108 protein-coding genes, 1 tRNA gene and 1 riboswitch (2 of these 110 cut by a window edge) are annotated in these 111,243 nt (G+C 72.4%); of the genes, 60 read left to right on the forward strand and 49 right to left on the reverse strand.

The features are described from left to right. Window positions 1-1,690, forward strand: partial view of a HelD family protein gene (locus ACFP1Z_RS20375; protein WP_390318057.1) — the 3' portion only. Its footprint begins 455 nt before the window's first position; 1,690 of the gene's 2,145 nt are visible here — the last part of the coding sequence; the start codon falls outside the window, past its left edge; it ends in the stop codon at window positions 1,688-1,690. A 24-nt stretch (window positions 1,691-1,714) separates the two neighbouring features. On the opposite strand, the gene ACFP1Z_RS20380 is transcribed toward ACFP1Z_RS20375, so the two are convergent. Continuing rightward, window positions 1,715-2,416 carry a copper homeostasis protein CutC gene (locus ACFP1Z_RS20380; protein WP_390318059.1) on the reverse strand — a complete coding sequence of 234 codons (702 nt, stop codon included), beginning with the start codon at window positions 2,414-2,416 and terminating at the stop codon, window positions 1,715-1,717. Window positions 2,417-2,635: 219 nt separating this feature from the next. Here ACFP1Z_RS20380 and ACFP1Z_RS20385 point away from each other — a divergent pair, with 219 nt between their 5' ends. Continuing rightward, window positions 2,636-2,830, forward strand: coding sequence for a DUF1918 domain-containing protein (locus tag ACFP1Z_RS20385; RefSeq protein ID WP_390318061.1), 195 nt, complete (start codon window positions 2,636-2,638; stop codon window positions 2,828-2,830). A gap of 81 nt (window positions 2,831-2,911) precedes the next feature. Then, a complete protein-coding gene (locus tag ACFP1Z_RS20390) occupies window positions 2,912-3,589 on the forward strand; it encodes an HD domain-containing protein (protein ID WP_390318062.1) in 678 nt (225 codons plus the stop codon). A 139-nt stretch (window positions 3,590-3,728) separates the two neighbouring features. Here ACFP1Z_RS20390 and ACFP1Z_RS20395 read toward each other — a convergent pair whose 3' ends face one another. Next, window positions 3,729-4,022 (reverse strand): DUF4031 domain-containing protein, encoded by a 294-nt coding sequence (locus tag ACFP1Z_RS20395; protein WP_390318063.1) that lies wholly within the window; start codon window positions 4,020-4,022, stop codon window positions 3,729-3,731. A gap of 10 nt (window positions 4,023-4,032) precedes the next feature. Further along, a complete protein-coding gene (locus ACFP1Z_RS20400; protein ID WP_390318065.1) occupies window positions 4,033-4,401 on the reverse strand; it encodes a hypothetical protein in 369 nt (122 codons plus the stop codon). A 63-nt stretch (window positions 4,402-4,464) separates the two neighbouring features. Between ACFP1Z_RS20400 and ACFP1Z_RS20405 the strand changes: the two genes are divergently transcribed. The 3 genes from ACFP1Z_RS20405 (at window position 4,465) to ACFP1Z_RS20415 (ending at window position 8,098) form a co-directional block, all read left to right on the forward strand. Next, complete coding sequence (locus ACFP1Z_RS20405) at window positions 4,465-5,406, forward strand: MurR/RpiR family transcriptional regulator (RefSeq protein ID WP_390318066.1); 942 nt, start codon at window positions 4,465-4,467, stop codon at window positions 5,404-5,406. A 71-nt stretch (window positions 5,407-5,477) separates the two neighbouring features. Continuing rightward, complete coding sequence (gene murQ / locus ACFP1Z_RS20410; RefSeq protein WP_390318068.1) at window positions 5,478-6,434, forward strand: N-acetylmuramic acid 6-phosphate etherase; 957 nt, start codon at window positions 5,478-5,480, stop codon at window positions 6,432-6,434. Window positions 6,435-6,670: 236 nt separating this feature from the next. Then, the gene (locus ACFP1Z_RS20415; RefSeq protein ID WP_390318069.1) at window positions 6,671-8,098 is read left to right on the forward strand and encodes a PTS transporter subunit EIIC; all 1,428 of its coding nucleotides are present in this window, start codon (window positions 6,671-6,673) and stop codon (window positions 8,096-8,098) included. 64 nt (window positions 8,099-8,162) lie between these two features. Here ACFP1Z_RS20415 and groL read toward each other — a convergent pair whose 3' ends face one another. The 4 genes from groL to thrC all read right to left on the reverse strand — a co-directional run bounded on the left by groL (window position 8,163) and on the right by thrC (window position 12,899). Continuing rightward, window positions 8,163-9,785: a chaperonin GroEL gene (gene groL / locus ACFP1Z_RS20420; protein ID WP_390318071.1), complete on the reverse strand. Its 1,623-nt coding sequence runs from the start codon at window positions 9,783-9,785 to the stop codon at window positions 8,163-8,165. Between the two features lie 782 nt (window positions 9,786-10,567). Next, complete coding sequence (locus ACFP1Z_RS20425) at window positions 10,568-10,774, reverse strand: cold-shock protein (RefSeq protein WP_390318073.1); 207 nt, start codon at window positions 10,772-10,774, stop codon at window positions 10,568-10,570. Between the two features lie 484 nt (window positions 10,775-11,258). After that, complete coding sequence (locus ACFP1Z_RS20430) at window positions 11,259-11,534, reverse strand: MoaD/ThiS family protein (RefSeq protein WP_390318075.1); 276 nt, start codon at window positions 11,532-11,534, stop codon at window positions 11,259-11,261. A 66-nt stretch (window positions 11,535-11,600) separates the two neighbouring features. Continuing rightward, window positions 11,601-12,899: a threonine synthase gene (gene thrC / locus ACFP1Z_RS20435; RefSeq protein ID WP_390318077.1), complete on the reverse strand. Its 1,299-nt coding sequence runs from the start codon at window positions 12,897-12,899 to the stop codon at window positions 11,601-11,603. Between the two features lie 17 nt (window positions 12,900-12,916). Further along, window positions 12,917-13,062: riboswitch (SAM riboswitch) on the reverse strand. Between the two features lie 172 nt (window positions 13,063-13,234). On the opposite strand from thrC, the gene ACFP1Z_RS20440 reads away from it, so the two are divergent. The 3 genes from ACFP1Z_RS20440 to ACFP1Z_RS20450 all read left to right on the forward strand — a co-directional run bounded on the left by ACFP1Z_RS20440 (window position 13,235) and on the right by ACFP1Z_RS20450 (window position 16,612). Beyond that, complete coding sequence (locus ACFP1Z_RS20440) at window positions 13,235-14,209, forward strand: glucosyl-3-phosphoglycerate synthase (protein ID WP_390318079.1); 975 nt, start codon at window positions 13,235-13,237, stop codon at window positions 14,207-14,209. Window positions 14,210-14,250: 41 nt separating this feature from the next. Continuing rightward, the gene (locus ACFP1Z_RS20445) at window positions 14,251-15,717 is read left to right on the forward strand and encodes an alpha,alpha-trehalose-phosphate synthase (UDP-forming) (RefSeq protein WP_390318081.1); all 1,467 of its coding nucleotides are present in this window, start codon (window positions 14,251-14,253) and stop codon (window positions 15,715-15,717) included. Window positions 15,718-15,865: 148 nt separating this feature from the next. Beyond that, window positions 15,866-16,612 (forward strand): hypothetical protein, encoded by a 747-nt coding sequence (locus tag ACFP1Z_RS20450; RefSeq protein ID WP_390318083.1) that lies wholly within the window; start codon window positions 15,866-15,868, stop codon window positions 16,610-16,612. 144 nt (window positions 16,613-16,756) lie between these two features. On the opposite strand, the gene otsB is transcribed toward ACFP1Z_RS20450, so the two are convergent. The 3 genes from otsB to ACFP1Z_RS20465 all read right to left on the reverse strand — a co-directional run bounded on the left by otsB (window position 16,757) and on the right by ACFP1Z_RS20465 (window position 19,245). Continuing rightward, window positions 16,757-17,611: a trehalose-phosphatase gene (otsB, locus tag ACFP1Z_RS20455; RefSeq protein ID WP_390318084.1), complete on the reverse strand. Its 855-nt coding sequence runs from the start codon at window positions 17,609-17,611 to the stop codon at window positions 16,757-16,759. An 88-nt stretch (window positions 17,612-17,699) separates the two neighbouring features. Further along, window positions 17,700-17,963 (reverse strand): DUF3263 domain-containing protein, encoded by a 264-nt coding sequence (locus ACFP1Z_RS20460; protein ID WP_390318086.1) that lies wholly within the window; start codon window positions 17,961-17,963, stop codon window positions 17,700-17,702. Window positions 17,964-17,973: 10 nt separating this feature from the next. Then, window positions 17,974-19,245, reverse strand: coding sequence for an extracellular solute-binding protein (locus ACFP1Z_RS20465; protein WP_390318088.1), 1,272 nt, complete (start codon window positions 19,243-19,245; stop codon window positions 17,974-17,976). 254 nt (window positions 19,246-19,499) lie between these two features. Here ACFP1Z_RS20465 and ACFP1Z_RS20470 point away from each other — a divergent pair, with 254 nt between their 5' ends. The 6 genes from ACFP1Z_RS20470 (at window position 19,500) to ACFP1Z_RS20495 (ending at window position 25,492) form a co-directional block, all read left to right on the forward strand. Continuing rightward, window positions 19,500-20,435, forward strand: coding sequence for an SIS domain-containing protein (locus ACFP1Z_RS20470; protein ID WP_390318090.1), 936 nt, complete (start codon window positions 19,500-19,502; stop codon window positions 20,433-20,435). Window positions 20,436-20,688: 253 nt separating this feature from the next. After that, window positions 20,689-21,630, forward strand: a complete 942-nt coding sequence (locus ACFP1Z_RS20475) for an ROK family protein (protein ID WP_390318092.1) — start codon at window positions 20,689-20,691, stop codon at window positions 21,628-21,630. Next, complete coding sequence (gene nagA, locus ACFP1Z_RS20480) at window positions 21,627-22,781, forward strand: N-acetylglucosamine-6-phosphate deacetylase (protein WP_390318094.1); 1,155 nt, start codon at window positions 21,627-21,629, stop codon at window positions 22,779-22,781. Before ACFP1Z_RS20475 ends, nagA begins: the two co-directional genes overlap by 4 nt. 158 nt (window positions 22,782-22,939) lie before the next feature. Beyond that, the gene (locus ACFP1Z_RS20485) at window positions 22,940-23,866 is read left to right on the forward strand and encodes a 1-phosphofructokinase family hexose kinase (RefSeq protein WP_390318096.1); all 927 of its coding nucleotides are present in this window, start codon (window positions 22,940-22,942) and stop codon (window positions 23,864-23,866) included. 130 nt (window positions 23,867-23,996) lie between these two features. Beyond that, window positions 23,997-24,836 carry a class II fructose-bisphosphate aldolase gene (locus ACFP1Z_RS20490; RefSeq protein WP_390318097.1) on the forward strand — a complete coding sequence of 280 codons (840 nt, stop codon included), beginning with the start codon at window positions 23,997-23,999 and terminating at the stop codon, window positions 24,834-24,836. 146 nt (window positions 24,837-24,982) lie between these two features. Then, window positions 24,983-25,492, forward strand: a complete 510-nt coding sequence (locus ACFP1Z_RS20495; RefSeq protein WP_390318099.1) for an RICIN domain-containing protein — start codon at window positions 24,983-24,985, stop codon at window positions 25,490-25,492. A 212-nt stretch (window positions 25,493-25,704) separates the two neighbouring features. Here the strand turns inward: ACFP1Z_RS20495 and ACFP1Z_RS20500 are convergent, their stop codons facing one another. Further along, window positions 25,705-26,280 carry a TerD family protein gene (locus tag ACFP1Z_RS20500; RefSeq protein ID WP_390318101.1) on the reverse strand — a complete coding sequence of 192 codons (576 nt, stop codon included), beginning with the start codon at window positions 26,278-26,280 and terminating at the stop codon, window positions 25,705-25,707. 175 nt (window positions 26,281-26,455) lie between these two features. On the opposite strand from ACFP1Z_RS20500, the gene arfB reads away from it, so the two are divergent. Further along, window positions 26,456-26,881, forward strand: a complete 426-nt coding sequence (gene arfB, locus ACFP1Z_RS20505; RefSeq protein WP_390318102.1) for an alternative ribosome rescue aminoacyl-tRNA hydrolase ArfB — start codon at window positions 26,456-26,458, stop codon at window positions 26,879-26,881. A 248-nt stretch (window positions 26,882-27,129) separates the two neighbouring features. On the opposite strand, the gene ACFP1Z_RS20510 is transcribed toward arfB, so the two are convergent. Further along, window positions 27,130-27,681, reverse strand: a complete 552-nt coding sequence (locus tag ACFP1Z_RS20510) for a flavin reductase family protein (RefSeq protein ID WP_390318103.1) — start codon at window positions 27,679-27,681, stop codon at window positions 27,130-27,132. Window positions 27,682-28,053: 372 nt separating this feature from the next. On the opposite strand from ACFP1Z_RS20510, the gene cdgB reads away from it, so the two are divergent. From cdgB to ACFP1Z_RS20545, 7 genes are all read left to right on the forward strand, one after another. After that, a complete protein-coding gene (gene cdgB, locus ACFP1Z_RS20515) occupies window positions 28,054-29,826 on the forward strand; it encodes a diguanylate cyclase CdgB (RefSeq protein WP_390318105.1) in 1,773 nt (590 codons plus the stop codon). 218 nt (window positions 29,827-30,044) lie between these two features. Continuing rightward, the gene (locus ACFP1Z_RS20520) at window positions 30,045-31,007 is read left to right on the forward strand and encodes a CBM35 domain-containing protein (RefSeq protein WP_390318106.1); all 963 of its coding nucleotides are present in this window, start codon (window positions 30,045-30,047) and stop codon (window positions 31,005-31,007) included. A 372-nt stretch (window positions 31,008-31,379) separates the two neighbouring features. Next, window positions 31,380-31,586: a hypothetical protein gene (locus ACFP1Z_RS20525; protein WP_390318107.1), complete on the forward strand. Its 207-nt coding sequence runs from the start codon at window positions 31,380-31,382 to the stop codon at window positions 31,584-31,586. Beyond that, the gene (locus ACFP1Z_RS20530) at window positions 31,570-32,091 is read left to right on the forward strand and encodes a DUF6879 family protein (RefSeq protein WP_390318108.1); all 522 of its coding nucleotides are present in this window, start codon (window positions 31,570-31,572) and stop codon (window positions 32,089-32,091) included. Before ACFP1Z_RS20525 ends, ACFP1Z_RS20530 begins: the two co-directional genes overlap by 17 nt. Further along, window positions 32,088-32,918 carry a helix-turn-helix domain-containing protein gene (locus ACFP1Z_RS20535; RefSeq protein WP_390318110.1) on the forward strand — a complete coding sequence of 277 codons (831 nt, stop codon included), beginning with the start codon at window positions 32,088-32,090 and terminating at the stop codon, window positions 32,916-32,918. The genes ACFP1Z_RS20530 and ACFP1Z_RS20535 overlap by 4 nt, the downstream gene beginning before the upstream one ends. Window positions 32,919-32,985: 67 nt before the next feature. Continuing rightward, window positions 32,986-33,210, forward strand: a complete 225-nt coding sequence (locus tag ACFP1Z_RS20540) for a DUF397 domain-containing protein (protein WP_390318111.1) — start codon at window positions 32,986-32,988, stop codon at window positions 33,208-33,210. Window positions 33,211-33,856: 646 nt separating this feature from the next. After that, window positions 33,857-34,387: a hypothetical protein gene (locus ACFP1Z_RS20545; protein ID WP_390318113.1), complete on the forward strand. Its 531-nt coding sequence runs from the start codon at window positions 33,857-33,859 to the stop codon at window positions 34,385-34,387. A gap of 57 nt (window positions 34,388-34,444) precedes the next feature. Here ACFP1Z_RS20545 and ACFP1Z_RS20550 read toward each other — a convergent pair whose 3' ends face one another. Together ACFP1Z_RS20550 and ACFP1Z_RS20555 are read right to left on the reverse strand one after the other, a co-directional pair. Then, entirely contained in the window at window positions 34,445-35,323 is an 879-nt protein-coding gene (locus tag ACFP1Z_RS20550; protein WP_390318114.1) for an LLM class F420-dependent oxidoreductase, read from the reverse strand. A 64-nt stretch (window positions 35,324-35,387) separates the two neighbouring features. Beyond that, the gene (locus ACFP1Z_RS20555) at window positions 35,388-35,564 is read right to left on the reverse strand and encodes a hypothetical protein (RefSeq protein ID WP_390318115.1); all 177 of its coding nucleotides are present in this window, start codon (window positions 35,562-35,564) and stop codon (window positions 35,388-35,390) included. Between the two features lie 118 nt (window positions 35,565-35,682). On the opposite strand from ACFP1Z_RS20555, the gene ACFP1Z_RS20560 reads away from it, so the two are divergent. Next, the gene (locus tag ACFP1Z_RS20560; protein ID WP_390318116.1) at window positions 35,683-35,964 is read left to right on the forward strand and encodes a hypothetical protein; all 282 of its coding nucleotides are present in this window, start codon (window positions 35,683-35,685) and stop codon (window positions 35,962-35,964) included. Between the two features lie 17 nt (window positions 35,965-35,981). On the opposite strand, the gene ACFP1Z_RS20565 is transcribed toward ACFP1Z_RS20560, so the two are convergent. Together ACFP1Z_RS20565 and ACFP1Z_RS20570 are read right to left on the reverse strand one after the other, a co-directional pair. Further along, window positions 35,982-36,215, reverse strand: coding sequence for a DUF397 domain-containing protein (locus ACFP1Z_RS20565; RefSeq protein ID WP_390318118.1), 234 nt, complete (start codon window positions 36,213-36,215; stop codon window positions 35,982-35,984). Further along, window positions 36,202-37,047, reverse strand: coding sequence for a helix-turn-helix domain-containing protein (locus ACFP1Z_RS20570; protein ID WP_390318120.1), 846 nt, complete (start codon window positions 37,045-37,047; stop codon window positions 36,202-36,204). Before ACFP1Z_RS20570 ends, ACFP1Z_RS20565 begins: the two co-directional genes overlap by 14 nt. A 122-nt stretch (window positions 37,048-37,169) precedes the next feature. On the opposite strand from ACFP1Z_RS20570, the gene ACFP1Z_RS20575 reads away from it, so the two are divergent. The 6 genes from ACFP1Z_RS20575 (at window position 37,170) to ACFP1Z_RS20600 (ending at window position 45,900) form a co-directional block, all read left to right on the forward strand. After that, window positions 37,170-37,475: a hypothetical protein gene (locus ACFP1Z_RS20575; RefSeq protein ID WP_390318122.1), complete on the forward strand. Its 306-nt coding sequence runs from the start codon at window positions 37,170-37,172 to the stop codon at window positions 37,473-37,475. 785 nt (window positions 37,476-38,260) lie between these two features. After that, window positions 38,261-38,455, forward strand: a complete 195-nt coding sequence (locus ACFP1Z_RS20580) for an antitoxin (RefSeq protein ID WP_390318123.1) — start codon at window positions 38,261-38,263, stop codon at window positions 38,453-38,455. Between the two features lie 934 nt (window positions 38,456-39,389). After that, a complete protein-coding gene (locus ACFP1Z_RS20585) occupies window positions 39,390-40,940 on the forward strand; it encodes a M4 family metallopeptidase (RefSeq protein WP_390318293.1) in 1,551 nt (516 codons plus the stop codon). Window positions 40,941-41,153: 213 nt separating this feature from the next. Next, window positions 41,154-41,651, forward strand: a complete 498-nt coding sequence (locus ACFP1Z_RS20590; protein WP_390318125.1) for a hypothetical protein — start codon at window positions 41,154-41,156, stop codon at window positions 41,649-41,651. A 187-nt stretch (window positions 41,652-41,838) separates the two neighbouring features. Continuing rightward, the gene (locus tag ACFP1Z_RS20595) at window positions 41,839-43,488 is read left to right on the forward strand and encodes an MFS transporter (RefSeq protein WP_390318295.1); all 1,650 of its coding nucleotides are present in this window, start codon (window positions 41,839-41,841) and stop codon (window positions 43,486-43,488) included. A 258-nt stretch (window positions 43,489-43,746) separates the two neighbouring features. Further along, window positions 43,747-45,900 (forward strand): MMPL family transporter, encoded by a 2,154-nt coding sequence (locus ACFP1Z_RS20600; protein WP_390318127.1) that lies wholly within the window; start codon window positions 43,747-43,749, stop codon window positions 45,898-45,900. Between the two features lie 61 nt (window positions 45,901-45,961). Here ACFP1Z_RS20600 and ACFP1Z_RS20605 read toward each other — a convergent pair. Next, a tRNA-Thr gene (locus ACFP1Z_RS20605) sits at window positions 45,962-46,034 on the reverse strand. 194 nt (window positions 46,035-46,228) lie between these two features. On the opposite strand from ACFP1Z_RS20605, the gene ACFP1Z_RS20610 reads away from it, so the two are divergent. From ACFP1Z_RS20610 to ACFP1Z_RS20620, 3 genes are all read left to right on the forward strand, one after another. Continuing rightward, window positions 46,229-47,365: an ABC transporter ATP-binding protein gene (locus ACFP1Z_RS20610; RefSeq protein WP_390318129.1), complete on the forward strand. Its 1,137-nt coding sequence runs from the start codon at window positions 46,229-46,231 to the stop codon at window positions 47,363-47,365. Window positions 47,366-47,664: 299 nt separating this feature from the next. Beyond that, the gene (locus tag ACFP1Z_RS20615; RefSeq protein WP_390318131.1) at window positions 47,665-48,084 is read left to right on the forward strand and encodes a hypothetical protein; all 420 of its coding nucleotides are present in this window, start codon (window positions 47,665-47,667) and stop codon (window positions 48,082-48,084) included. A 100-nt stretch (window positions 48,085-48,184) separates the two neighbouring features. Further along, complete coding sequence (locus ACFP1Z_RS20620; protein ID WP_390318132.1) at window positions 48,185-48,910, forward strand: nucleotidyltransferase family protein; 726 nt, start codon at window positions 48,185-48,187, stop codon at window positions 48,908-48,910. A 96-nt stretch (window positions 48,911-49,006) separates the two neighbouring features. Here the strand turns inward: ACFP1Z_RS20620 and ACFP1Z_RS20625 are convergent, their stop codons facing one another. The 3 genes from ACFP1Z_RS20625 to cysS all read right to left on the reverse strand — a co-directional run bounded on the left by ACFP1Z_RS20625 (window position 49,007) and on the right by cysS (window position 53,361). Further along, window positions 49,007-50,680 carry a DoxX family membrane protein gene (locus ACFP1Z_RS20625; RefSeq protein WP_390318134.1) on the reverse strand — a complete coding sequence of 558 codons (1,674 nt, stop codon included), beginning with the start codon at window positions 50,678-50,680 and terminating at the stop codon, window positions 49,007-49,009. A 261-nt stretch (window positions 50,681-50,941) separates the two neighbouring features. Next, entirely contained in the window at window positions 50,942-51,892 is a 951-nt protein-coding gene (gene rlmB / locus ACFP1Z_RS20630; protein ID WP_390318136.1) for a 23S rRNA (guanosine(2251)-2'-O)-methyltransferase RlmB, read from the reverse strand. 74 nt (window positions 51,893-51,966) lie between these two features. Further along, window positions 51,967-53,361, reverse strand: coding sequence for a cysteine--tRNA ligase (gene cysS / locus ACFP1Z_RS20635; RefSeq protein WP_390318137.1), 1,395 nt, complete (start codon window positions 53,359-53,361; stop codon window positions 51,967-51,969). 160 nt (window positions 53,362-53,521) lie between these two features. On the opposite strand from cysS, the gene ACFP1Z_RS20640 reads away from it, so the two are divergent. Then, entirely contained in the window at window positions 53,522-54,640 is a 1,119-nt protein-coding gene (locus ACFP1Z_RS20640; RefSeq protein WP_390318139.1) for an acyltransferase family protein, read from the forward strand. Between the two features lie 195 nt (window positions 54,641-54,835). Beyond that, window positions 54,836-56,068 (forward strand): acyltransferase family protein, encoded by a 1,233-nt coding sequence (locus ACFP1Z_RS20645; RefSeq protein WP_390318141.1) that lies wholly within the window; start codon window positions 54,836-54,838, stop codon window positions 56,066-56,068. A gap of 91 nt (window positions 56,069-56,159) precedes the next feature. Here ACFP1Z_RS20645 and ACFP1Z_RS20650 read toward each other — a convergent pair whose 3' ends face one another. The 4 genes from ACFP1Z_RS20650 to ACFP1Z_RS20665 all read right to left on the reverse strand — a co-directional run bounded on the left by ACFP1Z_RS20650 (window position 56,160) and on the right by ACFP1Z_RS20665 (window position 58,770). Beyond that, entirely contained in the window at window positions 56,160-56,567 is a 408-nt protein-coding gene (locus tag ACFP1Z_RS20650; protein ID WP_390318143.1) for a PPOX class F420-dependent oxidoreductase, read from the reverse strand. Window positions 56,568-56,693: 126 nt separating this feature from the next. Beyond that, on the reverse strand, window positions 56,694-57,188 hold the full coding sequence (gene ispF / locus ACFP1Z_RS20655) for a 2-C-methyl-D-erythritol 2,4-cyclodiphosphate synthase (RefSeq protein ID WP_390318145.1): 495 nt from the start codon (window positions 57,186-57,188) through the stop codon (window positions 56,694-56,696). Beyond that, on the reverse strand, window positions 57,175-57,951 hold the full coding sequence (gene ispD, locus ACFP1Z_RS20660; protein WP_390318147.1) for a 2-C-methyl-D-erythritol 4-phosphate cytidylyltransferase: 777 nt from the start codon (window positions 57,949-57,951) through the stop codon (window positions 57,175-57,177). Before ispD ends, ispF begins: the two co-directional genes overlap by 14 nt. 336 nt (window positions 57,952-58,287) lie before the next feature. After that, on the reverse strand, window positions 58,288-58,770 hold the full coding sequence (locus ACFP1Z_RS20665; RefSeq protein ID WP_009716930.1) for a CarD family transcriptional regulator: 483 nt from the start codon (window positions 58,768-58,770) through the stop codon (window positions 58,288-58,290). Window positions 58,771-59,367: 597 nt separating this feature from the next. On the opposite strand from ACFP1Z_RS20665, the gene ACFP1Z_RS20670 reads away from it, so the two are divergent. After that, complete coding sequence (locus ACFP1Z_RS20670; protein WP_390318149.1) at window positions 59,368-60,045, forward strand: copper chaperone PCu(A)C domain-containing protein; 678 nt, start codon at window positions 59,368-59,370, stop codon at window positions 60,043-60,045. 82 nt (window positions 60,046-60,127) lie between these two features. Here ACFP1Z_RS20670 and phoP read toward each other — a convergent pair whose 3' ends face one another. Both phoP and phoR read right to left on the reverse strand, forming a co-directional pair. Beyond that, a complete protein-coding gene (gene phoP / locus ACFP1Z_RS20675; protein ID WP_465269279.1) occupies window positions 60,128-60,799 on the reverse strand; it encodes a two-component system response regulator PhoP in 672 nt (223 codons plus the stop codon). 100 nt (window positions 60,800-60,899) lie between these two features. Then, entirely contained in the window at window positions 60,900-62,153 is a 1,254-nt protein-coding gene (phoR, locus tag ACFP1Z_RS20680; RefSeq protein WP_390318151.1) for a two-component system sensor histidine kinase PhoR, read from the reverse strand. A 191-nt stretch (window positions 62,154-62,344) separates the two neighbouring features. Here phoR and phoU point away from each other — a divergent pair, with 191 nt between their 5' ends. After that, on the forward strand, window positions 62,345-63,037 hold the full coding sequence (gene phoU / locus ACFP1Z_RS20685; protein ID WP_390318152.1) for a phosphate signaling complex protein PhoU: 693 nt from the start codon (window positions 62,345-62,347) through the stop codon (window positions 63,035-63,037). A 356-nt stretch (window positions 63,038-63,393) separates the two neighbouring features. Here phoU and ACFP1Z_RS20690 read toward each other — a convergent pair whose 3' ends face one another. Together ACFP1Z_RS20690 and ACFP1Z_RS20695 are read right to left on the reverse strand one after the other, a co-directional pair. Continuing rightward, the gene (locus ACFP1Z_RS20690) at window positions 63,394-63,819 is read right to left on the reverse strand and encodes a type II toxin-antitoxin system VapC family toxin (protein WP_390318153.1); all 426 of its coding nucleotides are present in this window, start codon (window positions 63,817-63,819) and stop codon (window positions 63,394-63,396) included. After that, window positions 63,816-64,019, reverse strand: a complete 204-nt coding sequence (locus tag ACFP1Z_RS20695) for a hypothetical protein (protein WP_390318154.1) — start codon at window positions 64,017-64,019, stop codon at window positions 63,816-63,818. The genes ACFP1Z_RS20690 and ACFP1Z_RS20695 overlap by 4 nt, the downstream gene beginning before the upstream one ends. Window positions 64,020-64,762: 743 nt before the next feature. Between ACFP1Z_RS20695 and ACFP1Z_RS20700 the strand changes: the two genes are divergently transcribed. Next, window positions 64,763-66,001, forward strand: coding sequence for a tyrosine-type recombinase/integrase (locus tag ACFP1Z_RS20700; RefSeq protein ID WP_390318297.1), 1,239 nt, complete (start codon window positions 64,763-64,765; stop codon window positions 65,999-66,001). 80 nt (window positions 66,002-66,081) lie between these two features. Here ACFP1Z_RS20700 and ACFP1Z_RS20705 read toward each other — a convergent pair whose 3' ends face one another. The 3 genes from ACFP1Z_RS20705 to mshA all read right to left on the reverse strand — a co-directional run bounded on the left by ACFP1Z_RS20705 (window position 66,082) and on the right by mshA (window position 68,786). Continuing rightward, a complete protein-coding gene (locus tag ACFP1Z_RS20705) occupies window positions 66,082-66,843 on the reverse strand; it encodes a phosphoglyceromutase (protein ID WP_390318155.1) in 762 nt (253 codons plus the stop codon). Between the two features lie 73 nt (window positions 66,844-66,916). Further along, entirely contained in the window at window positions 66,917-67,423 is a 507-nt protein-coding gene (locus tag ACFP1Z_RS20710) for a type III secretion system chaperone family protein (RefSeq protein ID WP_390318157.1), read from the reverse strand. Continuing rightward, window positions 67,416-68,786 (reverse strand): D-inositol-3-phosphate glycosyltransferase, encoded by a 1,371-nt coding sequence (gene mshA / locus ACFP1Z_RS20715; RefSeq protein WP_390318158.1) that lies wholly within the window; start codon window positions 68,784-68,786, stop codon window positions 67,416-67,418. Before mshA ends, ACFP1Z_RS20710 begins: the two co-directional genes overlap by 8 nt. A 504-nt stretch (window positions 68,787-69,290) precedes the next feature. On the opposite strand from mshA, the gene ACFP1Z_RS20720 reads away from it, so the two are divergent. Next, the gene (locus ACFP1Z_RS20720) at window positions 69,291-70,100 is read left to right on the forward strand and encodes a class I SAM-dependent methyltransferase (RefSeq protein ID WP_390318160.1); all 810 of its coding nucleotides are present in this window, start codon (window positions 69,291-69,293) and stop codon (window positions 70,098-70,100) included. 272 nt (window positions 70,101-70,372) lie between these two features. On the opposite strand, the gene ACFP1Z_RS20725 is transcribed toward ACFP1Z_RS20720, so the two are convergent. The 7 genes from ACFP1Z_RS20725 to mshD form a co-directional block, all read right to left on the reverse strand. Further along, window positions 70,373-70,822, reverse strand: coding sequence for an NUDIX hydrolase (locus tag ACFP1Z_RS20725; protein ID WP_390318299.1), 450 nt, complete (start codon window positions 70,820-70,822; stop codon window positions 70,373-70,375). A gap of 5 nt (window positions 70,823-70,827) precedes the next feature. Further along, entirely contained in the window at window positions 70,828-71,943 is a 1,116-nt protein-coding gene (locus ACFP1Z_RS20730; protein WP_390318162.1) for a CHAD domain-containing protein, read from the reverse strand. Window positions 71,944-71,983: 40 nt separating this feature from the next. Continuing rightward, entirely contained in the window at window positions 71,984-74,314 is a 2,331-nt protein-coding gene (locus ACFP1Z_RS20735; protein WP_390318164.1) for an RNA degradosome polyphosphate kinase, read from the reverse strand. A 221-nt stretch (window positions 74,315-74,535) separates the two neighbouring features. After that, window positions 74,536-74,895, reverse strand: a complete 360-nt coding sequence (locus ACFP1Z_RS20740; protein ID WP_390318165.1) for a hypothetical protein — start codon at window positions 74,893-74,895, stop codon at window positions 74,536-74,538. Between the two features lie 548 nt (window positions 74,896-75,443). Further along, the gene (locus ACFP1Z_RS20745; protein WP_390318166.1) at window positions 75,444-76,379 is read right to left on the reverse strand and encodes an ABC transporter ATP-binding protein; all 936 of its coding nucleotides are present in this window, start codon (window positions 76,377-76,379) and stop codon (window positions 75,444-75,446) included. Further along, window positions 76,376-76,819, reverse strand: a complete 444-nt coding sequence (locus tag ACFP1Z_RS20750) for a GntR family transcriptional regulator (protein ID WP_390318168.1) — start codon at window positions 76,817-76,819, stop codon at window positions 76,376-76,378. The genes ACFP1Z_RS20745 and ACFP1Z_RS20750 overlap by 4 nt, the downstream gene beginning before the upstream one ends. Window positions 76,820-76,916: 97 nt before the next feature. Next, window positions 76,917-77,840, reverse strand: coding sequence for a mycothiol synthase (mshD, locus tag ACFP1Z_RS20755; protein ID WP_390318169.1), 924 nt, complete (start codon window positions 77,838-77,840; stop codon window positions 76,917-76,919). Window positions 77,841-78,008: 168 nt separating this feature from the next. Between mshD and ACFP1Z_RS20760 the strand changes: the two genes are divergently transcribed. Continuing rightward, complete coding sequence (locus ACFP1Z_RS20760; protein ID WP_390318170.1) at window positions 78,009-79,838, forward strand: bifunctional metallophosphatase/5'-nucleotidase; 1,830 nt, start codon at window positions 78,009-78,011, stop codon at window positions 79,836-79,838. Between the two features lie 72 nt (window positions 79,839-79,910). Here the strand turns inward: ACFP1Z_RS20760 and ACFP1Z_RS20765 are convergent, their stop codons facing one another. Further along, a complete protein-coding gene (locus ACFP1Z_RS20765) occupies window positions 79,911-80,315 on the reverse strand; it encodes a YidB family protein (RefSeq protein ID WP_390318172.1) in 405 nt (134 codons plus the stop codon). A 247-nt stretch (window positions 80,316-80,562) separates the two neighbouring features. On the opposite strand from ACFP1Z_RS20765, the gene ACFP1Z_RS20770 reads away from it, so the two are divergent. Next, on the forward strand, window positions 80,563-82,131 hold the full coding sequence (locus ACFP1Z_RS20770) for a Na+/H+ antiporter (protein ID WP_390318173.1): 1,569 nt from the start codon (window positions 80,563-80,565) through the stop codon (window positions 82,129-82,131). Window positions 82,132-82,612: 481 nt separating this feature from the next. Here ACFP1Z_RS20770 and ACFP1Z_RS20775 read toward each other — a convergent pair whose 3' ends face one another. Further along, window positions 82,613-83,464 carry a helix-turn-helix domain-containing protein gene (locus tag ACFP1Z_RS20775; RefSeq protein ID WP_390318175.1) on the reverse strand — a complete coding sequence of 284 codons (852 nt, stop codon included), beginning with the start codon at window positions 83,462-83,464 and terminating at the stop codon, window positions 82,613-82,615. A gap of 168 nt (window positions 83,465-83,632) precedes the next feature. Here ACFP1Z_RS20775 and ACFP1Z_RS20780 point away from each other — a divergent pair, with 168 nt between their 5' ends. Then, window positions 83,633-84,133, forward strand: a complete 501-nt coding sequence (locus ACFP1Z_RS20780; protein WP_390318176.1) for an ATP-binding protein — start codon at window positions 83,633-83,635, stop codon at window positions 84,131-84,133. A 241-nt stretch (window positions 84,134-84,374) separates the two neighbouring features. On the opposite strand, the gene ACFP1Z_RS20785 is transcribed toward ACFP1Z_RS20780, so the two are convergent. From ACFP1Z_RS20785 to ACFP1Z_RS20800, 4 genes are all read right to left on the reverse strand, one after another. After that, window positions 84,375-85,766: a sensor histidine kinase gene (locus ACFP1Z_RS20785; protein ID WP_390318178.1), complete on the reverse strand. Its 1,392-nt coding sequence runs from the start codon at window positions 85,764-85,766 to the stop codon at window positions 84,375-84,377. Continuing rightward, a complete protein-coding gene (locus ACFP1Z_RS20790; protein ID WP_390318180.1) occupies window positions 85,763-86,497 on the reverse strand; it encodes a response regulator transcription factor in 735 nt (244 codons plus the stop codon). The genes ACFP1Z_RS20785 and ACFP1Z_RS20790 overlap by 4 nt, the downstream gene beginning before the upstream one ends. Window positions 86,498-86,637: 140 nt before the next feature. Next, window positions 86,638-87,774, reverse strand: coding sequence for a S1C family serine protease (locus ACFP1Z_RS20795; protein WP_390318182.1), 1,137 nt, complete (start codon window positions 87,772-87,774; stop codon window positions 86,638-86,640). Window positions 87,775-88,345: 571 nt separating this feature from the next. Further along, window positions 88,346-89,302 (reverse strand): alpha/beta hydrolase family protein, encoded by a 957-nt coding sequence (locus ACFP1Z_RS20800; RefSeq protein WP_390318183.1) that lies wholly within the window; start codon window positions 89,300-89,302, stop codon window positions 88,346-88,348. Between the two features lie 318 nt (window positions 89,303-89,620). Here ACFP1Z_RS20800 and ACFP1Z_RS20805 point away from each other — a divergent pair, with 318 nt between their 5' ends. Next, complete coding sequence (locus ACFP1Z_RS20805) at window positions 89,621-90,460, forward strand: winged helix-turn-helix domain-containing protein (RefSeq protein ID WP_390318185.1); 840 nt, start codon at window positions 89,621-89,623, stop codon at window positions 90,458-90,460. Window positions 90,461-90,483: 23 nt separating this feature from the next. Continuing rightward, window positions 90,484-91,509 (forward strand): LacI family DNA-binding transcriptional regulator, encoded by a 1,026-nt coding sequence (locus ACFP1Z_RS20810; protein WP_390318187.1) that lies wholly within the window; start codon window positions 90,484-90,486, stop codon window positions 91,507-91,509. Window positions 91,510-91,526: 17 nt separating this feature from the next. On the opposite strand, the gene ACFP1Z_RS20815 is transcribed toward ACFP1Z_RS20810, so the two are convergent. Both ACFP1Z_RS20815 and ACFP1Z_RS20820 read right to left on the reverse strand, forming a co-directional pair. Next, on the reverse strand, window positions 91,527-93,473 hold the full coding sequence (locus tag ACFP1Z_RS20815; protein WP_390318301.1) for an ABC transporter ATP-binding protein: 1,947 nt from the start codon (window positions 93,471-93,473) through the stop codon (window positions 91,527-91,529). Window positions 93,474-93,547: 74 nt separating this feature from the next. Then, window positions 93,548-95,281 carry an ABC transporter ATP-binding protein gene (locus ACFP1Z_RS20820; protein ID WP_390318188.1) on the reverse strand — a complete coding sequence of 578 codons (1,734 nt, stop codon included), beginning with the start codon at window positions 95,279-95,281 and terminating at the stop codon, window positions 93,548-93,550. A 163-nt stretch (window positions 95,282-95,444) separates the two neighbouring features. On the opposite strand from ACFP1Z_RS20820, the gene ACFP1Z_RS20825 reads away from it, so the two are divergent. From ACFP1Z_RS20825 to ACFP1Z_RS20850, 6 genes are all read left to right on the forward strand, one after another. Then, window positions 95,445-95,720 (forward strand): MoaD/ThiS family protein, encoded by a 276-nt coding sequence (locus ACFP1Z_RS20825; RefSeq protein WP_390318302.1) that lies wholly within the window; start codon window positions 95,445-95,447, stop codon window positions 95,718-95,720. A gap of 11 nt (window positions 95,721-95,731) precedes the next feature. After that, complete coding sequence (locus ACFP1Z_RS20830) at window positions 95,732-97,117, forward strand: hypothetical protein (protein WP_390318190.1); 1,386 nt, start codon at window positions 95,732-95,734, stop codon at window positions 97,115-97,117. Between the two features lie 145 nt (window positions 97,118-97,262). After that, entirely contained in the window at window positions 97,263-98,006 is a 744-nt protein-coding gene (locus tag ACFP1Z_RS20835; RefSeq protein ID WP_390318192.1) for an LmeA family phospholipid-binding protein, read from the forward strand. Between the two features lie 647 nt (window positions 98,007-98,653). Beyond that, on the forward strand, window positions 98,654-99,490 hold the full coding sequence (locus tag ACFP1Z_RS20840; protein WP_390318194.1) for a sulfurtransferase: 837 nt from the start codon (window positions 98,654-98,656) through the stop codon (window positions 99,488-99,490). 44 nt (window positions 99,491-99,534) lie between these two features. Beyond that, window positions 99,535-99,822 carry a DUF1416 domain-containing protein gene (locus ACFP1Z_RS20845; RefSeq protein ID WP_390318196.1) on the forward strand — a complete coding sequence of 96 codons (288 nt, stop codon included), beginning with the start codon at window positions 99,535-99,537 and terminating at the stop codon, window positions 99,820-99,822. 104 nt (window positions 99,823-99,926) lie between these two features. Then, a complete protein-coding gene (locus ACFP1Z_RS20850; RefSeq protein ID WP_390318198.1) occupies window positions 99,927-100,217 on the forward strand; it encodes a DUF3099 domain-containing protein in 291 nt (96 codons plus the stop codon). Between the two features lie 16 nt (window positions 100,218-100,233). Here the strand turns inward: ACFP1Z_RS20850 and ACFP1Z_RS20855 are convergent, their stop codons facing one another. Then, entirely contained in the window at window positions 100,234-100,599 is a 366-nt protein-coding gene (locus ACFP1Z_RS20855) for a DsrE family protein (RefSeq protein WP_390318200.1), read from the reverse strand. Between the two features lie 302 nt (window positions 100,600-100,901). Here ACFP1Z_RS20855 and ACFP1Z_RS20860 point away from each other — a divergent pair, with 302 nt between their 5' ends. The 6 genes from ACFP1Z_RS20860 (at window position 100,902) to ygfZ (ending at window position 106,525) form a co-directional block, all read left to right on the forward strand. Then, window positions 100,902-101,498: a heme-binding beta-barrel domain-containing protein gene (locus ACFP1Z_RS20860; protein WP_390318201.1), complete on the forward strand. Its 597-nt coding sequence runs from the start codon at window positions 100,902-100,904 to the stop codon at window positions 101,496-101,498. 229 nt (window positions 101,499-101,727) lie between these two features. Further along, window positions 101,728-102,825 (forward strand): FecCD family ABC transporter permease, encoded by a 1,098-nt coding sequence (locus tag ACFP1Z_RS20865; protein WP_390318203.1) that lies wholly within the window; start codon window positions 101,728-101,730, stop codon window positions 102,823-102,825. Beyond that, on the forward strand, window positions 102,825-103,598 hold the full coding sequence (locus ACFP1Z_RS20870; RefSeq protein ID WP_390318205.1) for an ABC transporter ATP-binding protein: 774 nt from the start codon (window positions 102,825-102,827) through the stop codon (window positions 103,596-103,598). Before ACFP1Z_RS20865 ends, ACFP1Z_RS20870 begins: the two co-directional genes overlap by 1 nt. Before the next feature lie 20 nt (window positions 103,599-103,618). After that, a complete protein-coding gene (locus ACFP1Z_RS20875) occupies window positions 103,619-104,692 on the forward strand; it encodes an ABC transporter substrate-binding protein (protein WP_390318207.1) in 1,074 nt (357 codons plus the stop codon). A 61-nt stretch (window positions 104,693-104,753) separates the two neighbouring features. Further along, a complete protein-coding gene (locus ACFP1Z_RS20880; RefSeq protein ID WP_390318208.1) occupies window positions 104,754-105,257 on the forward strand; it encodes a Fur family transcriptional regulator in 504 nt (167 codons plus the stop codon). A gap of 284 nt (window positions 105,258-105,541) precedes the next feature. Continuing rightward, window positions 105,542-106,525: a CAF17-like 4Fe-4S cluster assembly/insertion protein YgfZ gene (gene ygfZ / locus ACFP1Z_RS20885; protein WP_390318210.1), complete on the forward strand. Its 984-nt coding sequence runs from the start codon at window positions 105,542-105,544 to the stop codon at window positions 106,523-106,525. 21 nt (window positions 106,526-106,546) lie between these two features. On the opposite strand, the gene dtd is transcribed toward ygfZ, so the two are convergent. Beyond that, window positions 106,547-106,972 carry a D-aminoacyl-tRNA deacylase gene (gene dtd / locus ACFP1Z_RS20890; protein ID WP_390318212.1) on the reverse strand — a complete coding sequence of 142 codons (426 nt, stop codon included), beginning with the start codon at window positions 106,970-106,972 and terminating at the stop codon, window positions 106,547-106,549. Window positions 106,973-107,124: 152 nt separating this feature from the next. On the opposite strand from dtd, the gene ACFP1Z_RS20895 reads away from it, so the two are divergent. From ACFP1Z_RS20895 to ACFP1Z_RS20910, 4 genes are all read left to right on the forward strand, one after another. After that, entirely contained in the window at window positions 107,125-107,724 is a 600-nt protein-coding gene (locus ACFP1Z_RS20895) for an RsiG family protein (protein WP_390318214.1), read from the forward strand. 63 nt (window positions 107,725-107,787) lie between these two features. Further along, entirely contained in the window at window positions 107,788-108,762 is a 975-nt protein-coding gene (locus ACFP1Z_RS20900) for an asparaginase (RefSeq protein WP_390318216.1), read from the forward strand. Between the two features lie 130 nt (window positions 108,763-108,892). Continuing rightward, on the forward strand, window positions 108,893-110,131 hold the full coding sequence (locus ACFP1Z_RS20905; RefSeq protein ID WP_390318218.1) for a GNAT family N-acetyltransferase: 1,239 nt from the start codon (window positions 108,893-108,895) through the stop codon (window positions 110,129-110,131). 130 nt (window positions 110,132-110,261) lie between these two features. After that, complete coding sequence (locus tag ACFP1Z_RS20910) at window positions 110,262-110,855, forward strand: NADPH-dependent FMN reductase (RefSeq protein ID WP_390318220.1); 594 nt, start codon at window positions 110,262-110,264, stop codon at window positions 110,853-110,855. Window positions 110,856-110,873: 18 nt separating this feature from the next. On the opposite strand, the gene ACFP1Z_RS20915 is transcribed toward ACFP1Z_RS20910, so the two are convergent. After that, window positions 110,874-111,243 carry the 3' end of a YdcF family protein gene (locus ACFP1Z_RS20915; RefSeq protein WP_390318221.1) on the reverse strand. Its footprint extends 641 nt past the window's final position, so only the last 370 of its 1,011 coding nucleotides appear in the window; the start codon falls outside the window, past its right edge; its stop codon occupies window positions 110,874-110,876.

Raw genomic sequence — 111,243 nt, forward strand, 5'->3', positions numbered from 1 at the left:
CGCGTCGAAGAAGGACCCGCAGGGCGTGACGGTGCGCCGCCGTTTCGGCTATACGGGCGGCGAGTTGACGGCGTACGAGGACGAGGACCTCACGGACGCCGGGGGCGAGGAGCGGGCCGGCGCGCTGCTGCAACGGGAGATCGAGCGGCCGCGCGTCGGCCCGATGCGGGACATCGTGGCCACGATCCAGCCGGAGCAGGACGAGATCGTGCGCTCAGGCATCGGCGGCACGGTGTGCGTGCAGGGGGCGCCGGGCACGGGGAAGACGGCGGTGGGACTGCACCGGGTCGCGTATCTGCTGTACGCGCACCGGGAGCGGCTGGCCCGCACCGGCACCCTGGTCGTCGGCCCGAACCGCTCGTTCCTGCGCTACATCGAGCAAGTGCTGCCCGCCCTGGGCGAGTTGAACGTGGCCCAGGCGACCGTCGACGACCTGGTCGCGCACGTCGAGGTGCGGGCCGTGGACTCGCCGCGCGCGGCCTGCGTCAAGGGGGACGCGCGCATGGCCGAGGTGCTGCGGCGGGCGGTGCGCTCGGGGGTGACGATGCCGGTGGAGCCGGTCGTCGTGGTGCGCGGCTCGCGGCGCTGGCGGGTGCCCGCGTACGAGCTGGAGGAGATCGTGCGCGAACTGCTGGACCGCGACATCCGTTACGGGGCCGCCCGTGACGCCCTGCCGCAGCGCATCGCGCACGCCGTGCTGGTACGCATGGAGCAGGCCGGCGAGGCGCCCGACGACCGCGTGCAGGACGCTGTCGCGCGCAACCCGGCCGTGAAGGCGGCGGTCAAGGCCCTGTGGCCGCAGGTCGATCCGGTGAAGCTGGTGCTGCGGCTGCTGTCCGACGGGGAGTTCCTCGCGGAGCACGCGCGCGGGGTGCTCGACGAGGAGGAGCAGGCGGCGGTCCTGTGGGAGAAGCCCGCCCGCGGCGTGAAGAGCGCCAAGTGGTCGGCGGCGGACGCGGTGCTGATCGACGAGGCCGCCGACCTGATCGCGCGCACCCCGTCGCTGGGCCACGTCGTCCTGGACGAGGCCCAGGACCTGTCCCCCATGCAGTACCGGGCGGTGGGCCGCCGCTGCTCCACCGGTTCGGCGACGGTCCTCGGCGACATCGCGCAGGGCACCACGCCCTGGGCGACCCCCACCTGGCGGGAGGCGCTGGCGCACCTGGGCAAGCCGGACGCGGCCGTCGAGGAGCTGACGCAGGGCTTCCGTGTGCCCCGCGAGGTGATCGCGTACGCGTCCCGGCTGCTGCCCGCGATCGCGCCCGGCCTGGCCGAGGCCACGTCGGTGCGTGAGGCGGCGGGCGACTTCCGGGTGCGGGCCGTGGCGGAGGGGGAACTGGACGCCGCCGTCGTCGCGGCGTGCCACGAGGCGTTGCGCAAGGAGGGCTCGATCGGCCTGATCGCCGCCGACCCGCGCATACCGGCCCTGGGCGCGGCCCTCGCGGACGCGGGCCTGGACTGTGTGGCCCCCGGCGAGGAGACCTCCGGGGCCGCCCGTCTCACTCTGGTCCCGGCGACGCTGGCCAAGGGCCTGGAGTACGACCATGTGGTCCTGGACGACCCGGCGTCCGTCGTCGGGGCCGAGCCCGACGAACGCACGGGCCTGCGCCGGCTGTATGTGGCGCTGACCCGTGCGGTCTCGGGCCTGACGGTCGTCCACGCGCGGCCGCTGCCACGGCAGTTGGACTGAGCCGCCCTCGGCCCCCGCAGTCCCTCAGCCCCCCAGCGCCTCGCGCCACACGCGCACCGCCGCCGCGTCCACCGGGCTGTCCCAGCCCGCGGGCCGCGCCGCGCCCCCGATGTGGAAGCCCGTGATCCCGGCCCCCAGAAGCACCGGCACATGCTTGAGCTGGAGCCCGCCCCCGACCAGGATGCGCGCCTCGTAGCCGGGCTCGTCGGCACGCGCCGCCTCGGCCAGCAGCGTGGCCAGCCCGTCGTCGACGCCGGAGGCGGAGCCTGCGGTCAGGAAGGTGTCCAGGCCCGGCAGGCCGGCGAGTTGCTTGCGCAGCGCGTCGCGGTCGGCGGCGCGGTCGATCGCGCGGTGGAAGGTCCAGCGGGCGCCCGGTCCGAGCGCCCCGGCGAGGGCGGTGACGGCGGCCAGGTCGGCGCTGCCGTCGTCGGTGAGGAAGCCGAGGACGAACTCCTCGGCGCCCTCGGCCCGCAGCTTCTGCGCGGTCGCGCACAGCGCGTCCAGTTCGGCGGCGGTGCCGGCCGAGAAGCCGTCGGCGGCGCGCAGCATGACGCGCACGGGGATGTCGACGGCGGCCCGCACGGCGGCGAAGGTCTCCCGGCTCGGCGTGAGCCCGTCGGCGGCCATGTCGGCCACCAGCTCCAGCCGGTCGGCGCCGCCGTCGCGGGCGGCCACCGCGTCCTCGGCGCCGAGGGCGATCACCTCCAGGATCGCACCGTTGCTCACGACACCCACCCTTCCTCCAACAGGTCTAGTCCAATGCACAGGGTAGGGCCTGAGCGCCCCGCCCGGCACCACCGCACGCCGGCCCACCCGTACGGGGGCCTTGCGGAGCCGGGGCGGATGGCCCAGGCTCGGTGGTCGAATGTGACGGCGGAGTTGCCGTGCGTGTCCGCCGTGTGCCTGATGACCGTTGCAGGGCGAATCGTTGCCGGAGGTATGGGGATGCACGCGACTGTCGGTGACCAGATCAGGATCAAGCCCCGCGTCGTGGGGATGAGTGAGCAGGTCGGCGAGATCACCGAGGTGCGCGGGGCGCAGGGCGAGCCGCCGTACCGGGTGCGCTTCGCCGACGGCCACGAGACGCTCATCTTCCCCGGCCCGGACTGCCTCATCGAACCCCGCAAGCCTCAGGGCTGACCCAGAGGCGGCCCCGGAGCCGACCCGGGAGGATCCCCGAACGGCCGTCCCGGGCCGGGGCCGGTGCACCACAATGGGCGCATGAGCGCCACGGCACCCCCGACCGAGCACCCCGCCGCGCCCGCCCTGCGGGCCCGCTGGCGGGAGACCGTCGAGCGGGCCCGCTCCGGCTCGCCGGGTACGGCCCCGGACCCCGGGCCGTTCGCGGACGAGCTGCTGCGCCGCTGGTCCGAGCCGCAGCGCCGCTATCACACGGTGGACCATCTGGCGGCGGTCCTCGCCCGCGTCGACGAGCTGGCGGGCCACGCGCGCGATGCCGACACCGTGCGGTTCGCCGCCTGGTTCCACGACGCCGTCTACCGCCCGGACCGCTCGGAGAACGAGGAGCGCAGCGCGCATCTCGCCGAGCGCGCCCTGCCCGAGCTGGGCCTGGGCGCGGACCGCGCGGCCGAGGTCGCCCGGCTGGTCCGGCTCACCGTCGGCCACGACCCGGCGCCGGGCGACCACGACGGCGAGGTGCTGTGCGACGCGGACCTCGCGGTCCTGGCCGGCACCCCGCAGGAGTACGCGGCGTACGCGGCGGCGGTCCGCGAGGAGTACGCCTTCGTCCCGGACGAGGCGTTCCGCGCGGGCCGCGCGGAGGTCCTGCGCCATCTCCTGGGCCTGCCCCGGCTGTTCCGCACCCCGCTGGGCCAGGAGCGCTGGGAGCCCGTGGCCCGCCGCAATGTCGCCACGGAGCTGGAGCTGCTGGAGCCCTGAGCCCTCCCGGGCGGGAGACCGGGGATCCGGGCGGGACTGCCGACAGCCTGCGCCGACTGCCGGCGCCCGCGCCACCCGGTGGCCCGGCCCCGCGTCACCCAGCGGTCCGCCCCCGTCGCGCCGCCCCGGCCCCGGACGCCTACAGACCCCCCTGCCCGTTGCCCGGCCCCCCGCGCCCGTGCTTCGGCCGCCGCAGGCCCGCCGCCGACAGCAGCCGCACCAGCTCCTTGCTGCCGACCTCCCGCGCGCCGAGGCGCACGGCCTGCCCGTAGGACGTCGACGGCACGTCGTAGTGATCGCCGTCGAAGGCGCGGCGCGGGGCCCCCAGGCGCTCGGCGAAGGCGTGCAGCTCCTCGTAGGAGACATCGCTGATCAGGTGCGACCACATACGGCCGTGCCCGGGCCAGGTCGGCGGGTCGATGTACAGGGTCATCGGCGGTGCCTCACCGCAGCGCTTTCCCCAGCGAGCCCACGGGCGCCACCAGCACCGCCTGCTTCGTGCACGCCCAGTGCGGGTCGGGGCCCAGCTCCGGCTCGACCTCCAGGGCGTGCGGGTCGCCGCCCTCCGTGCACACCGGGCACAGCGGCCAGCGCCCGTACCGCTCCAGCAGCGCGTCCTGCACGTCCTGCGCGACGAGCCCGGCCAGGAAGCCGGCGCCCTCGGGCCACTGCTCGACCCACCACCGCCGGTGCGCGACCGCGTCCTCGACGAGCGAGACGACATCGGCCTCCACTGCGCTGTCGTCGTCTCCTGCCATCAGATCGGCGAGAACGAGGGCGCGGGCCGTGTGCAGTGCCTGTTCGAGCTCCATACGGACCATTGTGGTCGAGCAGGACGGTTGACGGCTCACCCTCCCGAAAATACCTTTCGCATGGTGAGCGGCAAACTGAAGGAAACTTTCAGCACGGCCGGGCACACCCCCGGCCCGCGCGGCGCGCCCGTGCCCCCGCCGCCGGCGGCCCTCGCCGCCAAGGTGCGCACGCTCGCGCCCTCCATGACACGTTCGATGCAGCGCGTCGCCGAGACCGTCGCGGGCGACCCGGCCGGCTCGGCCGCGCTCACGGTCACCGGGCTCGCGGAGCGTACGGGCACGAGCGAGGCCACCGTCGTGCGCACCGCCCGCGTCCTGGGCTACCCCGGCTACCGCGATCTGCGGCTCGCCCTCGCCGCGCTCGCCGCAGACCAGGCCGCGGGGCGCGCGCCCGCCGTCACGGCCGACATCAGCGTGGACGACCCACTGCCGGACGTCGTCGCCAAGCTCGCCCGGGCCGAGACCGACTGCCTCGCCGACACCGCGGCCGCGTTGGACACCGCCCAGCTGGAGGCGGCGGTGGGCGCCCTCGCGGCCGCCCGGCGCGTGGACGTCTACGGGGTGGGCGCCTCCGGGCTCGTCGCCCAGGACCTCGTGCAGAAGCTGCTGCGGATCGGGCTGCTCGCGCACGCGCACGCCGACCCGCACCTGGCCGTCACCACGGCCGTGCAGCTGCGGCCCGGCGACGTGGCCGTCGCGATCACCCATTCCGGGCGGACCACCGACGTCATCGAACCACTGCGGGCCGCCTTCGAGCACGGGGCGACGACGGTGGCGGTCACCGGCCGCCCGGAGGGCGGGATCGCCCAGTACGCGGACCACGTCCTGACCACGTCGAGCGCCCGCGAGAGCGAGCTGCGCCCGGCGGCGATGTCGAGCCGCACGGGACAACTCCTGGTGGTGGACTGCCTGTTCATCGGCGTCGCACAGCGCACGTACGACCGGGCGGCACCGGCGCTGTCGGCGTCGTACGAGGCGCTGGCCCACCGTCACGACGCGCGCTGAGCACGGATCGCGGGCGAACGGCCGCGGGACATCCGCCCCGGCACCGGAAGCCCCCAGGAAGGAGCCGTCCCATGTCCCCCGGAACCAGCGCCTCCCCCGGCGGCGACGCCGCCCTGCGGGCCCGGCTCGCCGCGCTCGCCACGGAGGCGTTCCGGCCCGAGTTCGCGGAGATCGACCGGTTGCCGACCGTCGAGCTCGCGCGGCTGATGAACGCGGAGGACGCCGGCGTGCCCGCCGCCGTCGCGGCCCGGCTGCCGCGGATCGCCGCCGCGATCGACGCGGCCGCCGAGCGGATGGCACGCGGCGGACGGCTGGTGTACGCGGGGGCGGGCACGGCCGGGCGGCTGGGGGTGCTGGACGCCAGCGAGTGCCCCCCGACCTTCAACACCGCGCCCGGCCAGGTCGTCGGCCTCGTCGCGGGCGGGCCGCAGGCGCTCGTGACGGCCGTCGAGAACGCGGAGGACAGCAAGGAACTCGCCGCCGCCGACCTGGCCGCGCTAGGGATCGGCCCGGCGGACACGGTCGTCGGGATCTCGGCCTCCGGCCGCACCCCGTACGCGATCGGCGCCGTCGAACAGGCCCGCGCCGCCGGGGCCCTCACCATCGGCCTGGCCTGCAACGCGGGTTCGGCCCTGGGCGCCGCCGCCGAGCACGCGATCGAGATCGAGACCGGCCCCGAACTCCTCACCGGCAGCACCAGGTTGAAGGCCGGCACCGCGCAGAAGCTCGTCCTGAACATGCTCTCGACGATCACGATGATCCGGCTCGGCAAGACCTACGGGAACCTGATGGTCGACGTCCGCGCCTCCAACGACAAGCTGCGCGCCCGCTCCTCGCGCATCGTCGCCCAGGCGACGGGGGTCACCGAGACCGAGGCGGAAGCGGCGCTCGCGCGCACCGACGGCGAGGTGAAGAACGCGATCCTCGTCGTCCTGGCGGGCGTCGACGGCCCGACGGCGGCCCGCCTCCTCACCGAGGCGGACGGCCACCTGCGGATCGCCCTGCGGGCCGCGACCGGGAAGGACTGAACGGTGCGGGCGCGGGCTGCGGGACGGGGGGCGTACGGGCGGTACGAGCGGTACGAGCGGTACTGGCCGTGCGGACTGTGCGGGCGGTGCGGACGGTACGAGCGGTACGAGCCGTGCGGGCGGTACGAGCGGTACGGCCCGTACGCCCCGCACCCCGCGACCGGCCCCGGGCACATACGCGGCACGTACCCCCGCCGCACCCCCACCACCCCCGCACAGCAAGGCACTTCACGCTCATGCCCGCACCGCGAGAAGACACCCCCGCACAGACCGCAGCCGCTCTCCTCCCCCTCCTCGGCGGCCCCGCGAACCTCCTGTCCGTCACCCATTGCCTGACCCGGCTGCGCCTGGAGGTCCGCGACCGCCGCCTGGTCGACGGCGCCGCGCTGCGGGCGCTGCCCGCCGTGCTGGGCGTGGTCGAGGACGGCACGGCCTGCCAGGTGGTCCTCGGTCCGGGCGACGTCGCCCGCGTGGCGCCCGAGTTGGAACTCCTGGCGGCGGACGGGCACGGCGCCGGTACCGCCGAGGACCTCGCCGCGCGCGGCGCCACCCTCAAGGAGGCGCGACAGGCCCGCAACGCTACCCCGTTCAAGCGGTTCCTGCGCCGCGTCGCCCAGGTCTTCGTCCCCCTCATTCCCGCCCTGATCGGCTGCGGACTCGTCGCGGGCCTGGCGGGGCTGCTGGCGAACCTGCGCTGGCTGCCGGGGCTCGCGCCCGCGCTGGCGGCGGTCTCCTCGGGGTTCATGGCCCTGCTGGCCGTCTTCGTCGGGATCAACACGGCCAAAGTGTTCGGCGGGACACCGGTGCTGGGCGGCGCGGTCGCCGCGATCACCGTGTTCCCGGGGGTCACGCGCGTGAGCGCGTTCGGGGAGCATCTGGCGCCGGGCCGGGGCGGGGTGCTGGGGGCGCTCGCGGCGGCGTGGTGCGCGACGTACGTGGAGAGGTGGTGCCGCGGACGCGTGCCGCGCTCGCTGGACGCCCTGCTCACGCCCGCGCTGACGGTCCTGCTGCCGGGCCTGCTGACGCTGTACGGGCTGATGTACGCGGCCGGTGAAGTCTCCGCCGCCGTCGGCCACTTCACCGACTGGCTGCTGGCGCGCGGCGGCGCGGCGGCGGGCTTCGTCCTGGGCGGCCTGTTCCTGCCGCTGGTGACGCTGGGCCTGCACCAGGCGCTGATCCCCGTGCACACGACGCTGATCCAGCAGGAGGGTTCCACGGTGCTGCTGCCCATCCTGTCGATGGCGGGCGCGGGCCAGGTGGGGGCGGCGCTCGCGGTCCTGGTGCGGCTGCGCGGCGACGGGTCGATGCGCAGGACGATCCGTTCGGCGCTGCCGGCGGGACTGCTGGGCATCGGGGAACCGCTGGTGTACGGGGTGTCGCTGCCGCTGGGGCGACCGTTCGTGACGGCGTGCGTGGGCGGGGCGTTCGGCGGCGGACTCATGGGCCTGCTGGGCCAGTTCGGCGACCGGGTGGGGGCGAGCGCGATCGGCCCGTCGGGCTGGGCGCTGTTCCCGCTGCTGACCGGCGCCCACGGGCTGCCGCACGCGGCGGCGGTGTACGGGGCGGGACTGCTGACCGGCTACGCGGCCGGCTTCGCGGCGACGTACGCCTTCGGCCTGCCCGGCCGGGGCCACGCGAACACGCCCGAGGGCGGCACCCCTTGAAAGGGGTGCCGCCCTCGGTCCGTACTTCCGTACGGGCTGGAACAGCCGATCCTCGAAGCGAGGATCAGAAGTCCATGTCACCGCCGGGCATGCCGCCCGGAGCGGCCGGGGCGGCCTTCTCCGGCTTGTCGGCGATGACGGCCTCGGTGGTCAGGAACAGCGCCGCGATGGAGGCGGCGTTCTGCAGCGCGGAGCGCGTGACCTTGGCCGGGTCGATGATGCCCTCGGCGATCATGTCGACGTAGTCGCCGGTCGCGGCGTTGAGGCCGTGGCCCGGGGTCAGGCCGCGGACCTTCTCCACGATGACGCCGCCCTCAAGGCCGGCGTTGACGGAGATCTGCTTCAGCGGGGCCTCAAGGGCCAGCTTGACGGCGGCGGCACCGGTGGCCTCGTCGCCCTCCAGCTCCAGCTTCTCGAAGACCTGGGAGGCCTGCAGCAGGGCCACGCCACCACCGGCGACGATGCCCTCCTCGACGGCGGCCTTCGCGTTGCGGACGGCGTCCTCGATGCGGTGCTTGCGCTCCTTGAGCTCGACCTCGGTGGCGGCACCGGCCTTGATGACGGCCACGCCGCCGGCCAGCTTGGCCAGGCGCTCCTGCAGCTTCTCGCGGTCGTAGTCGGAGTCGCTGTTCTCGATCTCGGCGCGGATCTGGTTGACGCGGCCCTGGACCTGGTCGCTGTCACCGGCACCGTCGACGATGGTGGTCTCGTCCTTGGTGATGACGACCTTGCGGGCGCGGCCGAGCAGGTCGAGACCGGCGTTCTCCAGCTTGAGGCCGACCTCCTCGGAGATGACCGTGCCACCGGTGAGGATGGCGATGTCACCGAGCATGGCCTTGCGGCGGTCGCCGAAGCCCGGGGCCTTGACGGCGACGGACTTGAAGGTGCCGCGGATCTTGTTGACGACCAGGGTCGACAGGGCCTCGCCCTCGACGTCCTCGGCGATGATCAGCAGCGGCTTGCCCGACTGCATGACCTTCTCCAGCAGCGGGAGCAGGTCCTTGACCGAGGAGACCTTCGAGTTGACGATCAGGATGTAGGGGTCCTCAAGGACCGCCTCCATGCGCTCCATGTCGGTCGCGAAGTACGCCGAGATGTAGCCCTTGTCGAAGCGCATACCCTCGGTGAGCTCCAGCTCCAGACCGAAGGTCTGGGACTCCTCGACGGTGATGACGCCTTCCTTGCCGACCTTGTCCATGGCCTCGGCGATGAGCTCGCCGATCTGGGTGTCGGCGGCCGAGATGGAGGCGGTGGAAGCGATCTGCTCCTTGGTCTCGACCTCCTTGGCCTGCTCCAGCAGCGCACCGGAGACGGCCTCGACGGCCTTCTCGATACCGCGCTTCAGGGCCATCGGGTTGGCACCGGCGGCCACGTTGCGCAGACCCTCACGGACCAGCGCCTGGGCGAGAACGGTCGCGGTCGTCGTGCCGTCACCGGCGACGTCGTCCGTCTTCTTCGCGACCTCCTTGACCAGCTCGGCGCCGATCTTCTCGTACGGGTCCTCCAGCTCGATCTCCTTGGCGATGGACACACCATCGTTGGTGATCGTGGGGGCGCCCCACTTCTTCTCAAGGACGACGTTGCGGCCCTTGGGGCCGAGGGTGACCTTGACGGCGTCGGCGAGCTGGTTCATACCGCGCTCCAGGCCGCGCCGCGCCTCCTCGTCGAACGCGATGATCTTGGCCATGTGAAGTGGTCCTCCCAGGACTGGGGTGAGATTGCCCGGACCGCGCTGGCGCCCGCGACGGATGGCCTGCGGGAAGCGTGCGGTTCCTTGCCCCGCCCGTCCCACGGACCTCACCGACGGTCCCAATCTGTCACTCTCACGCGGAGAGTGCTAACGCCAATGATTAGCACTCGGCACCGGAGAGTGCAAGACCGCGGGGGCGGAGGCGTCGGGCCCCGGACCCCGGAGGGCGGGGCCGCCCGCGCCGAAGGCGCACCTCGCCCGCCAGGGGCACCCCGCACCGGGGCGAACCCCGCCTCTGCCGGAGGCGCATCGCGCCGGGGGGCGAACCGGGACCCTGCCGGAGGCAGACAGCCGAAGAACGCCCGGCGCCCCACACCGGAAGCGCGCCCCCCGAAGGCGAACCGCGCCGGAGGCGCACCACACCCGCACCGGAGGCGAACCGCGCCGGAGGCCCACCGCGCCGGAGCAGGCAACCGAACGAAGCCCGGCACCCCCACCGGAGGTGAACCCGCACCCCGCGCCGGAGGCGCACCACCCCCGCCGGAGGTGAACCACGCCGGAGGCGGACCGCACCGCAGGACGGGGGGCAACCGCAAGAAGCCGGCCCGCGCCGAAGGCGCACCGCACCCCCACCGGAGGGGACCCCGTGCCCCCGCCGAAGGCGAACCGCACCCCGCGCCGGAGGCGCCCCAGCCCCCCGCCGGAGGCGCACTGCGCGAGGGGCCCGCACCGGCACGGTGCGGGCCCCTCGCGGGCCGGTGGTGGTCGATGCGCCGAGATCAGGAGGCGGTGACCTTGACCATGTCCGCCTGCGGCCCCTTCTGGCCCTGCGAGATCTCGAACTCGACTCGCTGACCCTCTTCGAGGGTGCGGTAACCGTCCATCTGGATCGCGCTGTAGTGGACGAATACATCCGCACCACCGTCGACCGCGATGAAGCCGTACCCCTTCTCCGCGTTGAACCACTTGACGGTGCCGTGAGCCATGCCTAACTCCCCTATTACTGGCCCTTGCTCAGGACCGCACTTCGCGGACCCGGGTCAGACCTCACCCCCTGACACTCCCCAGCTCTCGGCATGGGGAATCCACCAGGCAGTGTGCGCCGGAACGCGTCGACCGCGGCTGAATGTATCTGCACGGATGCCGTCTGCAACAGGTCACTCGGACGAGAATTCCTGGCGCGGCCGATTGCCGAAAACCACCGAACTCCGGGGAATACCGGGCAAGTCGGGCCCGGCAGAACGCAACCAACCCGACAATTCGTGCACACACTTCGCGCACAACTTGACGGGTTCTCATATGCGTTCGGCACTGACACCGACGGGGGAACGCCTCAACTGTATCGCGCTCACCACGCCGGAATCATCCCTTCCGCTTTGTGGACGGCGCGATTCCGCGGGAGCCGGGCGACTTTGTGCAAGGGGGCTGCGAAAAGGCCGCTCCAAGCGCGTACTTGAAGCGGCCCCAAGCTCAGCCTCCGGCCACCGCCGGAATGATGGAGATGCCCGAGCCGTCCGGCGTGGCCGCGGCGAGTCCGCCCTCGAAACGTACGTCGTCGTCGTTGACGTACACATTGACGAAGCGGCGCAGCCGGCCCTGCTCGTCGAGGACGCGGGCGGCGATACCGGGGTGGTTCGTCTCCAGGGAGGCGAGGACCTCGCCCAGGGTCTCGCCCTCGGCGGGCACCTCGGCCCGGCCGCCGGTGTAGGTGCGCAGGATGGTGGGGATGCGGACGTTGACGCTCATGGGTTCACCTCGCGGAAGCGGAAGGAAGCGGAAGCGGGAGGACGGGAGAAGGAAGAAAAGAGAGGCTCAGCCGGCCAGGCCCGCCGCGCGGAACGCGTCCAGGGACGGCCGGATCGTGGCCCTGGGCCCGGCGGCGACGGCGTCGAGGGTCTTCAGTCCGTCGCCCGTGTTGAGGACGACGGTGGTCAGGGACGGGTCCAGCACCCCGGCGTCGAGGAGCTTCTTCGTGACGCCGACGGTCACTCCGCCCGCCGTCTCCGCGAAGACGCCCTCCGTCCGCGCGAGCAACTCGATGGCGGCGACGACCTGTTCGTCGGTGACGTCCTCGACGGCGCCGCCGGTGCGGCGGGCGATGTCGAGCACGTACGGGCCGTCGGCGGGGTTGCCGATGGCGAGGGACTTGGCGATGGTGTCCGGCCTGACCGGCCGCACCACGTCGTGGCCGTCCTTGAACGCGCGGGCCACCGGCGAGCAGCCCGTCGCCTGCGCGCCGAAGATCCGGTACGGGCGGTCCTCGACCAGGCCGAGCGCGATCAGCTCCCGCAGCCCCTTGTCGATCTTCGTGAGCTGGGAGCCGGAGGCGACGGGCACGACGATCTGGTCGGGCAGCCGCCAGCCGAGCTGTTCGCAGATCTCGTACGCGAGCGTCTTGGAGCCCTCGCCGTAGTACGGGCGCAGGTTGACGTTGACGAAGCCCCAGCCCTCGCCGAGGGGATCGCCGATCAGCTCGGAGCAGAAGCGGTTGACATCGTCGTAGGTGCCCTCGATGGCGACGAGGTCCCCGCCGTAGACGGCGGCCATGACGACCTTGCCGGCCTCCAGGTCGTGCGGGATGAACACGCACGAGCGCAGGCCCGCGCGGGCGGCCGCCGCGCCGACGGCGCCCGCGAGGTTGCCGGTGGAGGAGCAGGAGAGGGTGGTGAAGCCGAAGGCGCGGGCGGCCTCGACGGCGATGGCGACGACGCGGTCCTTGAAGGAGTGCGTGGGGTTGCCGGAGTCGTCCTTGACGTACAGGCCGCCGGTGACGCCCAGTTCGCGGGCGAGGTTGTCGGCCTTGACGAGCTTGGTGAAGCCGGGCGCGAGGTTCGGGCGGCCGGCGACGTCGGCGGGCACGGGGAGGAGGGGGGCGTAGCGCCAGATGCTGTTCGGCCCGGACTCGATGCGCCGGCGCAGTTCCCCGGGGTCTGCGGCGGGCAGCTCGTAGGCCACTTCGAGCGGCCCGAAGCACAGCGCGCACGCGAAGGCGGGACCCAGCGGGGTGCGCTCGCCGCACTCGCGGCAGGACAGCGCGACGGCCGGTCCGAAGGCGGCACCGGGGGCGGCGGGGGGTACGGGGGTAGCACTGACACCGGCTTGCACAGCCATGATGGCGAGGCCCTTTCTCCTCATCTTCCTCGCGGCGAACCTCGCCACGAGACGGAATTGGCACCTTCCCCGCCGGGAGCCTCGCCGCGAGAACGCGCGAGAACCGGCTGGAGGGTTGCCGGGGCTTCAACGGGCCGTGTCCCTCTGCCCCTCTGGATGAGCTGCGATGTGGCACCGGGCCTTGCGGGCCCGGGCGTTTGTGGGCGCGGCCGACCCCGACATACGACGGGGCTCCGCGTTGTTCAAGACTGTATCCGACAGGGTGCGGCGCCGGGACAGGCGTCCGCACCGCGAGATGAGTCACATACGCACCGCACGCGCAAGGAGTCGTCACCGTGCTGGAAGAGGTGGAGCGCTGGCTGGCCCGGCGGTCCTGGACCGCCGCCGACCGTCCGCTCGACCGGCTGCTCGCCGCCAAACGCGACTCCGGCACCACGGTCAGCGTGGTGCTGCCGGCGCTGAACGAGGAGGCGACGGTCGGCACGATCGCCGCGACGATCCGCCGTGAGCTGATGAGCGAGGCGATACCCCTGGTCGACGAGCTGGTGGTGCTGGACTCCGGCTCCACCGACCGTACGGCCGAGGTCGCGGCGGCGGCCGGGGCGCGCGTCGTGCACCGCGACGAGGTGCTGCCGAGGCTGCCCGCGCTGCCCGGCAAGGGCGAGGTGCTGTGGCGTTCGCTGCTGGTGACCAGTGGCGACGTCGTGTGCTTCGTGGACGCGGACCTCAGGGACTTCTCGGCGGACTTCGTCTCGGGCATCGTGGGCCCGCTGCTGACCGAGCCGGACGTGGCGTTCGTCAAGGCGATGTACGACCGGCCGCTGGGGGACGAGTCCGTCGGGCCCGCCGCGGGGGCAGGCGCGGGGCAGGGCGGCCGGGTCACCGAGCTGGTGGCGCGCCCGCTGCTGAATCTGCACTGGCCGCGGCTGGCCGGTTTCGTGCAGCCGCTGGGCGGCGAGTACGCGGCCCGCCGCTCGCTGCTGGAGCGGCTGCCGTTCCCCGTGGGCTACGGGGTGGAGCTGGGGCTGCTCGTCGACGCCCTGCACACCGTGGGCCTGGACGCGCTGGCGCAGGTGGACGTGGGCGTGCGCCGGCACCGCCACCAGGACGGGCAGGCCCTCGGCCGGATGGCGGCCGCGATCTACCGCACCGCTCAGCTGCGGCTGGCCCGGGGCCCTCTGGTGCGGCCGGTGCTCACGCAGTTCGAGCGCGGTGCGGAGGGCTTCGTCCCGCGTACGTACGCGGTGGACACCGAGGAGCGGCCGCCGATGCGGGAGATCCCCGAGTACGCGCGCCGCCGCGCGGCCTAAGCGCACGTTTGAGCGGTTCCCTGTCCGGCAAGGCTCGCGGCATGGTCGATGGGCAACTGCACAGTGCACGGATCGTTGTCGCCTCCAACCGCGGGCCCGTCTCGTACCGGCTGGGCGAGGACGGCTCGCTCACGGCGGGGCGGGGCGGCGGCGGGCTGGTCTCCGGGCTGAGCGCCGTCGGGCACGCGGAGGCGGCGGTGTGGGTGTGCGCGGCGCTCGGCGACGGCGACCGCGCGGCGGCCCGGGCCGCGGGCCGAAGACTCGACGCGGCGGACACCGGCGGGCACCAGGTGCGGATGCTGGACATTGCGCCGGAGGTGTTCTCCGCCGCGTACAACGGCGTCGCCAACTCGGTGCTGTGGTTCGTCCATCACCTGCTGTACCAGACGCCGCTGGAGCCGGTCTTCGACGCGGAGTTCGCCGAGCGGTGGGCGGCGTACGAGGCGTACAACACGGCCTTCGCGGAGGCGATCGCGCAGGAAGCGGCGACCGGGGCGCGGGTGCTGGTGCAGGACTACCATCTCGCGCTCGTCCCCGGACTGCTCCGCGAGCGCCGCCCCGATCTGCGCATCGGCCACTTCTCGCACACCCCGTGGGCGCCGCCGGACTACTTCCGGCTGCTGCCGGACGACGTGGCCGAGCAGCTGCTGCGCGGCATCCTCGGCGGCGACCGCGCCGCCTTCCTCACCCGGCGCTGGGCGGACGCGTTCGCGGCGTGCTGCGAGGGCCTGCCGGGCGCGCAGGTCGTACGCGACGCGGCGGGCGCGGCCGTGGAGGTACGGCTCGACGGGCGCACCACGCGGCTGGGGGTGCACGGGCTCGGCGCCGACGCCGACTTCCTGCGCGAGCGGGCGCACCGGCCGGACGTGGAGGAGCGGATGGCGGCCCTGCGCGAGCGGATCGGGCCCGGCCGCAGGACGGTGGTGCGGGTCGACCGCACCGAGCTGTCGAAGAACATCGTGCGGGGCCTGCTCGCCTTCCGCCGTCTCCTCCAGGACCGGCCGGAGTGGCGCGGCCGCGTCGTGCACGTCGCGTTCGCCTACCCCTCGCGGCAGGACCTGAAGGTCTACCGCGACTACACGGCGGAGGTGGCCCGCGTCGCCGGGGAGATCAACTCCACGTTCGGCACGGCCGGCTGGACGCCGGTCGATCTGCACGTGAAGGACGACTTCGCGCGCTCGCTGGCCGCCTACCGGCTCGCGGACGTGGCCCTGGTCAATCCGATCCGTGACGGCATGAACCTCGTCGCCAAGGAGATCCCCGTGGTCTCCGACCACGGCTGCGCGCTCGTGCTCTCCCGCGAGGCGGGCGCGGCGGCGGAACTGGGCGAGGACGCGCTCGTCGTCAACCCCTACGACGTGCGGGCCACGGCCCTCGCCCTGCACGAGGCCCTGTCGATGGACCCGGGCGAGCGCGCGGAGCGCACCAAGCGGCTGGCGTCGGCGGCGACGGCACTGCCGCCGGCGCGCTGGTTCCTGGACCAACTGGAGGCGCTGGGCGGGGAGTAGAGGGGTACGGGCGGGGAGCGGGCCCGACGGACGTACGGGCGCGACCGGGGTGCGTGCGCGCCTATCACCCCAAGCACGCCCCCTTTCTCCACAAACACTCCCCCAGCCCGCTGCCGCGACCCCGCGCCCCCGGGGTATCCATGGCGATATGTCAATCGCCCCACGCTGGGCCGTGCTTGCGGCAGCCTGTGCCGCCGTCATGGCCGTGACGGCCGGATGCTCCTCGGACTCCGGCGGCAAGACCGAATCCAAGGGCTCCTCCGATCCCTCGACCGCTCCCTCCGCCCCGTCGCCCGGCGGCTCCGCCCCGGGCGGCGCGTCGGACCCGCCGGCGGGCGCCGCCATACCGGCCGGTGCCGGCCCGCAGTCCTCGTACACGGTGCAGAAGCAGCCCGAGCCGGGCAGCTGCCACTACCGCTGGACCGCGGACAAGCAGCCGCTGCCGGACCCCAAGTGCACGCCGGGCGCGACCAATCCGAAGGTGACGCAGGCGACGCTGAAGACCACGATCTGCAGCAGCGGCTACACCAAGGGCATCCGTCCGCCGGTGAGCGTCACCGGCAGGGAGAAGACCGCGAACGCGGCCTCGTACGGCTACAAGGGCCCTGAACGGGACGCCGAGTACGACCACTTGATCAGCCTGCAACTGGGCGGGGACCCCAACGACCCGCGCAACCTGTGGGTCGAGCCGCCGTCTCCCGGCCACAAGGAGGGCGCGGGGCCGAACAATCCGAAGGACGTGGTCGAGACCAAGCTGAAGAACGCGATCTGCTCGGGCAAGACGGACCTGGTAAAGGCACAGCAGGCCATCGCGCACGACTGGACGACCGCGCTGTCCTCCCTAGGCATCAAGGACGACGGCAAGGGCGTACGGGAGGGCACGGACGGCGACTAAAAACAAGCCCGTCCGGCGTTTGAGGACCGGGGTCTGGGGCGGAGCCCCAGTTTTCGGGAAGGGGCGGGTAGGGGAAAAAGCCGCCGCAGGCGCCCACCCACCCGCACCCGGCAACGCACCGCCGCCCCTACCGCCCCGCATCCGCTACGCGGGTACAGGCCCGCCCAGGCGGTCCGCGAGCGCGCCGAGCAGCGTGACGACTCCCTCAGGCCCGTCGACCACAAGATCGGCGCGCGCGGCAAGCTCCGCCACCTCCGTGCTGCCGCTGCACACCAGCAGCCCCGGCAGCCCTTCGCGGCGCAGTTCCTCCACCGCCGCGAAGGCCGCGAGGTCGCCGAGGTCGTCGCCCGCGTACAGCACGCTGCCGGCTCCCGATTCCCGGAGGTACTCGCTGAGGGCGGCGCCCTTGTCGACGCCGGGCGGGCGCAACTCCAGTACGAGGCGGCCCGGTTCGACGATCAGGCCGTGCCGGTGTGCCAGCTCCTCCAGGGGTGCGCGCAGGGCGTCGAAGGCGCCCTGCGGGTCGGCGGCGCGCCGGGTGTGCACGGCGATCGCGCGCCCCTTGTCCTCGACCCAGGTGCCCTGCCAGGCCCCCGACGCGTCGAGCACGCCCGGGAGTTCGGCCTCGACGGCCGCGACGCCCGGGTGGGGGGCGGGGGCGCGCACGGTCCCGGTCACGGCGTCCCAGCGTTCGGCGCCGTAGTGGCCGAGGACGACGAGGTGCTCCAGTCCGGCGCGGCCGGCGAAGCCGCCGTAGCGGACGGCGACGCCCGCGGGCCGGCCGGTGACCACGGCCACCGAGGCCACGTGGGGCGCGAGCCGGGCGAGGGCGGGCACGGCGCCGGGGTGGGCGCGGGCCCGGTCGGGGTCCGGGACGATCTCGGCGAGGGTGCCGTCGAAGTCGAGCGCGACGACGGCGCGTTCGGGCCGCTCCAGCAGCGCGGCGAGCCCGGCGCGCCCGGCGGGGGTCACGGGTTCGGGAAGAGGGTGGCTGCCCATGGGCCCGACCCTACCGGGCCCTCTCTCACCGGGGTGGGGTGAACGGCGGAGATCACACAGCACGCCCGCCGCGAGCACCGCGCCCGGTTCAGCGCCGCTCGCGCCGGGCGTCGCGCACGCGCCGCAGCCGGCCGACGGTCAGCGGGTCGTGCTCCAGGGCCCGCGGGTCGTCCAGGAGCGCGTTGAGCACCTGGTAGTAGCGGGTCGGGGTGAGGCCGAGCCGTTCCCGTATGGCCCGCTCCTTGGCGCCGGGGCCGGGCCAGGCGCGCCGTTCCAGGGCGAGCACCGCGCGGTCCTGCTCGCTGAGCGTGCCGGGGCCGCCGGGGCCCGTCCCCCGTTCGTCGGGGCTCACGTCTTCCACGCTAGCGGCTCGCGCCTTCGGTGGACTCGGCCTCGCGCTGGATCTCGCCGAGCACTCCCGCGGGGTCGCCGCCGCTCCTGACGACGGTGCCGATGCGCTCCTTGACGGTGGCGCTGACCTTGGCCCAGGAGGTCTTGTCGGCGGGGTAGAAGTCGGCGTCCTGGAGCTGTTCCAGGAAGGGCCACAGCTTCTTGCGGTCGGAGTCCTGCTGCATCTTGTTGGACGCGGTGGTGGTCACGGGCAGCAGGTCGTACTGGCCGGTGAAGGCGAGGACGTTCTTGGTGCTGTAGACGAAGTCGAGGAAGAGGCCGACCTGTTCGCGGTGGCCCTGCTTGAAGGCCATCATCCAGTCGGCGACGCCCATCGTGGACTTGGAGACGCCCTTGACGCCCGGCAGCGGTGCCGTCTGGTAGTTGACGCTCTTGGACTCGGCCTGCTGCATCAGGGTGGGGTGGCCGTTGAGCATGCCGACGTCGCCGCGGACGAACGCGTCGAAGACGTCCTGCCGGTTGGTGCGGCCGGGGTCGCCGGGCCCGGTGAGGCCCTTGCCGACGAGCTGGTCGCGCAGCCACTCGAAGGTCTTGACGTTCTCGTCGGAGGCGATGGTGTAGGCGCCGTCCTTGTCGGTGTAGCCACCGCCGCCGCCGAGCATCCACAGCAGGGTCTCGGCGGGTGCCTCCTCGGGGCCGAGGGGGAGGCCGAAGGGTATCTTCACGCCGGCCGTCTTCAGCTTCGCGGCGGCGGCCTGGACGTCGCTCCAGCTCTCGGGGGCCTTGGTGATGCCGGCCTTGGTGAACAGGTCCTTGTTGTAGAACAGTCGCCGCGTGGAGGAGACGAAGGGCAGCCCGTACTGCACGCGCTGCACCTCGCCCGCCCTGGCGATCGAGGCGATGAAGTCGGCCTGGGTGGGGATGGAGAGCATCTGGTCGGCGCGGTAGAGCTTGCCGGCGGCCGCGTAGTCGGCGTAGGCGCCGATCTGCGCGAGGTCCGGGGCCTTTCCGGCGGCGACCATGTCGGCGACCTTCTTGTCGACCTCGGTCCAGCTGTAGACGTGGACCTCGACCTTGATGTCGCCGTGCTTCTCCTCGAAGGCGCGGGCCAGGGAGTCCCAGTACTTCTTGGAGGTGTTGGTGGCGTTGTCGCCGTAGTCGGCGGCGACCAGCCTGATGGTCCCGCCGCCGGATCCCTCGCTGCCGCACGCCGTCAGCGCCGGCGCCAACGCCGCCGTGGCGGCACCCGCCGCCGTCAGACCCAAGAACCGCCGCCGCTGCACTGCTGCTGCCCACCCTCGTGGTTGGTGTCGTCCGCTACGTCCTTTACGTCCGCCTTCGCGCGCTACGGGCGCGGTACGGACCCGGGAGACCGTGAGTCTCCCTCGCGCGCAACCTTACGGTCCAGCCGGTTCCGGTTGCGCTTCGGTATCGCCCTTCCCCTCTTCCCCGGACGGCCCGGGGGCTGCTATTCACGGTCGGACGCGTACCGCGACACCCGGCCATCCCGCGACACCACGGCAAGGAGCACCGACGCATGTCCTCCACCGCGCCCTCCCGTCCTTCGCGCACCGCCACCGAGATCACCACCCAGCCCGCGTGCTGGCGCCGCGCCGCCGGAGCGGTGGCCTCCGCCGCCGGACTGCCCGCGCCCGGGGAGCGGGTGGCGGTGACCGGCTGCGGCACGTCCTGGTTCATGGCCCAGGCGTACGCGGCGCTGCGCGAGGCGGCCGGGCAGGGCGAGACGGACGCGTTCGCGTCCTCGGAGTTCCCGCGCTCGCGCCCGTACGACCGCGTGGTGGCCATCACCCGCTCGGGCACGACGACGGAAGTCCTCGGCCTGCTCGCGGAGTTGCGCGGCCGTGTGCCCGTACTGGCGCTGACCGCCGACCCGGCGACGCCGGTGCGGCGGGCGGCGGAGGCGACGGCCGTCCTGGACTGGGCGGACGAGGAGTCGGTGGTCCAGACCCGCTTCGCGACGACGGCGCTGGCGTTCCTGCGGGCGGGCCTGGAGCGCGGCGGCCCGCTCCCGCAGGACGTGAAGTCCGTCGCGGCGGCGGCGAAGGACGCGGAGGCGGCCCTGGCCGAGCCACTGCCGGAGGAGGTGCCGGGCGCCGGGCAGTGGACGTTCCTGGGCCGGGGCTGGGCGTACGGCTTGGCCCAGGAGGCGGCGCTGAAGATGCGCGAGGCGGCGGGCGCGTGGACGGAGGCGTACCCGGCGATGGAGTACCGCCACGGCCCGATCGCGATCACGGCCCCGGGCCGGGTGGCCTGGGTCCTGGGCGAACTGCCGCCCGGCCTCGCGGCCGACGTGGCCGCGACGGGCGGCACCCTGGTCGCGGACGGCTCCCGGCTGGACCCCCTGGCGGACCTGGTACGGGTCCAGCGGCTGGCGGTCACGGTGGCACAGTCCCGGGGCCAGGACCCGGACCGCCCACGCCACCTGACGCGGAGCGTGATCCTGGAGGGGTAGCGGGCAGGGCGTTCACAGCCCCGGAGACACACCGCCGCCGACTGCCGCACGGCAACGGCCAACACCCTCCGGACACAGCGGCACGACCCACCCCGCCCGGCGTCGGCAGCCCCCGGAGGCACACCAGGCACCAGCGGCCGCGCGGCGGCGGCCGGCGTACCCCGCCGGACCGCCCGCCGCGCGCCGACGCACCCGCCCCCGCCACCCCCAGTGGACTAGACCTTTCCCTCCCCCACGCGCCAGACTGTCCCCCGTGAATCACGTCATCGCGCTCGATGTAGGCGGAACCGGCATCAAGGCCGCCCTGGTCGGACCCGGCCACGAGCTCCTGTACGAGGCCCGCCGGCCCACCGGCCGCGAGCGCGGCCCGCAGGCGGTCGTCACCGGAATCCTCGACTTCGCGGCGGAGCTGAAGGCACTCGGCCAGGAGCGGTTCGGCCGCCCGGCGTCGGCGGTCGGCGCGGCCGTCCCCGGCATCGTGGACACCGGGCGCGGCACCGCCGTCTACGCGGCGAACCTCGGCTGGCGCGAGGTCCCCCTGCGCGACCTGCTCACCGAGCGCCTGGGCATACCCGCCGCCCTCGGCCACGACGTGCGCACGGGCGGCCTCGCGGAGGGCCGTATCGGCGCGGGCCAAGGCACGGACCGCTTCCTGTTCGTCCCCCTGGGCACCGGCATCGCGGGCGCGATCGGCATCGACGGCCGCGTCGAGGCGGGCGCGCACGGCTACGCGGGCGAGATCGGCCACGTCGTGGTCCGCCCCGGCGGACCCGAGTGCGGCTGCGGCGGCCGCGGCTGCCTGGAGACCCTGGCCTCGGCGGCCGCGGTGGGCCGCGCCTGGGCCCGGGCGAGCGGCGTCCCGGACGCGGACGCGGCCGACTGCGCGCGCGCCGTGGCCGACGGCGACGAACGCGCCCGCGCCGTGTGGCAGCACGCCGTCGACGCCCTCGCGGACGGCCTGGTCATCGGCCTCACCCTGCTGGACCCCCGGATCCTGATCATCGGTGGCGGGCTCGCCGAGGCCGGGGAAGTCTTGTTCACACCGCTGCGCACGGCCGTCGCGGAACGCCTCACGTTCCAGCGGCCGCCCCGCATCGTCCCGGCGGCCCTCGGGGACACCGCCGGCTGCCTGGGCGCGGGGCTGCTCGCCTGGGACCTGCTCACCACGGAATCCATGGAGGTAACCGCCCGATGACGCACACAACGGTTCTCGCGGGCGCCCGCGTCGCCCTGCCGTCCGGCGTGGTCGACAGCGGGCGGCTGACGGTGGAGGACGGCCGGATCGTCGCCGACCGTCCGCAGGCGGCACCCGCCCTGGACCTGACCGGGCACCTGATCGTCCCCGGGTTCGTCGACATCCACGTGCACGGCGGCGGCGGGGCCTCGTTCTCGGCGGGCAGCGCCGAGGAGGCCATGACGGCCATCCGCACGCACCGCGCGCACGGCACCACGACGATGGTGGCCTCCACGGTCACCGGCGACCTGGACGACCTGGCCCGCCAGGCGCACGTCCTGGCCGGACTCACCGAGCAGGGCGAGCTCGCGGGCATCCACTTCGAGGGCCCGTTCATCTCCCCGCACCGCTGCGGCGCCCACCAGCCGGAGCTGCTGCGCGACCCCGACCCGGCCGACGTGCGCAAGCTGGTCGACGCCGCGCGCGGCACGGCCCGCATGATGACGCTGGCACCCGAACTGCCGGGCGGCCTGGAGTCGGTACGGCTGCTCGTCGACGCGGGCGTGATCGCGGCGGTCGGCCACACCGACTCCACGTACGAGGCGGCGCTGGAGGCCATCGACGCGGGCGCGACCGTCGCCACGCACCTGTACAACGCGATGCCCGCGCTGCTGCACCGCGCGCCCGGCCCGATCGCGGCCCTCCTGGAGGACGAGCGGGTCACCGTCGAGCTGATCAACGACGGTACGCATCTGCACCCGGCCGTCCTGGAGCTGGCGTTCGGCAGCGCGGGCGCGGACCGGGTCGCGTTCATCACGGACGCGATGGGCGCGGCCGGCATGAACGACGGCATGTACCCGCTCGGCCCGATGCGGGTCGAGGTCAAGGACGGGGTCGCACGGATCGCCGACGGCCCGACCGCCGGTTCCATCGCGGGCTCGACGCTGACCCTGGACACCGCGTTCAAGCGCGCGGTGACCATCGACAAGCTGCCCGTCGAGGACGTCGTCAAGGCCATCTCCACCAACCCGGCGCGCCTGCTCGGCGTCGCGGACCGGGTCGGCTCCCTGGAGCCCGGCAAGGACGCGGACCTCGTCGTCCTGAACGACGCCTACGACGTGGTCGGCGTGATGCGACGCGGCGAATGGGTACTTAGGCCTGAAGTGGGCTGATTTTCGGCACAGTTCAATCGCCACCGGAACAGCGGCGGCGGGTCCCGAGGTCTGGGCCTGCCGCCGCTGTTTTGGCATGATCGCCCCCAACTCGTGTGCCGCTGCCGCGCCACCGCGACGGCACACCACCAGGGACCCGGTCACGAAGAGAGGCGCCGATGATCCTCACGGTCACGCTCAACGCCGCGCTCGATCTGACCTACCGCGTACCGCGCCTGCGCCCGCACGCCACGCACCGCGTCACACACGTCGCCGAACGCCCCGGCGGCAAGGGCCTGAACGTGGCCCGGGTACTCGCCGCGCTCGGCCACGACACGGTGGTCACGGGCTTCGCGGGCGGCCCCACGGGCACGACCCTGCGCCGCCTCCTGGCCGACGGCAGCCGGCCCGGCACCCTCACCGACGAACTCGTCACGATCACCGGCCCCACCCGCCGCACGATCGGCGTCGTCGACGAGTCCACCGGCGAATCCACCCAGCTCAACGAGCCGGGCCCGGAAGTCACTTCGGAGCAGTGGACATCCTTCTGCGAACGCTACGCGCGCCTGCTGCGCGGCGCGCGGGCGGTGGCGCTGTGCGGCAGCCTGCCGCCGGGCGTACCGGTGGGCGCGTACGCGCAACTGGTCCGCGAGGCGCACGCCGCCCGCGTCCCGGTCCTGCTCGACACGAGCGGCGAACCCCTGCGCCGCGGCCTCGCCGCCCGCCCCGACCTCGTCAAGCCCAACACCACCGAACTCGCCGCCCTCACCGGCTCCACGGACCCCCTGCGCGCCGCCTCCGACACCCGCCGCCGCGGCGCCCGCGCGGTCGCCGCGACCCTGGGCCCCGACGGCATCCTGGCCCTCACCCCCGACGGCACCTGGCGTGCCGCTCCCCCACGCCGCATACCCGGCAACCCGACGGGCGCGGGCGACTCGGCGACAGCCGCACTCCTGTCCGGCTGGCTGGAGGGCCTGCCCTGGCCGGACCGGCTGGCCCGGGCGGTGGCCCTGTCGGCGGCGACGGTACGGGCGCCTGTCGCGGGCGAATTCGACCGCGAGGCGTACGAGGAACTGCTGCCGCAGGTGAAGGTGACGGAAGCATGAAAGCGCTGCCGCAGCCGCCAATGGCGACACGCCCCCACGAGAAGGTTCAGCAACACGGCTGGGCGCAACGGGCGGTTGCGGGAGGGTATACCGACGCGCCGAAGGCGCGTGCCCACCCACGGAGGCCCGCATGCCCCTGACGCGCACCCACATCCTCATGGCCGAGGCGAAAGCCACCGGCGCAGCCGTACTGGCCTTCAACGTCATCACGCTGGAACACGCCGAGGCGATCGCCGCGGGCGCGGAGGCGGCAGGAGTCCCCGCCATTCTCCAAATCTCGGAGAACGCGGTGAAGTTCCACGGAGGAAAGCTGGCTCCTCTCGCCGCCGCGACCGCGGCCGTGGCCCGCACGTCGTCAGCTCCCCTGGCCCTCCACCTCGACCACGTCGAATCGGAAAGCCTCCTGCACGAGGCAGCGGCCCACGACTTCGGTTCCGTCATGTTCGACGCCTCGAAACGCGACTACGCCGACAACGTCAAAGCGACGGCCGCAGCCGCCCGTTGGGCACATGAACACGACCTGTGGCTGGAAGCGGAACTGGGCGCCGTGGGCGGAAAAGCGGGCGATGCCCACACTCCGGGGGTCCGTACCGACCCTTCGGAGGCAGCGGCCTTCGTGGCGGAAACAGGCGTGGACGCCCTGGCGGTGGCAGTGGGCAGCACCCATGCGATGACGGAACGCACAGCGACCCTCGACCACGCCCTGATCACCCGCCTCCACGAGACCGTCCCGGTCCCGCTGGTCCTGCACGGTTCGTCAGGCGTCCCGGACGAGGAGCTCTGCCGCGCGGTGGCGGCGGGCATGACGAAAATCAATGTGGGGACGGCGCTCAATACGGCTTACACGGGGGCGGTGAGGGCTTTTCTGGAGGCGCATCCGTCGGCGGTGGATCCGCGGAAGTACCTGGTCCCCGCGAAGGGAGCAATGATGGGGACAGTTACGGACTATCTACGCAAAACGATGGCCTGAATCGAGCCACAAGGCAGCAACCCTCCACCCTTGGAGCAAAATAAACCGGAACCCACTATTCCTGTTGCCCTCCCACCGCATCGGCCTGTATAAATTCACACCAAGCGCCACCCATTGCACTTGCTTTACTTTATTGGAGACATTAAATGAAGACCAGCCTCAAGCTTTCCCTTATATCGGCATCCACTGCCGCCGTCATTATGATGACGCCAAACATCAGCTACGCCATCGACACAGGAATATTTAACAGCGGCAGCGATAAGTGCCTGGAAATCGACGGCTCCAGCAACAGCAACGGAGCCCGCGCCCAGCAGTGGGACTGCCGCGGGCAGTCGGGGGCCATTTGGCATCTATACCGTGCGGAGGACGGAAGCCACCAGATTGTAAACAACAGCGGCAAGTGCCTGGAAGTCGCCGACTCCCGAGTCGACAACGGCGCCCCTGTTCAGCAGTGGACGTGCACCGGCGCCAGGACCCAGAGTTGGTACATCGAGCAGTCTCAGGATTTCCGCCACTCGGTACTCATCTTCAACGCAAACAGCGGCAAGGTCCTTGAGGTCGAAAATTCGAGCTCAAGGAATGGGGCGCGGGTACAGCAATGGGACTACTCCTATGGGGCGCGAGGCCAGCTGTGGTCGTACGGGCTGCCCAGGTAGCCAGCCTGTTCCAGGACTGAAAGCGGGTAAGTCGCCAGCACCGCAGAGGTGATGCCTTCGGAGAGGCTGGCCCGCTTGCGCAATTCTTTGAGCGTCGCGATCAGTTCCCACTCGGAAGGGCACGACGGCCCTCGCAGCAATGAGGAGAGGGCCGTCCACACCGGACGGCCCTCGAACTTATACGCCTGCCCCTCGGACAGGCACCCCGAACCTCAGACGTTCACCCCGAAGTCCCGCGCGATCCCCGCCAGCCCCGACGCGTATCCCTGCCCGATCGCCCGGAACTTCCACTCCGCGCCGTTGCGGTAGAGCTCGCCGAAGACCATGGCGGTCTCCGTGGCGGCGTCCTCGCTCAGGTCGTAGCGGGCGATCTCGGCGCCGCCGGTCTGGTTGACGACGCGGATGTACGCGTTGCGGACCTGGCCGAAGTTCTGGCTGCGGGACTCGGCGTCGTAGATGGAGACGGGGAAGACGATGCGGGTGACGTCGGCGGGCAGGCCGGCCAGGTTGACCTTGATCTGCTCGTCGTCGCCGTCGCCCTCGCCGGTGGTGTTGTCACCGGTGTGCACGATCGTCTGGTCCGGCGTGGCCGTGTTGTTGAAGAAGACGAAGTGGCCGGCGGAGTAGACCTTGCCGCTCTCGTTGAGGGCTATGGCGCTCGCGTCGAGGTCGAAGTCCGTGCCCGTGGTGGTGCGGACGTCCCAGCCGAGACCGACCGTGATGGCCGTCAGGCCGGGGGCCTCCTTGGTGAGGGAGACGTTGCCGCCCTTGGACAGGCTTACAGCCATGGGATGGTCCCTTTCTGGTTGAACGGTGTCACTGGGGATAACGCCGGTGCGGGAGTGCAGGGTTCCAGCTTTCTTTACTTTCTTTACTTGATCCTGACGGGCGGTCGGGGCGCGGTGGCTGTAGCCGGCGTCAAATCGAGATGACGGGCCCCGCTTCGCGCGGGATCATGGGGACATGTCCGGCCCTCATGTCATCCGCGGTTCCGTCGCCCTCCCCGAGGCGGAGCTGCAGTGGCGCTTCTCGCGTTCCTCCGGCCCCGGCGGCCAGCACGTCAACACCAGCGACAGCCAGGTGGAGCTGCGCTTCGACCTCGCGCGCACCGAGGCGCTCCCGCCCGTGTGGAAGGAGCGCGCCCTGGCGCGGCTGGAGGGGCGGCTGGTCGACGGCGTGCTGACGGTACGGGCCTCGGAGCACCGTTCGCAGTGGCGCAACCGCGAGGCGGCGGCCGTACGGATGGCGGCGCTGCTGGCGGAGGCGAGCGCGCCCCCGCCCAAGCCGCGCCGCCCGACGCGGATCCCGCGCGGGATCAACGAGCGGCGGCTGCGGGAGAAGAAGCAGCGGAGCGAGACCAAGAAGGGGCGTTCCGGCCGGGATTGGTGAACGGCGGGCACTTCGGCCCGTACGGAGGAGCGCGCCCCGGAGGCGGGGTTACGGGGGATGTGCCCCGCCCCCAGGACGCGGTACCAGGTACGGCCCGAGGTGGGCCGTTCGTGCGCGCCCCGGGGAGGGTCGACGGGGGATTCTGGCCTGCCCCGGGGCGCGGGTCCTATGGGTTTCTGCTGTGCTGCGTGCTCGTCCGTAAGCATTCGTACGCGCCTGTACACGTCCGTACGAGCCCGGCAACCGCCTTACGACAGCTGCCGGTAGCGGCCCCTGAAGTACGTCAGCGGCCCGGCGTCCGTACTCGGCGCGGCCGCTGTCAGGACCCGGCCGATCACCAGCGTGTGGTCCCCGGCCAGGACGCGCTGTTCCGTACGGCACTCCAGCTGCGCGAGCGCGCCGCGCACGAGCGGGGTGTCGGTGGCCGGTCCGCGCTCGTAGGGGATGTCCTCGAACAGCAGCCGGTCGCTGATGCGGCCCTTCATCGCGAAGCGGCCGGCGATGTGCCGCTGGCTCTCGGACAGCACGGACACCGCCCACAGCGGCTGGCGCTCCAGGAGATCGTCCATGCGGGAGTCGTTGCGAACGCTCACCATCACGAGTGGCGGTTCGAGGGAGACGGACAGGAAGGCCGTCGCCGTCATCCCGACGTCCTCGCCGTGCGGACCGTGCTCGGGGTCGTGCGCGGTCACGAGCACCACGCCGGCCGCGAGGCGGGCGAGGGCGGCACGGAAGTCGTCTGCGCTCACCCCTTCAGCATGGGCTATGGCGGTCTCGCGAGGGAAAGTCGTCTGCAACACGCCATGCACGCTAGCCGCCGGATCGCCTCCAGTGCATCGGACCACAGGACCAGGACGGTCCTAGGTCGAATGGGTGCCGAATACGTACAGAAACCGACCGAGCCGGTGGCGCGGAGGTTCCGCAACGGGTACGGATCCCTTCCGTTTGGCGCCCGGTCGAGGGCGGAACGTGTTCCGGATTTGCGTTCACGAAGCATACGGACGCGTTAAAAGGCCAGTAGCACGACACCATCCCGACCTGTGACATGTGTCACAGGGGCCTCTAATTGTTGACCCTGTGTACCGGGTGGTCAGCTCGCTGTGATTCAGTGGCCGGGTAAATGAACGACAAGAAGCCTGGAGTTGCTGTCGAAGTCTCGGGGGAGAGCGAAGATGGAGACCGAGTCGGGGCCATATGTCCGCCTGACCACCTTGAAGGGCCTGCACCAGGTCATCGCCGATCTCAACACGGCCAGGAGCCTGGCGGACACCTTGCAGACCGTCGCGGACGGCATCGTCGCTGGGCTCGGATATGAGCTCTCGGCCGTCAATCTGGTACGCCCGGACGGCGATCTCGTCGTCGCCGCCGTCGCGGGCAGCGCGGGGGCCGAAGCCCTCATGGCGGGCCGGGTGGGCTCGCGGGTGTCCTGGGAGCGCCGGCTGGCGATGGCGGAGCAGTGGGGGACGCTGCGCTTCATCCCTTACACCGAAGGGTGGGTGCTCGACAACGACGACGTACCGCAGTGGAGTTCCGGCGGGGCCGCGCCCGTGGGCGAGGACGAGTGGCATCCCATGGACCGTCTCTTCGCCCCGATGTACACCGCGAGCGGCGATCTGCTCGGCGTGATCTCCGTCGACAAACCGCGCAACGGCCGCCGTCCCGGGGCCTGGGGCCGGGAGGCCCTGCAGATGTACGCCTTTCAGGCGTCCATTGCGATCAGTAACGCTCGTCTACGCGCAAATATGCAGCGTGCCCTCGTCCGTTTGGAGCGTGAACAGCAGGCGTTGCGGGCGAGCGAGGAGAGCTTCCGGCAGGCATTCGAGTACGCGCCCAGCGGCATGGCCATCGCGGAAATGGGCGGCGACCAGCACGGGCGGCTGCACCGCACCAACGACGCCCTGTGCCGGCTGCTGGGCCGGACGGCCTCGCAGATGCGCCGCTATTCCTTCTGCGACCTCGTGCACCCGGAGGACATAGGCACCCTGCTGCGCACCTCCGCCGAGGGCGGCCGGGCCGAACTGCGCCTCGTGCGCCGCGACGGCAGCTACGTGTGGGTCTCGCTGCGCAACTCCGTCGTCGCCGACGCCGCCGACGGCCCCCGCTTCCTCCTCACGCACGTCGAGGACATCGAGGAACGCAAGCGGCACGAGCTCCAGCTCGCCCACCGCGCCAGCCACGACGCCCTGACCGGACTGCCCAACAGCGCCGAACTGCGCGCCCGCCTCACCAGCCGGCTGTGCGCGCAGGCGCCGGACAGCGAGCAGCCGTCGGCCGATGCCGCCGGCGCGTACGACTCCTTCGACTACGGGTGCCTCCAGGGGTTCGAGGAGGTCGAGAGCGTGGCCGCCGTCGCGGAGGGGGTCGCGCTGGGCGTCTACGGGGCAAGCGGGGCCGGTGCGGACGGAGTTGGGGACGGGGGCGGTGCGGTCAGTGCGATGGGTGAGGGGCCCGGGCCGTACGCGATCACCGGTGGGTTCATGCCCGGGCCCGCCGTCCACCCCGGCCATGTGCACACCGTCGCGCCCGACGAGGAGAGCGACGACGGCGCCAAGGGGCTCGCCGTCCTCTTCTGCGACCTCGACGGCTTCAAGGCCATCAACGACCGCTTCGGGCACCACACCGGTGACGCCGTCCTCATCGAGGTCGCGCGCCGGCTCAGCGCCGCCGTCCGCGACGGGGACACCGTCGCCCGGCTCGGCGGCGACGAGTTCGTCGTCCTCGCCGACGGCCTCGGCCAGGCCGACGCCGAGGATCTCGCCGCCCGTCTGCGGGGGGCCATCCTCCCGCCGATCCGCGTCGACGGGCGGGCCGTACGGGTCGGCGCCAGCTTCGGCATCGGCTGGGCCGGCTGCGGTATGTCCGCCGATGAGGTGCTGCGCTCGGCGGACCAACGCATGTACGTCGAAAAGCGGTCACGGGCCAGGGCCGGACGGCGCGCCGGGTAGCCCCCGGGGCTGCGGTCCGTACCAAGGCGTGACCTCGCCGCGTCAAGGTAGGCTGCGCGGTGCGGCCTCGCGCTGCGCAGCATGAATCGATCGTGAGATTCTGGCCATTCGGACCGTGTGCTCCGGGCCGCCCCGGCCCGGCAGCGGCGGTCCGCGACGCGTACGGATGAGGGCTGTGGGCGTCGACGACGGGCGCGCCAGGTTGGGAGTGACAGGGGATGACCGCCGGGAACAACGGTGCAGCGGGTACGTCGGGCACGCCGGAGAAGGACGACCCGTTCGCGTACCTGTACCGCTCGGAGGGCGGCGAGGAGGATTCCGCCTCTTCGGCCTCTTCCGCCGATCCTCAGCCCGGGGTGCCCCGCATCTCGTACAACCAGGTCCGGCCCGTCGGTTCGCGCCAGTACCCCTCCGCCGCGCAGCGGCAGCCCGCGCCGCACTACGCGGCCCCCGAGACGTTGCCGGGGGGCGCGCAGGGCGGGGGCGCGCCTGGTGCGCCGGTGCCGCCGCAGCAGCACGCTCAGCACGGCGGCCGGGGGTCCGGTTCCGGGTCCAACCGGCGGGGGCTGCTGATCGCGGCAATAGCCGTGGTCGTGGTGGTCGCGGGCGGTATCGGTGTCGCGATGCTCAACAACAGCGGGGACGACAAGCGGCAGTCGCAGAACACGGCGAACGGCAGTGACAAGCCGTCCTCGGAGCCGAGCAAGAAGCCCGACCCCGGCAAGTCGGACCAGCCGAGCAATCCTTCGGCCGCCGGGCTCCAGCAGCGGGACGCAGCGACCCTGAAGCTCAGCGGCGGTGCAGTCACGTCGAAGGACGTCAAGGGCGCCAAGGCCGACGGTGGCATCTACATAACGGGGATGAACAACCCCGGGTCCGCAGTGGACTGGAACGTCGAGGTCCCCGAGGCCGGGAAGTACACGCTGTACGTGAACTACGGGGTGCCGGGAACGGACGCGAGCTCCACGGTCACAGTCAACGGTCAGGACAACGAGAAGTCGCTGAACATGAAGAACTTCTCTCAGGCCAAGAATGGCGACTGGGAGAGGGGTTGGACGCACACCTATGCGTACGTCACCCTCAACAAGGGCATGAACGACATCAAGATCTCGTGCGGATCGGGCAACCAGTGCAACTTCATTCTGGACCAGGTGTCGCTGAAGCCCGGATGGAACGGCTGACATCGGCTTGCGCCACCGCGACCAGTGCGCGGGAACGCTGATCTACGAGGGTCGTCTCGTCCGAGGCGGCCCTCATCCGTCCGCTGGCCGAGCCTGACGTTACGCACAGTTCAGCTCCTGCGCCCCTGCTCATCGGCAGCACTCAGCAGCACCGCTGCGCCCTCGTCGGCGACACCTTCACGGAGCGGACCGCCCCCGCCCACGCAGGGCTCCTTCATCCCCGGCCGACCATTTTCAGCCGAACTGGCCCGGTCGAGTCAACGTAGACCCCCGAACGGTTTCCCGTTCCCTCAACTTCCCCTGCTTGACGGCCTGATCACGGGGCCGGGAACATCGGCCCGGACACCACTGACCTCAGGCAGGGGGCTCGGTATGGCACTGACACGACTGGTCGGAGAGTGTGAGAAAGGTGCGTGCCCACAGGTCTTCGCCGTCGACGACACTGACGACGCGATAGTCCAGGGCCGCAAGGTGGACGACCCGGAAGCACTCGCGGCCATGCGGCTCCCGGAGAACGAGACGGCCGTGCGGATCCCCATGTCGCTGCTTCGGAGGCTGGCCCGTGAACATCTCGCCTGACGAGTTCGAGAAGCTGTTCGCCGACTTCCGGCGGGAAGCGTTCAGGCTGGAGACACTGGACGACTACACGGGTTCGTCCGACCCGGAGAACCTGCGGGCTTTCCTCTCCGGCGAAGCACAGCCCGAGGACTACAACCAGGAATGGGCGGACGAAGTACGCGCGAATGTCGAAGCTGGCAAGCGCATGTACCGCGTACACATCCTGTCCCGACCGCTCACGGACTATCTCAGGTTCGAACTGGGCTGGGGATACCGCAAAAACGCCGGATCGGGCGAGGAGTTCTTCATTCTCGACACCACGGACCAGCCCAACCCCCTGGAGGGCGTGCCCGACTTCTGGATGTTCGACGAGACGACGACGGTCACCATGAACTACGGAGCGGGTGGAAAGTTCCTCGGCGCCGAGTCCCAGCCTGATGTGGCCGCGTGGACAGCCCACCGTGACACCGCTCTCGCTCACGCCGTGCCGTTCCGGGAATGGTGGGAGCGGTACGGCACAGGGTGAACCCCACGGAGCTCGGTAAAGCGCTGCGGGAACTGCGCGAGGCCGGCGGCAAGCAGGCCAAGGTGGTTGCCCGCGGCGCACTCATGTCTCCGAGCAAGCTCAGCAAGATCGAGAACGGGGTGCTGCCTCCCAGCGTCATCGATGTCGAACGGATCCTCACGGCCCTGGAGGTCTCCGACGAGGTCAAGGACCAACTGGCCGAGGTCGCCCGCCGGGTGGCCACCGAGGTCACGGCCTGGCGGATCCACCAACGCTCCGGGCTGCACAAACACCAGGCAGCCATCGGGGCCGTCGAAGCCCGGACCAAACTGCTGCGGCTCTTCCAGCCGTCGTGCGTTCCCGGCCTGCTGCAGACACCGGAGTACGTGCGCGGCATCCTCGGGAACCGCGACCTGACGGACGACGCCCTGGAGAAGATGATCGGGGCACGGCTGCGCCGCCAGGAAATTCTCTACGACCGGGAACGGACCTTTCGCTTTCTCCTTACCGAGTCCGTTCTGAGGTGGCAGCTCATCCCGCCGCCGATGATGGCGGCACAGTTGGACAAGCTCGTCACCATGTCGCGCATGCCTAATATCGCCGTCGGCGTCATCCCCCTGTCGGCGCCCATGCCCGGCGTACCCACGTCTTCTTTCGTGCTCTTCGACGCCCGCCTCGTCGTGGTCGAGATTCCACACGCCGAGGTCACCACCAGCGAGCGGCGGGACATCGAACTGTACGCCGACAAGTTCGAGAACTTCGAGCAAGTGGCGCTTTACGGCGAGAGGATGCAGGCTCTCGCAGAGAGCATCCGGAACGACTTCTTGAGGGAACAGGAAACGCGGTAGATCCGCCTGCACCGTGCCGCCACAATGTCCGGGCAGAAACGAACTCCGTCTCTCAGGAAGGTTTTCCATGACTGACCTGTACGGGCTCGACATCCACGACGCCCAGTTCGTCAGGGCGTGCGGCGGCAACACGCACCCCGACGGCGAAGCCTGCGTGACCCTCGCCCGCATCGGCGAGGACGCCTGGGCCATGGGCGACAGCAAGCGCCCCCAGGCCGAACCGCTGCGGTTCACCACCGCCGAACTCCACGCGGCCGGCATCGACCCCAGCCGCTTCGGCCTCTCCGCCTGACCTCCCCTACCGCGGCTCCCGCCCTCCCGGTCCATGAGGGCGGGAGCCGCTCCCCATCGGCACACGCACAGAAGCGGAACACCCGTGCACTTCCACGGCTATCAATGGGTGGGCGAGAAGCCCGACTTCGACAAGGAATGGATCCGACGCCCGCCCGGCCCGGCGCCCTCCGCCTCCAGCCCGGCCGACGTCCTCGACCGTCATCGGCAGGCCGTCGCCGAGTTTCCCACTACGGGTGTTCCTCCGGTCCAGACCGCGCACTGGCTACTGAAACCGGCCGCGCTGGTCCAAGGAACCTGGGACGCCCCGGAGGAGGCAGCGGACTGGACAGGACTCCAACTGTCCTCAGTATCCGCCCGGTTCGCATCCGACCGCGACCGGGACCCGGCCCTGCGGGCTTCCCGGACACGATCCGCTGCGGAGCGACTGGCTCACGGCGACGATGTGTCCCTCGGGCACTACTTGAAAGGCACACTCTTCCACTCCATTGCCGTGGTGGCGTGCTCCCCCAACCGCTGCCTGTCCGACCTCTCCTGTCCACTCCGTTGACGAAGCGGCTGTTTCGCCCGTCGATCACTTCAGGTACTTTCCCCACGGGGAAGGCACTTCGCATGCAGGGGGGACCTTGAGAACATCTCTTGGACCGTTGGAGCGTACCGGCTCCCAGTGGGTCATCGGCGACCCCGAACGGCACTGCGGGGCACACCTGAAGCTGACGCCCGAAGGCATACGCCCGCATGCGAAGGGTGCGCAGCAAGAGCTGATCCCCTGGTCCAGGTTCATGGAACTCTCGCTCTTTGTGACAGCCCGGCGCTGGTCGAGCTCCCGCACCGTCGGCGCTCTCAACGACTTCCTCGGATCGGAATCCGGAGAAGACGGCATCGACAGCCACGGCTCCTGTCTCAGGGGTATGCTGCGCCACCCGTACGAGCACTGGACCGGCCGATTCAGCCACCACGAACGCCGCTACCGCACAAGCGAGATCCTGCTGGTTGACGAACTCGTCAGACAACTGACGAAAGCGCAGGCCACCGAGCAGCTGGGCAATGCCGACTGGCTGGATCAAGCCGTCACACGGCTCGCGCCCGAGCGGCCCGGGACACCCAGCGGCGCACGGCGGTTGGTGTCCCGGCTGTTGGAGGCCGACTTCAAGACCGCCGGTGTCCCGTCCGCCTGACCACAGGGTTCACAGCAACACGCCGACCAGCGCGCACGGGTGGGCGGTCGCGTCTTCTCAGCGGTCCGACACCAACGCCTCCGCCAGCTCCCGCCACTTCGGCCGCACCGCGTCCAGGTTCCGACCACCCGGCACCACGACCTGCACGGCGACGTGATCCGCCCCGGCCGCCACGTGCTCCCGCACCCGCTCGCGTACGCGCTCCGCGTCGCCGAGGGCGAAGAGGGCGTCCAGGAGGCGGTCGCTGCCGCCGCTCTTGAAGTCGTCCTCCGTGAAGCCCAGGCGCACGAAGTTGTTGGTGTAGTTGGGCAACGCCAGGTAGAAATCGATGTGTTCGCGGGCGGCCTCCCGCGCGCGGGACAGGTCCGTGTCGAGGACCACGGGCAGCTCAGGAGCGAGGAACGCCTCGCCGCCCAGCGTCTCCCTCGCCTGCGCGGTGTGTTCCGTCGCCACGAGGTACGGGATCGCGCCGGCCGCGCGGTCGGCGGCGAGCCCGAGCATCTTCGGCCCCAGCGCCGCCAGGACACGCCGCTCGGCCGGTACGGGCACCGGTGCGCCGTCCAGCGCGGCCAGGTACTCCTTCATCGCCGGGTACGGACGCGCGTACTGCGCCGCCAACTTGGCGTGGCTGACCCCGAGTCCGAGTACGAAGCGCTCCCGGACGCCCGGCGGAAGCGCCCCGTACTGCGCGGCGACGTCCGCCGCCTCGTGCTGCCAGATACTGAGGATGCTCGTGCCCACGGTGAGGTTCCGCGTCGCCTCCAGCACGTGCGCGGCCTGCGCGACGCTGGGGCTGCCGCCGATCCACACGGACCCGAAGCCCAGCTCGTCCAGCTCCGCCGCGGCTTCCTGGACCGCCCCGAGCTGTTCGGGTCCGTCCGCGCGCAGTTCCATGGTCCAGATTCCGATGGTGCCGAGGCCCTGGATGGGTGCCATGGGTTCCGCCTGCCTTCTGCTGTCGACGTGCCGGACTCCCCCGACAACCGGAGGTTGGCTCCTCCTATTCCCGTCCGGGGACGGCCAGGCCAGCCTCGGACGCACGGCAAGCACGCGCCACGGCGAGAAGCCGTTCCTTGCCCGCCTGGATCTCCGCCTCTTCCTCAGCACTGAAGGCGAACTCAGCACGCAGCTCACTCCAGTCGGTCGCGCCACTGCCAGGAAGGCGTTCACCAGTCATAGCGTCTCCTCACTCAGGTATGCCGTGTCCGTTTGGGACGAGCCCGCTCCTGGCGCGACGGTACCGGTCGTACGTCGGGCATGCGGGATGAGGCGATGGCTGCTGAGACAATGCCGCAATGGAATCAAGACTCCCTGCCGGATGGACGATCGAACATGTTCGTGCTCTCTCCGGCGACCGAGGCGCCGTCTTGCTTCCCCTCGACCGGTTCGTCGTCGCCGAAGACTCCGGCCACCGCGATTACACGCCGCTCCAGCCCGAAACGATCCTGGGGTTCCATGACCTGTGCCTCGTGCTGCACGACGGCGAGTGGTTCATGGGGCAGATCGACGACGACGGGTCAGTGATCTGCTGGGCCTCCTACGGTGCCGACCTCGGCCAGGCCATCCGCTGTCTCTGAAGCGACGCCCAGCGGCGTCAGTCGCTGTTACGGCGGGTCCCAGTGGCGGGCCTGAGCGAAGCGGTGAACTCCGCCCAGGCGTGGGCGGGGACGACGAGGGCCGGGCCGTACGGCCGTTTGGAGTCCCGTACCGGTACAACACCCGGTATGTTGTCGGCGACTTCGACGCAGTCGTCGCTCCCGGTCCCGGCACCGCCTCCGCTGTAGTTGCTCTTGCGCCACGCCGCGACATTCAGGTCAAGGTCTCTCATGCGCGTACCTCTCTGCTACTGATCGGATCAGGTCCAGCGACGCCTCTTGGGGCAAGGCAGCAGCCTGGAGAAGACCGTAGATCAGCTCGAACCTGTGCACCTCGGCCGGGTCGTCCACCAGGCCGCCGGTCCGGGCTCCCTCGCAATAGACCACTGGTGGGGCGTCCGCGAAGGTCATGAGCTTGGTCAGGCCGCCCAGCGGAGGGAGGCTCCCGTCCAACGGCAGCACCTGCACGCGGATGCGCCGCCTTTCCGTCAGCGCCACGATGTGCGTGAGCTGACGGTGCATCACTGACGGATTGCCCGCTGTGCGCTGGATGACACTCTGATCGAGAACCGTCCAGAACAGGGGCTCTGTTGGGTGATCGAGGATGGGCTGTCGGTCCAGCCGTTGGGAGATCCGGGCCTCGATCTCCGCATCGGTCAGATACGGGACGCTGGCCAAGTAGACCGCGCGAGCGTAGTCGGCCGTCTGCAACAGGCCCGGAATGTACAGCGGCGCGTATTGGCGGATGGTGAGCGCCCTGCTCTCCAGATACGGCCCGTCCGCGAAGTAGCGCTCGTACGGGGAGTTATTGACCAGCTCCTCGCACATCCGGTCGAAGGATCCGTCCGTCTCCAACGCCTCATCGAGGAGTTGCGCGAGCTCCGGCTGCGGTTTGCGGATCCCGTTCTCGATCTGGCCGATGTACGAACCCGAGCAGAACACCTTCGCGCCCAGCTGCTGCTGCGTGAGACCGACCCTCTCCCTGCGCCGCTTCAGCTCCGACCCGAAGAAATCCCAGCCGACCTTGGGCCGCCCCATCCCGTGCACCCTCTCAGCCTTGGCCATGCATTGACTCCCTCAACTCCCTTGCACAACACGTTGTTTGCAGCGCGCTCCCTCTTCCGAGCCTATGCCGGGCCCCGCCAGCCTGATGGCACTCCGACCGAGATCACCCGAGAGGGAAAACCGTGACACCCGGAAAGCCCACCTCACCCGGCTCCGCCTTCACTTACCGCGTAGGCGCCTTCGTCATCGACAAGCGCGACGGCACCATGTGCCAAGTCATGGGCCACGTAGGCCCGCACGTGCAGGTGCGCCTGCCCGGTGGCGGGCTCGAATGGGACGTGCCCGCGAGCGCGCTGCGGCTGGCGACGAAGGAGGAGCGCCGCGCGGGCTGGCTCCGTGAGGACGGTGGGAGGGAGCCGGAGCACGTGCCGACCCGGGCCTGCCGGTACTTCGCCTGTGCCGCCTGTGCCGCACGCGGCTGGCAGTGACCCAAGGGGCCACTGCGAACCGCTAATCCGCCCGCGCGGGGCGGGCAAACGCGTATGGCGAACGCCGTATCGGGGCATCCTCAAAGCGGTGGAATTCGTCCGGAGCAAGCCCGTCCGCCCGGCCCGGCGGCGTACGGCCGCCATCGCGTAACCGGCGGGCGGCGGCGGAGTTGGGCAGCACCGGGGCGGGTACCGGACACCGGAGGAGGGGGACCCGTGGAGACAGGATTCACGCACCATGGACGACGGCGACTCGCTCGAACGCATTCTTGCCGCTGCGCTGAGGGACCGGGGTCGCGAGTACGAGCGCTGCCCGGGGTGCCGGCGGCTGCTGCGGGTGGTCGTGGTGGCGGAGCGGCCGGGCGATGCGAACTCGCCGGTGGTCGTGCGCGGCATGTGCCCGACGTGCCCTGTGGGGCCCGTACCCCGGCCCCGCTGAGGCCGCTGGGGCTGGCCTGCCCGAACTGCCAGAACATGATGCAGGGGATGGGTAACGGCGTGTACAAGTGCTGGAACTGCGGATACACGAGCACGGGCTGAGACACCGCACCACAGCCACCCTTACCGAGCGCACCCGGAACGGTACGTACCGCGTACGTACCGTTCCGGGTGCGCACCTGTGCGTACGGCCCGGCCGCCCGGCACCGGCCCGTACGTACGCGCCCCCGGGCGCCCCGGCCCCGTACGCGCCCCGTACACGCGGCACCGCACCCCCACCCTCGCGGATGCGTTTCGCGCGGAATGCGGCGATCCTGGAGGTGTCACGTTCCGCAAGGAGGGCAGCCATGTCCGTACTCGACAAGCTCAAGCAAATGCTCAAGGGCCACGAGGACCAGGCCGGCAAGGGCATCGACAAGGCCGGAGACATGTTCGACGAGAAGACCGGCGGCAAGTACAGCGGGCAGGTCGACGCCGCCCAGGAGAAGCTCAAGGAGCAGCTCGGCGCCCAGGAGAAGCCGGAGGACAACCCGCCCGCCTGAGCGCTCCGCCGGACGTCCGGCACCCCTCTCTGGGGGACTGTCGCGCCCACGCGGCGGAGCCGCACATCGAAAACGGCCCCCCGCTCCATCGAGAACGCGTGCCGCCCGCCGACGAGGACGGCGCCCTCCCGTACTGCCCGCTGCGGCGCTCCCGCTAGGAGCGCCGCAGCGGGCAGTCGTAGCTGAACAGCCCCACCGCCCCGGGCGGCGGCCACGAGCCGCCGCCCGTACGCGTGCCCACGGTATGCCGCGTTCGTGACGACCGCGCTCAGCCCAGCGGCCCGGCGGGCCGGTAGCGCGGCAGCCCGCCCGGCCCGGCGCGACGAGCAGCATGCGGACAGGCAGCACGCGTACGGGCCGCAGCCCGACCCCGGGAACCTTTCCGCCCTTTGCTCGTTCTGCTAGCGCAAGGCACGCGCACCCTCACCGCGCAAGGCAATTCCACCAGTTGGACAGCAGCCTCACGCGCCCTTGCCCGAAACGCCTGCAATCGCGCATAGTTGAACACCTCTGCGTCCACGGAACACACACAGTGTCACCCCGGAACGCACACCTCCGCGCACACTCGCACGGATCCGCACGCGATCGCATGCAATCGCGGCAGTCGAACGCCACTTCGTGAGACAGCAAGTCCATACCTGTGGCGGGCAGTTCACCGCATAGCGGATGCAATCCACCGCGTTCCGGAGAACGCCAGATCAAATCCTTGTTGCGCCCCTGTCAATGTCGGGCAATCCGTGGCACCGTCTCCCTCACTTCACTCCAGCACCACATGTGCAGTCGGGCGGGTCGTCCCCGATCCCCCCGAACCCCCCATTCAGGGCCGTGAGTTCGCGGTCCCGCACGAGGAGAGACAGTGAGCCTGACCAACTCCACTTCTTCCGCAGCCCGCAAGAACACCCTGCGCGCCGCCGCGCTCGTGGCCTCCGCGGCCATGGTCGTGGTCGGTGTGCAGTCCGCCACGGCGACCGCCTCCCCGGAGCGCGCGGGCGGCGGGCAGGCGCTCGCGCTCTCGGCCGGGCAGAAGGTTTCCGCGATTCAGAGCGCACAGGGCGAGGCGCCCGCCGCCGCGGCGAAGCTCGGCCTCGGCAGCAAGGAGAAGCTGGTCGTCAAGGACGTCGTCAAGGACGCCGACGGCACGGTGCACACGCGTTACGAGCGCACCTACGACGGCCTTCCGGTGCTCGGCGGCGATCTCGTCGTGCACCAGAAGAAGAGCGGTGCCCGCGAGGTCACCAAGGCGACCGAGGCCGAGATATCCGTGCCCACGACGACCCCGTCGGTCGCGCCGCAGACCGCGAAGAAGGCGGCGCTGGGGGTGGCGGCCGACCAGAAGACCGCGAAGACCGACGCCGGCCAGGAGCCGCGCAAGATCATCTGGGCGGCGGAGGGCAAGCCGGTCCTCGCGTACGAGACCGTCGTGACCGGTGTGCAGAAGGACGGCACCCCGAGCAAGCTGCACGTCGTCACGGACGCGACGACCGGCAAGAAGCTCTTCGAGCGCGAGGCGATCGAGACCGGCTCGGGCACCAGCACCTACAGCGGCAAGGTGGACCTGACCACCACCAAGAACGGCTCCGGCTACGAGCTGACCGACGGCTCGCGCGGCGGCCACAAGACCTACGACCTCGACCAGGGCTCCAACGGCACGGGCGCCCTGTTCACCAACTCCTCCGACGTCTGGGGCGGCGGCCGGCAGACCGCCGGTGTCGACGCCCACTACGGCGCCGCCGTCACCTGGGACTTCTACAAGAACGTCCTGGGCCGCAACGGCATCCGCGGCGACGGCAAGGCCGCCTACTCGCGCGTCCACTACGGCGACAACTACGTCAACGCCTTCTGGGACGACGAGTGCTTCTGCATGACCTACGGCGACGGCGAGGGCAACAAGCACCCGCTGACCGCGCTGGACGTGGCCGCCCACGAGATGAGCCACGGCGTCACCGCCGCGACCGCCAACCTCGTCTACAGCGGCGAGTCCGGCGGCCTGAACGAGGCGACCAGCGACATCTTCGGCACCGCCGTCGAGTTCTACGCCAACAACCCGGCCGACCCCGGGGACTACCTGATCGGCGAGAAGATCGACATCAACGGCGACGGCAGCCCGCTGCGATACATGGACAAGCCGAGCAAGGACGGCAAGTCCAAGGACTACTGGTCCTCGGGCCTGGGCAAGACCGATGTCCACTACTCCTCCGGCCCGGCGAACCACTTCTTCTACCTGCTGTCCGAGGGCAGCGGCAGCAAGAAGGTGGGCGACGTCAGCTACGACAGCCCGACCTACGACAAGTCCAAGCTCTCCGGCATCGGCCGGGACAAGGCCATCAAGATCTGGTACAAGGCGCTGACCACGTACTTCACGTCCACGACCGACTACAAGGCCGCCCGCGTCGGCACGCTGAAGGCCGCCGCGGACCTCTACGGCGCCGACAGCGCCGAGTACAAGGCCGTCGCGGCCACCTGGACCGCGATCAACGTCAAGTGACCGCGGACGCCGTGACCATCGACGCTGTGATCACGGACGCCGTGACCGGTCGCTGACCCGAGCCGCTCCGCTCACCGACTGGGCCCGCGCCCTCGCCACCCCCCACCCCGGGCGAGGGCGCGGGCCCGCGTCCGTACGCGAACGCGAACGCCAACGCCAACGCGATCACGAACGCGTTTACGCGTACGGACCCCGCCGTGACACCATCGAGGCGTGATCGACCTCGGCTACTCGCTCTCGCGCCGCTTCCCCGACCCGCCGCAGACGGACTACCGCACCGCCGACGTGCGGACGCTGCGGCACGATCTGTTCTGCGGTGACGTCTACGTCGCGGACGTCAAGGCCGACCGGGAGATTTCCACAGCCTGGGGATGGGTTCCCGTGCTGGACTTCGCGTGGGCGCTGTGCGACATCGTCGAGCGGCTCGACCGCGACCCGCGCGGCAGCCGGGCCGCGACCACGCAGTTCGCGGAGCTGGACTTCACCGAGTCCACGGACTGCGTGACCTTCGAGCGGCGCTTCGGCTGGGTCGAGATCGCCGCCGACTGGATGGCGGCCGACGAACCGCCGCTCACCTTCAACCACGCCGAACTGCGGCGCGAGGCACGGGACTTCCTGCACGACCTGGTCGCCGACCTGACCGACATGCACGAAGGGCTGGGCGACAACCCGGCGATCTGGGACCTGCTGGCACGCTTCCCGCGGGTGTGACACCGGGGGCGCACGTACGCACCGGGGCCCCGGAACACGCTCCCCCAGCACCGCGACAGCACCCCTCCACGCCGCCCCAGGACCGACGGTTTCACGCCATCTCGACAAGCGGATGCCGGGGACCGGGCCTACCCTGGAGGGCGCCTCTGCACGGTGTCGGCTGCGAGAGCAGGTGCCCATGAGCCCGATGAATCCGGCGAACTCCGCGCATACCGATCCCGAATCCTGCATACCCGGTGACGGTCCGGCCGACGGGCCGACCGGCGGACCGGCCAACGGACCGACCGACGGCCCGTCCGACGCAGAAACGGACATACCCGACCCCCGCCGGTGGTGGGCCCTGGTCACCATCGCGATCGCACAGCTCATGGTCGTGCTCGACGCGACCATCGTGAACATCGCCCTCCCCTCCGCCCAGCGCTCCCTCGGCATCTCCGACGGCAACCGGCAGTGGGTCATCACCGCCTACACCCTCGCCTTCGGCGGACTGCTCCTGCTGGGCGGCAGAATCGCCGATCTCGTGGGCCGCAAGCGGACGTTCATGACCGGACTGGCCGGATTCGCGGCGGCCTCCGCGCTCGGCGGCGCCGCGCAGGAACCCTGGATGCTCTTCGCCGCGCGCGCCCTGCAGGGCTGTTTCGGGGCCCTCCTCGCACCGTCCGCGCTGTCCCTGCTCTCGATCACCTTCACGGACGTGAAGGAGCGCAGCAAAGCCTTCGGGATCTACGGCGCGATCGCGGGCGGCGGCGCGGCGATCGGGCTCGTCTGCGGCGGCCTGCTGACCGAATTCCTCACCTGGCGCTGGTGCCTGTACGTGAACGTCCCGATCGCGCTGATCGCGCTGACCGGGGCCACGTGGCTGCTGCGCGACGACCGCCGGCGCGTCCGCGACGGCGCCCGCCTGGACGTCCCCGGTGCCGCCCTCGGCTGCGGCGGGCTCGTCGCGATCGTCTACGGGTGCGGCGCGGCCGAACCGCGCGGCTGGGGCGATCCGCTCGTGCTCGGGCTGCTGGGCGGCGGGCTGTTGCTGCTGGCCGTGTTCGGCTGGTGGCAGACGCGCGCGCCCAACCCGCTGCTGCCCCTGCACATCGTCCGCGACCGCACGCGGGCCGGCTGCTTCCTGACGATGAGCCTGGCCGTGATCGCCATGTTCGGGATGTTCCTGTTCATGACCTACTACCTCCAGGTCGTCCTCGGCTACTCGCCGCTGCGGACCGGGCTCGCGTTCCTGCCGATGACGGCCGGCATCGTCCTGGGCGCGACGCAGATCTCCGCGCGGCTGCTGCCGCGCGTCCCGCCGCGCACGCTCATGGCGCCAGGGGCCTTCCTCGGGGCGACGGGCCTGTTCCTGCTGACGTTCCTGCCGACGGGGCCCGCGTACGTCTCGCACGTCCTGCCCGCCGAACTCCTCCTCGGGCTGGGCATGGGCCTGATCATGATGCCGGTCATGGCCACCGCGACCGCCGGGGTCGCCCCCTCCGACTCGGGTGTCACTTCCGCCACCCTCAACACCTCGCAGCAGGTGGGCGGTTCGATCGGCACGGCTCTGCTCAACACGATCGCCACGTCCAGCAGCACCGCCTACATCACCACCCACCTCAAGTCCCCCGCCGGCGGCCGTCTCACCCCGGGTCTGCGCGCCCTGGTCGTGCGCGCCGGCACCGTCCACGGCTTCACCGTCGCGATCGCCTGGGGCGCGGGCATCATGCTCCTCGCCGCGCTCGTCAGCGGCTACCTGGTCACGGCGGGCATCACCACGCGGCCGGCGGTCGCCGCGGACGCGTCCGGGCACCCGGATCCGTACCCCGGTAATTCTCCGGACGCGCCGGCCCCCTAATCCGTACGAAGGCGGTCCTCAGGGGCGGTTCTCTACCCTGCGGTGGAGAGAGGGGAATTCGCCTCCTCCGCCGGGATGAGGGCTGCCCCGCCCCAGGGTCGATTTCTCCCCGGATACCCCCGGATTCCATTGAGTCCATGAAACCGGCGCCCCTAGCGTGGATCCGCCCGATGCGAACTCGCTTCCGAACCGGACCCGTTCGTCGCTGTTCTTCCCCGGGCTGCTCAACCACCTGTTGAACACGCTAAAAGGAGCACCATGTTCCGACGAGTCGGGCGGTTCGCCGTCCACCGTCCTTGGCTGACCATCGCGGCCTGGATCATCGCCGCGGTGGCTCTCGTCATGCTCGCACCGGGGCTGAAGTCCACCACCGACGAAACGGAATTCCTGCCTTCGCATTACGAGTCGGTACAGGCCGGAAAGGTGCAGGAAGCCGCCTTCCCGAAGACCGAAACGCCTTCCGCCATAGGCGTCTTCCAGCGCACCGACGGCGGAAAGCTCACCGAGACCGACCGGAGCGAGGTCGCGCGGATCACCAAGGCCCTCGACGACCAGCACCGCAAGGGCGTCGCCAAGGTGGTCACCGGCCCGCAGGCCGTCTCCCCCAACGGCGAGATCGCCCTGGCCAATGTCGTCGCCGCCGACCGCAAGTCCTACGACAGCGCGGTGCCCGACGCGATCAAGGGCTACCGGGAGGGCGCCAAGTCCCTGCTGTCCGGCACCCAGTTGAAGGTCGGCTTCACCGGGCAGGCCGCGACGCAGCTCGACTCCCGGGAGTCCTCCGGCAACACCGACGCGATGATCATGAGCGCGACGCTGCTGCTCATCATCGTGCTGCTGCTGGTGATCTTCCGCAGCCCGCTCATCGCCCTGCTGCCGGTCCTGATCATCTTCCTGGTGTTCATGGTGGCGCTCGGCCTCATCGGCACCGTCAGCCACCTCGGCGGCCTGAAGGCCGACAGCTCGATCTCCCCGATCCTGATCGTTGTCCTCTTCGGCGTCGGCACCGACTACATCCTCTTCCTCCTCTTCCGCTACCGCGAGGAGCTGCGCGCGGGCCGGCCGCCCAAGGAGGCCCTGGCCGACGCCGTCTCCCGGGTCGGCGAGACGATCGCCTCCGCCGCGGGCGCCGTCATCGTCGCCTTCCTGGCGCTGCTGCTGTCGACCATGGGCCAGATGCGGGCGATGGGCCCGGCGCTCGCGATCTCCGTCGCCGTCACCCTGGTCGCCGCGCTCACGCTCGTACCGGCCGTCTTCTCCCTGCTCGGCACCAAGGCGTTCTGGCCGTCGAAGGCGTGGAAGAAGAAGCCGCGCAACCGCCTCGCGGGCGGGGTGGGTTCGGCCGTCGCCCGGCGCCCCGGCCTGATCGCCGCCGTCTCCACGGTCGTCCTCGCCGCGCTCGCCGTCGGCACGTTCAGCTTCAAGCCGGAGTTCGACACCAACAGCCAGCTGCCGCAGAAGCTGGAGTCCGTCCAGGCCATGAAGGACCTCCAACGCGGCTTCTCCGCGGGCCAGTCCGACCCGGCCATGGTCTACGTCAAGTCCGAGGACGGCAGCCGGCTCGACGCGGGCGCGCTGCGCGCGTACCAGGCGAAGCTCAAGGACGTCGACGGCGTCGGCACCGTCTCCCCGCCCGTCGTCAGCCCCGACGGCAGCGTCGCCCAGTACGCCGTCGCCCTCTCCTACGGCCCCACCGAGGACAAGGCCATCGAGCTCGCCGGCGGCCCCCTGCGCGACGCGGCCCACTCGGCCGCGCCCGCCGGCAGCAAGGCCCTCGTCGGCGGCACCTCCGCCGTCCTGTCCGACATCGAGAAGGCCGTCAGCCACGACTACAAGCTCGTCTTCCCCGTCGCCGGCCTCGCCATCATGCTCATCCTGGGCCTGCTGCTGCGCAGTCTCGTCGCCCCGCTCTATCTGATGGCCGCCGTCGCCCTCGGCTTCGGCGCGACCCTCGGCGCGACCGTCTGGCTCTTCCAGGAAGCGCAGCACAAGAACGGCCTGCTGTTCATGCTGCCGGTCATCGTCTATCTCTTCGTCGTCGCCATCGGCACCGACTACAACATCCTCATGGTCGCCCGCCTGCGCGAAGAGGTCCGCCGGGGCGTCCCCCCGCGCGAGGCGATACGCACCGCCGTCGCCCGCTCGGCCCCGACGGTCGCCTCCGCCGCGATCATCCTCGCGGGCACCTTCGGCGTGCTGATGCTGGCCGACAACTCCATGCTCCAGCAGATGGGTTTCGCGGTCGCCTTCGGCATCCTGCTCACCGCCTTCGTCATGGCGATGCTGCTCGTGCCCACGGTGACCTCCCTCCTGGGCCACCGCGCCTGGTGGCCGGGCCACCAGGACGCCCCCCGCCCGGCCCCCGTACCGGCCCCGGCCCACGACGAGCCCCTGGAGGAGGCCCGCCGCTGACCCCTTGAACGCGAAAGAACCGCAGGCCCCATGGAAGGGGCCTGCGGTTCCTCGCAACCGGAGCCGACTGTCGGGCTCGAACCGACGACCTTCGCTTTACAAGAGCGGTGCTCTACCAGCTGAGCTAAGTCGGCGCGCACGTCGCGTGCCTGTGCAGTCTAACCGGACTCGGCCGCGGCACCAGCCGTGATTTTCGTGACCCGGATCCTGCTGACAACTGCCGTACGCGCCGGTACCGTCACCCGCAGCCCCGTCCAATTGGACTGGACCACTCCCTCTACTCGGATCGTCCGGCACGTTCCTGCCGGTGAAGGGACCGTGAAACACCATGGCTACGGTCACGTACGACAAGGCCACCCGGATCTACCCGGGCACCGACAAGCCCGCCGTCGACCAGCTCGACATCGCCATCGAGGACGGCGAGTTCCTCGTCCTGGTCGGGCCCTCGGGCTGCGGCAAGTCCACCTCGCTGCGGATGCTCGCGGGGCTGGAGGACGTCGACGCGGGCGCGATCCGCATCGGGGACCGCGAGGTGACGCATCTGCCGCCCAAGGACCGGGACATCGCGATGGTGTTCCAGAACTACGCGCTCTACCCGCACATGACCGTCGCGCAGAACATGGGCTTCGCGCTGAAGATCGCCGGTGTGAACAAGACGGAGATCCGGCAGAAGGTCGAGGACGCGGCCCGCATCCTGGACCTCACCGAGTATCTGGACCGCAAGCCCAAGGCGCTCTCGGGCGGTCAGCGGCAGCGCGTGGCGATGGGGCGGGCGATCGTGCGCGAGCCGCAGGTGTTCCTCATGGACGAGCCGCTGTCCAACCTGGACGCCAAGCTGCGCGTACAGACGCGTACGCAGATCGCCGGGCTGCAGCGGCGGCTGGGCATCACGACGGTGTACGTCACGCACGACCAGGTCGAGGCGATGACGATGGGCGACCGGGTCGCCGTGCTGAAGGACGGGATCCTCCAGCAGGTGGACTCGCCCCGGAACATGTACGACCGCCCGGCCAATCTCTTCGTCGCGGGCTTCATCGGCTCGCCCGCCATGAACCTGGTCGAGGTGCCGATCACCGACGGCGGCGTGACGTTCGGCAACAGCGTGGTGCCGGTCTCCCGCGAGGCGCTCACGGCGGCGGCCGAGCGCGGCGACCGTACGGTCACGGTGGGTGTCCGCCCGGAGCACTTCGACGTGGTCGAGCAGAACGGCGAGGCGGCGGCGGCCCTGGGCAAGCAGACGCAGGACGCGCCGGCCGGGCTCGCGGTCACCGTCAACGTCGTCGAGGAGCTGGGAGCCGACGGATATGTGTACGGCACCGCCGAGGTCGGTGGTGAGCCGAAGGATCTCGTGGTGCGGGTGGGCGGCCGCCGGGTGCCGGAGAAGGGGGCGACCGTGCATGTCGTCCCGCGCCCCGGTGAGCTGCACGTCTTCTCGACGTCCTCGGGTGCGCGACTGAGCGACTGAGCTGCGGCGGCGCGCCGGGCAGGTTTCACCGGGGCCCGCGCGGGTCACCGGGCCACGGGTCCGGGACCGGCGCGGGCCCCGGCCGCCGCGCCGCCCCCCCGGCGCCGGCGGAAAAGCCGAGGTCGACCACCGAAACGGGGGCGTTCCGCCGCAGACCGCCGCGGCTCGCCCGCTTCCCGGCACGGCCTGCGCTTTCGACCCTCGTGCGTCAACATCACGCTTCCCAGCGGCCGCAGTTATATCCCCCGGCCGAGTGACTTGATGTCGCCGCTTCATTACCCCTCGCTACCATCTGCGGCATGAACCAGGCCGCCCGCCGCATCGGCAGAACCCTCGCCCTCGTCCTTCCCGTCGTCCTCGTTCTGTCGGGGACCCTCGCCGTCACCCGCGTCCCGTGGGCGGCGCCGAGCGCCGACCCGCAGATGCTCACCGCCTCCTCCGGCAACGCCTCGACCCAGGCCCGGGCCCTCGCCCCGCACGAGGTGCTGCGCGACCGGCTGCTGACCGAGCTGCAGGGCAAGAACCCGGGCGTCGTCCTCACGCACCTGCAGGAGGCGACGAACGGGCGTCCCTCGCTGGCCAAGCACTGCGCGGACCTGGCCCGGGCCATCGGCCGCGCCGCCGTCGCCCGCTACGGCGCGAAGCAGGCGCAGAACTACTCCCGTCCCGTCTGCGACACCTCCTACGCCTCGGGCGTGGTGCAGGGCCAGGGTCACTGACCCGCCTGCGGCAGGCCGCGAGGCCCCGAGGGGGGCCGCCGGTGCCGTGGGGACGCGCGGCCGTTGTCCGTGTCCCCACGGCACCGCATATCGTGCGGGCATGACCGGCACGTACCCATACCCGACCCAAGCCGTGATCCTGGCCGGAGGCCAGGGGTCACGGCTGCGCCCGTACACCGACGACCGCCCCAAGCCGATGGTCGAGATCCCGGGCACCGGGACCCCGATCATCGGCCATCAGCTGGCCTGGCTCGCCGCCGAGGGGGTCACGGACGCCGTGGTCTCCTGCGGCCATCTGGCCGAGGTGCTGCGGGAGTGGCTCGTGTCGGCGCGACTGCCGCTGCGGGTGACGACGGTGGTCGAGCCGGAGCCGCTGGGCCGGGGCGGCGGCCTGAGGTTCGCGGCGGCCTCGCTGCCGCACCCCGACCGGCCCTGGTACGCGGCCAACGGCGATATCTGGACCCGGTTCTCGCTGCGGGAGATGGCCGCCTTCCACGACGAGCGGGGCGCGACGGCGACCCTCGCGCTGGCCCGCCCGCGCATCCCCTGGGGCGCTGTCGAGACCGACGAGTTCGGGCATGTGCTGGACTTCGTCGAGGCCCCGCCGTCCCCGTATCTGATCAACGCGGGCGTGTACGTGTTCTCCCCGGAGTTCGCGGAGCTGCTGCCCGAGCGCGGTGACCACGAACGCACGACCTTCCCGAGGCTGGCGCGCGAGCGGCGGCTCGCGGGCTTCCCGCTGCCGCAGGGCGCGTACTGGCGGGCGATCGACACCGCGAAGGACCTGACGGAGGCGGCGAAGGAGCTCAAGGGGCTTTCCGGGTAAGGGGATTGCCGCAAGGGCGCGGGGCGGCCCCGCGGCCGTACGCGCCGATGCCCCGCACCCGGGGAGAGAACCGGGTGCGGGGCATCGCTGTTGCTCTCAGCCGAGGAGGCCGCCCAGGGCGCCGCCTCCGCCACCGCTCGTACCGCCACCGCTGCCGGTGGACGCGCCGCCGGACGTACCGCCCGTACTGCCGCCGCCGGACGAGCCCGTGCTGGAGGACGAGCCGGAGGGGCTGTGCGGCGGGACCGCCGGGGCCGCCGGGTGGTGCGGCGGGCGCGCGGTGTGGACGCCCTGGCTGGCGCCCGGCCGCTCGGCGCTGCCGGTGGAGCCGGCCGGGGCGTGCGCGGCGTCCGGCACGGTCGGCGTGGCCGTCGGGGCGGCCGTGTGCCGGCTGGTCGCGGTGGGCCTCGGGGTGCCCGGCACGACCGAGTTGCCCTGGGTGCCGCGCGGGGTGGGGCTGCCGGGCCGCTGCGGCAGCGGGGAGCCGGGCTGGTTGTTCAGCGGCGGGTCGGACGGGCCGGGGACGCGCACCGTCGAGGACGAGCGGACCGCCCCGCCCAGCGTGGCCCCGGCGATCAGCGTGAGGCCGATCAGGACGGTCGCCATGGCGGCGCCCCGGCGCAGCACGCGGCGGCGCAGCTCCCACAGCTCGGCGCGCGGGCCCAGCCTGCGCCAGGCCTCGCCCGCCAGCCGCCCGTCGACCGAGTAGAACGGCGCGCCCGCGATGATCAGCGGGCTCCAGGCGGCGAGGTAGATGATGTCGGGCGCGTTGTAGACGGGCGCGGCGCGCCAGCTGACGGTGACGAGCAGGACGACGGACAGCAGGACACCGATGGCCGCCGCGAGGCGCTGCCAGAGGCCCACGAGGGTCAGGACGCCGACGACGACCTGGAGGAAGGCGACGGTCAGCCCGGAGCCGACGGGGTGGCCGAGGGCGAAGTCGCGCAGCGGGGAGGCCAGGCCCCAGGGGTGCAGGGAGGTCAGCCAGGCCACCATCGAGCCGCGTTTGCCGCCGTCGAAGTAGACGGGGTCGCACAGCTTGCCCATGCCGGCGTAGATGGAGGCGAAGCCGAGGAAGATCCGCAGCGGCAGCAGGACGACGCCGAGGTTCATCCGCCGCCCGGGGTAGTAGGCGTGGCGGACGGACTCGCCGCCCTGCCGCTCACGGCGGGCGCCGTCCTCGTCGAACTCCTCGAACTCGCCGCCGTCCTCGGGGCCTTCGGGGCCCTCGAAGCCGTCGTGGTAGCGGTCCTCGTCGTAGGCGCTCTGCGCGGTGCTCACGCCGTGCAGCAGCTGCGTCCCGGGGGCCTTGGGGCCGACGGGGTCGACGAGCTCCCCCGCTCCGGGGGGGCGCGGGCCGATGACGCCGGCGGGCGGGTCGTCGACGCGGACGCGGGGCAGCACCTGGGTGGAGCCCACGTCGCCGTGCGGGCCGTCCGCGCCGGGCGGGCGGCCGGGCGCCGAGTCCCGTACGGCGCGCAGGAGTTCGGTGGGCGCCGAGTCACCGGGCCCGGTGCGCCCGCTCCACACGACAGGGGGACGGCGTTTGGCCGCTCCCTTGACGGCGGGCAGCTGTGCCGTGTCGGCGATGCCGGCGAACCGGCGGGCTGCGCGCGGGGGCCGGGCGAGCTGCACGCGGAAACTCACGTGGTTGACGACGATCTGCGCCGGGTCGGACGGCACCTTCACCGTACTCAGCGCGGGCTGGTCGTCGTACCCGGAAGAGCTTCCCCCCGTGGGTGTGCGGGGTGTTCTGGTGTCCACACTCATCTAACCGAGTGACTTCTGATTTGGACACTGCCTTGACCGGCTGGACCTGTCCGAGACCCGTCAAGATCACCAAGATCGACCGGAGTTGCGGGGGTTCCCGGGCTTCAGGACAGCCCCCGCACCGGCAGGACAGACACCCACTTGTCACCCATGCGTCACATCTGCCGCACAGGGCGCGAAAATTACCCGACTACCGGCACAACCGTCCGTATCCGCACGCCACTTGGGGCGGGCGTACGGACGGTCGCGCGCGGCACCGCTTCACGCGCGGCGGCGGGCCGCCTCGTAGAGCACGACACCGGCGGCGACACCGGCGTTCAGCGACTCGGCGCCACCGGGCATCGGGATGCGCACCCGGTAGTCGCAGGTCTCGCCGACGAGCCGGGAGAGCCCCTTGCCCTCGCTGCCCACGACGATGACGACCGGGCCCTCCAGCGCGTCCAGCTCGTGCAGCTCGACGTCGCCGTCGGCGGCCAGACCGACGACCATCAGCCCGGCCTTCTGGTACGCCTCCAGCGTCCGCGTCAGGTTCGTCGCCCGCGCCACCGGCGTGCGCGCGGCCGTACCGGCGGAGGTCTTCCACGCGGCCGCGGTCATCCCGGCCGCGCGGCGCTCGGGGACGACCACGCCGTGCCCGCCGAAGGCGGAGACGGAACGGACGATCGCACCGAGGTTGCGCGGGTCGGTGATCCCGTCGAGGGCGACGATCAGCGGGTCCTCACCGTCGTCGAAGGCGAGGGCGGTGAGGTCCTCGGGGTGCGCGTAGTCGTACGGCGGGACCGACAGGACCAGGCCCTGGTGGTGCAGGCCGTTGGTCATCCGGTCCAGCTCCGGCCGCGGGGCCTCCATGAGGTTCAGGCCCTTGTCGGTGGCCAGCTGCAGGGCCTCGCGCACGCGCTCGTCGCTGTCGACGAACTGCTGCACGTACAGCGTGTTCGCGGGCACGCCCTCGCGCAGCGCCTCGACGACCGCGTTACGGCCGACGACGAGCTCGTTGACGCCCTTCGCGCCGCCCCGGCGCGGGGCGGGCCGCCGGGCGGCCTGCTTGGCCTTGGCGTTGGCCACGCGGTTCTTCACATGTCCTTTGCGCATGGACGCGGGCGGGGTCGGACCCTTGCCCTCCAGGGCCCGGCGCCGCTTGCCGCCACTGCCGACCGTCGCGCCCTTCTTGTTGGACGTGCGGCGGTTCCTGCGCTGGCTGTTGCCGGCCATGGGTCACCTGTTTCTTCACTGCCGAAAGCCGCCGGGGGGTGCGGCTCGGAAAACGTACGTACGAAAAGTGTCGCTCAGGACAGCGACCAGCGCGGCCCGGACGGGGTGTCCTCGATCGCGAGCCCGGACTGCTGCAGCTGATCGCGGATCGCGTCGGCCGTCGCGTAGTCCTTGCGGGCACGGGCGGCCTGGCGCTGGTCGAGCACGAGGCGCACCAGGGAGTCGACGACGCCGTGCAGATCGTCACCGCGGTCGCTGCCGGAGGCGGCCCACTGCTCGTCCAGCGGGTCCAGGCCCAGCACGCCGAGCATCGCGCGCACCTCGGCGAGGCGGGCGACGGCCGACTCCTTGTCGTCGGCGGTCAGCGCGGAATTGCCCTGGCGGACCGTGGTGTGCACGACGGCCAGCGCCTGCGGCACCCCGAGGTCGTCGTCCATCGCCTCGGCGAAGGCCGGCGGCACCTCGGCGGCGGGCTCGACGACGCCCGCCTTCTCCACGACGCGCTGGATGAAGCCCTCGATCCGCCCGAACGCGGCCTCGGCCTCGCGCAGCGCGGCCGCGCTGTACTCGATCATCGAGCGGTAGTGCGGGGTGCCCAGGTAGTAGCGCAGCACGATCGGCCGCCACTGCTTGACCATCTCGGAGACCAGCACCGAGTTGCCGAGCGACTTCGACATCTTCTCGCCGCTCATGGTGACCCACGCGTTGTGCACCCAGTACGCGGCGAAGTCGTCGCCGAAGGCCTTGGCCTGGGCGATCTCGTTCTCGTGGTGCGGGAAGATCAGGTCGAGGCCGCCGCCGTGGATGTCGAAGGCCCGGCCCAGGTACTTGTGGGCCATGGCCGAGCACTCCAGGTGCCAGCCCGGCCGGCCCCGGCCCCACGGCGTCTCCCAGGACGGCTCGCCGGGCTTGGCGGCCTTCCACATCGCGAAGTCGCGCGGATCCCGCTTGCCGGTCTCGCCCTCGGCGGAGGGCTGGAGCAGATTCTCCAGGTCCTGGTTGGACAGCTGCAGATAGCCGTCGAAGGAGCGCACGTCGAAGTAGACGTTGCCGTCGGCCTCGTAGGCGTGCCCGCGCTCGATGAGGCCGCGCATCATCTCCACCATCTCGGTCACATGACCGGTGGCGCGCGGCTCGACGGTGGGGGGCAGGCAGCCGAGCACGTCGTAGCCGCTGTTGAACGCGCGCTCGTTCTCGTAGCCGATGGACCACCACGGGCGGCCCTGCTCGGCGGCCTTCTTGATGATCTTGTCGTCGATGTCGGTGACGTTGCGGACGAGCGTCACGTCGTAGCCGCGGTAGGTGAACCAGCGGCGCAGGATGTCGAAGTTGAGGCCGGAGCGGATGTGCCCGATGTGCGGTGCGGCCTGCACGGTGGCGCCACACAGGTAGATCGAGACACAGCCCGGCGTGAGCGGGACGAAGTCACGGATCTGCCGGGCGCTGGTGTCGTACAGGCGAATGGTCACGCAACCAGGGTAGTGGGCCCGCGGCAGTGCCCCGGGCAGCCGGAGGTTACGCCACGCTTCACACCCTATTTCCTTTTTGCACCAAAAACACAATTCGCCGTGATAGCTTCCCCGGCACGCCTCCCGCTCCGGAGAGGCGCCGCGGATCCCTGGAGGGACGGTGCACTCCACTCTGCCCGCACAGCAGGAGCGCCCGGTACGGACGTGCCCGCCCGAGGGCGCGCGGCGGCCGGGCAGGCTCGCGGCGCTGGACGGGCTGCGGCTGCTGGCGGCGCTGATGGTGGTGGCGTACCACTACCTGGCCTTCGACTCCGGCGCCTGGCCGCGGCCGCCGCGGGAGGCCTTCCCCCACGCCCACCTGCCGGCCGCCTACGGCTGGCTCGGCGTCCAGCTGTTCTTCCTGATCAGCGGGTTCGTCATCTGCATGACCTGCTGGGACCGGAGCCCGGGGCAGTTCGCGCTCTCGCGCGTGCGGCGGCTCTTTCCCCTGTACTGGTTCGCGGTCCCGGCCGTCGCGCTCGTCGCCACCCTGTGGCCGTCCGTCGGCGGCGTCCCCCGTCCGAGGGATGTCGCCGTCAATTTGACGATGCTCCAGGCCCCCCTCGGAGTGGAAGCCGTCGACGGCGTCTACTGGACGCTCTGGGTCGAGCTGCGCTTCTACCTGCTGATCGCGCTGCTCGCCCGCAAGGGACTCACCCACGGCCGGGCCGTGGGCTTCTGCGTGCTGTGGGCTCTTGGGGCCGCCCTCGCCACGGCGACGGACGACGCCCTGCTGCGCGAGCTCCTGCTGCCGCGGCACTGCTGGTACTTCATCGCCGGGACGGCCTTCTACCTCATGCACCGGTTCGGGCCGAACCTGGTGTTGTGGATTGTCACCGGCGGCTGCTTCCTCGTCGCCCAGCACCAACTGCCGACCCTGCAGAGCCACGCCGAGGGCCACCTGGGCCACCGGGTCCCCCACTGGCCGGCGGCCCTGCTGGTCACCCTGTTCTTCCTCGCCCTCGCGGCGGTCGCCCTGGGCTGGACACGCACCGTGCGGTGGCGGTGGCTGACGGTCGCGGGCGCGCTGACCTACCCGCTGTACCTGCTCCACGAGCGCATCGGCTGGACGGTCATCAAGCACGCCGACGGCCTGCTCCCCCGCTCCGCGCTGGTGGCCGCGCTCGTCGCCGGGATGCTGTCGGCCTCGTGGCTGGCCCACCGCTTCGTCGAGCGCCCGCTGGCGGCCGCGCTCGGGCGCGGACTGCGGCAGGCGGGAGCGGCCGTCCGGACGGGATGACAAGGGGACACCCGTACGCGCGCAGACCGGCGGCTACCGCACGGACCGTACGACGAAAGGCTTGGAACAAGCTATGAGTCAGGAGATAACTGTCAAGGAAGACAAGCGAGTTCCCCTGTTCCTGGTGTTTCCTGTGTCAGCATGCGGGCCGACGGGCCGCACCGAGTGAGCCGACGATCCATGGGAGAGGACGACATGCAATTCGCCAGGCGAGGTCGACTCGACGGCGGCCGGGCGGCAGTCCCACGGTCCGCACCGAGGCTCTACGTACTGGACGGACTCAGACTCGTCGCGGCCCTGTTGGTGGTGTTCTTCCACTACGTCGCACTGAAGGGCGGCTGGGGACGGGACCCCAGAAGCATCTTCCCCACCCTGCAGCCCATCGCCCAGTACGGCTGGGTGGGCGTCGAAGTCTTCTTCCTCATCAGCGGATTCGTGATCTGCATGAGCACGTGGGGGCGGTCGCTGGGCGACTTCGTGGTCTCCCGGGCCTCGCGGATCTACCCCGCCTACTGGGTGGCGGTCCTGGTGACCGCGGGCGTGGTCGCGCTGTGGCCGCAGGTACGCAGCGTGCACGGCTGGGACACCGTCCTGACCAACCTGACCATGCTGCAGCAGGGGCTGGGCGTGTGGGACGTGGACGGCGTCTACTGGACGCTGTTCATCGAGTTGAAGTTCTACGTACTGTTCGCGATCGTGGTGGCCACGGGCGTCACCTACCGCAAGTGCCTTGTGTTCTGCGCCGTTTGGACCGTGGTGGCGATCAGCGCGCCGTCCGTGGACAACAAGCTGCTCGACATGTGGGCCATGCCGCTGTACGCGCCGTACTTCATCTCCGGTATCGCCTTCTACCTGATGTACCGCTTCAAGCCGACCGCCCTGCTGTGGGGCATCGTCGTGCTGTCGCTGCTGCTGGCCCAGCACGGCATCCCGCGCCGGGTCGCGGACAACGCCTCGAAGTCGACGCCGACCTGGCCCGCCGGGCTCCTGGTCGTCCTGGCCTTCGTGGTGATGGCGCTGATCGCGCTCGGCTTCTTCGACCGGATCCAGTGGCGCTGGCTGGCGACGGCGGGCGCGCTGACGTACCCGCTCTACCTGATCCACCAGTACATCGGCATGACGGCCGTCCACTGGCTGCGCGAGCTCGTCCCGCCGCACCTGCTCGTCCCCGGGCTGGCCGCGGTGATGCTGGGCGCGGCCTGGCTGATGCACCGGTACGTGGAGCGGCCCCTGGGCTCACGGATGCGCAGAAGCCTGCGCAAGGGCATCGACGAGGTACGGCGCCACTCGGCGCCGGCCGGGCCCCTCGCGGCGGAGCGGGTCCGCGAGGACGGCGCGCAGCCGGCGCCCGTCCCGCTGCGCCAGCCCGGCGTGTACGAGCAGAGCGAGCGCGACCGGGTGGGAGCGGGCAAGGCGGAGGGCTCCTAGCCGGGCCGCCGCCCCGGCGTCAGCACGGCGGTGCCGCCCGCCCGGGATCCGGGGCGGGCGGCACCGCCGTGACCGTGCTCCCCGGGCCCGCTCAGAGCGACCCGACGACCTTGCGCGGCGCGATCCGCACCACGACCCGCTGCGCGTCCTCCTTCGCCGCCGGATTGAAGTCGGCGTAGTCCTTGCCGGTGTACTTGCGGGCGAGCTCGTCGATGAGCTGCGGGCCGCCGTCGGTGGTGACCGTGGCGGTGCCGCGCACCTCGGCGTAGGTGTACGGGGCGTTGGGCGGGTTGATCATGACGGTCACGCGCGGGTCGCGGCGCAGGTTCTGCTCCTTGCGGCGGCCGACGGTGGTGGAGAACAGCAGGTCGTCGCCGTCCCGTTTGATCCAGGTGACGGACAGCTGCGGGCTGCCGTCGGGCTGGACGGTGGCGACGGTGGCGAAGACGGGGGTGTCGTCGAGGAGCTTCTTCAGGTCGTCGGAGAGAGTGGCAGGCACGTGGGGGTCCTTCCGTGAGTCCCTCGGGTGACGGGCGCTGACGCGCGGTCAGGCCGCCCGGTCCACCGTATCCGGCGCCGCCGCCGATCGAGGGGCACGCAAGGACCTGGGCGGGCCGCCGCGCCGTCAGCGGCGCGGGACGACCAGGGCCGTGGCGATGGCGGCGAGACCCTCGGCGCGGCCGGTCAGGCCGAGCCCGTCGGTCGTGGTGCCCGAGAGGTGCACGGGGGCGCCGACGGCGGCGGAGAGGACCTTCTGGGCCTCCGCGCGCCGCTTGCCCACCTTGGGGCGGACGCCGATGACCTGGATCGCGACATTGCCGATCTCGAAGCCCTCGGCGCGCACGATGCGGGCGGCCTCGGTGAGCAGGGTGACCCCGGAGGCCCCGGCCCACTCGGGCCGGCCGGTGCCGAAGTGCGCGCCGAGGTCGCCGACACCCGCGGCGGAGAACAGCGCGTCGCAGGCGGCGTGCGCGGCGACATCGCCGTCGGAGTGCCCGGCGAGCCCGTACGCCTCGTCCTCCCACAGCAGGCCCGCGCACCACAGCTCGCGGCCCTCCTCGAAGGCGTGCACGTCGGTGCCGATGCCCACCAGGGGCAGGGGCGCGTCAAAAACCGTCATTGGCCCTCCTGCGGGCGAGTACGGCCTCGGCCAGGACCAGGTCCAGCGGCCGGGTCACCTTGAACGCCTCCTCGTGGCCGGGCACGAGGACGACCGGGGTGCCGAGCCGCTCGACGAGGCCGGCGTCGTCGGTGGCGCCCTCCTCGCCGTGCTGCCCGGCGAACTGCTCGTGCGCGGCGTCCAGGGTGCCCCGGTCGAAGCCCTGCGGGGTCTGCACGGCCCGCAGCAGCGCCCGCTCCGGCGTGCCGACGACGGGCTCGGGCGTACCGGGCGCGGCGTCGGGGCGGGGCGCGATCTGCTTGACGGTGTCGGCGAGCGGCAGCGCCGGGACGACGGCGGGCGCGCCCCCGCGCACGGCGGCGACGACGGCGTCCACGACGTCGACGGGCACCAGGGGCCGCGCGGCGTCGTGCACCAGGACGGTGCCGACGTCCTCGGGCAGCGCCTTCAGACCCAGGCGCACGGACTCCTGGCGGCTCGCGCCGCCGGGGACGACCAGCAGCTCGGCCCGGTCGGGGCCGGTGAGCGGATACGCGTCGAGCAGGGTGCGCACCTCGGCGGCGCCGTCCGGCGGGGCCACGACGACGACGAGCGTGACGGCCCGGGAAGCGGCCATCGCCCGCACGGCGTGCACCAGCATCGGGGTGCCGTTCAGGGCGCGCAGGGCCTTGGGGGTGCCCGGGCCCAGCCGGGTGCCCCGGCCGGCGGCGGGAATGACGGCGGCCGTGCGCGCCGACGCGCCGGCAAAGGCTCGATCAGACATGGCGTTCGCGTTCAGGTTTGCTTCCTCGACCGAATTGGGTATGGCCTGGGGGAACCCCCTGCTCGCAGGGCGGGGGGAGTGCCGGGCAGACCGCCTCGACCAGCCCCTTCCGTGACACCTGGTCGAGCCCGCTGTCCGAGCCCGGCGTACCGGGTGCGGCGTGGCCCGGCGCCCTGGGCGCCACCGGACCGAAGATGCCGCAGCGCCCGGCGCGAGAGTCGTTACGTCATCGCGCGGGCACTGCGGCACTTCTTTACGTCCAGCACCTGTGACATCGAGCCGTCGCCGCGTCGCCAGGCGTGCTCACCCCGGGGCGGGGCGGGCGGTGGTGCTTTTTCAGGAAGCGAGGACCTCGTCGAGCAGGGCCTCGGCCTTGTCCTCGTTGGTGCTCTCCGCGAGGGCGAGCTCGCTGACCAGGATCTGCCGCGCCTTGGCCAGCATGCGCTTCTCACCCGCGGACAGACCGCGCTCGCGCTCCCGGCGCCACAGGTCGCGCACGACCTCGGCGACCTTGATCACGTCGCCGGACGCGAGCTTTTCGAGGTTTGCCTTGTAGCGACGGGACCAGTTGGTCGGCTCTTCCGCGTACGGCGCGCGCAGCACCTCGAAGACCCGGTCCAGCCCGTCCTGGCCGACCACATCGCGTACGCCGACGAACTCCGCATTGTCCGCCGGCACCCGAACCGTCAGGTCACCCTGGGCGACCTTCAGCACCAAGTAGGTCTTGTCCACGCCTTTGATCTGGCGAGTTTCGATGGCCTCGATCAGCGCGGCCCCGTGATGGGGATAGACCACGGTGTCGCCAACCTTGAACGTCATGTGACAGGTACCCCTTCCGTGGCTATCCAGTCTAACACGGGAACTGCGCGTTCTGAATGGCGTTTTCGCAGGTCAGGGCATATCTCGGGGCTTGACAACAGCAACCGGGACGTGCTGCGGCAGGGTTCCGGAAGCAGGTATTCGCAGGTCGGAGCCGTTGTTCGGGTGAGGTGAAACGGGCACGTTACACGTGCCGCGGGACCTCACGGAGCGGCCGAACGTCCCGTTTTGCCGGAGTCCGGTCGGCGGACTTCCGCTACTCCGTTCGGGGAGCCCGAACGTCCGCTGTCCGGATTCTGGAATTGATCACCCCACACTTGATCAATTCCGAACACCTTCCCGGACGGCCCCGCATTCCTTGCCGATAATGCCCCGCCGCGCGCCGTACGCGTTCCGGCGCCGCCCGATGGTCGATATTCGGCCGCGCCCGGCCCGGGCGGCCCTGCCGGCGGCCGTAGCGGAGCGCCCGGAGCGGCCCCGGCGGGCTTGTCGACCATGGGGGGCGGGTCGGGTGCGGCCGCCCGTGGACGGCTCGGTAACCTAAGCGCGCTGACACACCCTTTACTTCGTCCAATCGTCCAAGGAGATGCCGCCGCCGTGAGCAGCAGCCTTCGACGCGGCGCGCTCGCCGCTACCGCCCTCGTGCTCTCGATCGCCCCGCTCTCCGCCTGCGCCGCCGGCAACAGCGCGCAGACGCTGGAGGTCAAGCCGGACAACGCGGAGACCTCCGTCGGGGACATCAAGCTCCAGAACCTCAACGTGATCACCCAGCCCGAGCAGTCCGCCACGGGCCCCGCCGTGATCACCGGCCAGATCTTCAACGGCGGCCGCAAGGACCAGACGCTGCGCGCCATCACCCTGCCCGGCAAGAACGTCACCGTGAAGCTGAGCCCGGCCAAGGGCTCGGGCCCGGTGGTCGTGCCGGCCCACGGCTCGGTCCAGCTCGGCGGCCAGGGCAACGCCTCGGCGGTGCTGCCGGGCGGCCGCGAGGCACTGAAGGACGGCGAGCAGCAGCGCCTCGCCTTCGACTTCAGCGACACCGGTGAGGTGCGCATCGGGGCCTTCGTGGTCCCGGCCAAGAGCTACTTCAAGGAGTGGGGCCCGAGCGAGGGCGCCCCCGCGTCCTCGCCCTCGGGCTCGGCGAAGCCGGGCGGCAAGGCGTCCGGCGCGCCCGGCGCCCAGGGCGCCGAGGACGGCTCGGGCGCCTCCGGCTCCGCGAGCGCGTCCGCGTCCACGGGCACCGGGGCGCAGAACGGGCAGCACGCCGGGCACTGAGCCGCGCCACGGCGGACGGATCGGTGAGGGCCCGGGCCTGCGGTCGAGCAGGCCCGGGCCCTCACCCGTGGTGGTACCGGCTCTACGGCTCGAACTTGTAGCCCAGGCCGCGCACCGTCACCAGGTAGCGGGGCGTCCCCGGGTCGGGCTCGATCTTGGCGCGCAGGCGCTTGACGTGGACGTCGAGCGTCTTGGTGTCGCCGACGTAGTCCGCGCCCCAGACGCGGTCGATGAGCTGCATCCGGGTCAGCACCCGGCCGGCGTTGCGCAGCAGCATCTCCAGCAGGTCGAACTCCTTCAGCGGCAAGTCGACCTTGCCGCCGGCGACGGTGACGACGTGCCGGTCGACGTCCATGCGCACCGGTCCGGCCTCCAGGGCGGCGGGCGCGACCTCCTCCGGCTCCCCGCGGCGGCGCAGCACCGCCCGGATGCGGGCCACGAGCTCGCGCGAGGAGAAGGGCTTGGTCACGTAGTCGTCGGCTCCTATCTCCAGGCCGACGACCTTGTCGATCTCGCTGTCCTTGGCGGTCACCATGATGACCGGCACGTTGGAGCGGCCGCGCAGCTGCCGGCAGACCTCGGTGCCGGGCAGTCCGGGCAGCATCAGGTCGAGCAGGACCAGGTCGGCGCCGTTGCGCTCGAACTCGTCCAGGCCCTCGGGGCCGGTGGCCGCGACGGCGACCTCGAAGCCTTCCTTGCGCAGCATGTAGGACAGCGCGTCGCTGAACGACTCCTCGTCCTCTACGACGAGCACACGGGTCACGGGGCGACCTCCGGTCGGGGCGGGGCGGGACGTTGGGGGGTCCGTACGGGACGGCCGGGGGTGAGGTCCGTACGGGACGTCCGGGCGCGGGTCACGGGGTGACCTCCCGGACGGGGACCGGGACGGGATCCGTCCGGCCGCCGGGGGCCGGTCCGCGGTCGCGGACCGCCGCGGCCTCCGGCAGGCGCAGGGTGAAGGTGGAGCCCTGGCCCTCGGCGCTCCAGACGGTGACCTCGCCGCCGTGCGAGGCGGCGACGTGCTTGACGATGGCCAGGCCGAGGCCCGTGCCGCCGGTGGCGCGGGAGCGGGCCGGGTCGACGCGGTAGAAGCGCTCGAAGATCCGCTCGCGGTCCTTCTCGGAGATGCCGATGCCCTGGTCGGTGACCGCGATCTCGATCAGTCCCCCAGAGCTGGACGCCTGGGAGGTACCCCCAGCGCCCGGGGCGCCGACGTGCCGGGCGGCGATGCCCACGCGGGTGCGGGCCGGGCTGTAGTTGACGGCGTTCTCCACGAGGTTGCCCAGGGCGGCGGCGAGCTGTCCCCGGTTGCCCCACACGTGCAGGCCGGGGGCGCCGCCCGCGGCCATGGTGATCTGCTTGGTGCCGGCGGCGTGCCGGCAGCGGTCGATGGCCTCGGCGACCAGTTCGTCGACCGGGACGGGCTCGGCGTCCTCCAGCGGGTCGTCGTTCTGCACCCGGGACAGGTCGATGAGCTCCTGGACGAGGTTGGTCAGCCGGGTGGCCTCGATCTGCATCCGGCCGGCGAAGCGGTGCACGGCCTCGGGGTCCTCGGCGGCGTCCATGACCGCCTCGGAGAGCAGGGACAGCGCGCCGACGGGGGTCTTGAGCTCGTGGCTGACGTTGGCGACGAAGTCGCGGCGCACGGCCTCGATACGGCGGGCCTCGGTGAGGTCCTCGACGAGCAGCAGCACGAGCCGGGAGCCGAGCGGCGCGACCCGGGCGGAGACGGCCAGGGCGTCCCCGCGGCCGGTGCCGCGCCGGGGCAGGTCGAGCTCGACCTGGCGTATCTCGCCGTCGCGGCGGGTGTCGCGGGCCATCCGCAGCATGGGCTCGACGGAGAGCTTGCCGCCGCGCACCAGCCCGAGCGCGTACGCGGCGGAGCTGGCCTTGACCACGTTGTCGGCCTCGTCGAGGACGACGGCGGAGGAGCGCAGCACCGACAGCACGGTGTCGACGCCGGGCGGCAGCACCGCCTCGGTGTGCAGGGAGCTGCGGGTGGGGCGGGCCTGGTCGCGTTCGCTCCAGCGGAACGCCAGCATGGCGATCACGCCGGTGCACACCCCGGCGATCGCTGCCGCTGCGGCGACGGCCGCGTCCACGTTCATGACTCAAGGTTATGCGGGTGCCGGGACCCGTCCACAGCCGAATGGGGGCCGTCTCGAACATACGTTGCCGAGAGTTCACCTTCAGGTCGGCACCGGTTCACCCCGGGGGCCGCCCGCCGTCGCGTTCCGGCCGGACCGTGGAGGCACAACCGCCGTCGGCGGCAAGCGCAGAAGCGGAGAAAGGGCCGGGCATGCGGGACGCGTACCACGAGGAGCTGCATTCGATCGGCGAGGGGCTGGTCGAGATGGCCCGGCTGGTGGGCTCCGCGATCGGGCGGGCCACCACGGCGATCCTCGACGCGGACCTCAAGCTCGCCGAGTCCGTCATCGCGGCGGACACCAAGGTCGACGACCTGCAGCGGGACCTGGAGGCCCGGGCGATCGCGCTGCTCGCCCGGCAGCAGCCGGTGGCCACGGACCTGCGGATCGTGGTGACCTCGCTGCGGATGAGCGCGGACCTGGAGCGCTCCGGCGACCTGGCCCAGCACGTGGCCAAGCTGGCCCGGCTGCGCTTCCCCGCCTCGGCGGTGCCGCGCGACCTCCAGGCGACCGTGCTGGAGATGGGGCAGCTCGCGCAGCGGCTGATGGCCAAGGCGGGCGAGGTCATCATCACCAAGGACGTCGATCTCGCGCTGCAGCTGGAACGCGACGACGACGCGATGGACCTGCTGCACCGCACGCTCTTCCAGCACCTGATGGACGACCGCTGGCAGCACGGCATCGAGACGGCCGTGGACGTGACGCTGCTCGGCCGCTACTACGAGCGCTTCGCCGACCACGCGGTCTCGGTCGCCAAGCGCGTGGTGTACCTGGTCACCGGCGAGCACGCGGACGAGCTCAGCCACCAGGCCCCGGCGGAGCCGGGCGCGACCGAGAGCGCGTGACGACAGCGAGTGCTCCCACGCGCCCTCCGTGCGCCCGCACAAACGTCCACCGGAGCATTGACGGTCATGACGGGCGGTCCTTGACTGGGTGAGGCAGACCACCTTCGAGGAGGTACCGCATGGTCCACGCTCCGTCCGCCACTGTGTCCCCGCCACAGCCCGCGATGGCCGGCTGTACGTGCGGTCCGGGTTGCTCGTGCGGCTGCCAGTCCGGCGGCCCGTGCCAGTGCGGCGGCTGACGACCGCACTCCGGCACCCGCGCTCACGCATGTCACTCACACACGGGAGGGCCCCCGGCCGGTGCACCGGCCGGGGGCCCTTTGCTTCGACGGCCCACAGACGGCCCCGAGGCAGCCCTAGAGATCGTGCGGCAGCAGCTCGAAAGCGGGCGCGTGGCGCGGGCGGACGACGGTGAAGTGCCGACGGTCGACCGTGCACACCTGCTGGGCCTGCCAGCGTTCAGCGGTGGCCACGACGCACGCGTCCGTGCCGCCGAGCGGCAGGCTGGCGTACTGGCGCACCAGGTGAGCCATGCGCTCGATGTCCTCGGGCATGACACCGGTGACCGTGCCCAGCTGTTCGGCCGCCAGCGCATCGAGGAACGCCGCTTCGACCTGGGCGCCGCACCGCGTCCCGATCAGGTGGCAGGCTTCCGCGATGACCGGTGCAGGGATCAGCAGGTTGCGCGGGTTGACGCCCTCGTACCAGCGCACGCACGCCGCATGGTGGCGGTCGTCACCGTCCGCCAGGGCCACGAGCGGGCCCGTGTCCACGACAATCACTCGCCGAAACCCGTCTCCCGCAGGATCTCGTCCGCCCGCTCCGAGGTGTCGGAGTGCCCGGAGCGGCCCATGCCGATGAACGCGGGACGCGCCGGCCGCGCGGTGTGCTCGACCAGCGGCCGCAGGCTCTGCGCCGCCGCGTCGATGTCCTCGTCCGACAGACGGTCGATGAGGGCGTGGAGCTCTTCCCGTGTCGCCATGGTCCCTAGGGTGCCACGGGGAGCTGCGGCGGGGTTCTTGGCCGTCCACATGGCCGCCGCCGATAGCGGCATGCCCCGCTATCGATAGCAGCTCCGATAGCGACCCGAACGGCCGTTGATCAGCGTGTTAGCCGATAGCGGCCGCAGCTGCCAGCTGCGCTGAGACGGCCGCAGGACGGGCCACGCAGGGGGGAGTGGTCGCTATCACTGGGCGAGGCACCACCGTCAGTGCCTCACCCAGATGGGCAGGCGAGATGGTTGGCTTCGCCTACCAGCCTGCGCTACGACCCCGCCGACGTCCACCGCTACGTTGCCCAGCAGAGGCGCGCCGACGCCGAGACCGCTGCCTGAACCGTTGCTAGGTCTAGCAACCGCCGCTGCTAGACCTAGCAACCCCGCTAGCACCCAAAACCCGCCCTGACCACAGCTCTAGCACCTAGCACCCCGATCCCGCACACCCGCGAAACCAGCCCCAACAGGACCCCACTGCACCCCTCCCCGGGCCGCTAGAGCCACCCCGGAGCACCCTCCGGCAGCCCAGCGTCCGGGTCGCTACCGGTAGCGGCCGCCCCTGCTACCGGTAGCACCCCCACTAGCGACCCGAACCCCCTCCGATCAGGCCGGTAGCAAGTAGCAACCCCTCCCCCGGCAGCAGCCGGGACGTGACGACACCCCGTCGGCACACGCCCCGGTCGCTGCTACCAACCAGCAGCGAACTCCTCCCGGAAAGCGAGCAGTTCGCCATGGCCGGCCACATCCAAGACCGCTGGTACAAGACCGAACCCGACCCCGACGGCCACCCCCGCAGAGTCAAGACCGACCGCCACGGCACCGGCAAGCGCTACCGCGCCCGCTACGTAGGCCCCGACGGCACCGAGAAGTCCAAGTCCTACCCCGACGGACAGAAGCGACTCGCGGAGACGTGGCTCACGCGCATCGAGGCCGACATGGCGCGCGGCCAGTACGTCGACCCGCGCGCAGCCCGGACGACGTTCCGGCAGTACGCCGAGAAGTGGCTGAAGACCCAGGGAGCCGACCCGAACACTCAGGCGTCCATGGAGTCGCAGCTGCGGCTGCACGCCTTCCCGTACATCGGGTCACGGCCGCTGGGGTCGTTCCAGCCGGAGCACGTCCGGGAGTGGGTTGCCCTGCTGGCGGAGAACGGCGTGGTGGGCCCGTACGCCCGTACCATCTACTCCAACGTGCGCTCCGTGCTGAGCGCCGCCGTGGACGACGGGCATCTGAGCCGCAACCCGTGCTCGGCCCGCTCGGTCAAGGCGCCGGCCGTCGACCCGAAGCGCGTCACGCCGTGGTCGGCCGAGCGGGTGTTCGCGGTGCGGGAAGCCCTGCCGAAGCGCTACCGGGCGATGGTGGACTTCGGTGCTGGGTGCGGGTTACGGCAGGGGGAGATCCTGGGCGTGGCCGTCGATGCCGTCGACTTCGCGGCGGGCACGCTGCATGTGGTGCAGCAGCTCAAGCTCAGCCGCAGCAAGCCCGTGTTCGCCCCGCCCAAGGGCGGCAAGCTGCGCGACGTGCCCTTGCCCGAGCCTGTGGTCTCCTCCCTGCGTAGCCATATGGAGCGGTTCCCGCCGGTGGAGATCACCCTGCCGTGGAAGACCGCCACTGGTGCCAAGGTCACCAAGCGGCTGATCTTCACCGGCCCACAGGGCAACCACGTGTGGCGGACATCTCTCAACAAGGAGTGCTGGAAGCCCGCTCTGGCCGCTGCTGGCGTCATCCCGGCACCTGAGCCCGGGGACAGCCACGCGGCGGCCAGAGAGCACGGCATGCACGCTCTGAGGCACTTCTACGCGTCCGTGCTCTTGGACGCGGGAGAGAGCATCAAGGCACTCGCGGAGTACCTGGGGCACTCCGACCCGGGGCTGACCCTGCGCGTGTACGCGCACCTCATGCCGACGAGCCAGGAGCGCACCTGCAAGGCCATCGCGGCAGCCTTCGACCGGGGCCAGCCGGAGCTCTGACGGCCCACAGACGGCCCACGGGTACGGATCAAGCCCGCCACCGACGGGAAAACGCAGGTGACGGGCTTGATCGCGGGGGCTTACTTCTTCTTGCCCTGGTTCTTCACGGCCTCGATGGCGGCCTTGGCGGCCTCCGGGTCGAGGTAGGTGCCGCCCTTGGTGACGGGGCGGAAGTCGGCGTCGAGCTCGTAGGCGAGCGGGATGCCGGTGGGGATGTTCAGGCCGGCGATGTCGGCGTCGGAGATGCCGTCCAGGTGCTTGACCAGGGCGCGCAGCGAGTTGCCGTGGGCGGCCACCAGGACGGTGCGGCCGGCGGCCAGGTCCGGGACGATGCCGTCGTACCAGTACGGCAGCATGCGGGTGACGACGTCCTTGAGGCACTCGGTGCGCGGGCGCAGCTCGCTGGGGATCTGGGCGTAGCGCGGGTCGTCGCTCTGGGAGAACTCGCTGCCGTCCTCAAGGGCCGGCGGCGGGGTGTCGTAGGAGCGGCGCCAGAGCATGAACTGCTCCTCGCCGAACTCGGCGAGGGTCTGGGCCTTGTCCTTGCCCTGCAGGGCGCCGTAGTGGCGCTCGTTCAGCCGCCAGGTGCGGTGGACCGGGATCCAGTGGCGGTCGGCCGCCTCCAGCGCGAGCTGCGCGGTGCGGATCGCGCGCTTCTGCAGGGAGGTGTGGACGACGTCCGGGAGCAGCCCGGCTTCCTTGAGCAGCTCGCCGCCCCGGACCGCCTCCTTCTCGCCCTTCTCGTTGAGGTTGACGTCCACCCAGCCGGTGAACAGGTTCTTCGCGTTCCACTCGCTCTCGCCGTGGCGGAGGAGGATCAGCTTGTACGGTGCGTCGGCCATGCCTTTGAGCCTAAACGACGCGACGGGTTCCGCTGCCCGCGCGTCCGTGATAAGGGAACCCCGGTTGGGGCGATCAGTCGGCCTGCTCCCCGGTTCCCTCCCCGGTGAGGTGCGTGAAGGCCGCCAGGTTGCGGGTGGACTCCCCGCGCGAGGTGCGCCACGCGTACTCCTTGCGGATCGCGCTCGCGAAGCCCATCTCCAGCAGGGTGTTGAAGCTGCCGTCGGCGTTCTCCAGGACGGTGCCCAGAAGGCGGTCGATCTCCTCGGGAGTGACGGCCGCGAGCGGCAGCCGGCCGACGAGGTAGATGTCGCCGAGCCGGTCGATCGCGTAACCCAGGCCGTACATACGGGTGTTGCGCTCCAGCAGCCACCGGTGCACGCCCTCGTGGTTCTCGTCGGGACGCCGGATGACGAAGGCGTTGACCGACAGCGAGTGCCTGCCGACGATCAGCGAGACGGTCGTCGAGAGCTTGCGCGTACCGGGGAGGGTGACCACATAGGTGCCGTCCGCCGGGCTCTCCCATGCGAGCCCGGCCTCCTGGAAGGTCCGTTCGAGGACGGACTTGGCGTCGTCAGACATGCGACGAGCGTAGGCGACGGCGGCGTTCGGTGATCGCCGCGGTGTACACCTCGGCGGTGGCGGCGGCCGCCTCGTCCCAGCCGAAGGACCGCGCGTGCCCCGCCGCCGCCGCGCCCATCCGGTCGGCGAGTCCCGCGTCGTCGGCGAAACGGCCCAGGGCGCGCGCGTAGTCGGCGGGGTCGTGGCCGGCCACCAGAAGGCCGCTGACCCCGTCGCGTACCGCCACCGGCAGCCCGCCGACCGCCGCCGCTATCACCGGCGTGCCACTGGCCTCCGCCTCCACCGCCACAAGACCGAAGGACTCGCTGTAGGAAGGCATCACGAGCACCGACGCCGCCCGGTACCAGTCGGCGAGCTGCTCCTGGCCGACCGGCGGGCGGAAGCGCACGACATCCGCGATGCCGAGCCGGGCGGCCAGCTTCTGCAGCCCCTCCGGCTTGGCCAGGCCGCTGCCGCTCGGCCCGCCGACGACGGGCACGACGATCCGCGAACGCAGCTCCGGCCGCGCATCGAGCAGCACGGCCACCGCCCGCAACAGCACATCCGGCGCCTTCAACGGCTGGATACGGCCCGCGAACAGCGGGATCAACGCGTCCGCCGGCAGACCCAGACGGGCCCGGGCGGCAGCCCGGCTCGCCGCGACATCCGGCCCCGTGGGGCGGAAGCGGTCGAGATTCACACCGGGGTGGACCACGGCCACCTTCCCCGGGTCCGCGTCGTAGTGGCGGATCAGCTCCTCGGCCTCACCCGCGGTATTGGCGATCAGCCGGTCCGCCGCACGCACGATCTGGGTCTCGCCGATGACACGGGCAGCCGGTTCGGGGGTGTCGCCCTCGGCGAGCGCCGCGTTCTTGACCTTGGCCATGGTGTGCATGGCGTGCACCAGGGGCACGCCCCAGCGTTCCGCCGCGAGCCAGCCGACATGGCCCGAAAGCCAGTAGTGGGAGTGCACCAGGTCGTAGTGGCCCGGCCGGTGACCCGCCCACGCCTGCATCACACCGTGCGTGAACGCGCACAGCTGCGCCGGCAGCTCCTCCTTGGCCAGCCCCTCGTACGGGCCCGCGTCGATGTGCCGCACCAGGACACCCGGAGCCAGCTCGACCGTCGGCGGCAGCCCGCCCGCCGTGGCCCGCGTGAACACCTCCACCTCCACACCGATCCCCGCCAGCCGCTTGGCCAGCTCCACGATGTAGACGTTCATGCCGCCCGCGTCGCCCGTGCCCGGCTGGTGCAGCGGGGAGGTGTGCACACTCAGCATGGCGACGCGGCGCGGTCTGCGCCCGAGCCGCAGTCTGGGGCTGCCCGCGAGCGTCCCGAGCGCGCGGCCGCGGCGGGCTCCCAGCCGGGTTGCGTACTGGCTCACCGTGCGTGTCCTCCGTCTGCCGTGCGGTCACCGCGCCTGTCAGTGGACCCAACGTCCCGGAGGCGGGCTCCCATTTCAGGTTTATCAAAAGGTGATGAACACTTCGCGAGGGGTGGCCTGCGGGGTGGCCTGCGGCCCGCTGCGGTACGGGTACGGGCTGCCGGGTGGCCTGCGGCCCGCTGCGGTACGAGGCCGGTCTGGGGCACGGGGCCGGTCTGGGGTACGGGGCCGGTTCGGGCTGCGGTACGGATCCGGAGCGTGGGCGGGTACGGGCTGCCGGGTGGCCTGCGGCCCGCTGCGGCACGGGTACGGGCTGCGGCACGAGGCCGGTCTGGGGTACGGGGCCGGTTCGGGCTGCGGTACGGATCCGGAGCGTGGGCGGGTACGGGCTGCGGCAAGCGACCCGTGTGCGCTACCAGGTCCGGGCTGCGGTGCGGGGCCCGTCTGCGGTACGGGGCTGGGCTGCGGGCCTGGCCCGTCGCGGCAGCGCATACGCTCCTGTCCATGGCCGCCGCCCGTTCCGCCCCGCACCACCGACCCGTCGGCTCGGCCACGCGCGGCACCACCAACCCCAACCGGCTGCGCCGCATGGACCGCTGGATCGCCGCCGCCCACGCCCCCGCCCTGCGGCGCGCCGCCGACCCCGTCGCCGTCGACCTCGGCTACGGGGCCGCGCCCTGGACCGCCGTGGAACTCCTGGACCGGCTGCGGGCCGTACGCCCCGACGCGGAGGTCCTCGGCGTCGAGATCGACCCGGCGCGGGTGGCCGCCGCCCGGCCCTACGAGCGCGCCGGGCTGTCCTTCGCGCACGGCGGCTTCGAAGTTCCGCTGCCCGGCCGCCGGCCCCTGCTCATCCGTGCGGCCAACGTCCTGCGCCAGTACGACGAGGACGAGGTCGCCGCCGTCTGGGCCCGGCTGTGCGCGCGGCTCGACCCGGACGGGCTGCTCGTCGAGGGCACCTGCGACGAGGTCGGGCGCCGGCATGTATGGGTCGCCCTGGGGCCGGAAGGGCCGCGCACGGTCACCTTCGCGACCCGGCTGGGCTCGCTGGCCGCCCCCTCCGACCTCGCCGAGCGGCTGCCCAAGGCGCTCATCCACCGCAACGTGCCCGGGGAGCCGGTGCACGCCTTCCTGCGCGACTTCGACCGGGCGTGGGCCGCGGCCGCGCCGTACGCCTCGCTGGGCGCCCGGCAGCGCTGGATCCGCACGGCCGCCGCCCTGCGCGCCGACTGGCCGCTCGCCGACGACGCGCGGCGGTGGCGGCAGGGTGAACTGACCGTGCGGTGGGGGGCGTTGGCGCCACGGGGGCTTTGACGGTTTCCGCGCGGCGGTCGTCGTCTCACGTGCGGGACTGTCGTTTCCGGGCCGTACTCGGTTGCACGCCGTCGTCGCGTGCGGGCGCGTACCGCGTTTCCGGGCTGTTCTCGGCTGCGCGCCGTCCACCCGTGCGGGCCCGTGCGGTGTTTTCGGGCTCACCTCACCGTCGTCGCGTGCGGGCGCGTACCGCGTTTCCGGGCTGTTCTCGGCTGCGCGCCGTCAGCCCGTGCGGGCCCGTGCCGCTCCGGGGGTTGCAAGACTGCTTCGCTTTACGTCTTGCAACCCCCTGCGCGTCCCGGGCCCTCCCGTTGTGGGGTGGGGCGTTCCCCGGTGCCCAGGGCCGTCAGGAGGGCGTCGACGAGGTGGCGGTCCCTGTCGTGCGTCAGTGTCGCGCGTGCGGCCGTCGGCGGGAGCCATGTCAGGCGGTCGACCTCCCGGTTCGGGGCGAACGTGCCGCCCGTGGCCCGGGCTTCCCAGTAGCTGACCTGTTTGAGTCCGCCGGCCACCGCGTACGAGGCTGTCGGCAGCTCCGTGCCGATCGCGCACTCCATGCCGGTCTCCTCGCGCACCTCCCGTACCGCACCGGTCAGGGGGTCCTCGCCGCGCTTGAGCTTCCCTTTGGGGTGGGACCAGTCGTCGTACTTCGGCCTGTGGACAAGCGCGATCTCCAGCCCCCCGTGCCCCCGCCGCCACAGGACGCACCCCGCCGCGCGGATCACCGTGTTCACGGCCCGGTCACCGCCATCCGCTGCCAGACGCGGCCGAAGGCGAAGCGGGCCGCTTCGACCTCGTGGCGCTGGTCGGCGTGGAGGATGCCGAGGGCGTAGGCGGTGGCGGGGGCGATGCGTGGGGTGCGGGCGGCGTTCGCGGCGGCGGCTGCGGCCTCGGCGGCGTCGCGGTGCCGGTCGAGGGCCTGGCAGGCGTGCAACAGCGGTACGGACAGGGCGGGTTCGTACGCGGCGCAGCGTTGTTCGTCGAGGACTTCCTGCGCGTACCGGCGCAGCCGGACGAGGCGGCGGACCTGGTGCCAGGGGGCGTCCTGGCGGGCCTCGGCGGGTGGGGCGTCGGCGCCGGGGGTGGCGGCGAGGCCGTGGGCGAGGGCCTCGGCGTTGTAGGGGTGGCCCGCGACGGACAGCGGCAGGGCCTCGACGGCTTCGACGAGGCGCCGCTGCGCGGCCTCGGCGAGCCCCGGCAGGGCCTCGCGGGCGAGGACGCCGTGCGCGGCCGGGGCCAGGGGGACCTCGGAGGCGAGGACGGCGGCGGCGTCGGCGACGGCGTGGAAGCGGGTGGAGCCCAGGGCCGTGAGGGCGGCGGAGTGGGCGCGGGTGCGGGCGAGGGTCAGCCGGCGTTCCAGGAGGGCGCCCGCGCGGGCGGCGCCGACGGTCAGGCCGTCGCCCGTGGCGCCCGTGCCGGGCCAGGGGCCCGCCGCCGGGACCCCGCGTACCGGGGCGGGGCCCGGGGTCACGGCGGGGGCGCCGGAGAGGCGGTGCAGGGCGCCGCGCAGCCGGTCGAGCCGGGCCGCGCAGGCGTGTTCGTGCCCCAAGGCCCCCGAGAGCCACAGGAGTTCGGTGCGCAGCTGGTCGCTGCCGTCGGTGTCGGTGAGGGGGCGGTAGACGTGGAGGACTCCGGCGATGCGGCGGGCGGAGCGGCGCAGCAGCCGGGCGGCCTCGGCGGCGTCCTCGGCGTCGGCTCCGGCGGCGCCGTACAGGCGCAGGCTGCGCAGGAAGTCGGTGGCCCGGTCCTGGAGGTAGCCGGTGAGGGCCTCGGCGGCGGTGACGGCGGGGGGTTCCGGCGCGGGGGCCGTCCGGGCCGGGCGGGGCGCGGGGTGCTGGGCTGTCATGGTCTCCCCGTGCGGTGGCGCGGCCGCGCGCGGCGGCGGGTCATGGGGTCGCCGGTCCACGCCTGCGCCTCCGGGCCTCTATGAGTGATTCCTGTACGTTGCGCAGCGGTTTGCCGTCGGCGTCGGCGGCGTGCCGGGTCCAGGTGCCGTCCGGGCCGAGGTGCCAGGAGGCGGTGTCGTCGGACATGCCGGTGTCCAGCAGCCGGCACAGGGACGCGCGGTGGGCGGGGTCGGTGACGCGGACGAGCGCCTCGATGCGGCGGTCGAGGTTGCGGTGCATCATATCGGCGCTGCCGAGCCAGACTTCGGGGTCGCCGCCGTTGCCGAAGGCGAAGACGCGGGAGTGTTCGAGGAAGCGGCCGAGCACGCTGCGGACGCGGATGTTCTCGGAGAGGCCGACGACGCCGGGGCGCAGGGCGCAGATGCCGCGTACCCAGATGTCGACGGGGACGCCGGCCCGGGAGGCGCGGTAGAGGGCGTCGATGACGGTCTCGTCGACCATCGAGTTGACCTTGATGCGGACGGAGGCGGGCCGGCCGGCGCGGTGGTGGGTGATCTCCTTGGCGATGCGGGCGACGAGTCCGTCGCGCAGGGAGCGGGGGGCGACGAGCAGCCGCCGGTAGGTCTCGCGGCGGGAGTAGCCGGAGAGCCGGTTGAACAGGTCGGACAGGTCGGCGCCGACCTGCGGGTCGGCGGTGAGCAGGCCGAGGTCCTCGTAGAGGCGGGCGGTCTTGGGGTGGTAGTTGCCGGTGCCGACGTGGGAGTAGCGGCGCAGGGTCTCGCCCTCCTGGCGGACGACGAGGGAGAGCTTGCAGTGGGTCTTGAGGCCGACGAGTCCGTAGACGACGTGGCAGCCGGCCTCTTCCAGTTTGCGGGCCCAGGTGATGTTGGCCTGTTCGTCGAAGCGGGCCTTGATCTCGACGAGGACGAGGACCTGTTTGCCGGCCTCGGCGGCGTCTATGAGGGCGTCGACGATGGGCGAGTCGCCGGAGGTGCGGTAGAGGGTCTGTTTGATGGCGAGGACGTCGGGGTCGGCGGCGGCCTGGGCGAGGAAGGTCTGGACGGAGGTGGAGAAGGAGTCGTAGGGGTGGTGCAGCAGGACGTCGCGTTCGCGCAGGGCCGCGAAGATGTCGGGTGCGGAGGCGGACTCGACCTCGGCGAGGTCGCGGTGGGTGCCGGCGACGAACTTGGGGTATTTCAGCTCGGGCCGGTCCAGGGCGGCGATGCCGCTGAGGGCGGTGAGGTCGAGGGGGCCGGGCAGCGGGTAGACCTCGGCGTCGGAGATCTTCAGTTCGCGCACGAGGAGGTCCAGGACGTACGGGTCGATGGTCTCCTCGACCTCCAGCCGGACGGGCGGGCCGAAGCGGCGCCGCATGAGTTCCTTCTCCAGGGCCTGGAGCAGGTTCTCGGCGTCGTCCTCCTCGACCTCCAGGTCCTCGTTGCGGGTGACCCGGAACATGTGGTGGGCGAGCACTTCCATGCCGGGGAAGAGCTCTTCGAGGTGGGCGGCGATGACGTCCTCCAGCGGGACGTAGCGCTGCGGGGAGGCCTCCAGGAAGCGGGTGAGCAGCGGCGGCACCTTGACGCGGGCGAAGTGGTCGTGGCCGCTGACGGGGTTGCGGACGACGACCGCGAGGTTGAGGGAGAGCCCGGAGATGTACGGGAAGGGGTGCGCGGGGTCGACGGCGAGGGGGGTGAGCACGGGGAAGATCTGCTGCCGGAAGAGGGTGAACAGGCGGCTCTGTTCCTTCTCGGTCAGCTCGGGCCAGCGGATGAGGTGGATGCCGTGCTCGGCCAGTTCGGGGGCGACGTCCTGCTGGAAGCAGGCGGCGTGCCGGGCCATGAGTTCGCGGGAGCGGGTCCAGATCTGCTCCAGGACCTCGCGGGGCTGGAGTCCGGAGGCGGAGCGGGTGGCGACGCCGGTGGCGATGCGCCGCTTGAGTCCGGCGACGCGGACCATGAAGAACTCGTCGAGGTTGCTCGCGAAGATCGCGAGGAAGTTGGCGCGTTCCAGCAGGGGGGTGGCCTCGTCCTCGGCGAGCTCCAGGACGCGTTCGTTGAAGTCGAGCCAGCTGCGTTCGCGGTCCAGGAAGCGGCCCTGGGGCAGGACCTCCCCGGGCGTCTCCCCGGCCTCCAGGCGGGTCGCGAAGTCGTCGCCGACCTCGTCGCCGTAGTCGCCGCCGTAGGGGGCGTGGTCGGCGTCCAGGTCGGGGGCGAGGCCGGGCCCGGACGGGCGGAGCACCGCGTAGGGGCGGTGCGCGGCCAGGGGGCCGGCGGAGGGCCTGGGCGCGGAGGTGTACGGGGCCGGGGCCTGCCCGGGGGCGGCCTGCGGGTCTTCGTGTGCCGGGGAGCTCGACGAGGACTGGCTCATGTCCTCATTCTTCCGCGCCCGGGGTGGCGCGGGCGCGCCGGGGACGGGCGCGAGGGCGGCGCGGAGCCGTCGGTCGGGTGCGCGGTGCACAGCGGGCTGCATTCCGCAAGGCTCGCAACCGCTGTTGAATCGCGGGTAACGCCGACGTGGCGCGCAGGGAAGCGGAACCCCACCCCCGGGTGCGTCCGGCCCGTGGGGTGGGGCTGTGGGGGCGTACTCCGTCAGCGGCGTGTGCGCCGCATGCACCACACCGCGGCGGCGGCCGCGACCGCGGTCAGGCCCAGGACGAGGCCGGTCTCGGCCCACTGCAGGGGCCACAGGTGCCCGACGGGGTGCGTGTCGACGGAGGTGCCGGCCGTGCCCTGCTTGTAGTCCCACTCGTCGCCGTCGCGGTCGGGCAGGACGAGCAGGGCGTCGTACTTGGTGACCGGGCCGATCAGGTACGGGCGCAGCTCGCGCAGGAACAGGGTCAGGCCGCCGAACACGACGAGGGTGGCGAACATCGCGGGCACGGTGCGCCGCAGGGCCAGGCCCAGCAGGGCGCCGACGGCGACGGCGAGCAGGGCGTGGGCGACGGGCACCGGGCCGACGCGCCTTGGCAGCAGTCGGCCGGGGTGCTGGCCGTTGCCGGTCCGTGTTCGCCGGTGTGGGTGATGCGGATGGGCGGGATCACGCGCTAGGTTCGGTCTTGATCGTGGATCCGGGCTCCGGCTGCTATCGCGTCGGTGTGACTGGGCGTGACCAGAGAGATCGCGCCGAGAGAGCTGCCCCGCGGGCTTGAGCCCATGGCCACGGCAGGCAGGAACAACCGGGCCTGCGAGGATGCCGCGCACCGCAGCGAGCGGAGAAGACGCGAGCAGCCCGAGTGGGACCTCGGCCCTGCGCCCCCGAAGACCGTTCGCGGGGCACCGGACCACCAGGTCTGGGGTAAGGCGTTTTGGCCGGCCTGGCCCACCCTCCTAGGAACGGTGAAGTCCAGGTACCAGTACTGGCCCGGCAGCCCGTTTCTCCACCGGCCGCCAGGCCCAGGTGCGCACGGCGGACGACGCTCCGACGAGGACGAGGGGGCGGCAGCCAGCGCAGCGGAGCGGCGGGGCGGCCTGGGGCGCGGAGGTGAGGGAGGCCGTGGTCATGCCGCCGCCCTCGCGGTGCGGGGTTCGGCGCTGGGGGTGAGCAGCGGCGGGGCGTCGGGGGCGCGCAGGTGGGCGAGGAGGAGTTCCTCCAGGGAGGGTTCGGCGGTCTGCCAGGCTCCGGCGACGGGGCCGTCGGGGCGGAGGAGCGCGGTGAGCTGGCGTCCGGTGGTGCGTGACTCGACGACGGTGTGGCGGGCGAACTCGCGGGGCGGGCCGGGCTGTTCGTGCCTGCCGATCAGCAGGGTGTGCGCGGCGAGCAGTTCCTCGACCTCACCGGCGAGCCGGATCCGGCCGTCGGCGACGAGCAGCAAGTAGTCGCAGACGCAGTCGAGTTCGGCCAGGACGTGGGAGGCCATGACGACGGTGGTGGCGCGTTCGGCGGCCTCGGTCATCAGCGCGGCCGTCAGTTCGTGGCGGACGAGCGGGTCGAGGTCGCTCATCGGCTCGTCCAGCAGGAGGAGTTCGGGGGTCTTGCCGAAGGCGAGGGCGAGGGCGACGCGGGTGCGCTGCCCGGCGGAGAGGTCGCCGACGCGGGCGTCCGGCGCGAGCCTTCCGGCGTGGACGAGCCGTTCGGCGGCGCTCTGGTCCCAGCGCTCCGGGTTCAGTTCGCGCCCCATGCGCAGGGTGTCGGCGATCGTGAACCGCGGGTAGAGCGGTTTGTGCTGGGAGAGGTAGGCGATGCGCGGCCGTACCCGCTTCTCCCCCGGCCGGCCGCCGAGCACGGTGAGGGTGCCGGCCGTGGGCCGGCGCAGTCCGGCCGCGAGCGAGAGCAGGGTGGACTTGCCCGCGCCGTTCGGTCCGACGAGCGCGCAGACCCGGCCCACCGGCAGCCGGAAGGAGCAGTCGCGCAGCGCCCAGCCGCGCCGGTGCTTCACCCCGAGTCCGGCCGCCTCCAGGGCCGTGCGCTCGGGGCGGCGGGTCAGGTCGGTCATGAGGTCCCCTCGGTGGCGTCGTCGTGCGGGGTGCCGCGCGGGCCGTTCCTCCCGGCGCCTTCCTGGAAGCTCTCGTCGAGTACGGACGTGAGCAGCGCGGCCACGTCCTCCCGGTCGAGGCCGGCGGCGCGGGCGCGGTCCATCCAGCCGGCGAGCTCCGCGCGCAGCGGTGAGTCGGCGGCCGCCTGCGGCCGGGCCAGGGAGCGGCGGACGAACGTGCCGAGTCCGGGCCGCGCCTCGACCAGCCCTTCCCGGTCGAGCTCGCGGTAGGCCTTCAGGACGGTGTTGGGGTTGATCGCGGTGGCCGCCACGACCTCCTTGGCGGTGGGCAGCTTGTCGCCGGGGGTGAGCAGGCCGAGCCGGAGGGCCTGTTTGACCTGCTGGACGATCTGGAGATAGGTGGCGACTCCGCTGCGCCGGTCGATGCGGAACTCGACCACGCGCATCACCCTTTCACTACTTGACTAGTGAAAGGGTGATGGATGGGGCTGCGGCTGTCAAACGGGGCCGCCCGCGGCGGGCGGCCCCGAAAGGGACTCAACTCTCCGTGCGATACATCAAGTCCGTCTCGTGGGTCCGGAAACCGAGCCCCTCGTAGACCGACACCGCCGCCAGATTGTCCGCGTCGACGTACAGCATCGCGGTGGGCAGCCCCTGCGCCGCGAGGTGCCGCAGACCGATCGCGGTGAGGGCCTTGCCGAGGCCGCCGCCCTGGGCGCCGGGGCGCACCCCCAGCACGTACACCTCGCCCAGCCGCTCCTCGGCGTGCACCTTCGTCCAGTGGAAGCCGACGAGTTCCCCGCCCTTCTCGGCGAGGAAGAAGCCCTTCGGGTCGAACCAGGACTCGGCCTTGCGGTCGTCGAGGTCCCGCTGGGTGAGGGAGCCCTGCTCGGGGTGGTGGGCGAAGGCCGCGGCGTTCACCGCGAGCCAGGCCGCGTCGTCCTCGCCGGGCCGGAAGGTCCGTACGGTCACGCCCTGCGGCAGCACCGGCTCCGCCAGGTCCAGGTCCGTCAGCGGGCGCCGCATCTGCCGCAGTTCGCGGAACAGGCTCAGGCCCAGGACCTGCGCGAGGTGCCGGGCGGCGGGGTGGCCGCCGTGCGCCCACACCCGCAGCCGCTTGCCGGACTCGCCGAGCAGGGCACTGCCCAGGGCCCGGCCGTGGCCGCGGCCGCGGTGGCCGGGGTGCACGACGAGCTCGCCCGCCGGGGCCTCCACCGGGTCGCCCTCCTCCAGCTGCCCGTAGCCGACGAGCAGCCCGGAGCCGTCGCGCAGCAGGACGTGCCGCACGCCCGGCCGACGGCCCTTCAAGTGCAGCCGCCCCTGCTCGGAGACGGCCGGCTGCCCGTCCACCCCGGCGGCCTCCGCGACCAGCTCCAGCACCTCGCGCGCCTGCCCGGGCGACACCTCCTCCACGACCTCGACCGACCGCTGCCCACCCGTGTGATTCGCTGCGTCACTCATGGACCGAGCCTACGTCGCGCTCCCACGGCTCCCGCCGACGCGGCACGGCCCTCCCGGTTCCCCGGCCGTCACCCTTCCGTTACCTCAACCCTCCTGCCGGGCTACGCGCGTTGACCGTAAGCTGCGCCCGGACCTGCCCACCCCCCTGGACCACGAAGGGGCCCACCCATGCCCGCGACGCCCTACGCGCCGCCGACCCGCAAGCGTCTCGCCCGAGGGCTTGCCGCCTCCGCCGCCGTGCTCGCGACCACGGCCGGCGCGCTCGTCACCGCCACCCCCGCCGGCGCCGACAGCCTCACCCGCCACGGCCGCGGCCGCACCGTCGATGTGCAGCTGCTGTCCTTCAACGACCTGCACGGGAACCTGGAGCCGCCGCAGGGCTCCTCCGGCACCGTCACCGAGACACAGCCCGACGGCTCGAAGAAGGCGATACCCGCGGGCGGCGTCGAGTACCTGGCGAGCGCGCTGCGCGACGCCCGCAAGGGACACCGCTACTCGGTGACCGCCGCCGCCGGCGACCTGGTCGGGGCGAGCCCGCTGATGACGGGCCTCTTCCACGACGAGCCGGCCATCGACGCGCTGAACAGGCTCGGCCTCGACGTGACCTCCGTCGGCAACCACGAGTTCGACAAGGGGCGCGCCGAGCTGCTGCGCAAGCAGAACGGCGGCTGCCACCCGAAGGACGGCTGCGCCGAGAAGGGCAAGCGGTTCCGGGGCGCCGGCTTCCCGTACCTGGCGGCGAACGTCCTGGACGAGAAGACCGGCAAGCCGATCCTGAAGCCCTACACCGTCTGGAAGCGCGGCCCGGTGAAGATCGGCTTCATCGGGGTGACGACGAAGGACACCCCGAACGTCACCACGGCCGAGGGCGTCAAGGGCCTGAAGTTCGCCGACGAGGTCGAGACGATCAACAAGTACGCGGCCGAACTCGACCGGCAGGGCGTGAAGTCGGTCGTCGCACTCCTCCACGAGGGCGGAATGCCGGCCTCCGGCGCGTACAACTACAACTGCGACAGCCCGGGCCCCGGGGCCGGGATCTCCGGCCGCATCGTCGACATCGCCAAGAACGTGACGCCGAAGGTCGACGCGCTCGTCACCGGGCACACGCACCAGGCGTACACGTGCACCGTCCCCGACCCCTCGGGCGCCCCCCGCACGGTGACCTCCGCCGCCTCCTTCGGCCGGCTCTACACGGACACCACGCTCACCTACGACCTGCGCACCAAGGACATCGTGCGCACCGCCGCCAAGAGCCCCAAGGCCGTCAACCGCGTCGTGAACCGCGACCGGGCCAGGGCCGCGGACATGACGCGGCTCATCGAGCACTGGAAGAAGCTCGCCGCGCCGGTGGCCGGCCGGCCCGTGGGCTGGATCAGCGCCGACATCAACGGGCGCGGCTCGGAGAGCTGGGAGAAACCGCTCGGTGACCTGATCGCCGACGCCCAGTTGGAGGCGCTCGCCCCCGCCGACAAGGGCGGCGCGCAGATCGCGTTCATGAACCCCGGAGGCATCCGCTCCGACCTGGTCTACAAGGCCTCGGGCGGTGAGGGCGACGGGGTCGTCACCTACGGCGAGGCCTTCACCGTCCAGCCGTTCACGAACCTCATGACGTCCTTCGACCTCACCGGCGAGCAGGTGCTGACCGTGCTGCGGCAGCAGGTGAGCGGGTCGAACGAGGCGGAGCCGAAGATCCTCCAGATCAGCAAGGGCCTGACCTACACCCTGGACTGGAGCCGCAAGGGCGCGGACCGGCTGGTCACCGGCTCGGTGAAGCTCGACGGCGCCCCGATCGACCCGGCGAGGACCTATCGCGTCGCCGCGAACGAGTTCATGGCGGGCGGCGGCGACGGCTTCCCGGTGTTCAAGGAGGGCAGGAACAAGAAGATGGGCCCGTCCGACCTGGACGCGCTCGTCGCCTACTTGCAGGCGCACTCCAGGCCCGGGTCGCCGCTGGCCCCGCCGAAGGCGGACCGCATCGCGGTGATCAACAAGAAGTAGTGCCGCACGGCGGCGTACGAGGCCCCGCCGGACCGTCCGGCGGGGCCTTCCCCGTCTCGGAGCGAGCGCTGTTCAGAGACGCTGCTGGATGAGGTCCTCCAGCGAACCCTGGGGCATCCGGCCGTCCGGCGTGAGCCGGTCGACGGCCTGCGGAATGGCGACGGCCAGCTGGTCGGCGGCCTCCTCCGGGGAGACGCCCGCCTTGCGCGCGACGAGATCCAGCTCCTGGTAGGGCAGGGCCTGGGCGATCTGCGCGCCGGTCACGGGCTGGTTGTCGCCGGTGGCGACCCAGGAGCGGGTCTGCTCGCCCAGGCCGCCCTCGCCGAGCGAGTCGATGAGCGCGAGGAGCGGATTGCCGCCGCCCTGCCCGGCATCCCCCAGCGTGGAGAGCAGGGCCGCCAGCAGCCCGCCCGCACCGCCCTCGCCGGCGCCCAGCAGCCGGCCGAACAGGCTTCCCAGGTCGTCGGTGCCTGCCATGTCCACTCACCTCTCCTGGACTCGGGACAGCGGGAACACCGGACACCTACCCGCCGCCCCGCTGTTCGAAGGGACGGCCGGGGCAGGTTCACCCGTACGGTGCCCGGGCGGCGGCGGAAACCAGCCGTCCCGATCACCGGTCCCGGGTGTGAGGGTGTCGTTAGGATCGCTTGCGGAGTGCCGGGAAGTCTGGTCGGCGGCGCGGCGTCGAGAGGGTCAACAGCCGCTGGAAACGGGGGGCTTCCGTATGACCGGGCTGACCATTGTGCTGCTGCTCGTCGCCCTGGCGACGGCGGTGGCGACCGGGGCGCGGCACTGGCGGCTGCCGGCGCCCTCGTTGCTGGTGGTGGCCGGGCTCGTGGCGGGCCTCGCGCCCGGGGTGCCGGACATCCGCATATCCCCGCAGGTGATCAGCGTGGTGGTGCTGCCGCCGCTGCTGTTCGCCTCGGCCGAGGAGATCCCGTGGCGCGAACTGCGCGCGGTGTGGCGGCCGGTGACCGTGCTCGCGTTCGGACTGGTGCTGGCGTCGGCGGCCGCGGTGGGGGCCGTGGCGGCGGCGGTGACTCCGCTGTCGCCGGCGGCGGCGTTCGTCCTGGGCGCGGTGCTGGCCAGTACGGACCCGGTGGCCGTGACCGCGCTCGGGCGGCGGCTGGCGCTGCCGCCGCGGATCCAGACCATGGTGCAGGCGGAGAGCCTGTTCAACGACGCGACGAGCCTGGTGCTGTTCAAGGTCGCGGTGGGCACCGCCGTGACCGCCGGGGCGGTGTCCGCGCCCGCCGCGGCGGGACAGTTCGTGCTGCTGGGCGGGGGCGGGGCCGTGGTGGGCGGCGCGGTGGCCTGGCTGGTGACGCTGCTGCGGCGGCGTACCGAGGACCCGGTGCTGGAGACCGTCGTCGCGCTCGTCACCCCGTACGCGGCGTACGTGCTCGCCGAGGACCTGCGCACCTCCGGGGTGACGGCGGTCGTCGTCGCGGGGGTGGTGCTGGGCAGTACGGGCCACCGGCTGGGCAGCGCGCCGGTCCGGCTGCAGGTGCACGCGGTGTACGGGACCGTGGTCTTCCTGCTGGAGAGCGTGGTGTTCGCGATCATAGGGCTCGAACTGCCGCTGCTGATACGCGAGTTGGCCCGGGACGAGCGGGGGTGGCCGGTGTGGGTGCCACTGGTCGCGGGCACGGTGGTGGCCGTACGGCTGCTGTGGGTGTTCCCGCTGTCGGCGCTGGTGCAGCAGCGGCGGGGGGCGGCGCGGGTGTCGTGGCGGATACCGGCGGTGATGTCGTGGGCGGGGACGCGCGGGGTGATGCCGCTGGCGGCGGCACTGTCGGTACCGCTCACCACGGACGCGGGCGAGCCGCTGCCGCACCGGCCGCTGATCCTGATGCTCACCACGGGCGTTGTCGTCCTCACCCTGGTCGTGCAGGGCTTCACGCTGGCTCCGGTGGTGCGCCGCTCGGGCATCGCGCTGGAACCGGAGCACACCGCCCGCGAGGAGACCGCCGCGCGGGCGGGACTGGCGCGGGCGGCGCTCGCCGAACTGGAGCAGTTGGCCGACCTGGAGGCCGTCCCCGAGGTCGCGGTGGAACAGGCCCGCCGCCACCTGCTGGCCCGGCAGGCGGAAGCCGAGTCGGCCGACGCGGCCGAACCCGCCGGGAGCTGGTCCGACGCCTACCGCGACCTGCGCCGCACCCTGATAGCGGCGGAGTCCGCCGAACTCCAGCGCCTCTACGAGGCGAACCGCATCAGCGGCACGACACGCCGCCGCCTCCAGCGCACGCTGGACCTGGAGGAGGCGGGCCTGGGGGAGGACGGCCGGGAGTGAAGGGGTACGGGCGCGGGCGGCACGCCGGGGGCCGACGCGGGCGCCGCCGCCAGGAACCGGCTGCGAGGCCGGTCCGGCAGGGCGCGGCGTCCCCCGCGCACCCGGGCACGCGCCCGGGACCCGCGCGGAGTCCGGCCCACCGGCCCTGCGAGGCGGACCACCCGCGAGACCGGCCGCCGCGCCGGAGCGGCCGGGCGTGGCGCCCCCGGCACCGGTCTGCCCCCGGGCAGCGGCCCGCACCGCCCGGGGCCACCCGCGAGGCCGACCCACCGCCCGGACCGGCCGGGCGTTGTCCCTCTCGGCACGCCAGGAACGACCCACCCACGGGCACCGGCCCGCGCGGCCGTCACAGGGCCAACCCCGTCGGCCCCTGCGCCCGGAAGCCCCGCCGCGCCGGCCCTGCCGGAAGGCAACACACGCCCTGGGGAGCGTCCCGCGCCCGGATACCGGGCGACTCGTGCCCGCCGGCGCGGACCGCAGGTCACACGTCCCGCGCGATCTCCCGTACGAAGTCGCGCGACTCCTTCTCCCCCAGTGCCGCGCTCTCCATCCGGTCGAGCAGCATCCGGTACTGCGCCAGCCGGTCCTCCGTGTCCAGCATCACCGCACCGTGCGCCTGGTCGAGATGAACCGTGTCGAGCTGGGTGACCGGCCCGCGCGCGTAGCAGATCGACTGGCCGGAGCCGGGGTAGGCGCCGGCGTCGAAGGGGATGACGAGGACGGTGACGTGGTCGTGCTCGCTCATTGCGGCGATGTGCTCCAGCTGATGCCGCGTCACCTCCGGTCCGCCGAACTTCATGCGCAGCGCGGCCTCGTGGACGATCGCCCGGTACGGGGTGGGGTTGTCGCGGTAGAGGATCGCCTGCCGCCGGACGCGGTACGCGACCCGGTGCTCGACCTCGGGCGGGGAGAGCTCCGTGATGCCGTGGCGGAAGACCTCGCGGGCGTGCTCGGCGGTCTGCAGCAGTCCGGGGATGTGCGCGGTGCAGGCGGCGCGCAGGCTCACGGCGTGGTGCTCCAGTTCCGCGAGGTCCAGGTGGGCCGCGCTGAGCACCTGGCGGTACTCCTCCCACCAGCCGCGCCGCCGTTCGGCGGCCAGCGCGACGAGGCCCTCGACGAGGGCGGCATCACCGCAGTCGTAGTGGCGCGCCCAGGCGCGCACCCGCTCGGGGCTCGCGCCGAAGCGGCCCACTTCGACATTGCTGATCTGGGCCTGGCTGGCGCCGACGATCCGGCTCGCCTCGGTCGCCGAGAGTCCGGCGCGCTCGCGGAGCCTGCGCAGCTCCGCACCGAGCCGCTGCCGCCGCGCTGTTGGAGCCGGCCTCGACACCATCCCGCCTCCTCGCCCTGAACCCGGCCGGCCGCCCCGGCGGGGCCGGTCACCCACACGAGCGCATATCTCAAGTATTTGACAGGACCGGCATGAATCTACATGCACGCACGCCCTACGGTGCCAGCCAAGCCGTCCCCACGCGAGGACCGTCCCACCGAGGAGCCGTGCATGGCGACCCCACCTCCGGACCACCCCTGGTCGTACACGCTCAATCTGCCGCACGATCCGCGCTCGGCGCGGATCGCCCGCGTCATGCTGCGTGGTGTGCTCGAAAGCCATGATGTGACGGAACGCGCCGACGACGCCGTGCTGTTGACGAACGAGATGGTGACTCATTCCTATCGCTATTCCGACGGGCCGGTCGAGGTGCGGGTGCGCGAGCTGCCCCGGGAGCGGCTGCGCATCAGCGTGTGGGACACCGATCCTTCGGTGCCCGCCCCGTTCGACACTCCCCCGTGCCGGGGGGCCGGCTCCGCGCCCGGTGCGGAGGCGGGCGCGGAGGCGGGCGCGGACGGACTGGCCGGGGGCGGGCTGCAGTTGGTGTGTCTGTGCGCGGACGCGTGGGGCAGTTTCACCTTCGGGGGGTCGCTGGCCGGGCCGGCGCTGCGCGGCAAGCTGCTGTGGTGCGAGCTGGGGCCGCGGTCCGGCCGGGTGCACCTGGCGGCCTGAGGCCGGCGGGGCGGCCGCTCAGCGGACCGGCCTCCGCGGGACCACGGTCGCGTGGTCGTCACGGTTCTGCCGACTTGCCGGGATTCTTCGCGCACGTGCCATGAAGGCACGCTAGATCACGAGGTCGGCCGCAGTGGGGTGAAGTGTCCGCCAAGAACCTGAAATAGCGGTGATAGTGCGAGTATTGACGGCTGTTCGAAACCGATCACTTGCACCTCGGGACCCATCCCGCCCGCCTGCCTCACGCGAGCGACGGTGGCTCCACCGGCGCCCCCGGCAACCGCACGGAAGCAATGGTTCCGCCTCCTTCCGCCGAGCGCAACGCGACCTCACCGCCCGCCTGTTGGACCGTACGGGCCACGATCGACAGCCCCAGCCCGCTGCCCGGCAGGCTGCGCGCCGACGGCGAGCGCCAGAACCGGTCGAAGACATGCGGCAGCTCCTCCGGCGGAATGCCCGGACCGTGGTCGCGCACCGTCAACTCGCCGTCCTTCATGGCCACTTCCACGGTGCCGCCGGGCGGGCTGAACTTGACCGCGTTGTCCAGGAGGTTGACCACCGCCCGCTCCAGGGCGGCCGGTTCGGCGCGTACGTACCAGCTCTCCAGCCGCACGTCGAAGGTGAGCCCGGCGCCGCGCAGCCGGGCCCGCTCCACCGCGCGCTCGACGGCCTCGTGCAGGGCTATGACCTGCACCGGGCCGCTGCCGGGCGCGGAGTCCGGGCGGGAGAGCTCCTGCAGATCGCCGATGAGCGCCGCGAGTTCCGCCATCTGCGCCCGCACGCTCGCCAGCAGCGCCTTGCGGTCCTCCGGCGGGATCGCCCGCCCGGTCTCCTCGCTGCGCACCAGCAGGTCGATATTGGTGCGCAGCGAGGTCAGCGGAGTGCGCAGCTCGTGGCCGGCGTCGGCGATGAGCTGCTGCTGCCGGTCGCGCGAGGAGGCCAGGGCGGCGGTCATGGAGTTGAACGAGCGGGAGAGCCGGGCGATCTCGTCCTCGCCCTCGACGGGGATGCGCACGGCCAGGTCCTCGGTGCGCGCGATGTGCTCGACGGCGCCGGTGAGCCGGTCGACGGGCCGCAGGCCCGCGCGGGCGACCCCCAGGCCCGCGGTCGCGGCGCCGAGGACGCCGACGCCGGCGGTGAGGGCGAGGACGACGGCGAGCGAGCCGAGCGGCTTGTCGATCTCGCTGAGCGGCTGGGCGATGGAGACGGCGGTGCCGGGCACGGGGCCGGGCTTGGTGGCCACCCGCATCTCCGTGCCGCCCGAGGTCCGCGCGTCGTGCAGGGTCAGCTCCGCGCGGCCCTGGGCGACCGCGAGATCGGAGGTGTGGACCTCCAGGGGCGCGGGCCCGAGCGTCGTGCACACGACGCCCTCGGCCGTGATGATCTGCACCGTGTACGGACGGAACAGCCCCTCCTGGCCGCCCGGGGCGGCCCCGCAGTTGCGCAGATAGCCGCGCACCGTCGAGGCGTCGGCCGACACATTGCTGAGCGTGGTGTCCCGCTGGTTGCCGAGCTCCTGCCGGGTCACCAGCCAGCACGCGCCCGCCGCCGCCGCGACCGCGACCGCGACGGCCGCCGCCGTCAGCAGGGCGAGGCGGGAGCGCAGCGGCAGCCGCCGGAACCGGGTGATCATTCGCTGCCGCCGTCCCGCAGGACATAGCCGACGCCGCGCACCGTGTGCACGAGCCGGCGCTCGCCGCCCGCCTCGGTCTTGCGGCGCAGATACATCACATACACGTCGAGGGAGTTGGAGGACGGCTCGAACTCGAAGCCCCACACGGTCTTGAGGATCTGCTCGCGGGTGAGCACCTGGCGGGGATGGCTGAGGAACAGCTCCAGCAGCGTGAACTCGGTACGGGTGAGCTCCACCGGCCTGCTGCCGCGCACGACCTCCCGGGTGTCGAGGTCCATGCGCAGATCCGCGAAGGAGAGCACATGCTCGTCGGCGGGGACCCGGCCCGCGGCGGCCGCGTAGGAGCTGCGGCGCAGCAGGGCGCGGATACGGGCCAGGAGCTCGTCCAGCTCGAAGGGCTTGACCAGATAGTCGTCGGCGCCGGCGTCGAGGCCGGTGACGCGGTCGCCGACGGTGTCGCGGGCGGTGAGCATGAGGATCGGCACGGTGACGCCCTGGGCGCGCAGGCGGCGGGCGGCGGTCAGCCCGTCCATACGGGGCATCAGCACATCGAGGACGATCAGCTCGGGATCGAAGGAGGGGACCTTGGCGAGGGCGTCGAGGCCGTCGACGGCCAGCTCGGTGGCATAGCCCTCGAAGGCGAGACTGCGGCGCAGGGCCTCCCGGACGGCGGGCTCGTCGTCCACGACCAGGATGCGGGCGGGAGTGTCGCCGTGCTCGGCGGGGCTCATCGCGTTACCTCACGGGGGTCACAACTGCGGGCTGACGGGCTCCAGCCTCGCACGGTGCGGGGCCGTGCCGGATCCGGGTGATCCCGGAAACCGTGCCGGGGTGCCCCTGACATCACCCCGGATCGCTCCCTCCGGCCCGCTCAGACGTTGCCGCCGCCGCTGCCGCCGGCCCGCAGCTTGGCCAGGTCCGCCTTGACCGTGTTCACGGGGATCGCGAAGCCCAGGCCGACACTGCCCGCGGAGTCGGAACCGCCGGAGGCCGAACTCGGCGCGTACATCGCGGAGTTGATGCCGATGATCTCACCGTTCATGTTGATCAGGGCGCCGCCGGAGTTGCCGGGGTTGAGCGAGGCGTCGGTCTGGATGGCCTTGTAGGTGGTCTTGGACGAGCCGGTGTCGCCGTTGTACTGGTTGCCGCCGAACTCGAAGGGCCACTGCGGCAGACCCCCGCCGCCGCGCTGCCGGCCCTGGCCGCCGCCCTGCTCCTTGGAGACGGTCACGTCGCGGTTGAGAGCGGAGACGATGCCGCTGGTGACGGTGCCGGTCAGACCCTCCGGGGAGCCGATGGCGACGACCTGGTCGCCGACGCGGAGCTTGCCGGAGTCGCCGAGGGTCGCGGCCTTCAGGCCCTTCGCGCCCTCCACCTTGATCAGGGCGAGGTCCTTGTCCGGGTCGGTGCCGACGACCTTGGCGGTCTTGCTGCTGCCGTCACTGAAGTTGACCTTCACCGAGTCGGCGCCGGCGACCACGTGGTTGTTGGTGACGATCTCGCCGTCACTGGTGACGATCACGCCGGAGCCGGTGGAACCGCCCGAGGGGGTGCTCGCCTTGATCTCGACGATGCTGGGCATGACCGCCTGGGCGACGGCGGAGACACCGCCGCTCTTGACCGAGGCGTTCTGCACGGGCGTGGAGTGGCTGCCGCCGTCCGAACCGCCGACGGCATTGCTGACGAGTGCGGCGGAACCGCCGCCGACCAGAGCCGCGACGAGCGCGCAGGCGGCGACGAGCACGCCGGGCCGCCGGCCGCGCGGGGCACGGTGCCCGCCGTCGGCGCCGCCGTCGCCGGGTCCGACGGGACCGCCGGGCCCACCGGACCCGGCCGGTTCGGCGGCGAAGGCCGCGTATCCGGTGCCGCCGCCCGGCCACACGGTGACACCGTTGGCCGTGGTGACCGGCTGCTGCGGGGCGTACGCCGGGGGCTCCGGGTAGCCGTAGTGCTGCTGCTGGTGCTGCTGGGGGTCCTGAGCGCCGTCGCGGCGGATGCTGTCGGTCATGGCTCCGACTGTGCGGCGCGTAGATGAGAACCGTCTGAGGGAGCGCTGAGAACCCCGACAGAACCCGACGGGTTCCCACGGGCCCGGGTCCCCGGGAGGGGCGGCGCCGCGAGCCGGAGCCGGTCTGCGCGGGCAGGTCGCCGACAACGGCCGGCACCCCTCGGCCCGCCGGCCGCCCGGCGCGGCGCACCCGAGACCGCCCGGTGCAGGCGAGGGCGACGGGCCCGCCCCGCGAGCCGGAGCCGGACCGCACGGGCCACGCCGGCAGCGGGCGGCCATACGCCCCCGGCCCGCACGCCCGGTCATCGCGCCCGGACCAGCGTGCGGGCGAGAGCCCGGGACACTGCGGACAGGCCGACGCCAGGCGGCCTCCGCCGGGGGACACTCGTACGTCAGCGGGAAGCCCGGCCGGGCCGGGTCCAGGCCCGGGGGAACCGTCCGCGTCCCCCGGGAGGGGCGGCGGCGCCGCGAGCCGGAGCCGGACCGCGCGGGCAGGCCGCCGCCCGGCACGACGCGGCGGGCGCCCCTCGGCCCGCCGGGTCGCCCGGTGCCCGTCCGGTCCGGGCCGCCCCTAACCCCGCCCCGCCGCCCACGCGGCGATCCGCGTCAACAGCCGCTCGTCCGCGGCGGATTCCGCATGGCCGAAGCCTCGCTCGATCCACAGTTCCGTCGCTGTGGGGTCGCCGGCGGCGGCGAGCATGTGGGGGTGATCGAGGGGGAAGTAGCCGTCGCGGTCGCCGTGGACGATCAGCAGGGGGCGGGGGGCGATCAGCGGGACCGCTTCGACCGGGGAGAGCGGTACCGGGTCCCAGTCGTGCGGGTGGATGCGGGTGCGCAGGCCGTAGCGGGTGACGAGCCGGCCCGTGGGGCGGGTGACCGCCCAGTGCAGCCTGCGCATCGGGGCCGTTCCCCGGTAGAACCAGCGCGCGGGGGCGCTGACGGACACCACGGCATCGGCATGCGCGCCCTCGGGCGCGCACCCCTCGCGCAACGCGCGCCCTGCCGTCGCGGCGGAGCCGTCGGGCGCCGGGTACGGGCCCGGGTACGCCCGCGCGTACAGCGCCGCGTGCCGCAGGGCGACCGAACCGCCCATCGAGAAGCCGACGGTGGTCACCCGCCGGTGTCCGAGCGCTCTCGCCCACCGCACGGCCGCCGCGAGATCGAGTACCTCGCGGTCGCCGACCGTGGAGCGGCCGCCGGAGCCGCCGTGCCCCCGGAAGGAGAAGGTGACCACGGCCGCGTGCCGGGCGAAGACGCGGGCGGCGCGGCGCACGGCGGGCCGGTCGTAGGCACCGCTGAAGCCGTGCGCGAGGACGATCGCGGGCGGCACGAGCGTCGCGGGCGGCGGACCTTCGGCGGAAGCCCTGCGACAGTCCTGGGAGCGGGCCTCGGTGCGGCCTTCGGGGCACTCTTCGGAGCAGCCCTCGGCACGGCCTTCGGAGGCGGCGGATCCGGCAGGGGATCCGGCGGCGGCTCCGGGCGCGTACGGCTCGTACGCCGCTTCCACCCGCACCCCGTCGTCCGTCAAGAGCGCACCGCGACGACCACTCGAAGTGATCGACGAAACACAAGGTCGTGCAAAATCGTCCGTACCTCCGAAAGTCATGTGGGTTATTCTGCTGGGCAGAGAGGATCCGGGCAGAGTAGCCCCCGGGTCCTTTTGTGCATTCGGCCGCGCCAGAGCGCGGGTGAGCGCACGTGCGCTCCGCGGCGCGGGGACGCGCAACCGCAACTTGAGGCAGTGCCGCAGGTGCCCCCTTCGCAGGGACCGAGGAGGAACCGACGTCATGGGCGAGCGAAGCACGCGGGTCCGCGAGGACCGTACGGAACAGACGGGGGGCGGCCGATGAGTTCTCTGCTGCTCCTGACCAACGCCCTCCAGCCGTCGACCGAAGTGCTTCCGGCACTCGGCCTGCTGCTGCACAGCGTGCGGGTGGCTCCCGCCGAGGGCCCGGCCCTGGTGGACACCCCCGGGGCCGACGTCATACTGATCGACGGCCGCCGTGATCTTCCCCATGTGCGCAGCCTCTGCCAGCTGTTGCGCTCCACCGGGCCGGGCTGTCCGCTGATCCTGGTCGTCACGGAGGGCGGTCTGGCGGCCGTCACCGCGGACTGGGGCGTCGACGACGTGCTGCTGGACACCGCGGGTCCGGCGGAGGTCGAGGCCCGGCTGCGGCTGGCGATGGGCCGGCAGCAGATCGTCATGGACGACAGCCCCATGGAGATCCGCACGGGTGATCTGTCCGTGGACGAGGCGACGTACAGCGCGAAGCTCAAGGGCCGTGTGCTGGACCTGACGTTCAAGGAGTTCGAGCTGCTGAAGTATCTGGCCCAGCACCCGGGCCGGGTCTTCACGCGGGCGCAGCTGCTCCAGGAGGTGTGGGGCTACGACTACTTCGGCGGGACGCGCACGGTGGACGTGCATGTCCGCCGGCTGCGCGCGAAGCTCGGCCCGGAGCACGAGTCGCTCATCGGCACCGTGCGCAACGTCGGCTACCGCTTCGTCCTGCCGGAGAAGCCCGAGAAGTCGGAGAAGTCGGAGAGGTCGGAGAGGCCCGAGAAGCCGGCGACACCCGAGAGGCCGGAGAACCCCGGGCAGGATCCCGTCGAGGGGGCGGATCCGCTGCCCCGTCCGGAAGGGGCGAAAGCCCCGGAAGCACAGGCCGTCCGACCGGCCAAGCGCTGAGCGGGCCCGCGTAGACTTCGCGCGTGGCCAAGGTGACGCGGGACGATGTGGCAAGGCTGGCGGGGACGTCGACCGCGGTGGTCAGCTATGTCATCAACAACGGGCCGAGGCCGGTGGCCCCGGCGACGCGTGAGCGCGTCCTCGCCGCGATCAAGGAGCTGGGTTACCGCCCGGACCGGGTCGCGCAGGCCATGGCCTCGCGCCGTACCGACCTCATAGGCCTGATCGTCCCGGACGCGCGGCAGCCCTTCTTCGCGGAGATGGCGCACGCGGTGGAGCAGGCCGCGGCCGAGCGCGGGAAGATGGTCCTCGTCGGGAACTCGGACTATCTCGACGAGCGTGAAGTGCACTATTTGCGGGCCTTTTTGGGGATGCGAGTCTCCGGTCTCATCCTCATCAGCCAGGGCCCCAGTGAGCACGCCGCGACAGAGATCGACGCGTGGGACGCCCGGGTGGTGCTGATGCACCGCCGGCCGGACGCGATCGACGACGTGGCCGTGGTCACCGACGACATCGGCGGCGCCCAGCTCGCCACCCGGCATCTGCTGGAACACGGCCACCCGTACGTGGCCTGTCTCGGCGGCACCGAGCGGACCCCCACGGTCGGCGACCCGGTCACCGACCACGTCGAGGGCTGGCGCCGTGCGATGCGCGAGGCGGGCCGCCCGACGGAGGGCCGGCTCTTCCCCGCCCCCTACAACCGCTACGAGGCCTACCGGGTCGCCCTCGGCCTGCTGTCGGGGCCCGACCGGCCGCCCGCGATCGTGTGCGCGACCGACGACCAGGCCATCGGTGTGCTGCGGGCGGCCCGCGAGCTGCGTATCGACGTCCCCGGCGAGCTGGCGGTGGCCGGCTTCGACGACGTCAAGGAGGCCGCGCTGACCGATCCGCCGCTGACCACGGTCGCCTCCGACCGGCAGGCGATGGCCCGTTCGGCGGTGGACCTGGTCCTCGACGACGGTCTGCGGGTGGCGGGCTCCCGACGGGAACGGCTCAAGCTGTTCCCGTCGGCGCTGGTCGTCCGCCGCTCCTGCGGTTGTGGCGGCTGACGCCGCCCCTCCTTCCGCTACACCTCCGCGACCGGTTCCGCGAACTGGGCCTCGTACAGGCGGGCGTAGGCGCCGTCCGCCGCCAGCAGGCTCTCGTGCGTGCCCTGTTCGACGATGCGGCCCGACTCCATGACGAGGATGACGTCCGCGTCGCGGATGGTCGACAGCCGGTGCGCGATCACGAAACTCGTGCGTCCGGTGCGCAGTTGGGCCATCGCGTGCTGGATGAGCACCTCGGTGCGGGTGTCGACGGAGCTGGTCGCCTCGTCCAGGATGAGGATCGCCGGTTCCGCGAGGAACGCCCGCGCGATGGTGATCAGCTGCTTCTCGCCGACACTGACGTTGGAGCCCTCCTCGTCGATGACGGTGTCGTAGCCGTCGGGCAGGGTCCGTACGAACCGGTCGACGTGCGTGGCCCTCGCCGCCTCCACGATCTTGTCCATGGAGGCGCCCACCCGTCGCCCACCACCACCCTTGCCGGAGTCGCTTCGCGACGCCCCTTCATTCGCGCCATAGGCGATGTTCTCGGCGATCGTGCCGCCGAACAGCCAGGTGTCCTGCAGCACCATGCCGATGTTGGCACGCAGGTCCTCGCGGGACATCGCGGCGGTGTCGACGCCGTCCAGGGTGATCCGGCCGCCGCCCACCTCGTAGAAGCGCATGAGGAGGTTGACGAGCGTGGTCTTCCCGGCACCGGTCGGGCCGACGATGGCCACGGTCTGCCCGGGGGACACGGTCAGCGACAGGTCCTCGATGAGCGGCTTGTCGGGCTCGTAGCGGAAGGAGACCTTCTCGAAGGAGACCTGGCCGCGCACCCGCTCCGGGCGCGGCGCGCGCTCGGCGTCCGGGCTCTGCTCCTCGGCGTCGAGGAGCTCGAAGACCCGCTCGGCGGAGGCGACCCCGGACTGCACCATGTTGGCCATGGAGGCGACCTGGGTCAGCGGCTGGCTGAACTGGCGCGAGTACTGGACGAACGCCTGCACGTCACCGATGGACAGCGCGCCGCTGGCGACCCGCAGCCCGCCGACGACGGCGACGAGCACATAGTTGAGGTTGCCGATGAACATCATCGCGGGCTGGATGATCCCGGAGATGAACTGCGCCTTGAACGCGGCCTGGTAGAGCGCCTCGTTCTCCTCGCGGAAGGTTTCTGCGGACTCCTTCTGCCGGCCGAAGACCTTCACCAGTGAGTGCCCGGTGTACATCTCCTCGACGTGCGCGTTGAGGGTGCCGGTGCTCTTCCACTGCGCGACGAACTGCGGCTGCGCCCGCTTGCCGATCCGCGTCGCGACGATCACCGACACGGGCACGGTGACCAGCGCGACGAGCGCCAGCAGCCAGGAGATCCAGAACATCATCGCGAGCACGCCGACGACGGTGAGCACCGAGGTGACGATCTGGCTGAGGGTCTGCTGGAGGCTCTGCTGGATGTTGTCGATGTCGTTGGTGGCGCGGGAGAGGACCTCGCCGCGCTGCTGCTTGTCGAAGTAGCTCAGCGGCAGCCGGCCGAGCTTGGCCTCGACCTGCTCGCGCAGCCGGAAGACGGCGCGCTGCACGACCGAGGTGGCGATCCGGGCCTGGATCAGCTGGCACAGCGAGGCCGCCAGGTAGATGACCGTCACCCACAGCAGCGCCTGGCCGACGGCGTCGAAGTCGATGCCCCGGCCGGGGGTGAAGTCCACCGAGTTCAGCAGGTCGGCGAGTTGTCCGTTGCCCTGGGCGCGGACGCTCTCGACGGCCTGGGCCTTGCTGACGCCCTCGGGGAAGCGGCGGCCGACCACACCCGCGAAGATCAGGTCGGTGGCGTGGCCGAGGATCTTGGGGCCGATGACGCTGAGCGCCACGGCGACGACGGTCAGGGCGACCGCGACGGAGACGATCGCCCGCTCGGGCCGCAGGGTGGCCAGCAGCCGGCGGCTGGAGGCGCCGAAGTCCATGGACTTCTCGGTGGGCTGGCCGCCCATGAAGCGCGCTATGCCGGTCGCGGGCGCCGGTCCCCTGCGCTGGGCGCCGCCCGGTCGCGGCTTGTCCGGGGAGCTCACGCTGCTTCCTCCTCGGTGAGCTGGGAGAGCACGATCTCCCGGTAGGTCTCGTTCGTCGCCATCAGTTCGGAGTGGGTGCCGGTGCCGACGACGCGGCCCTCGTCGAGGACGACGATGCGGTCGGCGTCGCGGATGGTGGACACCCGCTGGGCGACGATGACGACGGTGGCCTCGCCCGTCTCACGGGAGAGGGCGGAGCGCAGCCGGGCGTCGGTGGCGTAGTCCAGCGCGGAGAAGGAGTCGTCGAAGAGGTAGATCTCCGGTTTGCGGACCAGGGCGCGGGCGATGGCGAGCCGCTGCCGCTGGCCGCCGGAGACATTGGAGCCCCCTTGCGCGATCGGCGCCTCCAGGCCGCCGTCCATGGCCTCGACGAAGTCCCGGGCCTGCGCGGTCTCCAGGGCCTGCCACAGCTCCTCGTCGGTGGCGTCGGGACGCCCGTAGCGGAGGTTGGAGGCGACGGTGCCGGAGAACAGGTACGGCTTCTGCGGGACGAGACCGACGGCGCGCGACATCAGCTCGGGGTCGACGTCGCGCACGTCGACGTCGTCGACACGGACACTGCCGGCGGTCGCGTCGAACAGCCGCGGGACGAGGCCGAGGAGCGTGGACTTGCCGCTGCCGGTGGAGCCGATGACGGCGGTGGTCTCGCCGGGGCGGGCGATCAGGGAGACGTCCTTGAGGACGGGCTCCTCGGCGCCGGGGTAGCGGAACTCCACGCCCTCCAGCTCCAGCCGGCCCCTGCGGCGCAGTTCGGTGACCGGGTTCGCGGGCGGCACGACGCTGGTGTCGGTGGCCAGCACCTCCTGCACGCGCTCGGCGCACACCTCGGCGCGCGGCACCATCATGAACATGAAGGTGGCCATCATGACGGCCATCAGGATCTGCATGAGGTAGCTGAGGAAGGCCGTCAGCGCGCCGATCTCCATGGCGCCGCTCTCGATGCGGTGCCCGCCGAACCAGACCACGGCGACGGAGGAGAGGTTCACCACGAGCATCACGGACGGGAACATCAGCGACATCAGCCGGCCGGCCCGCAGCGAGATGTCCATCAGGCCGGAGTTGGCGCCGGTGAAGCGCTCGCGCTCGTGGGCGTCGCGGACGAAGGCGCGGATCACGCGGATGCCGGCGATCTGCTCGCGCAGAACGCGGTTGACGGTGTCGATGCGCTCCTGCGCGCTGCGGAACAGCGGGCGCATCCGCCACACGATGAGCGAGACGACCGTGCCGAGCACGGGCACGATCACCAGGAGCAGGGCCGAGAGCGGCACGTCCTGGTTGAGGGCCATCACGATGCCGCCGACGCACATGATGGGCGCGGAGACCATGAGCGTGAACGCCATGAGGACCAGCAGCTGGATCTGCTGGACGTCGTTGGTGGTACGGGTGATCAGGGAGGGGGCGCCGAAGCGGCCCATCTCCCGTGCGGAGAAGGACTGCACGCGGTCGAAGACCGCGGCGCGCAGATCGCGGCCGAGGGCCATGGAGGTGCGGGCACCGTAGTAGACGGCGCCGATCGCGCAGACGATCTGGACGAGGGTCACGGCGAGCATGAAGCCGCCGTAGCGCAGGATGTAGCCGGTGTCGCCCTGGACGACGCCGCCGTCGATGATGTCCGCGTTGAGGGTGGGCAGGTACAGCGTGGCGAGCGTCTGGACGAGCTGCAGCAGCACGATCAGCGCTATGGGTCTTTGGTAGGGCCTGAGATACGCCCGGAGAAGTCGTACCAACACACATCGCAGAGTATGCGAGCGCCCCGCCGTACGGCCTCGGGTTTCTGCCGGGCGGGACGGGCGACGGGCCGGCAGCCGTCATGATGGAGTGCGCAGACGGACAGGGCTGCAGAAAGGGGTCGTCGTGACGACGAGAGACGCGGGCCCGGCACGGGGCCGGGGCCTGCCGGAACAGCGGGGGCCGGCGGGCACGATCCGCTACTGGGCCGCCGCGAAGGCCGCGGCCGGCACGGCCGAGGAGCCGTACGCGGCGGGCACGCTGGCGGAGGCGCTGGCAGCGGCGCGGCGTCGGCACGCGGCCCGGCCGGAGTTCGCCCGGGTGCTCCAGCGCTGCTCCTTCCTCGTGGACGGCGACCCGGTCGGCACGCGCGACCACACGACGGTTCGACTCGCGGAGGGCGGCACCGTCGAGGTGCTCCCGCCCTTCGCAGGAGGGTGACCCCGCCCACGATGAGCAATCAGCCGCACAACGCCTACGGACCACGCGATCCGTACGACCCGTACGAGGCGCAGCGCTACGAACAAGGGGCACAGGGCGCGCAGGGTGCCGCGGCCGGTGCCGGTTACGGGCCGTACGAACAGCCGCACGAGGGGCCGGGCCAGGAGCCGTATCCGCCGTACGACCCCTACGGCGGTTACGGGGGCGCGCCGCAGACACCGCACCCCCAGGGCCCGCACGCCGGGCACCCGCAGCAGCCGCATCCGCAGCAGCCGCAGACGCCGAGCGCGTGGCCGACGCACGGGGGGCAGGGCTGGCCGGGGGGCGAGCAGGAGCCGGTGACGCAGATCTGGCAGACGCAGACCTGGGACACCCAGTCCTGGCAGCAGCCCGCGTCCCCCGCGCCCGGCCCGGCGGACGCGCAGCACCAGCAGGCCGCGCCGCAGGGCCCTCCGCAGGGCACTCCGTGGCAGCAGCCGCCCGCGCCGCAGACTCCGGCGCAGCAGGCGGACTTCGCGCCGGCACCCGCCGCGTACGCGTACGAGCCGGTGGCGCCCGCGGCGGTGGCTCAGCCGCCGCGGACGGACCCGGCCCTGCCCGAGGTCGCCGCCGCGGGCGAGGCCGCTCCCGCGCGGCCGATGACGGCGGCGGAGAAGGCCAGGGCGGAGGGCCGGCCGCAGATCCTCTCCCCCGGTTTCCGGCCCGCGCTGATCACGGCCGTGCTCGCGGGGCTGCTCGCGGCCGGCGCGTCCGTGGGGCAGTGGGCGCTGGCGGTGCCGGTGGTGCTGCTGCAAGCGGTGACGGCCGCGGGCTGGTTCCGCCTCAACGGCATGTGGCCCGCCCGGCAGGGCATCGCGCTGGCGTTCCTGGGCGGCGTGGCCGCCGACGCCGGGCTGCTGGCCACGGGCCGCGGCCAGGCGCCGACCGTGCTCATGGGCACGCTCGGGGTGTGGGTGCTGCTGGTGATCGCGCTGCAGCTGCGCAGCCACGCGGAGCCCGACGAACGGCTCTACGGGCTGACGGCGGCGGCCGCCTCGGCGGCGGTCACCGTCATCGCGGCCGGGCAGCTGGCCGCGGCCCCCGAGGCCGTCGTGGTCGGCGCGGCCGCGGTGGCCGCGGCCGTCCTGGCGCGGGCGCTGCCGCTGCCGTCCGTCGCGGCGCCCGTGGTCGCGCTGCTCGCGGCGGCGGGCGCGGGTGTGGCGGCCGCCGGCACGAACGGGCTCGGTACGGCCGGGGGTTCGCTGCTGGGCGTGGCGGCGGGCGTGTGCGCGCTCGTCGGGCTGCGGGTCGCGAGCTACGACTACCCCTCGCGCTTCGTGCACATGACGGCGGGCGTCGCGCTGCCGCTCGCGGCGGCCGCCCCCGCCGTGTACGTCCTGGGCCGCGCCCTGGTCTGAACCGTCCTTCCGCCGGCCGGGCCGGGTCCGCTCCTTCAACCGGGGCGGACCCGGCCCGGCCGGTTTCCGCGGCGGTCCGGTTAGGCTCGACCGCACGCCCGCGGCCCCGCGGGCCCCACCGGACCCTGGGGGAGCGAGACAGCGCATGCGTGCAATACGGACCACCTTGATCGTGGCGGTGGTACTGGCCGGACTGTTCGTGGCCGCCGACCGGGTCGCCGTGTACTTCGCGGAGAACAAGGCGGCCGAGAAGATCCGCAGCAGTCAGAACCTCTCGGGTACCCCCGAGGTCTCGATCAAGGGCTTCCCGTTCCTGACGCAGGTCGCGAACTCCAGCCTCGACGAGGTGGAGGTCAAGCTGAAGGAGGGCGTCACCGCGAGCGCGGGCGGCCAGTCGGTGCGGGTCTCCCGCTTCGACGCGACCCTCAACGACGTGGCGTTCGACAGCAGCTTCACCTCCGCGACCGCGCGGAAGGCCACCGGCACCGCGCACCTGTCGTACGCGGACCTCACCAAGGCGGCGGGCGACCCGGCGGTCTCCGTCGGCTACGGCGGCGCGGGCGGCGACGGCAAGGGCGGCCAGGGGGCCGCCGGGGACAACAAGGTGAAGGTCACCGGCAAGGTGTCCTTCCTGGGTCAGACTGTCGAGCCCAGCGTCGTCTCCAGCGTGAGCGTCGTGAACGGCGACACGATCCGGCTGCGCGCCGAGGAGATCCCCGCGCAGGGCCTCCCCGGCGTGGAGCACAAGATCCGCTCGAAGATCGACTTCGACCGGAAGATCACCGGGCTGCCCCGGGGGATCACGGTCACGAAGGTCGCGGCGACGCCGGACGGCGTGGACATAACGCTGGGCGGCGACAACGTACGCCTGGCCGGCGGCGGCAACTGACCGCCGGGGCGGGGGCGTTGCGGGGTATGGAAGCGGGGGCGTTACCGGGTGCGGGACGCCTGCGGCCGGCGTTCGGAGGGGGCACCCCCGCTTCCCGACACCGGGGCTCCGCCCCGGGCCCCCGTCCGGGGGTCCAGGGGGCTTGCCCCCTGGTTACGGGAAGGGGCGGGCCAGGGGACAGAACCACCCCCCAACCGTCCGCACCCCGAGACGAACCCGTCCGCACCGCAGACTTATCGGCACCGCCCCACCCCCGCCGCGCCCGGAAAACCCTTGCATGGCGCCCTACATCCCACATACCGGACCATCCCGTCCCGGCATACGACACACCGGTGACACGCCCGCCCGCCCCTCCCTACGATCGGACGCATGAAGCGACAGGCGGACCTCACACGGCGGCGGGCAGTCGACCTGTGCCGCGTCGCCGCGATGCTCTGTCGCCACGCCTGACGGGGAACCGTCCCCGGGGCGCGCACCCCGCCCGCGCCCCTCCCCCGTCGCAACTCCCGCTTTCTCTCGGCCTGTTCGAGGCCCCCGATCCGTTCGCCGCGCGGCACCGTACGCCCGCAGTGGCAGGCGCCACCGCGCTCCCCCACAGCCCTGAACGGGCGTGGGGGTACCCCCAAACCGCCCCGGAGGAGAACAGCATGAGCCGCAGTGACGTCCTGGTGGACGCCGACTGGGTCCAGGCCCGGCTCGACGACCCGAGCGTCGTACTGGTCGAGGTCGACGAGGACACCTCGGCCTACGACAAGAACCACATCAAGAACGCCGTCCGCATCGACTGGAAGAGCGATCTGCAGGACCCGGTGCGCCGCGACTTCGTCGACCAGGCGGGCTTCGAGAAGCTGCTGTCGGACAAGGGCATCGCCAACGACCACACGGTCGTCCTCTACGGCGGCAACAACAACTGGTTCGCCGCCTACGCGTACTGGTACTTCAAGCTCTACGGGCACCGGGACGTGCGGCTGCTCGACGGCGGCCGCAAGAAGTGGGAGCTGGACTCCCGCGACCTGGTCGCCGAGGTCCCCAAGCGGGCGCGCACCGAGTACCGGGCGCAGCCGCAGGACTCCTCCATCCGCGCCTTCCGCGACGACGTGATCGCCGCGATCGGCAGCCTCAACCTCGTCGACGTGCGCTCCCCCGACGAGTTCAGCGGCAAGCTGCTCGCCCCGGCGCACCTGCCGCAGGAGCAGTCGCAGCGCCCCGGCCACGTGCCGAGCGCCCGCAACATCCCCTGGTCGAAGGCGGCCAACGACGACGGCACGTTCAGGTCGGACGCCGAGCTGAGGGAGATCTACGAGGCGGCGGGCGTGGACCTGGCCAAGGACACCATCGCCTACTGCCGTATCGGCGAGCGCTCCGCGCACACCTGGTTCGTGCTGCACGAGCTGCTGGGGCAGGCCAACGTCCGCAACTACGACGGCTCGTGGACCGAGTACGGCTCGCTCGTCGGCGTGCCGATCGAGCTCGGCGCCCACTGACACCTCTCCCCCGCATCTCCCGCGAACACAGACAGGAACCGCTCATGTGTGGAGCAAAGGCCGGCGGCCCCGACGCCTCGTCCGCCACGTCCGGTGAGACCACGATCCAGGGCTCGGTGACCCGCGACGGCGTGCCCGTGGCCGGTTACGTGCGTCTCCTCGACGCCACCGGGGAGTTCACCGCCGAGGTGCCCACGTCCGCGACCGGACAGTTCCGCTTCTACGCGGCCGAGGGCACCTGGACCGTACGCGCCCTGGTGCCCGGCGCGAGCGCCGACCGCACGGTCGTCGCGACGCGGGGCGGCCGGGCCGAGGTCGCGATCGCGGTCTGAGGCCGGCGGCTCGCGGCCGGCGCCGCGAGGGCCGCGTCCGCAGGGGTTGGACACCGCGCGGACGAGGCCTTCGCGGCGTGCCCGTGCCGCCGTACCGTGGAGGTATGTACGCACGGCGGCGCCACTGGTACTTCGCCATGATGGGCACCTGCATCGGGCTGTTCGTCCTGGCCTGGGCCGTGGTGCGGCTGTGGTCCGTGCCGGCCGCCGTGGCCATGTGCCTGGCCGCCATGGTCATCCCGCCCGCCGCCGCGATCGTCGCGAACCGGCGCGGCCCCGACGACCACTGGTGGGACGACCCCACCGGGGACCCGAAGTCCGACGAGTGGTGGGACGAACTGGACGGCAAACGGCCGCCGTACCGGGGGCGGGGGCGGTTCTGGGACCGCTCGTAGCGGGGTTCCGGTGCGGCTAGTAGACGAGCGCCTGCACGCCGTCGGCCATGGCCTCGCTGACGAAGACCTGCGCGCCGGCGATGCGCGCGCCCTCGATGAGGTCCTTCTCCTCGATGCCCCGGCGGGCCGCGCACTGCGTGCACACCGTGATCGTGCCGCCCCCGGCCAGGATGCCGTCGATGAGACCGGGCAGCGGCGCCGCGTGCGGCAGCTCGAATTCCGCCGCCCGCCCCGGCAGCGCGAACCACGACGACTCGCCCGTCAGCCAGAGCGAGACCTCGACCCCGCTCGCGACGGCGACGGCCGCCACCGTGAACGCCTGCGAGCACCGCTCGGGCGCGTCCGCGCCGGCGGTCACCTTGAGTACCAGCTTCTTGGCCATGCGGTCACCCTACGGGCCCGGACCCGGCCCGTACCCCGGACCCGGTCAACCTCACAGAGCCGCCTCCGACGCGGCCGACTAGACTCGGCCACGGTCCGTACAACACCTCACTTCCGACCGAGGAGCGCGCTCGTGCTTGAGGCAGTCTTCACCGCCCTGCTGGTCCTGGTTGTCGTCGGCGTCGTCGCCTTCACCGGTCTGGCCTGGAAGAAGCTGTACCAGGGCCAGCGCTGACCGGAAGGCGCCCGTGAAGGGCCCCCGGCAGCCGTCCGCCACCCGACTCCCACAGATCGTCTGAGCCCATGATCGAGATCCCGTCCGACCTCCATCCGAGCCTCGTCCCCCTGGCCTTCCTCCTCGGCAGGTGGGAGGGCGCCGGCGTCGCCGACTTCCCCGGTGACGAGAAGTGCAACTTCGGGCAGGAGGTCGTCTTCAGCCATGACGGCCGGGACTTCCTGGAGTACGTCTCGCACAGCTGGGTGCTCGACGCCGAGGGCAAGCCGGGCAGGCCGCTGGAGACGGAGAGCGGCTACTGGCGGATCGACAAGGACCGCAAGGTCGAGGTCGTGATGGTCCGCGACCAGGGCGTGGCCGAGGTCTGGTACGGCGAGCTCGCCGACCAGAAGCCGCAGATCGACCTGGCGACGGACGCCGTCGCGCGGACCGACGTCGCCCGCCCGTACTCCGGCGGCAAGCGGCTGTACGGCTACGTCAAGGGCGATCTGATGTGGGTGGGCGAGAAGGCCACCCCGGAGGTGCCGCTGCGCCCGTACATGTCGGCGCACCTGAAGAAGGTCGCCGACCTCGCCGAGTGGGCCCGCAACCTGCCCGAGGACCTGCCGGACGGCGTCGCCTTCTACCGCGAGGACGGCACGCCCTACAACCCGGAACAGGCCTGACGCGCCAGCACCACCAGCAAGAAGCGTCCCGTGGGGGAAGTCCGGTCGAAGTCCGGCGCTGACCCGCAACGGTGGGCGGAGATCCCGCAGGGATCCCGCGAGCCCGATCACCCACGGCGGCGTGAGCTCCTGACAACTCGCCGTGGACTGCGAGGGGAGGCCCGGCGGCTCGCTCCCCGGGCGGCTCCTGGTACGTAGGGACGGCCCGAGGCGAAGGCGAAACGCTCTCGTGGCGACGACACAGCAGGCCCCCGCCCGTACCGCGCCCGGCGGGCGGGGCAGTCCACCGCCCCGGCGGCTGCCCGTCGCGCCCCTGGCCGCCGTTCTCGGCGCGGCCCTGCTGCTGTCCGTGGTCTGCGGCGCCGTCCTCGGCTCCGCCGGGATCGGCTGGGCGAGCACCCTGCGCTATCTGTGGGCGGGGCTGACGGGCGGGACGATCGCGCCGGGCGAGGTGTCCGCCTACACCATCGTGTGGGAACTGCGCTTCCCGCGCGCCCTGCTGGCCGCCGCCGTCGGCGCGGGACTGTCGGCGATCGGCGTGGCCCTGCAGGCCATGGTCCGCAACGCGCTCGCCGACCCGTTCGTCCTCGGCATCTCCTCCGGCGCCGCGATCGGCGCGAACGCGGTGCTGCTGTTCGGCGCGCTGGCCTCGCTGGGCGTGTGGGCGCTGTCCGCGGCCGCGTTCAGCTCCGCGCTGGGCGCGATGGCGCTCGTCTATCTGGCGGCGCGCACCCCGCAGGGGCTGACCCCGCTGCGGCTGGTGCTGACCGGTTCCGCGATGTACTACGGCTTCTCCGCCGTCACCACCCTGATGGTCTTCTTCGCCGAGCGGGGCGAGGCCGCCCGCTCGGCGATGATGTGGCTGCTCGGCAGCCTGGGCGGCGCCACCTGGGCGTCCCTGCCGGTCGCGGCGGTGGCCGTGGCGGCGGGGACGGGCTGGCTGCTGTGGGTGGCGCCCGGTCTGGACGCGCTGGCCATGGGCGACGAGACGGCGAGCGCGCTGGGCGTGGACCCGGCGCGGCTGCGGCGCGCGCTGTTCGCGGTCGCGGCGGCCGTCACCGGTGCCGTGGTCGCCGTCAGCGGCGCGATCGGTTTCGTGGGGCTGGTGGTGCCGCACGTGACACGGATGCTCGTCGGAGCGGGACACCGCAGGCTCCTGGTGATCGCCCCCCTGCTGGGCGCGGTCCTGCTGGTATGGGTCGACATCGCCTCCCGGCTGCTCCTGGCCCCGGTCGAACTCCCCGTGGGCGTGGTGACGGCGGTCGTCGGCGTACCGTGCTTCGTCCTGCTGATGCGACGTCGCGGGCATGCGCTGGGGGGTGCGTGATGCGCGTCGACCTCGACGGTGTCTGTGTCGACATCGCCGGCAACCGTCTGGTGGCGGACGTTCGACTGCGGGCGGACAGCGGGCAGTTCGTGGGCGTCGTCGGGCCGAACGGCAGCGGCAAGTCCACGCTGCTGCGCTGCGTCTACCGCGCCCTGCGGCCCTCCGCGGGCGTGGTGCGGCTCGACGGTGACGACGTGCACGCGCTCTCCGCCCGCGAGGGCGCCCGGCGGCTCGCCGCGCTGCCGCAGGAGTCGGTGAGCGAGTTCGGTTTCACGGCCGCCGAGGTCGTGGCCATGGGACGGCTGCCGCACCGGGGCGCCGCCGGGCGCGCCGGCGGACGGGACGCGGAGATCTGCGCCGAGGCGCTCGCCCGCGTGGGCGCGGCCCACCTCGCGGAGCGGGCCTTCCCCACCCTCTCCGGCGGCGAGAAGCAGCGGGTGCTCATCGCCCGCGCGCTCGCCCAGCAGCCGAGGGTGCTGGTCCTGGACGAGCCCACCAACCACCTCGACATCGCCCAGCAGTTGGAGGTGCTCGCGCTGGTGCGCGGCGCGGGCGTGACCGTCCTGGCCGCGCTGCACGACCTGGATCTGGCGGCCGCGCACTGCGACGTGCTGTACGTCGTCGCGGGCGGCCGCGTCGTGGCCTCCGGGCCGCCCGGGGACGTCCTCACCGCGGAGCTGCTGGCCGAGGTCTTCGGGGTACGGGCGCACCGCGTGCCGCACCCCGAGACCGGTGCCCCGCGTCTGCTCTTCGACCGCCTGCCCGCCTCCTGACCACGACGACAAGGCCGCCCATGCCCGTACGCACCGCCTGTTCCCGTAACGCCCGTACCGTCCGTACCGCCCGTACCTTCCGGATCGCGCTCGCCCTGCTCGCCGCCGGTGCCCTCGCCGGCTGCGGCGCGAAGGTCGCCGACGGCGGCGAGCGCACCGGGGCCGCGCCGTCGGCCCACTACCCCGTCACCGTCGAGAACTGCGGCACGAAGCACACCTTCGACAAAGCCCCGCAGCGCGTGGTCACCAACGACGTCGGCATCGCCGAGATCATGTTCGCGCTCGGCCTGGAGGACCGCATGGCCGGCTACGTCGCCCCCGACTACCGCACCGCCCGCACCACCGACGGGCCCGTGCCGTGGGCCGACGGCTACCGCAGGGCCACGTGGCTGTCCAAGCAGCAGATCACCAAGGAGCTGGTCCTCGACGCGAAGGCCGACCTGGTCTTCGCCGGCTGGAACTACGGCTTCGGCGAGGGCAAGGACTTCACGCCCGAGGCGCTGAAGAAGATCGGCGTGGACAGCTATGTGCTCACCGAGTCCTGCCGCAACGGCGGCTCCGGCACCTCGCGCGGCGTGATGCCGCCGCTGGAGGCCCTCTACACCGACCTGGAGAACCTGGGGAAGGTCTTCGACGTCGAGGACCGCGCGAACAAGCTCGTCGCCGGCTTCAGGAAGCAGGTCGCCGACGCGCAGGCCGGCCTCCCCCGGGACGGGAAGCGGCCGAGCGTCTTCCTCTACGACAGCGGCCAGGACAAGCCGACCACTTCCGGCGCGTTCGGTGCCCCGCAGGACATCATCGCCAAGGCCGGCGGCGAGAACCTGATGCAGGACCTCAAGGACTCCTGGACGGAGGTGAGTTGGGAGTCCGTCGTCGACCGCGACCCGGAGGTCATCGTCGTCAACAACTACGGGGACGTGACCGCCGAGCAGAAGAAGCAGTTCCTGAAGTCGTACCCGCCGCTCGCGAACGTCTCCGCCGTCAAGAACGACCGCATCTTCGTCCTGGACTACGTCGACCTGGTCGAGAGCCCCCGCAACCCGTCGGCGATCGCCGCGCTCGCGCGGTACCTGAAGGAGGCCCGCGCCTCCTGAACCTCCCGCCCCGGCCGCGCGCGGGGCGCCCGTACGCCGTGGCGCTCCTAGACTTGGGGGCGTGGTGGACACGGACTGGCAGAGCAAGATCCGCAAGCGCGGCTACAGGCTGACGCCGCAGCGCCAGCTCGTCCTGGAGGCGGTGGACCGGCTGGAGCACGCGACGCCGGACGACATCCTCACGGAGGTCCGCAAGACGGCGGGCGGGGTCAACATCTCCACCGTCTACCGGACCCTGGAGCTCCTGGAGGAACTGGGCCTGGTCAGCCACGCCCACCTCGGCCACGGCGCCCCCACCTACCACCTCGCGGACCGGCACCACCACATACACCTGGTGTGCCGCGACTGCACCGGGGTGATCGAGGCCGATCTGTCGGAGGCGGCGCAGTTCACGGAACGGCTGCGCGCGAAGTTCGGCTTCGACACGGACATGAAACACTTCGCGATCTTCGGCCGGTGCGGGGCCTGTACGGATGCGGGCCGCTCCGCGGAGGACGGGCGCGGGAGCGCCCCGAACCGGGGCACGGGTCCGGCGCGGCCGCGGTCCGGCACGGACGCGGGCTGATCCGGACCGCGGCCCGGCCGGGACCTGAGGCCGGCGGCGGCCCGGCCGGGGCGTGAGGCGACCGGCAACGGTGCGCCCTCGGCGCGCGCCGCCCCGGGAAACGGCCCGGGCCGACAGCGCCCGGCGGCCGCGGAGACGGCCCGGCCGGCCCGGGAGGCCGCCAACGACCCCGCCCGGCGAGAGCCCGTCGCCGCAGCGGCCCGGCGCACGCCGATCCCAGAAGCCCCGAAGCGGCCCCCTCCGGGGCGTAAAGCGACCGCGTCAGCGGTCGTAGGCTTGATCCCATGCCGCGTCAATCGAAAGCCAGCCCGCTTCTGTCGCTGCCCGGTGCCGTCGCCGCCGAGAGCCCCGACGAAGGTGTCGCCGCGCACTACGGCGAGTTGTTCCGCGAGCAGCGCGCGCTCGCGGACGGCTCCGGTTTCGTCGACCTTTCGCACCGCGGGGTCGTCACGGTCTCGGGAGCGGACCGGCTGAGCTGGCTGCACCTGCTGCTCACCCAGCACGTCAGTGAACTCCCGCCCGGGCAGGCCACCGAGGCGCTCGTGCTGTCCGCGAACGGCCACATCGAGCACGCGCTGTATCTCGTCGACGACGGCGCGACGACCTGGGTGCACGTCGAGCCGGGCACCCAGGAGGCGCTCATCGGCTATCTGGAGAGCATGAAGTTCTTCTACCAGGTCGAGGTCGCCGACCGGACCGGCGAGTTCGCGGTGGTGCACCTGCCGGCCGGTTCGATCGTGCCGACGCCCGAGGGCGTGGTGGCCCGCGAAACGTCGTACGGGCGCGATCTGTTCCTGCCGCGCGAGCGCCTGGAGGCGTTCGCGCGGGAGCACGGCCCGGCGGCGGGGGTGCTGGCGTACGAGGCGCTGCGCGTCGAGGCGCACCGCCCGCGGGTGGGTCTGGAGACCGACCACCGCACGATCCCGCACGAGCTGGGCTGGATCGGTACGGCCGTGCATCTGAACAAGGGCTGCTACCGGGGCCAGGAGACGGTCGCCCGCGTCCAGAATCTGGGGAAGCCGCCGCGCCGGCTGGTGTTCCTGCACCTCGACGGCAGCGAGGTGGGCCTGCCGGGCCACGGCGCCCCGGTCCGGCTGGCCGCGGACGGCCCGGAGGGCCGCCAGCTGGGCTTCGTGACGACCTCGGCCCGCCACCACGAGCTGGGCCCGGTCGCCCTGGCCCTGGTCAAGCGCAATGTCCCGGTGGACGCCCCGCTCCTGGTGGGCGAGGGCACGGCGGCGAGCCAGGAGACCGTGGTCGAGCCGTAGCACGACGGCGCGCCGGACCTCTCACGCCTCCAGCAGCACCGTGAACGGGCCGTTGTTCGTGAGCGAGACCTTCATGTCCGCTCCGAAGCGGCCCGTCTCCACGTGGGCCCCCAGTGCCCGCAGTTGCGCGACGACTTCGTCGACGAGGGGTTCGGCGACGTCGCCCGGGGCGGCGGCGTGCCACGTGGGGCGGCGGCCCTTGCGCGCGTCACCGTAGAGGGTGAACTGCGAGATCACCAGAAGCGGCGCGGAGACGTCCGAGCAGGACTTCTCGTCCTCCAGGATCCGCAGGGTCCACAGCTTGCGGGCGAGCTGTGCCGCCTTCTGCGGGGTGTCCTCGTGCGTGACCCCGACCAGCACGCACAGGCCCTGCCCGATGATCTCTCCGACGGTCTCGCCGTCGACGGCGACGCTCGCCCCGTCCACTCTCTGCACCACTGCACGCATACGGTCCATGATGCCGTGCGTCCATCCAGGTCCCATCGGGTACCGAGAGCCTGCGCCCGGGCATCGCACAGTGGCACGATGCGTGCAGGCGGCGCTCCGTACGGCGACGGGATCCGGGCCGTGCGCCGCCCCGAGGGGAACGGACGACGCGCATGACGACACCCATTGAGGACAGCAGCACGCGCACCGCGGCGGACAGTGGTGCGCGCGGCACCCCGAGGCCGCCCAGGCAGCGCACGGGGCGGCAGGCGGACGTCCCCGGGCGGGCCCTGGCGGAGCTGCGGCTGACGGAGCTGCGGGCGCTGCGCCGGGAAGCGCTGCGGGACGAGGCGGACCAGAGCTACGTGCGCCGGCTGTTGCAGGGCCGGATCGACATCCTGCGGGCCGAGCTGGCGCGGCGCGCGCAGCCGGGGGCGCGGGTCTGTGAGCGGCTGGCGGTGGACCGGCTGTCGCGGATCCTGGCGGACGGTCCGGCGGCGCACCGCTCCTCGGCCCGGCACGTGACGCTGGGCACCCCGCACAGCGAGGAGCCGCGCCGGCTGGCGGAGTCGATGCTCGCGGAGGTCGGGCTGTCGGACCTGGGCGCGCGGACGGACGCCGAGCTGCGCGAGGGTCTGGCGCGGCTGGAGGCGTACGAGCGGCGGGTCTCGGTGCAGCGCCGTGGTCTGCAGCGCACGGCGGACGATTGCGGGGCCGAGATCGCCCGCAGGTACCGTGAAGGGGAAGCACAAGTGGACGACCTCCTTCCCTGAGCCCCTGGCAGGGCCGGACCGGGGCCGCCGCTTGAATCCCCCCGCACCCCCGGAAGGCCGACGATGACCTCCTCGACCCCTGCCCCCGCTCGCCCCGGCATATCCCCGGCCCTCGCCGAGGTCGTCCGGTCCGGCTTCGTCGAGGGCCTGCACCGCGGCTCGCTGGTGCTGCTGGCGGCGGACGGCAGTGTGGAGCTGGCACTCGGCGATGTGACCGCGCCCGTCTTCCCGCGTTCCGCGAACAAGCCGATGCAGGCGGCGGCGATCCTGCGCGCGGGCCTGGAGCTGTCCGGGGAGCGGCTGGCGCTGGCGGCGGCGAGCCACTCCGGCGAGGGCTTCCACCTGGATCTGGTGCGCAGGATGCTCGCGGAGTTCGGGCTGCCGGAGAGCGCCCTGCGGACCCCGCCGGACCTGCCGTACGACCCGGCGGAGGCGGAGCTGTACCTGGCGGCTGGCAAGGTCCGCGACAGGGTCACCATGAACTGCTCCGGCAAGCACGCGGCGATGATGGCGGCCTGCGCCGTCAACGACTGGCCCGTCGAGAGCTATCTGGACCCCGCCCACCCGCTGCAGCAGCTGACGCTGCGGACCGTGCAGGAGGCGGCCGGTGAGCGGGTCGCGCACGTCGGTACGGACGGCTGCGGCGCCCCGCTGATGTCCCTGTCGCTGACCGGTCTGGCACGCGCCTTCCGGGCGTTCGTACTGGCCGGGGAGGGCAGCGCGGAGCGCCGCGTCGCGGACGCGATGCGCGCGCACCCCGAGTACGTGGCCGGTACCCGCCGTCCCGACACCTGGCTGATGCGCGAGCTGCCGGGCACGCTGTCGAAGATGGGCGCCGAGGCGGTGCAGGCGGTGGCCCTGCCGGACGGCCGCGCCCTCGCCTTCAAGATCGACGACGGTGCGGCGCGGGCCACCGGCCCGGTGCTCGCGCGCGCCCTGGACCTGCTGGGCGTGGAGAGCCCGGTCGTGGCCCGGATCGCGGAGGCGCCGCTGCTGGGCGGCGGGGTGCCGGTCGGGGAGATCCGCGCGGCGTTCTGAGGACGGGTGCCGCCGCCGTAGGCAGCGCGTGTACGGCCCGTACGCGCGCCGCTCACGGCGGCGGCGCGGACCCTAGGGCTCCGGAAAAAACCGTGTGCGGCCCGCGCGTTCACGCCTCTAGCGTGGCGTCATGAGCCCGGAGATCCGCCATGTGAACGTGCCGGACGTCCCCGACTGGCTGCGCGCGGCGCGCACCGCCTTCCTGCAAGGGCCGGTCGTCACGGACGCCGACATCGCCTACCACAGCAAGGTCCTCGACCCGGAGCGCTCGCTCGGCGCGTTCGACGAGGGCCGCTGCGTGGCGACGTTCCGCAGTTTCCCGCAGCAACTGACCGTGCCCGGCGGGGCGTTCGTCCCCGCCGACGCCGTCAGCCTGGTGACGGTGGCCGCCACGCACCGCCGGCGCGGACTGCTCAGCGCGATGATGGGGCGGGACCTGAGGGCCGCCAAGGAGCGCGGGGACACCGTCGCCACGCTGATCTCCGCCGAGTACCCGATCTACGGCCGGTACGGCTTCGGCCCGGCCACCTGGGTCACACAGTTCGAGGTGGACGTGCCCCGCACGGGCCTGGACCGGCGGTACGCGGGCCCCGGCTGCGGCGGCCGCGTCGACTTCGCGGACGCCGCGGCCGTACGCGAGCAGGGCCCGGCCCTGTACGAGCGGGTGCGTCCGACGCGGCCCGGTTTCGTCGACCGCGACGAGCGCTGGTGGCAGCGGCACTTGGGCGAGCTGGGGCTCGATCTGCCGCGCACCGAACCGTATTACGTGCTCTACCGCTCCCCCGAGGGCCGCGTCGACGGCCTCCTCGCCTACACCGTCAAGGACCGCTGGCCGGGCAAGCTGCCGCAGGGCACCGCCAAGGTCAAGAACCTGGTGGCCGCCACACCGCAGGCCGAACGCGCCCTGTGGCACTTCCTGTTGAGCGTCGACTGGGTCCTCACCGTCGACACCGGATTCCGCGCCCCCGACGACCTGCTGCCGCTCCTGCTGCCCGAACCCCGCGCGGCCCGCCCCGTCGCCCACGCCGACCACCTGTGGGTACGCCCGCTGGACGTACCGGCGCTGCTGTCGGCCCGTACGTACGGCACCGCCGGCACGCTCGTCCTGGACGTGACCGACCCCGCCGGATACGCGGACGGCCGCTTCCTGCTGGAAGCCGGCCCGGACGGCGCGAGCTGCACGCCCACCACGCGGCCGGCCGATCTCGCGCTGGACGTGGGCGAGTTGGGCACGCTCGCCCTCGGCGACGAGTCGGTGACACGCCTGGTCGCCCTGGGCCGGGCCCGCGAGGAACGCACCGGCGCGGCGGCCCTCGCGGACATCATGCTGCGCACGGCACGCAGACCGTGGTGCCCGCACTCGTTCTGACGGCCGCCGGCCCGGTCCGGGGATTCCGGCGGACACTCCTTGACCTCAAGGTTGGTTGAGGTCCCAGACTGCTGCGCACGGCGGTGGACAACCGTCCGCCGTCCCGGCCGCGCATCACGAAGAGGACCCCATGCCGCAGTCCGCCTACCGCCTCGCCGTCGTCGTCGCCTCCACCCGCGAGGGGAGGTTCGGCCCGACCGTGGCCCGCTGGTTCACGCGTCAGCTGGAGCAGCGCGGCGACATCGAGGCCGATGTCATCGACCTCGCCGAGACCCCGCTGCCCGCCACGCTCAGCTTCGACCCCGGCCCCGAGGACGCCGCCGCGCTCGCGGCGGTCACGCCGCGGCTCGCCCGCGCCGACGCGTTCGTGGTCGTCACGCCCGAGTACAACCACAGCTACCCCGCCCAGTTGAAGCAGCTCATCGACTGGCACTCCGAGGAATGGCAGGCCAGACCCGTCGGCTTCGTCTCCTACGGCGGCCTGTCGGGGGGCCTGCGCGCGGTGGAGCACCTGCGGCCGGTGTTCACCGAGCGGCACGCGGTGCCCATCCGCGAACAGATCAGCTTCCACAGCCCGTGGGGCCGCTTCGACGAGGACGGCCGACACCTCGACGAGGCGGAGGCCCTCGCCGCCGAGCAGGCCGCGAAGACCATGCTCGACCAGCTCACCTGGTGGGCGGTCGCCCTGCGCGAGGCCCGCGCGGCCCGCCCGTACGCGGGCTGAGCCGGTCCACGGGCCGTCTCAGCGCAGCCCCACCAGCACGCAGAACAGCGCGAGCGCCCCGCAGATCGAGAAGTTGACGGCCTTGTGGTCGAGGAAGACCGCGACGAACTCGCGGATCGTCGCGCTCGGCCAGAAGTACGCGGCCGTCGGGGAGCCCACGACCTGCCCGTTGACGCCCGTCTTGCGGGCCGTCAACGCGGCCCGGAAAGCGTGGAAGTTGTTGGTGACGATCACGCACGAGTAGTCCGGCCGGGCCGCCGACATGATCGCCTTGCTGTAGGTGAGGTTCTCCTCGGTCGTACGGGAGCGGTCCTCGCGCTGGACGTGCGCGGCCGGGAAGCCGCGCTCGGTGAGATAGTCCGCCATCGCGTGGGCCTCGGGCAGCTTC

The organism is Streptomyces gamaensis, assembly GCF_042656465.1.
In the GTDB taxonomy this organism is placed as follows: Bacteria; Actinomycetota; Actinomycetes; order Streptomycetales; family Streptomycetaceae; genus Streptomyces; species Streptomyces gamaensis.

Coding starts and splice junctions, on each gene's coding strand:
- ACFP1Z_RS20785 (WP_390318178.1), bottom strand. CDS start 85,766: ATGATCACCCGGTTCCGGCGGCTGCCGCTGCGCTCCCGCCTCGCCCTG.
- ACFP1Z_RS20425 (WP_390318073.1), bottom strand. CDS start 10,774: ATGGCTCACGGCACCGTCAAGTGGTTCAACGCGGAGAAGGGGTACGGC.
- ACFP1Z_RS20615 (WP_390318131.1), top strand. CDS start 47,665: ATGAACCAGGCCGCCCGCCGCATCGGCAGAACCCTCGCCCTCGTCCTT.
- ACFP1Z_RS20470 (WP_390318090.1), top strand. CDS start 19,500: ATGTCCTCCACCGCGCCCTCCCGTCCTTCGCGCACCGCCACCGAGATC.
- thrC (WP_390318077.1), bottom strand. CDS start 12,899: ATGGCTGTGCAAGCCGGTGTCAGTGCTACCCCCGTACCCCCCGCCGCC.
- ACFP1Z_RS20625 (WP_390318134.1), bottom strand. CDS start 50,680: ATGAGTGTGGACACCAGAACACCCCGCACACCCACGGGGGGAAGCTCT.
- ACFP1Z_RS20430 (WP_390318075.1), bottom strand. CDS start 11,534: ATGAGCGTCAACGTCCGCATCCCCACCATCCTGCGCACCTACACCGGC.
- ACFP1Z_RS20720 (WP_390318160.1), top strand. CDS start 69,291: ATGGCCGCCGCCCGTTCCGCCCCGCACCACCGACCCGTCGGCTCGGCC.
- ACFP1Z_RS20745 (WP_390318166.1), bottom strand. CDS start 76,379: ATGACCGACCTGACCCGCCGCCCCGAGCGCACGGCCCTGGAGGCGGCC.
- ACFP1Z_RS20760 (WP_390318170.1), top strand. CDS start 78,009: ATGCCCGCGACGCCCTACGCGCCGCCGACCCGCAAGCGTCTCGCCCGA.
- ACFP1Z_RS20610 (WP_390318129.1), top strand. CDS start 46,229: ATGGCTACGGTCACGTACGACAAGGCCACCCGGATCTACCCGGGCACC.
- ACFP1Z_RS20445 (WP_390318081.1), top strand. CDS start 14,251: ATGGTCGATGGGCAACTGCACAGTGCACGGATCGTTGTCGCCTCCAAC.
- ispD (WP_390318147.1), bottom strand. CDS start 57,951: ATGTCTGATCGAGCCTTTGCCGGCGCGTCGGCGCGCACGGCCGCCGTC.
- ACFP1Z_RS20710 (WP_390318157.1), bottom strand. CDS start 67,423: ATGTCTGACGACGCCAAGTCCGTCCTCGAACGGACCTTCCAGGAGGCC.
- ACFP1Z_RS20780 (WP_390318176.1), top strand. CDS start 83,633: ATGGCGACCCCACCTCCGGACCACCCCTGGTCGTACACGCTCAATCTG.
- arfB (WP_390318102.1), top strand. CDS start 26,456: ATGTCCGGCCCTCATGTCATCCGCGGTTCCGTCGCCCTCCCCGAGGCG.
- ACFP1Z_RS20695 (WP_390318154.1), bottom strand. CDS start 64,019: ATGGCGACACGGGAAGAGCTCCACGCCCTCATCGACCGTCTGTCGGAC.
- mshD (WP_390318169.1), bottom strand. CDS start 77,840: ATGAGTGACGCAGCGAATCACACGGGTGGGCAGCGGTCGGTCGAGGTC.
- ACFP1Z_RS20550 (WP_390318114.1), bottom strand. CDS start 35,323: ATGGCACCCATCCAGGGCCTCGGCACCATCGGAATCTGGACCATGGAA.
- ACFP1Z_RS20555 (WP_390318115.1), bottom strand. CDS start 35,564: ATGACTGGTGAACGCCTTCCTGGCAGTGGCGCGACCGACTGGAGTGAG.
- ACFP1Z_RS20585 (WP_390318293.1), top strand. CDS start 39,390: ATGGTCGTGGTCGGTGTGCAGTCCGCCACGGCGACCGCCTCCCCGGAG.
- ACFP1Z_RS20850 (WP_390318198.1), top strand. CDS start 99,927: ATGTACGCACGGCGGCGCCACTGGTACTTCGCCATGATGGGCACCTGC.
- phoU (WP_390318152.1), top strand. CDS start 62,345: ATGCGGGACGCGTACCACGAGGAGCTGCATTCGATCGGCGAGGGGCTG.
- ACFP1Z_RS20600 (WP_390318127.1), top strand. CDS start 43,747: ATGTTCCGACGAGTCGGGCGGTTCGCCGTCCACCGTCCTTGGCTGACC.
- ACFP1Z_RS20525 (WP_390318107.1), top strand. CDS start 31,380: ATGGCACTGACACGACTGGTCGGAGAGTGTGAGAAAGGTGCGTGCCCA.
- ACFP1Z_RS20560 (WP_390318116.1), top strand. CDS start 35,683: ATGGAATCAAGACTCCCTGCCGGATGGACGATCGAACATGTTCGTGCT.
- ACFP1Z_RS20485 (WP_390318096.1), top strand. CDS start 22,940: ATGATCCTCACGGTCACGCTCAACGCCGCGCTCGATCTGACCTACCGC.
- groL (WP_390318071.1), bottom strand. CDS start 9,785: ATGGCCAAGATCATCGCGTTCGACGAGGAGGCGCGGCGCGGCCTGGAG.
- rlmB (WP_390318136.1), bottom strand. CDS start 51,892: ATGGCCGGCAACAGCCAGCGCAGGAACCGCCGCACGTCCAACAAGAAG.
- ACFP1Z_RS20520 (WP_390318106.1), top strand. CDS start 30,045: ATGACCGCCGGGAACAACGGTGCAGCGGGTACGTCGGGCACGCCGGAG.
- ACFP1Z_RS20595 (WP_390318295.1), top strand. CDS start 41,839: ATGAATCCGGCGAACTCCGCGCATACCGATCCCGAATCCTGCATACCC.
- ACFP1Z_RS20730 (WP_390318162.1), bottom strand. CDS start 71,943: ATGACAGCCCAGCACCCCGCGCCCCGCCCGGCCCGGACGGCCCCCGCG.
- ACFP1Z_RS20840 (WP_390318194.1), top strand. CDS start 98,654: ATGAGCCGCAGTGACGTCCTGGTGGACGCCGACTGGGTCCAGGCCCGG.
- ACFP1Z_RS20495 (WP_390318099.1), top strand. CDS start 24,983: ATGAAGACCAGCCTCAAGCTTTCCCTTATATCGGCATCCACTGCCGCC.
- otsB (WP_390318084.1), bottom strand. CDS start 17,611: ATGGGCAGCCACCCTCTTCCCGAACCCGTGACCCCCGCCGGGCGCGCC.
- ACFP1Z_RS20700 (WP_390318297.1), top strand. CDS start 64,763: ATGGCCGGCCACATCCAAGACCGCTGGTACAAGACCGAACCCGACCCC.
- ACFP1Z_RS20790 (WP_390318180.1), bottom strand. CDS start 86,497: ATGAGCCCCGCCGAGCACGGCGACACTCCCGCCCGCATCCTGGTCGTG.
- ACFP1Z_RS20500 (WP_390318101.1), bottom strand. CDS start 26,280: ATGGCTGTAAGCCTGTCCAAGGGCGGCAACGTCTCCCTCACCAAGGAG.
- ACFP1Z_RS20855 (WP_390318200.1), bottom strand. CDS start 100,599: ATGGCCAAGAAGCTGGTACTCAAGGTGACCGCCGGCGCGGACGCGCCC.
- ACFP1Z_RS20775 (WP_390318175.1), bottom strand. CDS start 83,464: ATGGTGTCGAGGCCGGCTCCAACAGCGCGGCGGCAGCGGCTCGGTGCG.
- dtd (WP_390318212.1), bottom strand. CDS start 106,972: ATGCGTGCAGTGGTGCAGAGAGTGGACGGGGCGAGCGTCGCCGTCGAC.
- ACFP1Z_RS20645 (WP_390318141.1), top strand. CDS start 54,836: ATGCAATTCGCCAGGCGAGGTCGACTCGACGGCGGCCGGGCGGCAGTC.
- ACFP1Z_RS20705 (WP_390318155.1), bottom strand. CDS start 66,843: ATGGCCGACGCACCGTACAAGCTGATCCTCCTCCGCCACGGCGAGAGC.
- ACFP1Z_RS20565 (WP_390318118.1), bottom strand. CDS start 36,215: ATGAGAGACCTTGACCTGAATGTCGCGGCGTGGCGCAAGAGCAACTAC.
- ACFP1Z_RS20580 (WP_390318123.1), top strand. CDS start 38,261: ATGTCCGTACTCGACAAGCTCAAGCAAATGCTCAAGGGCCACGAGGAC.
- ACFP1Z_RS20765 (WP_390318172.1), bottom strand. CDS start 80,315: ATGGCAGGCACCGACGACCTGGGAAGCCTGTTCGGCCGGCTGCTGGGC.
- ACFP1Z_RS20400 (WP_390318065.1), bottom strand. CDS start 4,401: ATGGAGCTCGAACAGGCACTGCACACGGCCCGCGCCCTCGTTCTCGCC.
- ACFP1Z_RS20870 (WP_390318205.1), top strand. CDS start 102,825: ATGCGCGTCGACCTCGACGGTGTCTGTGTCGACATCGCCGGCAACCGT.
- ACFP1Z_RS20540 (WP_390318111.1), top strand. CDS start 32,986: ATGACTGACCTGTACGGGCTCGACATCCACGACGCCCAGTTCGTCAGG.
- ACFP1Z_RS20385 (WP_390318061.1), top strand. CDS start 2,636: ATGCACGCGACTGTCGGTGACCAGATCAGGATCAAGCCCCGCGTCGTG.
- murQ (WP_390318068.1), top strand. CDS start 5,478: ATGTCCCCCGGAACCAGCGCCTCCCCCGGCGGCGACGCCGCCCTGCGG.
- ygfZ (WP_390318210.1), top strand. CDS start 105,542: ATGCCGCGTCAATCGAAAGCCAGCCCGCTTCTGTCGCTGCCCGGTGCC.
- ACFP1Z_RS20815 (WP_390318301.1), bottom strand. CDS start 93,473: ATGGGCGGCCAGCCCACCGAGAAGTCCATGGACTTCGGCGCCTCCAGC.
- ACFP1Z_RS20910 (WP_390318220.1), top strand. CDS start 110,262: ATGCCGCAGTCCGCCTACCGCCTCGCCGTCGTCGTCGCCTCCACCCGC.
- ACFP1Z_RS20570 (WP_390318120.1), bottom strand. CDS start 37,047: ATGGCCAAGGCTGAGAGGGTGCACGGGATGGGGCGGCCCAAGGTCGGC.
- ACFP1Z_RS20875 (WP_390318207.1), top strand. CDS start 103,619: ATGCCCGTACGCACCGCCTGTTCCCGTAACGCCCGTACCGTCCGTACC.
- ACFP1Z_RS20830 (WP_390318190.1), top strand. CDS start 95,732: ATGAGCAATCAGCCGCACAACGCCTACGGACCACGCGATCCGTACGAC.
- ACFP1Z_RS20835 (WP_390318192.1), top strand. CDS start 97,263: ATGCGTGCAATACGGACCACCTTGATCGTGGCGGTGGTACTGGCCGGA.
- ACFP1Z_RS20735 (WP_390318164.1), bottom strand. CDS start 74,314: ATGAGCCAGTCCTCGTCGAGCTCCCCGGCACACGAAGACCCGCAGGCC.
- ACFP1Z_RS20395 (WP_390318063.1), bottom strand. CDS start 4,022: ATGACCCTGTACATCGACCCGCCGACCTGGCCCGGGCACGGCCGTATG.
- ACFP1Z_RS20450 (WP_390318083.1), top strand. CDS start 15,866: ATGTCAATCGCCCCACGCTGGGCCGTGCTTGCGGCAGCCTGTGCCGCC.
- ACFP1Z_RS20845 (WP_390318196.1), top strand. CDS start 99,535: ATGTGTGGAGCAAAGGCCGGCGGCCCCGACGCCTCGTCCGCCACGTCC.
- ACFP1Z_RS20860 (WP_390318201.1), top strand. CDS start 100,902: ATGATCGAGATCCCGTCCGACCTCCATCCGAGCCTCGTCCCCCTGGCC.
- nagA (WP_390318094.1), top strand. CDS start 21,627: ATGACGCACACAACGGTTCTCGCGGGCGCCCGCGTCGCCCTGCCGTCC.
- ACFP1Z_RS20905 (WP_390318218.1), top strand. CDS start 108,893: ATGAGCCCGGAGATCCGCCATGTGAACGTGCCGGACGTCCCCGACTGG.
- cdgB (WP_390318105.1), top strand. CDS start 28,054: ATGGAGACCGAGTCGGGGCCATATGTCCGCCTGACCACCTTGAAGGGC.
- phoR (WP_390318151.1), bottom strand. CDS start 62,153: ATGAACGTGGACGCGGCCGTCGCCGCAGCGGCAGCGATCGCCGGGGTG.
- ACFP1Z_RS20795 (WP_390318182.1), bottom strand. CDS start 87,774: ATGACCGACAGCATCCGCCGCGACGGCGCTCAGGACCCCCAGCAGCAC.
- ACFP1Z_RS20900 (WP_390318216.1), top strand. CDS start 107,788: ATGACCTCCTCGACCCCTGCCCCCGCTCGCCCCGGCATATCCCCGGCC.
- ispF (WP_390318145.1), bottom strand. CDS start 57,188: ATGACGGTTTTTGACGCGCCCCTGCCCCTGGTGGGCATCGGCACCGAC.
- ACFP1Z_RS20805 (WP_390318185.1), top strand. CDS start 89,621: ATGAGTTCTCTGCTGCTCCTGACCAACGCCCTCCAGCCGTCGACCGAA.
- ACFP1Z_RS20620 (WP_390318132.1), top strand. CDS start 48,185: ATGACCGGCACGTACCCATACCCGACCCAAGCCGTGATCCTGGCCGGA.
- ACFP1Z_RS20490 (WP_390318097.1), top strand. CDS start 23,997: ATGCCCCTGACGCGCACCCACATCCTCATGGCCGAGGCGAAAGCCACC.
- ACFP1Z_RS20415 (WP_390318069.1), top strand. CDS start 6,671: ATGCCCGCACCGCGAGAAGACACCCCCGCACAGACCGCAGCCGCTCTC.
- ACFP1Z_RS20895 (WP_390318214.1), top strand. CDS start 107,125: ATGACGACACCCATTGAGGACAGCAGCACGCGCACCGCGGCGGACAGT.
- ACFP1Z_RS20665 (WP_009716930.1), bottom strand. CDS start 58,770: ATGACGTTCAAGGTTGGCGACACCGTGGTCTATCCCCATCACGGGGCC.
- ACFP1Z_RS20390 (WP_390318062.1), top strand. CDS start 2,912: ATGAGCGCCACGGCACCCCCGACCGAGCACCCCGCCGCGCCCGCCCTG.
- ACFP1Z_RS20770 (WP_390318173.1), top strand. CDS start 80,563: ATGACCGGGCTGACCATTGTGCTGCTGCTCGTCGCCCTGGCGACGGCG.